Source organism: Gordonia sp. YC-XJ4, assembly GCF_059511865.1.
Map to the genome: position 1 here is coordinate 3,221,115 of NZ_CM183447.1, position 114,880 is coordinate 3,335,994.

General features: G+C 65.3%; 108 protein-coding genes, 1 tRNA gene, 2 rRNA genes and 2 pseudogenes (2 of these 113 only partly in view). 41 read left to right on the forward strand and 72 right to left on the reverse strand.

Annotation, left to right across the window (positions count from 1 at the left end; all coding sequences use genetic code 11):
- From AC5ZH6_RS14195 to infC, 19 genes are all read right to left on the reverse strand, one after another.
- Window positions 1–949, reverse strand: a 23S ribosomal RNA gene (locus AC5ZH6_RS14195); it reaches 2,190 nt to the left of the window's first position.
- 449 nt (window positions 950–1,398) lie between these two features.
- Window positions 1,399–2,921: ribosomal RNA gene (locus AC5ZH6_RS14200) — 16S ribosomal RNA — on the reverse strand.
- The 16S and 23S rRNA genes sit together here, the layout of an rRNA operon.
- 465 nt (window positions 2,922–3,386) lie before the next feature.
- On the reverse strand, window positions 3,387–4,688 hold the full coding sequence (gene tyrS, locus AC5ZH6_RS14205) for a tyrosine--tRNA ligase (RefSeq protein WP_006371183.1): 1,302 nt from the start codon (window positions 4,686–4,688) through the stop codon (window positions 3,387–3,389).
- Between the two features lie 63 nt (window positions 4,689–4,751).
- Window positions 4,752–4,967 (reverse strand): Trm112 family protein, encoded by a 216-nt coding sequence (locus tag AC5ZH6_RS14210; protein ID WP_020171038.1) that lies wholly within the window; start codon window positions 4,965–4,967, stop codon window positions 4,752–4,754.
- Window positions 4,968–5,049: 82 nt separating this feature from the next.
- Complete coding sequence (locus tag AC5ZH6_RS14215; protein WP_020171037.1) at window positions 5,050–8,037, reverse strand: AMP-binding protein; 2,988 nt, start codon at window positions 8,035–8,037, stop codon at window positions 5,050–5,052.
- Between the two features lie 122 nt (window positions 8,038–8,159).
- The gene (gene argH / locus AC5ZH6_RS14220) at window positions 8,160–9,602 is read right to left on the reverse strand and encodes an argininosuccinate lyase (protein WP_006371187.1); all 1,443 of its coding nucleotides are present in this window, start codon (window positions 9,600–9,602) and stop codon (window positions 8,160–8,162) included.
- Window positions 9,595–10,797, reverse strand: a complete 1,203-nt coding sequence (locus tag AC5ZH6_RS14225) for an argininosuccinate synthase (protein ID WP_006371188.1) — start codon at window positions 10,795–10,797, stop codon at window positions 9,595–9,597. The genes argH and AC5ZH6_RS14225 overlap by 8 nt, the downstream gene beginning before the upstream one ends.
- 134 nt (window positions 10,798–10,931) lie before the next feature.
- Window positions 10,932–11,444 (reverse strand): arginine repressor, encoded by a 513-nt coding sequence (locus AC5ZH6_RS14230; RefSeq protein WP_006371189.1) that lies wholly within the window; start codon window positions 11,442–11,444, stop codon window positions 10,932–10,934.
- Window positions 11,441–12,364, reverse strand: a complete 924-nt coding sequence (gene argF / locus AC5ZH6_RS14235) for an ornithine carbamoyltransferase (protein ID WP_006371190.1) — start codon at window positions 12,362–12,364, stop codon at window positions 11,441–11,443. The genes AC5ZH6_RS14230 and argF overlap by 4 nt, the downstream gene beginning before the upstream one ends.
- Window positions 12,361–13,581, reverse strand: coding sequence for an acetylornithine transaminase (locus AC5ZH6_RS14240; protein ID WP_006371191.1), 1,221 nt, complete (start codon window positions 13,579–13,581; stop codon window positions 12,361–12,363). The genes argF and AC5ZH6_RS14240 overlap by 4 nt, the downstream gene beginning before the upstream one ends.
- The gene (argB, locus tag AC5ZH6_RS14245) at window positions 13,578–14,579 is read right to left on the reverse strand and encodes an acetylglutamate kinase (RefSeq protein WP_006371192.1); all 1,002 of its coding nucleotides are present in this window, start codon (window positions 14,577–14,579) and stop codon (window positions 13,578–13,580) included. Before argB ends, AC5ZH6_RS14240 begins: the two co-directional genes overlap by 4 nt.
- A complete protein-coding gene (gene argJ, locus AC5ZH6_RS14250) occupies window positions 14,576–15,835 on the reverse strand; it encodes a bifunctional glutamate N-acetyltransferase/amino-acid acetyltransferase ArgJ (RefSeq protein WP_006371193.1) in 1,260 nt (419 codons plus the stop codon). The genes argB and argJ overlap by 4 nt, the downstream gene beginning before the upstream one ends.
- Window positions 15,832–16,869: an N-acetyl-gamma-glutamyl-phosphate reductase gene (gene argC, locus AC5ZH6_RS14255; protein ID WP_006371194.1), complete on the reverse strand. Its 1,038-nt coding sequence runs from the start codon at window positions 16,867–16,869 to the stop codon at window positions 15,832–15,834. Before argC ends, argJ begins: the two co-directional genes overlap by 4 nt.
- Before the next feature lie 87 nt (window positions 16,870–16,956).
- Complete coding sequence (gene pheT / locus AC5ZH6_RS14260) at window positions 16,957–19,428, reverse strand: phenylalanine--tRNA ligase subunit beta (RefSeq protein WP_006371195.1); 2,472 nt, start codon at window positions 19,426–19,428, stop codon at window positions 16,957–16,959.
- A 44-nt stretch (window positions 19,429–19,472) separates the two neighbouring features.
- Window positions 19,473–20,549, reverse strand: coding sequence for a phenylalanine--tRNA ligase subunit alpha (pheS, locus tag AC5ZH6_RS14265; protein ID WP_006371196.1), 1,077 nt, complete (start codon window positions 20,547–20,549; stop codon window positions 19,473–19,475).
- Between the two features lie 205 nt (window positions 20,550–20,754).
- Entirely contained in the window at window positions 20,755–21,570 is an 816-nt protein-coding gene (locus tag AC5ZH6_RS14270) for a TrmH family RNA methyltransferase (RefSeq protein ID WP_205741407.1), read from the reverse strand.
- A 43-nt stretch (window positions 21,571–21,613) separates the two neighbouring features.
- Window positions 21,614–21,994 (reverse strand): 50S ribosomal protein L20, encoded by a 381-nt coding sequence (gene rplT, locus AC5ZH6_RS14275; protein WP_006371198.1) that lies wholly within the window; start codon window positions 21,992–21,994, stop codon window positions 21,614–21,616.
- Window positions 21,995–22,028: 34 nt separating this feature from the next.
- Window positions 22,029–22,223, reverse strand: coding sequence for a 50S ribosomal protein L35 (gene rpmI, locus AC5ZH6_RS14280; protein WP_006371199.1), 195 nt, complete (start codon window positions 22,221–22,223; stop codon window positions 22,029–22,031).
- 111 nt (window positions 22,224–22,334) lie between these two features.
- Entirely contained in the window at window positions 22,335–22,982 is a 648-nt protein-coding gene (gene infC / locus AC5ZH6_RS14285) for a translation initiation factor IF-3 (RefSeq protein WP_081482531.1), read from the reverse strand.
- Window positions 22,983–23,223: 241 nt separating this feature from the next.
- Here infC and AC5ZH6_RS14290 point away from each other — a divergent pair, with 241 nt between their 5' ends.
- Window positions 23,224–23,661: a DUF1844 domain-containing protein gene (locus AC5ZH6_RS14290; protein WP_006371201.1), complete on the forward strand. Its 438-nt coding sequence runs from the start codon at window positions 23,224–23,226 to the stop codon at window positions 23,659–23,661.
- A 70-nt stretch (window positions 23,662–23,731) separates the two neighbouring features.
- On the opposite strand, the gene AC5ZH6_RS14295 is transcribed toward AC5ZH6_RS14290, so the two are convergent.
- Entirely contained in the window at window positions 23,732–24,166 is a 435-nt protein-coding gene (locus tag AC5ZH6_RS14295) for an Lrp/AsnC family transcriptional regulator (RefSeq protein WP_006371202.1), read from the reverse strand.
- Between the two features lie 89 nt (window positions 24,167–24,255).
- Between AC5ZH6_RS14295 and AC5ZH6_RS14300 the strand changes: the two genes are divergently transcribed.
- Window positions 24,256–24,858 (forward strand): LysE family transporter, encoded by a 603-nt coding sequence (locus AC5ZH6_RS14300; protein WP_244421178.1) that lies wholly within the window; start codon window positions 24,256–24,258, stop codon window positions 24,856–24,858.
- Here AC5ZH6_RS14300 and AC5ZH6_RS14305 read toward each other — a convergent pair.
- On the reverse strand, window positions 24,791–25,588 hold the full coding sequence (locus AC5ZH6_RS14305) for a carbon-nitrogen hydrolase family protein (RefSeq protein WP_006371204.1): 798 nt from the start codon (window positions 25,586–25,588) through the stop codon (window positions 24,791–24,793). The genes AC5ZH6_RS14300 and AC5ZH6_RS14305 overlap by 68 nt on opposite strands.
- A gap of 114 nt (window positions 25,589–25,702) precedes the next feature.
- Here AC5ZH6_RS14305 and AC5ZH6_RS14310 point away from each other — a divergent pair, with 114 nt between their 5' ends.
- Both AC5ZH6_RS14310 and AC5ZH6_RS14315 read left to right on the forward strand, forming a co-directional pair.
- Entirely contained in the window at window positions 25,703–26,032 is a 330-nt protein-coding gene (locus AC5ZH6_RS14310) for a hypothetical protein (RefSeq protein WP_006371205.1), read from the forward strand.
- Window positions 26,033–26,036: 4 nt separating this feature from the next.
- Window positions 26,037–26,429: a hypothetical protein gene (locus AC5ZH6_RS14315; protein ID WP_035728379.1), complete on the forward strand. Its 393-nt coding sequence runs from the start codon at window positions 26,037–26,039 to the stop codon at window positions 26,427–26,429.
- 57 nt (window positions 26,430–26,486) lie between these two features.
- Here the strand turns inward: AC5ZH6_RS14315 and uvrA are convergent, their stop codons facing one another.
- Complete coding sequence (gene uvrA / locus AC5ZH6_RS14320) at window positions 26,487–29,366, reverse strand: excinuclease ABC subunit UvrA (RefSeq protein WP_006371207.1); 2,880 nt, start codon at window positions 29,364–29,366, stop codon at window positions 26,487–26,489.
- Window positions 29,367–29,540: 174 nt separating this feature from the next.
- Here uvrA and AC5ZH6_RS14325 point away from each other — a divergent pair, with 174 nt between their 5' ends.
- The 4 genes from AC5ZH6_RS14325 (at window position 29,541) to AC5ZH6_RS14340 (ending at window position 34,298) form a co-directional block, all read left to right on the forward strand.
- Window positions 29,541–30,227, forward strand: coding sequence for an MBL fold metallo-hydrolase (locus AC5ZH6_RS14325; RefSeq protein WP_288337291.1), 687 nt, complete (start codon window positions 29,541–29,543; stop codon window positions 30,225–30,227).
- A 146-nt stretch (window positions 30,228–30,373) separates the two neighbouring features.
- On the forward strand, window positions 30,374–31,228 hold the full coding sequence (locus AC5ZH6_RS14330) for a DoxX family protein (RefSeq protein ID WP_020171023.1): 855 nt from the start codon (window positions 30,374–30,376) through the stop codon (window positions 31,226–31,228).
- A gap of 119 nt (window positions 31,229–31,347) precedes the next feature.
- A complete protein-coding gene (locus tag AC5ZH6_RS14335; protein ID WP_006373272.1) occupies window positions 31,348–31,950 on the forward strand; it encodes a hypothetical protein in 603 nt (200 codons plus the stop codon).
- On the forward strand, window positions 31,947–34,298 hold the full coding sequence (locus tag AC5ZH6_RS14340) for a HelD family protein (protein ID WP_006373271.1): 2,352 nt from the start codon (window positions 31,947–31,949) through the stop codon (window positions 34,296–34,298). Before AC5ZH6_RS14335 ends, AC5ZH6_RS14340 begins: the two co-directional genes overlap by 4 nt.
- Before the next feature lie 88 nt (window positions 34,299–34,386).
- Here the strand turns inward: AC5ZH6_RS14340 and AC5ZH6_RS14345 are convergent, their stop codons facing one another.
- On the reverse strand, window positions 34,387–34,830 hold the full coding sequence (locus tag AC5ZH6_RS14345; protein WP_006373270.1) for a universal stress protein: 444 nt from the start codon (window positions 34,828–34,830) through the stop codon (window positions 34,387–34,389).
- A gap of 136 nt (window positions 34,831–34,966) precedes the next feature.
- Window positions 34,967–37,129: an excinuclease ABC subunit UvrB gene (gene uvrB / locus AC5ZH6_RS14350; RefSeq protein ID WP_020171021.1), complete on the reverse strand. Its 2,163-nt coding sequence runs from the start codon at window positions 37,127–37,129 to the stop codon at window positions 34,967–34,969.
- Window positions 37,130–37,205: 76 nt separating this feature from the next.
- Here uvrB and AC5ZH6_RS14355 point away from each other — a divergent pair, with 76 nt between their 5' ends.
- Window positions 37,206–37,772: a ribonuclease FAU-1 family protein gene (locus tag AC5ZH6_RS14355; RefSeq protein WP_006373268.1), complete on the forward strand. Its 567-nt coding sequence runs from the start codon at window positions 37,206–37,208 to the stop codon at window positions 37,770–37,772.
- 7 nt (window positions 37,773–37,779) lie between these two features.
- Here AC5ZH6_RS14355 and AC5ZH6_RS14360 read toward each other — a convergent pair whose 3' ends face one another.
- The 3 genes from AC5ZH6_RS14360 to aztD are packed head-to-tail and all read right to left on the reverse strand — an operon-like array spanning window position 37,780 to window position 40,721.
- Window positions 37,780–38,487 carry a hypothetical protein gene (locus AC5ZH6_RS14360; protein WP_006373267.1) on the reverse strand — a complete coding sequence of 236 codons (708 nt, stop codon included), beginning with the start codon at window positions 38,485–38,487 and terminating at the stop codon, window positions 37,780–37,782.
- A 36-nt stretch (window positions 38,488–38,523) separates the two neighbouring features.
- Entirely contained in the window at window positions 38,524–39,429 is a 906-nt protein-coding gene (coaE, locus tag AC5ZH6_RS14365) for a dephospho-CoA kinase (RefSeq protein WP_205741409.1), read from the reverse strand.
- Between the two features lie 53 nt (window positions 39,430–39,482).
- Window positions 39,483–40,721 carry a zinc metallochaperone AztD gene (gene aztD / locus AC5ZH6_RS14370; protein ID WP_035728949.1) on the reverse strand — a complete coding sequence of 413 codons (1,239 nt, stop codon included), beginning with the start codon at window positions 40,719–40,721 and terminating at the stop codon, window positions 39,483–39,485.
- Window positions 40,722–40,879: 158 nt separating this feature from the next.
- On the opposite strand from aztD, the gene AC5ZH6_RS14375 reads away from it, so the two are divergent.
- Both AC5ZH6_RS14375 and AC5ZH6_RS14380 read left to right on the forward strand, forming a co-directional pair.
- Window positions 40,880–41,527: a hypothetical protein gene (locus AC5ZH6_RS14375; RefSeq protein WP_006373264.1), complete on the forward strand. Its 648-nt coding sequence runs from the start codon at window positions 40,880–40,882 to the stop codon at window positions 41,525–41,527.
- A complete protein-coding gene (locus tag AC5ZH6_RS14380) occupies window positions 41,524–42,927 on the forward strand; it encodes a linalool dehydratase/isomerase domain-containing protein (protein WP_006373263.1) in 1,404 nt (467 codons plus the stop codon). The genes AC5ZH6_RS14375 and AC5ZH6_RS14380 overlap by 4 nt, the downstream gene beginning before the upstream one ends.
- An 87-nt stretch (window positions 42,928–43,014) precedes the next feature.
- Here the strand turns inward: AC5ZH6_RS14380 and rpsA are convergent, their stop codons facing one another.
- Window positions 43,015–44,490 carry a 30S ribosomal protein S1 gene (rpsA, locus tag AC5ZH6_RS14385; protein WP_026920065.1) on the reverse strand — a complete coding sequence of 492 codons (1,476 nt, stop codon included), beginning with the start codon at window positions 44,488–44,490 and terminating at the stop codon, window positions 43,015–43,017.
- Window positions 44,491–44,761: 271 nt separating this feature from the next.
- Here rpsA and AC5ZH6_RS14390 point away from each other — a divergent pair, with 271 nt between their 5' ends.
- Both AC5ZH6_RS14390 and AC5ZH6_RS14395 read left to right on the forward strand, forming a co-directional pair.
- Window positions 44,762–45,322 (forward strand): 2'-5' RNA ligase family protein, encoded by a 561-nt coding sequence (locus AC5ZH6_RS14390; protein WP_094600657.1) that lies wholly within the window; start codon window positions 44,762–44,764, stop codon window positions 45,320–45,322.
- Window positions 45,323–45,369: 47 nt separating this feature from the next.
- The gene (locus tag AC5ZH6_RS14395) at window positions 45,370–46,218 is read left to right on the forward strand and encodes a class I SAM-dependent methyltransferase (RefSeq protein WP_094600658.1); all 849 of its coding nucleotides are present in this window, start codon (window positions 45,370–45,372) and stop codon (window positions 46,216–46,218) included.
- Between the two features lie 26 nt (window positions 46,219–46,244).
- Here the strand turns inward: AC5ZH6_RS14395 and AC5ZH6_RS14400 are convergent, their stop codons facing one another.
- From AC5ZH6_RS14400 to AC5ZH6_RS14420, 5 genes are all read right to left on the reverse strand, one after another.
- Window positions 46,245–46,700, reverse strand: a complete 456-nt coding sequence (locus AC5ZH6_RS14400; RefSeq protein ID WP_014360240.1) for a nitroreductase/quinone reductase family protein — start codon at window positions 46,698–46,700, stop codon at window positions 46,245–46,247.
- A gap of 26 nt (window positions 46,701–46,726) precedes the next feature.
- Window positions 46,727–47,509, reverse strand: coding sequence for an amino acid ABC transporter ATP-binding protein (locus AC5ZH6_RS14405; protein ID WP_020171012.1), 783 nt, complete (start codon window positions 47,507–47,509; stop codon window positions 46,727–46,729).
- Window positions 47,496–48,464, reverse strand: a complete 969-nt coding sequence (locus tag AC5ZH6_RS14410) for an amino acid ABC transporter permease (RefSeq protein ID WP_014360242.1) — start codon at window positions 48,462–48,464, stop codon at window positions 47,496–47,498. Before AC5ZH6_RS14410 ends, AC5ZH6_RS14405 begins: the two co-directional genes overlap by 14 nt.
- 1 nt (window position 48,465) lies before the next feature.
- Window positions 48,466–49,395, reverse strand: coding sequence for an ABC transporter substrate-binding protein (locus tag AC5ZH6_RS14415; protein WP_026920064.1), 930 nt, complete (start codon window positions 49,393–49,395; stop codon window positions 48,466–48,468).
- A gap of 125 nt (window positions 49,396–49,520) precedes the next feature.
- Window positions 49,521–50,615: an isocitrate/isopropylmalate dehydrogenase family protein gene (locus tag AC5ZH6_RS14420; RefSeq protein ID WP_193361532.1), complete on the reverse strand. Its 1,095-nt coding sequence runs from the start codon at window positions 50,613–50,615 to the stop codon at window positions 49,521–49,523.
- A 157-nt stretch (window positions 50,616–50,772) separates the two neighbouring features.
- Between AC5ZH6_RS14420 and AC5ZH6_RS14425 the strand changes: the two genes are divergently transcribed.
- From AC5ZH6_RS14425 to AC5ZH6_RS14435, 3 genes are read left to right on the forward strand one after another with little or no spacing between them, the layout of a single operon-like run.
- On the forward strand, window positions 50,773–52,290 hold the full coding sequence (locus AC5ZH6_RS14425; protein WP_288337286.1) for an APC family permease: 1,518 nt from the start codon (window positions 50,773–50,775) through the stop codon (window positions 52,288–52,290).
- Between the two features lie 22 nt (window positions 52,291–52,312).
- Complete coding sequence (locus AC5ZH6_RS14430; RefSeq protein ID WP_026920063.1) at window positions 52,313–53,908, forward strand: amidohydrolase; 1,596 nt, start codon at window positions 52,313–52,315, stop codon at window positions 53,906–53,908.
- Window positions 53,909–53,943: 35 nt separating this feature from the next.
- Window positions 53,944–54,564: a TetR/AcrR family transcriptional regulator C-terminal domain-containing protein gene (locus tag AC5ZH6_RS14435; RefSeq protein ID WP_014360247.1), complete on the forward strand. Its 621-nt coding sequence runs from the start codon at window positions 53,944–53,946 to the stop codon at window positions 54,562–54,564.
- Between the two features lie 10 nt (window positions 54,565–54,574).
- On the opposite strand, the gene AC5ZH6_RS14440 is transcribed toward AC5ZH6_RS14435, so the two are convergent.
- From AC5ZH6_RS14440 to AC5ZH6_RS14480, 9 genes are all read right to left on the reverse strand, one after another.
- A complete protein-coding gene (locus AC5ZH6_RS14440) occupies window positions 54,575–55,099 on the reverse strand; it encodes a hypothetical protein (RefSeq protein ID WP_020171011.1) in 525 nt (174 codons plus the stop codon).
- 47 nt (window positions 55,100–55,146) lie between these two features.
- Window positions 55,147–57,888 (reverse strand): DNA polymerase I, encoded by a 2,742-nt coding sequence (polA, locus tag AC5ZH6_RS14445; protein ID WP_035734481.1) that lies wholly within the window; start codon window positions 57,886–57,888, stop codon window positions 55,147–55,149.
- A 72-nt stretch (window positions 57,889–57,960) separates the two neighbouring features.
- Window positions 57,961–58,527: a GNAT family N-acetyltransferase gene (locus tag AC5ZH6_RS14450; protein WP_496167379.1), complete on the reverse strand. Its 567-nt coding sequence runs from the start codon at window positions 58,525–58,527 to the stop codon at window positions 57,961–57,963.
- 36 nt (window positions 58,528–58,563) lie between these two features.
- Entirely contained in the window at window positions 58,564–59,307 is a 744-nt protein-coding gene (locus AC5ZH6_RS14455; protein ID WP_006373248.1) for an ABC transporter ATP-binding protein, read from the reverse strand.
- Window positions 59,308–59,359: 52 nt separating this feature from the next.
- Complete coding sequence (locus AC5ZH6_RS14460) at window positions 59,360–60,337, reverse strand: ABC transporter ATP-binding protein (protein ID WP_006373247.1); 978 nt, start codon at window positions 60,335–60,337, stop codon at window positions 59,360–59,362.
- On the reverse strand, window positions 60,334–61,539 hold the full coding sequence (locus AC5ZH6_RS14465; RefSeq protein ID WP_014360252.1) for a branched-chain amino acid ABC transporter permease: 1,206 nt from the start codon (window positions 61,537–61,539) through the stop codon (window positions 60,334–60,336). The genes AC5ZH6_RS14460 and AC5ZH6_RS14465 overlap by 4 nt, the downstream gene beginning before the upstream one ends.
- A complete protein-coding gene (locus AC5ZH6_RS14470; RefSeq protein WP_006373245.1) occupies window positions 61,536–62,582 on the reverse strand; it encodes a branched-chain amino acid ABC transporter permease in 1,047 nt (348 codons plus the stop codon). The genes AC5ZH6_RS14465 and AC5ZH6_RS14470 overlap by 4 nt, the downstream gene beginning before the upstream one ends.
- Before the next feature lie 88 nt (window positions 62,583–62,670).
- Window positions 62,671–63,900 (reverse strand): branched-chain amino acid ABC transporter substrate-binding protein, encoded by a 1,230-nt coding sequence (locus AC5ZH6_RS14475; protein WP_014360253.1) that lies wholly within the window; start codon window positions 63,898–63,900, stop codon window positions 62,671–62,673.
- A 163-nt stretch (window positions 63,901–64,063) separates the two neighbouring features.
- Complete coding sequence (locus tag AC5ZH6_RS14480) at window positions 64,064–64,690, reverse strand: ANTAR domain-containing response regulator (RefSeq protein WP_205741410.1); 627 nt, start codon at window positions 64,688–64,690, stop codon at window positions 64,064–64,066.
- Window positions 64,691–64,836: 146 nt separating this feature from the next.
- On the opposite strand from AC5ZH6_RS14480, the gene AC5ZH6_RS14485 reads away from it, so the two are divergent.
- The 5 genes from AC5ZH6_RS14485 (at window position 64,837) to AC5ZH6_RS14505 (ending at window position 67,018) form a co-directional block, all read left to right on the forward strand.
- Window positions 64,837–64,910: transfer RNA gene (locus tag AC5ZH6_RS14485), tRNA-Leu, on the forward strand.
- Between the two features lie 248 nt (window positions 64,911–65,158).
- Window positions 65,159–65,587: a hypothetical protein gene (locus AC5ZH6_RS14490; protein WP_133092107.1), complete on the forward strand. Its 429-nt coding sequence runs from the start codon at window positions 65,159–65,161 to the stop codon at window positions 65,585–65,587.
- Complete coding sequence (locus tag AC5ZH6_RS14495; protein ID WP_006373240.1) at window positions 65,584–65,781, forward strand: hypothetical protein; 198 nt, start codon at window positions 65,584–65,586, stop codon at window positions 65,779–65,781. Before AC5ZH6_RS14490 ends, AC5ZH6_RS14495 begins: the two co-directional genes overlap by 4 nt.
- Window positions 65,778–66,032, forward strand: a complete 255-nt coding sequence (locus tag AC5ZH6_RS14500; RefSeq protein WP_006373239.1) for a hypothetical protein — start codon at window positions 65,778–65,780, stop codon at window positions 66,030–66,032. The genes AC5ZH6_RS14495 and AC5ZH6_RS14500 overlap by 4 nt, the downstream gene beginning before the upstream one ends.
- Before the next feature lie 392 nt (window positions 66,033–66,424).
- Window positions 66,425–67,018 carry a hypothetical protein gene (locus AC5ZH6_RS14505; RefSeq protein WP_035728939.1) on the forward strand — a complete coding sequence of 198 codons (594 nt, stop codon included), beginning with the start codon at window positions 66,425–66,427 and terminating at the stop codon, window positions 67,016–67,018.
- A gap of 61 nt (window positions 67,019–67,079) precedes the next feature.
- Here AC5ZH6_RS14505 and AC5ZH6_RS14510 read toward each other — a convergent pair whose 3' ends face one another.
- Entirely contained in the window at window positions 67,080–67,826 is a 747-nt protein-coding gene (locus AC5ZH6_RS14510) for a hypothetical protein (protein ID WP_240523947.1), read from the reverse strand.
- A 108-nt stretch (window positions 67,827–67,934) separates the two neighbouring features.
- Window positions 67,935–68,093 (reverse strand): annotated as a pseudogene (locus AC5ZH6_RS14515) (DUF4236 domain-containing protein); the annotation flags it as partial.
- Between the two features lie 246 nt (window positions 68,094–68,339).
- Between AC5ZH6_RS14515 and AC5ZH6_RS14520 the strand changes: the two are divergent.
- The gene (locus tag AC5ZH6_RS14520) at window positions 68,340–68,720 is read left to right on the forward strand and encodes a hypothetical protein (protein ID WP_006373236.1); all 381 of its coding nucleotides are present in this window, start codon (window positions 68,340–68,342) and stop codon (window positions 68,718–68,720) included.
- Here AC5ZH6_RS14520 and AC5ZH6_RS14525 read toward each other — a convergent pair.
- The 6 genes from AC5ZH6_RS14525 to AC5ZH6_RS14550 form a co-directional block, all read right to left on the reverse strand.
- On the reverse strand, window positions 68,679–69,419 hold the full coding sequence (locus AC5ZH6_RS14525) for a hypothetical protein (RefSeq protein ID WP_006373235.1): 741 nt from the start codon (window positions 69,417–69,419) through the stop codon (window positions 68,679–68,681). The two genes, AC5ZH6_RS14520 and AC5ZH6_RS14525, sit on opposite strands and share 42 nt — an antisense overlap.
- Window positions 69,420–69,434: 15 nt before the next feature.
- Window positions 69,435–69,773, reverse strand: coding sequence for a hypothetical protein (locus tag AC5ZH6_RS14530; protein WP_006373234.1), 339 nt, complete (start codon window positions 69,771–69,773; stop codon window positions 69,435–69,437).
- Between the two features lie 815 nt (window positions 69,774–70,588).
- A complete protein-coding gene (locus AC5ZH6_RS14535) occupies window positions 70,589–70,732 on the reverse strand; it encodes a hypothetical protein (protein ID WP_165776295.1) in 144 nt (47 codons plus the stop codon).
- The gene (locus AC5ZH6_RS14540; protein WP_496167382.1) at window positions 70,729–71,409 is read right to left on the reverse strand and encodes a hypothetical protein; all 681 of its coding nucleotides are present in this window, start codon (window positions 71,407–71,409) and stop codon (window positions 70,729–70,731) included. Before AC5ZH6_RS14540 ends, AC5ZH6_RS14535 begins: the two co-directional genes overlap by 4 nt.
- Window positions 71,410–71,490: 81 nt before the next feature.
- A complete protein-coding gene (locus AC5ZH6_RS14545) occupies window positions 71,491–71,988 on the reverse strand; it encodes a hypothetical protein (RefSeq protein ID WP_006373230.1) in 498 nt (165 codons plus the stop codon).
- Complete coding sequence (locus AC5ZH6_RS14550) at window positions 71,985–72,233, reverse strand: hypothetical protein (RefSeq protein ID WP_006373229.1); 249 nt, start codon at window positions 72,231–72,233, stop codon at window positions 71,985–71,987. Before AC5ZH6_RS14550 ends, AC5ZH6_RS14545 begins: the two co-directional genes overlap by 4 nt.
- Before the next feature lie 872 nt (window positions 72,234–73,105).
- Between AC5ZH6_RS14550 and AC5ZH6_RS14555 the strand changes: the two genes are divergently transcribed.
- A protein-coding gene (locus AC5ZH6_RS14555; RefSeq protein WP_109860712.1) for an IS3 family transposase occupies window positions 73,106–74,271 on the forward strand; the annotation gives its coding sequence in 2 pieces (ribosomal slippage) (window positions 73,106–73,390 and window positions 73,393–74,271; 1,164 coding nt in all).
- A 204-nt stretch (window positions 74,272–74,475) separates the two neighbouring features.
- Here the strand turns inward: AC5ZH6_RS14555 and AC5ZH6_RS14560 are convergent.
- Window positions 74,476–74,748 carry a helix-turn-helix domain-containing protein gene (locus AC5ZH6_RS14560; protein WP_133092108.1) on the reverse strand — a complete coding sequence of 91 codons (273 nt, stop codon included), beginning with the start codon at window positions 74,746–74,748 and terminating at the stop codon, window positions 74,476–74,478.
- Between the two features lie 723 nt (window positions 74,749–75,471).
- Window positions 75,472–76,443: an AAA family ATPase gene (locus AC5ZH6_RS14565; RefSeq protein ID WP_006369634.1), complete on the reverse strand. Its 972-nt coding sequence runs from the start codon at window positions 76,441–76,443 to the stop codon at window positions 75,472–75,474.
- A gap of 357 nt (window positions 76,444–76,800) precedes the next feature.
- Between AC5ZH6_RS14565 and istA the strand changes: the two genes are divergently transcribed.
- Entirely contained in the window at window positions 76,801–78,351 is a 1,551-nt protein-coding gene (gene istA, locus AC5ZH6_RS14570) for an IS21 family transposase (protein ID WP_496167383.1), read from the forward strand.
- A 52-nt stretch (window positions 78,352–78,403) separates the two neighbouring features.
- On the forward strand, window positions 78,404–79,165 hold the full coding sequence (istB, locus tag AC5ZH6_RS14575) for an IS21-like element helper ATPase IstB (RefSeq protein ID WP_006373156.1): 762 nt from the start codon (window positions 78,404–78,406) through the stop codon (window positions 79,163–79,165).
- Between the two features lie 214 nt (window positions 79,166–79,379).
- Here the strand turns inward: istB and AC5ZH6_RS14580 are convergent, their stop codons facing one another.
- A complete protein-coding gene (locus tag AC5ZH6_RS14580) occupies window positions 79,380–79,556 on the reverse strand; it encodes a helix-turn-helix domain-containing protein (RefSeq protein WP_006369636.1) in 177 nt (58 codons plus the stop codon).
- Between the two features lie 385 nt (window positions 79,557–79,941).
- Window positions 79,942–81,054, reverse strand: a complete 1,113-nt coding sequence (locus AC5ZH6_RS14585) for a tyrosine-type recombinase/integrase (RefSeq protein ID WP_006369637.1) — start codon at window positions 81,052–81,054, stop codon at window positions 79,942–79,944.
- A 625-nt stretch (window positions 81,055–81,679) separates the two neighbouring features.
- Here AC5ZH6_RS14585 and AC5ZH6_RS14590 point away from each other — a divergent pair.
- Window positions 81,680–81,820 (forward strand): hypothetical protein, encoded by a 141-nt coding sequence (locus tag AC5ZH6_RS14590; protein ID WP_020170994.1) that lies wholly within the window; start codon window positions 81,680–81,682, stop codon window positions 81,818–81,820.
- 1,154 nt (window positions 81,821–82,974) lie between these two features.
- Window positions 82,975–83,412: a PaaI family thioesterase gene (locus AC5ZH6_RS14595; RefSeq protein WP_014360269.1), complete on the forward strand. Its 438-nt coding sequence runs from the start codon at window positions 82,975–82,977 to the stop codon at window positions 83,410–83,412.
- A gap of 43 nt (window positions 83,413–83,455) precedes the next feature.
- Here the strand turns inward: AC5ZH6_RS14595 and AC5ZH6_RS14600 are convergent, their stop codons facing one another.
- Together AC5ZH6_RS14600 and AC5ZH6_RS14605 are read right to left on the reverse strand one after the other, a co-directional pair.
- Window positions 83,456–84,082, reverse strand: coding sequence for a TetR/AcrR family transcriptional regulator (locus AC5ZH6_RS14600; protein ID WP_014360270.1), 627 nt, complete (start codon window positions 84,080–84,082; stop codon window positions 83,456–83,458).
- Window positions 84,079–85,584, reverse strand: coding sequence for a purine-cytosine permease family protein (locus AC5ZH6_RS14605; protein WP_014360271.1), 1,506 nt, complete (start codon window positions 85,582–85,584; stop codon window positions 84,079–84,081). The genes AC5ZH6_RS14600 and AC5ZH6_RS14605 overlap by 4 nt, the downstream gene beginning before the upstream one ends.
- Window positions 85,585–85,789: 205 nt before the next feature.
- On the opposite strand from AC5ZH6_RS14605, the gene AC5ZH6_RS14610 reads away from it, so the two are divergent.
- Complete coding sequence (locus AC5ZH6_RS14610) at window positions 85,790–86,821, forward strand: agmatine deiminase family protein (protein ID WP_006369642.1); 1,032 nt, start codon at window positions 85,790–85,792, stop codon at window positions 86,819–86,821.
- The gene (locus tag AC5ZH6_RS14615) at window positions 86,821–88,854 is read left to right on the forward strand and encodes an amidase (protein ID WP_288337984.1); all 2,034 of its coding nucleotides are present in this window, start codon (window positions 86,821–86,823) and stop codon (window positions 88,852–88,854) included. Before AC5ZH6_RS14610 ends, AC5ZH6_RS14615 begins: the two co-directional genes overlap by 1 nt.
- A gap of 15 nt (window positions 88,855–88,869) precedes the next feature.
- Here the strand turns inward: AC5ZH6_RS14615 and AC5ZH6_RS14620 are convergent, their stop codons facing one another.
- The 3 genes from AC5ZH6_RS14620 to AC5ZH6_RS14630 all read right to left on the reverse strand — a co-directional run bounded on the left by AC5ZH6_RS14620 (window position 88,870) and on the right by AC5ZH6_RS14630 (window position 90,977).
- Window positions 88,870–89,088, reverse strand: a complete 219-nt coding sequence (locus AC5ZH6_RS14620) for a hypothetical protein (RefSeq protein WP_006369644.1) — start codon at window positions 89,086–89,088, stop codon at window positions 88,870–88,872.
- On the reverse strand, window positions 89,089–90,420 hold the full coding sequence (locus AC5ZH6_RS14625) for an ammonium transporter (RefSeq protein WP_006369645.1): 1,332 nt from the start codon (window positions 90,418–90,420) through the stop codon (window positions 89,089–89,091).
- 212 nt (window positions 90,421–90,632) lie between these two features.
- A complete protein-coding gene (locus tag AC5ZH6_RS14630) occupies window positions 90,633–90,977 on the reverse strand; it encodes a hypothetical protein (RefSeq protein WP_020170989.1) in 345 nt (114 codons plus the stop codon).
- Window positions 90,978–91,216: 239 nt separating this feature from the next.
- Between AC5ZH6_RS14630 and AC5ZH6_RS14635 the strand changes: the two genes are divergently transcribed.
- A complete protein-coding gene (locus AC5ZH6_RS14635; RefSeq protein WP_231386657.1) occupies window positions 91,217–91,906 on the forward strand; it encodes an MBL fold metallo-hydrolase in 690 nt (229 codons plus the stop codon).
- Here the strand turns inward: AC5ZH6_RS14635 and AC5ZH6_RS14640 are convergent.
- The 3 genes from AC5ZH6_RS14640 to AC5ZH6_RS14650 are packed head-to-tail and all read right to left on the reverse strand — an operon-like array spanning window position 91,883 to window position 94,290.
- Window positions 91,883–92,800, reverse strand: a complete 918-nt coding sequence (locus AC5ZH6_RS14640) for a ferredoxin family protein (RefSeq protein WP_020170987.1) — start codon at window positions 92,798–92,800, stop codon at window positions 91,883–91,885. The two genes, AC5ZH6_RS14635 and AC5ZH6_RS14640, sit on opposite strands and share 24 nt — an antisense overlap.
- Entirely contained in the window at window positions 92,797–94,032 is a 1,236-nt protein-coding gene (locus AC5ZH6_RS14645; RefSeq protein ID WP_288336855.1) for a cupin domain-containing protein, read from the reverse strand. The genes AC5ZH6_RS14640 and AC5ZH6_RS14645 overlap by 4 nt, the downstream gene beginning before the upstream one ends.
- Before the next feature lie 9 nt (window positions 94,033–94,041).
- Window positions 94,042–94,290, reverse strand: a complete 249-nt coding sequence (locus AC5ZH6_RS14650) for a hypothetical protein (protein WP_026920060.1) — start codon at window positions 94,288–94,290, stop codon at window positions 94,042–94,044.
- 233 nt (window positions 94,291–94,523) lie between these two features.
- On the opposite strand from AC5ZH6_RS14650, the gene AC5ZH6_RS14655 reads away from it, so the two are divergent.
- Together AC5ZH6_RS14655 and AC5ZH6_RS14660 are read left to right on the forward strand one after the other, a co-directional pair.
- Window positions 94,524–95,837, forward strand: coding sequence for an ATP-binding protein (locus AC5ZH6_RS14655; RefSeq protein ID WP_231386656.1), 1,314 nt, complete (start codon window positions 94,524–94,526; stop codon window positions 95,835–95,837).
- 42 nt (window positions 95,838–95,879) lie between these two features.
- The gene (locus AC5ZH6_RS14660; RefSeq protein WP_006369654.1) at window positions 95,880–96,512 is read left to right on the forward strand and encodes a DUF2461 domain-containing protein; all 633 of its coding nucleotides are present in this window, start codon (window positions 95,880–95,882) and stop codon (window positions 96,510–96,512) included.
- An 8-nt stretch (window positions 96,513–96,520) separates the two neighbouring features.
- Here AC5ZH6_RS14660 and AC5ZH6_RS14665 read toward each other — a convergent pair whose 3' ends face one another.
- Both AC5ZH6_RS14665 and AC5ZH6_RS14670 read right to left on the reverse strand, forming a co-directional pair.
- Window positions 96,521–97,999, reverse strand: coding sequence for an ArnT family glycosyltransferase (locus tag AC5ZH6_RS14665; protein WP_288336851.1), 1,479 nt, complete (start codon window positions 97,997–97,999; stop codon window positions 96,521–96,523).
- 57 nt (window positions 98,000–98,056) lie between these two features.
- Complete coding sequence (locus tag AC5ZH6_RS14670; RefSeq protein WP_006369656.1) at window positions 98,057–98,809, reverse strand: IclR family transcriptional regulator; 753 nt, start codon at window positions 98,807–98,809, stop codon at window positions 98,057–98,059.
- An 83-nt stretch (window positions 98,810–98,892) separates the two neighbouring features.
- On the opposite strand from AC5ZH6_RS14670, the gene pcaH reads away from it, so the two are divergent.
- From pcaH to pcaC, 4 genes are read left to right on the forward strand one after another with little or no spacing between them, the layout of a single operon-like run.
- Window positions 98,893–99,675, forward strand: coding sequence for a protocatechuate 3,4-dioxygenase subunit beta (gene pcaH, locus AC5ZH6_RS14675; RefSeq protein ID WP_211544693.1), 783 nt, complete (start codon window positions 98,893–98,895; stop codon window positions 99,673–99,675).
- On the forward strand, window positions 99,675–100,226 hold the full coding sequence (gene pcaG / locus AC5ZH6_RS14680; RefSeq protein ID WP_288336848.1) for a protocatechuate 3,4-dioxygenase subunit alpha: 552 nt from the start codon (window positions 99,675–99,677) through the stop codon (window positions 100,224–100,226). The genes pcaH and pcaG overlap by 1 nt, the downstream gene beginning before the upstream one ends.
- A gap of 3 nt (window positions 100,227–100,229) precedes the next feature.
- Window positions 100,230–101,435, forward strand: a complete 1,206-nt coding sequence (locus AC5ZH6_RS14685) for a lyase family protein (RefSeq protein ID WP_288336846.1) — start codon at window positions 100,230–100,232, stop codon at window positions 101,433–101,435.
- Complete coding sequence (gene pcaC, locus AC5ZH6_RS14690; protein ID WP_014360284.1) at window positions 101,432–101,815, forward strand: 4-carboxymuconolactone decarboxylase; 384 nt, start codon at window positions 101,432–101,434, stop codon at window positions 101,813–101,815. Before AC5ZH6_RS14685 ends, pcaC begins: the two co-directional genes overlap by 4 nt.
- A 16-nt stretch (window positions 101,816–101,831) precedes the next feature.
- Here pcaC and AC5ZH6_RS14695 read toward each other — a convergent pair.
- Window positions 101,832–102,237 (reverse strand): annotated as a pseudogene (locus AC5ZH6_RS14695) (YchJ family protein).
- A gap of 159 nt (window positions 102,238–102,396) precedes the next feature.
- Between AC5ZH6_RS14695 and AC5ZH6_RS14700 the strand changes: the two are divergent.
- Window positions 102,397–103,215: an SDR family oxidoreductase gene (locus tag AC5ZH6_RS14700; RefSeq protein ID WP_288336843.1), complete on the forward strand. Its 819-nt coding sequence runs from the start codon at window positions 102,397–102,399 to the stop codon at window positions 103,213–103,215.
- 3 nt (window positions 103,216–103,218) lie between these two features.
- Entirely contained in the window at window positions 103,219–104,163 is a 945-nt protein-coding gene (locus AC5ZH6_RS14705; RefSeq protein ID WP_020170978.1) for an MBL fold metallo-hydrolase, read from the forward strand.
- Here the strand turns inward: AC5ZH6_RS14705 and AC5ZH6_RS14710 are convergent.
- A complete protein-coding gene (locus AC5ZH6_RS14710; RefSeq protein WP_496167389.1) occupies window positions 104,109–105,284 on the reverse strand; it encodes an oxygenase MpaB family protein in 1,176 nt (391 codons plus the stop codon). The genes AC5ZH6_RS14705 and AC5ZH6_RS14710 overlap by 55 nt on opposite strands.
- A gap of 43 nt (window positions 105,285–105,327) precedes the next feature.
- Here AC5ZH6_RS14710 and AC5ZH6_RS14715 point away from each other — a divergent pair, with 43 nt between their 5' ends.
- Entirely contained in the window at window positions 105,328–105,960 is a 633-nt protein-coding gene (locus tag AC5ZH6_RS14715; protein WP_496167391.1) for a TetR/AcrR family transcriptional regulator, read from the forward strand.
- Between the two features lie 106 nt (window positions 105,961–106,066).
- Window positions 106,067–106,387, forward strand: a complete 321-nt coding sequence (locus AC5ZH6_RS14720) for an SDR family oxidoreductase (RefSeq protein ID WP_006369666.1) — start codon at window positions 106,067–106,069, stop codon at window positions 106,385–106,387.
- A gap of 23 nt (window positions 106,388–106,410) precedes the next feature.
- On the opposite strand, the gene sigJ is transcribed toward AC5ZH6_RS14720, so the two are convergent.
- Window positions 106,411–107,316 (reverse strand): RNA polymerase sigma factor SigJ, encoded by a 906-nt coding sequence (gene sigJ / locus AC5ZH6_RS14725; RefSeq protein ID WP_496167393.1) that lies wholly within the window; start codon window positions 107,314–107,316, stop codon window positions 106,411–106,413.
- Entirely contained in the window at window positions 107,313–108,497 is a 1,185-nt protein-coding gene (locus tag AC5ZH6_RS14730; protein ID WP_496167394.1) for an NAD(P)/FAD-dependent oxidoreductase, read from the reverse strand. The genes sigJ and AC5ZH6_RS14730 overlap by 4 nt, the downstream gene beginning before the upstream one ends.
- A gap of 169 nt (window positions 108,498–108,666) precedes the next feature.
- On the opposite strand from AC5ZH6_RS14730, the gene AC5ZH6_RS14735 reads away from it, so the two are divergent.
- Complete coding sequence (locus tag AC5ZH6_RS14735; RefSeq protein ID WP_094600674.1) at window positions 108,667–109,371, forward strand: DUF998 domain-containing protein; 705 nt, start codon at window positions 108,667–108,669, stop codon at window positions 109,369–109,371.
- Here the strand turns inward: AC5ZH6_RS14735 and AC5ZH6_RS14740 are convergent.
- The 4 genes from AC5ZH6_RS14740 to AC5ZH6_RS14755 all read right to left on the reverse strand — a co-directional run.
- Window positions 109,329–111,161, reverse strand: a complete 1,833-nt coding sequence (locus AC5ZH6_RS14740; RefSeq protein WP_496167395.1) for an AMP-dependent synthetase/ligase — start codon at window positions 111,159–111,161, stop codon at window positions 109,329–109,331. The genes AC5ZH6_RS14735 and AC5ZH6_RS14740 overlap by 43 nt on opposite strands.
- 150 nt (window positions 111,162–111,311) lie before the next feature.
- Window positions 111,312–112,190, reverse strand: a complete 879-nt coding sequence (locus tag AC5ZH6_RS14745) for an acyl-CoA thioesterase (RefSeq protein WP_020170971.1) — start codon at window positions 112,188–112,190, stop codon at window positions 111,312–111,314.
- A gap of 245 nt (window positions 112,191–112,435) precedes the next feature.
- On the reverse strand, window positions 112,436–113,869 hold the full coding sequence (gene pyk, locus AC5ZH6_RS14750; protein WP_211544683.1) for a pyruvate kinase: 1,434 nt from the start codon (window positions 113,867–113,869) through the stop codon (window positions 112,436–112,438).
- 200 nt (window positions 113,870–114,069) lie between these two features.
- Window positions 114,070–114,880, reverse strand: the 3' portion of a protein-coding gene (locus tag AC5ZH6_RS14755; protein WP_496167397.1) for a glutamate synthase subunit beta. The gene runs 695 nt beyond the window's last position; 811 of the gene's 1,506 nt are visible here — the last part of the coding sequence; its start codon lies off the right edge, out of view — the gene reads right to left on this strand; its stop codon occupies window positions 114,070–114,072.

Below are 114,880 nucleotides of genomic sequence, written 5' to 3' on the forward strand. Positions count from 1 at the left end.
CACCACGCTGCACCTAAATGCATTTCGGGGAGAACCAGCTATCACGGAGTTTGATTGGCCTTTCACCCCTACCCACAACTCATCCCCTCCATTTTCAACTGAAGTGGGTTCGGGCCTCCACGCGGTCTTACCCGCGCTTCACCCTGGCCATGGGTAGATCACTCCGCTTCGGGTCTAGACCCGGCGACTATCAACGCCCTATTCAGACTCGCTTTCGCTACGGCTACCCCACACGGGTTAACCTCGCCACCGAGCACTAACTCGCAGGCTCATTCTTCAAAAGGCACGCCATCACCCCCAGCCGACCAAACGACTCAAAGGCTTTGACGGATTGTAAGCGTCCGGTTTCAGGTACTCTTTCACTCCCCTCCCGGGGTACTTTTCACCTTTCCCTCACGGTACTAGTCCGCTATCGGTCACCAGGAAGTATTCAGGCTTACCGGGTGGTCCCGGCAGATTCACAGCAGATTCCACGAGCCCGCTGCTACTTGGGGACACCATCACGCAAGACCACACGCTTTCAGCTACCGGACTCTCACCGCCTACGGCAGACCATTCCAGGCCACTTCACCTAGCATGCAGCTTTCTCACTCACGCCCCGACAGGTAGATCGAGGAAGACAGACCCCACAACACCACACACACAACCCCTACCCGGTATCACATGCGCATGGTTTAGCCATCCTCCGCTTTCGCTCGCCACTACTCACGGAATCACAATTGTTTTCTCTTCCTATGGGTACTGAGATGTTTCACTTCCCCACGTTCCCCCCACACAGCCTATACATTCAGCTGGTGGTAACACGACATCACTCGTGCTGGGTTTCCCCATTCGGACACCCTCGGATCACAGCTCGTTTGACAACTCCCCGAGGACTATCGCGGCCTACCACGTCCTTCATCGGCCCCTGGTGCCAAGGCATCCACCGAACGCCCTCAAACACTTACAACAACACCTAAACCCACAGACGCCCCCAAAACAACGGAGCCGCCCACCAGTTTAGCCATTCGCCTTACAAACATTTCTTTCAACTCGAACAAAACACACAAACCAAAAACATTGATTCGATATGCATTGCAAAAATAAAGATGCTCGCATCCACTATGCACTTCTCAAACAACACACACCCACAACATCACCGCATCTCCGCGCCCCACCACAGGACACCTCACCAACACGACAACCATTGCAAGCACCAAGACAACACACACGAGTGTGTTCCCTCAGAACCCCGACAGTGTATTAGCAGCATCCAACCAGTCACCCGGAAGAATCACCCAGCCACCACCAGCATCAGGCCAGCGACAGCACAACGGCGTGTTTGATGTTTCACCCTATGAACACACACCCACCCAACGGACAGACGCCGCCGGCCTGGGAATGTTGCATGCTCCTTAGAAAGGAGGTGATCCAGCCGCACCTTCCGGTACGGCTACCTTGTTACGACTTCGTCCCAATCGCCGATCCCACCTTCGACAGCTCCCTCCCACAAGGGGTTAGGCCACCGGCTTCGGGTGTTACCGACTTTCATGACGTGACGGGCGGTGTGTACAAGGCCCGGGAACGTATTCACCGCAGCGTTGCTGATCTGCGATTACTAGCGACTCCGACTTCACGGGGTCGAGTTGCAGACCCCGATCCGAACTGAGACCGGCTTTAAGGGATTCGCTCCACCTCACGGTATCGCAGCCCTCTGTACCGGCCATTGTAGCATGTGTGAAGCCCTGGACATAAGGGGCATGATGACTTGACGTCATCCCCACCTTCCTCCGAGTTGACCCCGGCAGTCTCCTGCAAGTCCCCGGCATAACCCGCTGGCAATACAGGACAAGGGTTGCGCTCGTTGCGGGACTTAACCCAACATCTCACGACACGAGCTGACGACAGCCATGCACCACCTGTACACCAACCACAAGGGAACCAACATCTCTGCTGGCGTCTGGTGTATGTCAAACCCAGGTAAGGTTCTTCGCGTTGCATCGAATTAATCCACATGCTCCGCCGCTTGTGCGGGCCCCCGTCAATTCCTTTGAGTTTTAGCCTTGCGGCCGTACTCCCCAGGCGGGGTACTTAATGCGTTAGCTACGGCACGGATCCCGTGAAATGGAACCCACACCTAGTACCCACCGTTTACGGCGTGGACTACCAGGGTATCTAATCCTGTTCGCTACCCACGCTTTCGCTCCTCAGCGTCAGTTACTACCCAGAGACCCGCCTTCGCCACCGGTGTTCCTCCTGATATCTGCGCATTTCACCGCTACACCAGGAATTCCAGTCTCCCCTGTAGTACTCAAGTCTGCCCGTATCGCCTGCACGCCTGCAGTTAAGCTGCAGAATTTCACAGACGACGCGACAAACCGCCTACGAGCTCTTTACGCCCAGTAATTCCGGACAACGCTCGCACCCTACGTATTACCGCGGCTGCTGGCACGTAGTTGGCCGGTGCTTCTTCTGCAGGTACCGTCACTCGCGCTTCGTCCCTGCTGAAAGAGGTTTACAACCCGAAGGCCGTCATCCCTCACGCGGCGTCGCTGCATCAGGCTTGCGCCCATTGTGCAATATTCCCCACTGCTGCCTCCCGTAGGAGTCTGGGCCGTGTCTCAGTCCCAGTGTGGCCGATCACCCTCTCAGGTCGGCTACCCGTCGTCGCCTTGGTAGGCCATTACCCCACCAACAAGCTGATAGGCCGCGGGCCCATCCCCAACCGCAAAAGCTTTCCACCAAGAACCATGCAATCCTTGGTCATATCCGGTATTAGACCCAGTTTCCCAGGCTTATCCCAAGGTCAGGGGCAGATCACCCACGTGTTACTCACCCGTTCGCCACTCGAGCACCCTGCAAGCAGGGCCTTTCCGTTCGACTTGCATGTGTTAAGCACGCCGCCAGCGTTCGTCCTGAGCCAGGATCAAACTCTCCATGAAAAAACATCGAAACCAAACAGTTTCAACACAAACCAGGAAAGCAAAACCTGACAAAAACAATCCAAAAAACTGGCAAAAAAATCCACACCACACCCCACAACAGAGGCGCGATGCACAAAACTCTAATGCCACAAAACAAATGGCATCAAACAATCCACCAATACACTATCGAGTTCTCAAAGAACACACACCCACCAACACCACCCCACAGGGCGAACATCAATGAGTTGTCGTTCAGGATTCGCCACCCGATCGCGGGCAACTCGTCCAGTGTGCCAGATCCTCGCGCTTCGGCCAAATCCTGTCTGGCTTCACCGCGTTCCGGCGTACCGCGGATTGCTGGCCTCAACTCCGAGAAGGTGAAGACATCGTGCAACCCCCGATTCCTGTCGGCCCCGGGGGAGTTGCTCTCTGCGGTGCAACAAGAAAGTTACATGCGTTGGAACATCGCGTCAAATCCCCAGGTCAGCGGGCGATGCGTGCGCCTGCGAACGACTTCTTGCCGCGCCGGACGACCAGCCACCGGCCGTGCAACAGATCCGAGTCGGCCGGTCGCCACTCCTCGTCGGAGATCTTCGCATTGTTCACGTACGCCCCGCCCTCGGCGACCGCGCGCCGCGCAGCCTTGTTGCTGTCACACAACTTGGTGTCCACCAACAGCTCGATGATGGTCGGCCGCGTCCCGGTGTAGTCGGCCACCGTGGTTTCGCCCAGCGCGGCGGCCAGCGTCTGTTCGTCGAGATCGTCGAGATCCCCACGACCGAACAGGGCCTGACTGGCCAACTGGACGGCGGCGGTGTGCTCGGCGCCGTGGATCAGCGTCGTCATCTCTGCTGCCAGTCGCTTCTGCGCGAGCCTGAGGTGTGGGGTCTCCTCGGTGGCGCGCTCGAGTTCGGCGATTTCCTCACGATCGAGGAAGGTGAACCACCGCAGGTAGCGCACGACGTCGGCATCGGCGGTGTTGACGAAATACTGGTACCACGCATACGGGCTGGTCAACTCCGGATCGAGCCAGAGGCTACCGCCGCCGGTGGACTTGCCGAATTTCTTCCCGTCGGAGGAGGTCACCAGCGGCACGGTCAATGCGTGAACAGCGTCGCCGTCGACCCGTCGCACCAGATCCACACCGCCGATGATGTTGCCCCACTGATCGGACCCGCCGATCTGGAGTGAGCAGCCATGTCGTCGATGCAGCTGGAGGTAGTCGTTGGACTGCAGCAGGATGTAACTGAACTCGGCGTAACTGATGCCGTCGGTCTCCAGGCGTCGTTTGACGGTCTCGCGCGCCAACATCACGTTCACCGAGAAGTGCTTGCCCAGGTCCCGGAGGAAGTCGACGACCGACATGGGTCCGGTCCAGTCGAGGTTGTTCACCAGAACCGCGCTGTTGGGTGCGTCGTCGATGGTGACGAACCGCCGCAATTGCCCACCGATCCGGTCCGCCCACCCTTCGACGACATCGGTGGCGTTCATGGAACGCTCCCCCACCTCGCGTGGGTCTCCGATGAGTCCGGTGGCGCCACCGGCGAGCACGAGAGGTCGGTGGCCGGCGAGCTGGAAGCGCCGCAACGTCAGCAGCGGTACGAGGTGGCCGGCATGCAGACTTGCCGCGGTCGGATCGAACCCGGCGTAGAGGGTGATGGGACCGGCGTCCAGCGTGGCACGAAGTTCATCGAGGTCGGTCGATTGCGCGATCAGACCGCGCCATTCGAGCTCTTCGAGGATATCGCTGGTGGTCACTGCGTTCTCCGACGTCTGCGCACTCACCCGACGATCTTCCCACCCCGGACTCGGAATCTGGTCGAGGGGCAGGCGCGGGATGGCTGCCGATCAGGAACCGCTGGTCAACGTGGCATGCTCGGCATCGTCGACGGCTCTCGCCTCATCGGCGAGCATGACGGGAATTCCGTCGGCATCGATACGGTAGGCAACGTGAAGGCGCGGGTTGTACAACTCGTCGCCTGCGTTGAGCAGCGGGCCATGGTCTTGCGGACACACGAGTCGTTCCCGAACGATCGGATCAATGGCCTCGGCACGCGACGACATTCCGCTGATTCCCTTCGTTCGACGGTCACACGACCATTTCGGCGATCACACGACGATGCAGGCCGGTTGCTGCATGTCGACCTCACCGTATCGTGCCGGTGGCCTCGCCCGCCTCCTCCGTGGGTGCGGCGCCGTTCCATGCGACCTTGGCCGCCGACGACCTGGTGTACCTGCGGTAACGCCCCTCGACGTCGCGGTACCAGACCTTCGCGCCCGGCTGTGGCACTCCCTCCCGGGCGAACGCCGTCGCCATCGGTCGATATGAGTCCGATACCGGGATCTCGTCGACCACCCGGATCAGATGTGGCCGCTGCGGAGCCGGCAACTCGCCGAGAGCGACCCGCAACTTGGTCACGGTCAGCGACTCCTCCCTCATCGAGGGTCTCAATGTCAAGGCCGCGATCGCCAGCTGCGCACCGGGATCACCCACGCTGTAGGCGACGACCTGGTCGACACCGGGGACCCGGGACAGCGCATTCTCGATCGGCGGGAGGTACAGGATGCCGTCGGTCGAGCGCACCGCCGAGTCCGCAGAACCCATGAACCACAGGTCGCCGTCGGAATCGCGTCGGAACAGGTGACCGGACACTTCCCAGCGATCGTTGCGGCTGAACACATCTCGCAGGACGGTCGAGGAAATGTCGAATCGATAGCGGGTGCGTGCCAACAGCAACCCGACCTCCCCCGCGTCGGCGCGCCGCACGAATCCATTGGGCGCCACCTCGAGACGTGAATTCTCGATGTCGAAGGCGGCCACCTGAACCGGATTCGTCTCCGGCAGTTCACGTCCCATCGACCCTGCCTGATCGCCGGCCACGTTGGCCAGAATGGCCGAGCCGTCGGCGGTCGCGAAGAACTCGAGTACGCGCGCCCGCGGGAAGGCCGCCTGCACGTCCTCCCACAACCCGACGGGCATGCCCGACCCGATGAACAACCGGATGGGATTGTGCTCGGCGATGTGGAAATTCTCCGACCGGACGATCTCGCGCATCATCGTCCACGTGTAGGAGACGACCGTGATGCCGTAGCGGCGAACCTCCACGGCAAAGGTCTCTGCATCGACCCCGTTGGACAGCGCAATTCGGGAACGCCCGACGACGGTGGCACCGAGTGTGGTGAGCAGCCCCGACGCATGGTGCAGCGGCGGAAGGCAGTACACCGTGTCGCGATCGGTCAGGCCGGCCGCCGACGCGGCCCCGAACGCCGACATCGCGAACCGATGGTTGGTGATGGGCCAGGTCGCGAGTTTGCCCTGTGACCTCGTGAAGAGGATGAACGCCAGGTCGCCCGCCAACCCGGGATCGGCCCGGTACCACACCGGCATCTCGACTTCGGCTGGGTCGATCTGTTCCATGTCGACGATGCGGTGACCGTCGGCACGGTCGATCACCCGGGTGTCACCACTGCCCCCACCCAGGATCAGCACCCGATCACTGTGCGCCGCAGCGGTCTCCAGGTTCTTCGGGTCGGTGATCACCACGCCGCAGTCGGACAGACGCAACATCTCGTCGATGTCGCCCTCGGGCGAGAGCATCACCGCCACCGCGCCCAGTCGCGACAGCGCCGCCACCACGACCAAGGCGCTGGGGCGGGTATCCATCAGCACGCCGATGTGCTGGCCCGGACGGATCCCGCACGACACCAGACCGGCGACGACGTTGTCGATGCGCGCGTTCACCTGCGCGTGGGTGAGTACACGGTTCTCGAACAGGAACAGTTCCTTCTGCGCGCCGCGTTTGGCGTTCTCCGACATCAGCTTTCCCAGCGAGATCTGGGTTCCGGCCTGGATCTGGCCGAGTCGCAGGAGTCGGGGCACGGTGCGCACCGACTCCTGGGCGACGGCGATCGACGACCGCTGCAGCGATGAGGCGATGCCCATCAGGTCGCGGGAGACCCCGGCGCCGGCGTCGGCCACCGCACCGAGACCGTGAGTGATGCGGGACGCCACGCTCACCCCCGACCCACTACCGGGCTCGGGAACCGTCATCGTCTCCAGTCCCTCGGGCTTGGGGCGCAAACCGGACTGCCACCCGATCCACTCCGCGGTGATCGGCCACGTCTGGGCGCCGGAGGTACTGCCCACAACGAGTCCGAAATGTCCGACCGGTACCCGCGATTCGTAGACCTCCGCGTCGGGGGCGGCGCGGACGATCCCCCGCACCGCGGCCGGCTGGCCGATGTCGTCGGCCTCGCCGACGAACGCGAGGATGGGACAGGTGATCTCGGCGAGAGTGACCAGTTCACCGTTGATGACGAATCCACCGGACACCATGCGGTTGTGAACGACGAACTGTCGCAACAACTCCGCGATCGCCGGGCCGGACCACGCGACCCAGCCGTCGGATTCGAGGAAGCGCCGTTGATCTTCACGCGGCAGCAGGGCGTCGCGGTCGTGGAGCTGCCGCAGGAAGTCCAGTCGGCTGCGTGCGGTCTTGACCGGGTCGAGCATCTGGAATCCCAAGCGCGCCAACCATCCGGGTACCCACAGATGACTGACCACGCGATCGGCGAGGATCTCGGCACCGGGAACCACCAGCCCGGCCGGTAGTCCGAGCGGCAAGCCGGCGAGCACGTCGACGGGGCTGCCGAAGGTGATCAGGCTCGCGAGACCCTTGCTACGTCGGTACGCGGCGGTCTGGTACGCGAACATCCCACCCTGGGAGTAGCCGGCGAGGTGAACGTCCTTGCCGGTGGCATCGATGATCAGGTCGATCGCCCGACTCACCGCGACGACGTGGTCGGCAAGGTCGCGTTCCATCCCGCCCTCGACGGTGTCGGGCGACCCGAAATCGATCACCCACGGCACGATCCCGTGCCGATGCAGGATCGACACCGCCCCGTTGTGCTCGGTGACGTCGTAGACGTTCGCCGACACCATCATCGGCGGGATGAGCACCACGTTCGGGCCGTCGGCGTCGTCGCCGGGAAAGTACCGCCGCAGCTTGAACATCTTCTCGGTCTCCACGACCGCGAAGGGCGCAGGCTGCGTGCCCGTCTCCAGACCGCCGAGACGCAGTACCTCGAGTCCGTTCTGTGCGGTTGCGACCACGCGGCCGACCACCGCGCCCACATCCGGAATTCCGCCCAATCGACACCCCTCCTCAGTGGGCCCTCACTCTACCCACCCGGTTCCGCGGACGGACCGCTATCGGCCAGTCCGGCCACCGGCGCGGCGACAACGGCGGCAGCGAGCTATCGGACCGACACCCTGTCGATCCAGAAGGTGCGCAGTCGGGCAGTCTCCTCGGCCAGCACGTCGAGCTGACGCCGCACCTGCCGCGGTGCGGTACCGCCGTGGGCGTCACGCGACTCGATCGACCCGCGGACGGTGAGCACCTCACGGACCTGCGGCGTCAGTGCCGGATCGATCGCGGCGAAGGCGGCGTCGTCGAGTTCGTCGAGCCCGACCCCCCGCTCCTCGGCCTCCCGGACACAGGCGCCGGCGAGCTCGTGCGCAACCCGGAACGGAACTCCTTGACGCACAAGCCATTCGGCAATATCGGTGGCGAGGGTGAATCCGGCGGGCGCGAGTTCGGCCATCCGTTCCTCGTGGAACTGCAGGGTACCCACGAGCCCGGCGATCGCCGGAAGCAACAACTCCAGCTGGGCGACCGCGTCGAACAGCGGCTCCTTGTCCTCCTGGAGATCTCGGTTGTAAGCCAACGGCTGGGCCTTGAGAGTGGCCATCAGTCCGGTCAGGTCACCGATGAGCCGCCCGGCCTTGCCGCGTGCGAGTTCGGCGACATCGGGGTTTTTCTTCTGCGGCATGATCGAACTACCGGTCGACCACGCATCCGACAACGTCACATAGCCGAATTCCGGTGTGCTCCAGATGATCACCTCTTCGGACAGGCGCGAGAGGTCGACAGCGATCATCGCGAAGACGAAGGCGGCCTCGGCGGCGAAATCCCTCGCCGACGTCGCGTCGATCGAATTCTCGGCCGGCGCGTCGAAGCCCAGTTCGGTGGCGATCGCGCCGGGATCGAGTCCGAGCGACGAACCGGCGAGGGCGCCGGAACCGTACGGCGACACCGCGGTCCGCCGGTCGGCATCACCGAGGCGATCGATGTCACGGATCAGCGGCTGGGCGTGGGCCAGCAGATGATGCGCCAGCAGGACCGGTTGCGCGGCCTGCAGGTGGGTTTTGCCGGGCATCACCGCATCAGGATGCGCGGCAGCCTGGGTGGTGAGCGCGTCGACCACATCGAGCACCCCCAGTGCAACCCGGCTCATGGCCTCACGCACCCACATCCGGAACAGGGTGGCCACCTGATCGTTTCGCGACCGGCCGGCACGCAACCGCCCGCCCAACTCGGCACCCACCCGGTCGATCAGTCCCCGCTCGAGGGCACCGTGGACGTCCTCGTCCGACGGCGCCGGGCCGAAGGTGCCGTCGGCGACGTCGGCGGCCAGGCGATCCAGACCGTCGAGCATCGCGGTGAGGTCGTCGTCGCCGAGCAGTCCGGCCGTGTTGAGGACCCGCGCATGCGCCTTGGATGCGCGAATGTCGAAGGGCGCCAACACCCAGTCGAACTGCGTGGACTTGCTCAGCGCCGCCATTGCCGCGGCCGGGCCGTCGGCGAATCGGCCACCCCAGAGCGAACCCTCGTTGGTGCCCCCGGCTCTCTCACTCACCGATCAGATCCCGGCGCGCCGCGATCTTCGACGACAGACCGTGCAACTCGACGAATCCGCGGGCTGCGGACTGATCGAAGCTGTCCCCCTCGTCGTAGGTCGCGAGGTTGAAGTCGTACAGCGATTCGGCGCTGCGTCGACCGTTGACCGCGATGTGTCCGCCGTGCAATGTCAGCCGGATGTCACCGGAGACGTGCTCCTGCGTCGACTCGACGAAGGTGTCCAGCGAACGCTTGAGCGGCGAGAACCACAGACCGTCGTAGACGAGTTCGGCCCACTTCTGGTCGGTGCGACGCTTGAACCGTCCGAGCTCACGCTCCAGGGTGACGTGTTCGAGCTCTTCGTGCGCGGTGATGAGCACCATCGCGCCCGGGGCCTCGTAGATCTCACGGCTCTTGATGCCCACGAGCCGGTCCTCGACGACGTCGAGCCGTCCGACGCCCTGGGCCCCGGCCCGCCGGTTGAGCTCCTCGATGGCGTCGAGCACGCTCACCGGCCTGCCGTCGATGGCGATCGGGCGACCCTTGTCGAAGGTGATGATGACCTCGTCGGGCGAGGACCAGTTGATCGTCGGGTCCTCGGTGTAGGAGTAGACGTCCTTGGTGGGCGCATTCCAGAGGTCCTCGAGGAAGCCGGTCTCCACCGCTCGGCCCCATACGTTCTGGTCGATCGAGAACGGGGACTTCTTGGTGACGTTGATCGGGATCGCGTTCTCCTCGGCGAAGGCGATCGCCTTCTCCCGGGTCCAGGCGTAGTCGCGCACCGGGGCGATGACCTCCAGATCCGGTGCGAGCGAGGCGAATCCGACCTCGAAACGCACCTGGTCGTTGCCCTTGCCGGTGCAGCCGTGGGCCACCACGGTGCCGCCGTGGTCGCGCGCCGCGGTCACCAGGTGCTTGGCGATCAGCGGTCGCGACAGCGCCGAGACCAGCGGATAGCGGTCCATATAGAGCGCGTTGGAGGTGATCGCCGGCGAACAGTAGTCGTCGGCGAACTCGTTGCGCGCGTCGACGAGGACCGCCTCGACGGCACCGCAGTCGAGTGCCCGCTGGCGCACGACCTCCATGTCCTCGCCACCCTGGCCGAGGTCGAGCGCGACGGCGACGACCTCCTTGCCGGTCTCCCGGCCGATCCAGCTGATGGCGACCGAGGTGTCCAGTCCGCCCGAGTATGCAAGTACGACGCGTTCGGCCATGTCTTCAGTGAGCTCCTGTTTCGAATGTGCACATCCATTCTCGGATGCGCGGTTGGCTGAGGGTGATCGGGGTCCGCGGAAGCGGACTCGCGGTGATCAGGGCTGGTTGTCGGGTCTCCTGCGACGTCCGGTTGTCACACGAGACCCTCGATTCGTCGGGCCAGTTCGGCGCCGTCGATCGGGTCACGGGCGCAGACGAAGATGGTGTCGTCGCCGGCGATGGTGCCGACCACATCGGGCAGACTCGCCCGATCGATCGCGCTCGCGAGGTAGTGAGCCGCTCCCGGCGGTGTCCGCAACACCGCGAGATTGCCACTGGCGTCGGTGGAGACCAGCAATTCCGACAGCAACCGGGAGAGCCGATCGGTCCCGCCGAAGACCCCGCGCACCGGCGACCCGTCCTCGGGCACCACATACACGCCGACCCCGCCGTCGGCGGCACGCAGTTTCACCGCACCGAGTTCGTCGAGATCGCGGGAGATGGTGGCCTGGGTGGCGTCGATGCCGCGAGCGGAGAGCAGATGCTGCAACTCCGACTGACTGCGCACCTGGTTCTTGGCGAGGATGTCGACGATCAGGGCGTGGCGACCGGCCCTGGTGGAGGCCAGCCGCGTCTCGGGCTGTTCGGGTCTGCTCGACGCCGTCATCGGTGCCCCAGCAACCAGATCAGCAATGCCTTCTGTGCGTGAAGCCGGTTCTCGGCCTCGTCGAACACCACACTCGCCGGACCGTCGATCACCTCGTCGGTGATCTCGTCGCCCCGATGAGCGGGTAGGCAGTGCAGCACAATGGCATCCGACGCTGCCCGGGCCAGCAGGTCGGCGTTGATCTGGTACGGCCGGAACGGGGCCTTGCGGTCTTTTCCGTCGCCCTCCTGCCCCATCGAGACCCAGGTGTCGGTGACCAGCACGTCGGCGCCGGCGGCCGCGCTCACCGGATCCTCGATCACCTGGACCGACCCGCCGGTCAGCTGCGCACGTTTGTCGGTGTCGGCGATCACCGCGGGGTCCGGCGAAAAGCCCTCCGGCGCACTGATCGTCACATGCATCCCGGCGGTCACACCGCCGAGCGCGAGCGAATGCGCCATGTTGTTCGCACCATCGCCGAGGTAGGTCATCCGCAGTCCCGCGGCGGCTCCCTTGTGTTCGATGATCGTTTGCAGGTCGGCGAGGACCTGGCACGGATGGAAGCTGTCGGACAACGCATTGATCACGGGAATCGTTGCGGTCGAGGCCATCTCGTCGAGACGGTCCTGACCGAAGGTCCGCCAGACGATCGCGTCGACGAAGCGCGACAGCACCCGTCCGGTGTCGGCGAGCGATTCATCACGGCCGAGTTGGGTGGTACGCCCATCGACGACGACGGCGTGGCCGCCGAGTTGGGCGATGCCCATCTCGAACGAGAACCTGGTGCGCGTCGAGTTCTTGTCGAAGATCACACCGACCCCGCGCGGGCCCTCCAACGGACGGTGCGCGAACGGGTTGCGCTTGACCTCCGCGGCGAGTACGAGGACCTCGGCTTGCTCCTCGGGCGTCAGGTCGTCGTCCCGGAGGAAGTGGCGGGTCATGCCTTCTCCTTCGCATCGTGAGCTGCGGCATCGTGAACAGCGGCATCGTGAGCAGCGGCATCGAGGAAACCCGTTAGGGCCGAGACGAATTCGCGACCCTGCTCCTCGGTGAGGATCAGCGGCGGCGCGAGGCGCACAACGTCGGGCGCCGGTGCATTGATGAGAAAACCGCCGCCACGCGCGGCGTTCTCGACGCGCGCGGCGATCGGCTCGGTGAGCGCGATCCCGAGCAGCAGACCGGACCCGCGGACGTGGTCGATCAGCGGATGCCCGAGATCCTCGACCCCGGTGGCGATCGCCTTACCCACCGCGGCGACATGGTCGAGCAACCCCTCGTCGTCGATCACCCGCAGCACCGCAAGCGCTGCCGCGGCACTGACCGGGTTCCCTCCGAAGGTGGTGCCGTGCTGACCGGGCGTGAACAGGTCGGCGGCATCACCGGTGGCGAGGCACGCGCCGATCGGTAGACCGCCCCCGAGCCCCTTGGCCAAGGTCATCACGTCCGGGACGACGCCCACCGCCTGGTGGGCGAAAAAGGTCCCGGTACGCGCGATTCCCGTCTGTACCTCGTCGAGGATCAGCAACGCGCCGTGCTCGGACGTGATCCGCCGGGCGTGCGCGAGATAGTCCGCCGGCGGCACCACCACACCGGACTCGCCCAGGATCGGTTCGAGGATGACCGCAGCCGTTCGTTCCGACACCGCCGACTCGAGCGCCGCCACATCGCCATAGGGCACGAAGTCGACACCGGGCGGCATCGGCTCGAAGGGCTCGCGCTTGGCGGGCTGTCCGGTCATGGCCAGCGCGCCCATCGTTCGACCGTGAAATGCCTTGTCGGCAGCGATGATCTGCGGTCGACCGGTACGCCGGGCGAGTTTGAACGCCGCCTCGTTCGCCTCGGTCCCGGAATTGCAGAAGAACACCCGGCCGGGCTGCCCGAACTTGTCGAGCAGCCGTTCGGCCAGTTCGACGACGCGCTCGTTGATGTAGAGGTTCGACACATGGCCGAGTGTTCCGAGCTGGTTCGCGACGGCGTCGATGATCGCAGGATGGGCATGTCCGAGCGCGTTCACGGCGATTCCGCCGAGGAGGTCGAGGTAGCGGTTACCGTCGGCATCCCACACGTGCGCACCCGCGCCACGCTCAAGGGTGAGCGCGGGGGTGCCGTAGTTGTTCATCAGCGCGGTCGTCCACCGCTGCTGCCAGGGTGCGGTCATGAGGTCGTGGCCTTCGGATCAGAGGTGTCGGGGTGAGCTCGGGATGCCGGTTCGGTGACCGAACCGGCGCCGGTTCGGTACGGCACGACGGTGGTACCCGCCGAACTCGACGTCAGCAGCTCGGCGAGCACCGCATGCGGCACACGGCCGTCGATCACGTGCGCCGCGCCGACTCCGCCGGTCACCGCCCGCAGGCACGCCTCCATCTTGGGCACCATGCCGGAATCGAGGCGCGGCAACAGCTTCGCGACCTGCTCGACGTCGATCCGCGACACCAACGACCCCCGATCGGGCCAGTCCGTGTACAACCCCTCGACGTCGGTCAGCATCACCAACCGCGACGCACCGAGCGCTTCGGCGAGCGCCCCGGCGGCGGTGTCGGCGTTGATGTTGTGCACGACGCCGTCACGATCCGGGGCAATCGTCGAGACCACCGGGATACGTCCGGCCGCAACGAGATCGAGAACCGCAGAGGTGTTCACCGACGTGATGTCACCGACCAGTCCGATATCGGTGGCCACGCCGTCGACCATCACGGTCCGGCGCGTCGCGGTGAACAGGTGCGCATCCTCACCGGTCAGGCCGACCGCGTACGGACCGTGGGTGTTGATGAGTCCCACCAGTTCTCGTCCGACCTGACCGAACAGCACCATGCGGGCGACGTCCATCACCTCGGGGGTGGTGACGCGGAACCCGCCGCGGAACTCCCCCGACAACCCCAGCCGCTGCAGCATCGCCGAGATCTGCGGACCGCCGCCGTGCACGACGACCGGATGCATTCCGCAGGCACGCAGGAAGACCATGTCCGCGGCGAATGCGCGCTTGAGTTCGTCGTCGACCATCGCGTTGCCGCCGTATTTGACCACCACGGTCGCACCGGCAAGGGACTGCATCGCCGGTAGCGCCTCGGCAAGCACCTGTGCCTTGTCGAGGCCGGCGTCCGTGCGATCGGCGCCCCCGGCATTCACGGCCCCGGGATCCACCCCGTCGAGGCTCATGACGAGTACGCCGAGTTCTCTTCGACGTAGGCATGCGACAGGTCGGTGGTGCGGATGGAACCGGACGCCTCGCCGAGTCCCAGCTCGATGCGCACGGCGATGTCGGCGCCCGACAGGTCCACCTCACGCGCACCGGGTGCGCCGGCACCGTCGACGCAGACGGCATTGCCGTTGAACGACACCGAGATCCGGTCGGGGTCGATGGTGACCGGCGCGATCCCCACCGCGGCGAGCACGCGACCCCAGTTCGGATCGGAGCCGAACAGTGCGGTCTTCACCAGCGAGTCGCGGGCCACGGTCCGTGCGATGGTGATCGCGTCGTCCTCGGTCCGCGCACCGGCGACGGTGATGGTGACGCGTTTGGTGACGCCCTCGGCGTCGGCCATCAGCTGGGCGGCCAGATCGTCGCACACCGCCAGCACGGCGGCGTCGAGATCTGCTTGATCGACCGGGATCTGGCTGGCGCCGGAACCGAGCAACAACACGGTGTCGTTGGTCGAGGTGGCACCGTCGACGTCGAGTCGATCGAAGGTCAGCGCCGTTGCCCGCCGCAGGGCGGTGTCGAGTTGCTCGGCGGACGCCCGAGCGTCGGTGGTCAGCACGCACAGCATGGTGGCCAGTGACGGGGCGAGCATTCCCGCACCCTTGCCCATCCCGCCGACGTTCCATCCCTGCGGGTGGTGCAGCGCAACCTGTTTGGGCACGGTGTCGGTGGTCATGATGGCGTAGGCGGCGTCGGTTCCCCCGGACAGACCGCCCCCCATCTCGTGGACGATCTCGGTGACGCCGGCGAGCACCTTGTCCATCGGCAGACGATCGCCGATCAAGCCGGTGGAGCAGACGGCGACCTCGACGGCACCGGTCTCGGTGCCCCAATTGCTCAGTGCCTCCGCGACGGCCTCCGCGGTGGTGTGGGTGTCCTGGAATCCGCCGGGTCCGGTGCACGCATTCGCGCCGCCGGAGTTGAGGATCACCGCGCGTAGTCGGCCCGTGGTGAGTACCTGCTGCGACCACAGGACGGGCGCGGCCTTGACCTGGTTGCGGGTGAACACACCGGCTGCGGCGTAGTCGGGGCCCTCGTTGAAGACCAGTGCAAGATCCTCTTTGCCGGATGCCTTGATACCGGCCGCGATCCCGGCAGCCCGAAACCCGAGCGGGGCCGTCACGCCTTGTTCCCGCACCAATCGCGGTGCGTCCAGCGGCGCTCCGCCGGCAATGCGATCGTCGGTGTCGATCCGATCATCCGATGTGGTCACGGTGCCACCCCCACGGTGCTCAAACCCTCGGTCTCGTCCCAGCCCAGCGCCAGATTCATCGACTGCACCGCAGCACCGCCGGTGCCCTTGGTGAGGTTGTCGATAGCGCCGACCGCGACGAGAGTGCCTGCGCGCTCGTCGACGGTCACCGCCAACTGCACCGCATTGGATCCGATCACCGAACCGGTCGTCGGCAGGGACCCGGGCGGCAGAAGGTGCACGAAAGGCTCATCCGCATAAGCCTTTTCATAGACTGCGCGCACATCGTCAGAAGTCGCCGAGGTACGGGCGGTGCAGGTGGCCAGAATGCCCCGTGACATCGGGACCAGAACAGGGGTGAAGGACACGGTCACCGGCATGTCGGCGGCAGCCGAGAGTGCCTGCGCGATCTCCGGGGTGTGCCGGTGCACACCGCCGACGCCGTAGGCCCGTGCCGACCCGATCACCTCGGCGGCCAGCAGGTCGACCTTGGGCGTGCGCCCCGCACCGGAGGTCCCGCTGACGGCGACCACGGTGACCGCCGGTTCGACCAACCCCGCGGCGACCGCCGGCAGCAATGACAGGATCGAGACCGTCGGGTAGCAGCCCGGAACCGCGATACGGCTGGCGCCGGAGAGGATTTCGCGGTTGCCCGGCAGCTCGGGCATGCCGTACGGCCAGGTGCCCGCGTGTTGTCCCCCGTAGTACGCAGTCCAGTCGGCACTGTCACGCAACCGGAAGTCGGCACCGCAGTCGATGATCAACGTCGTGGGCGGAAGGGCATCCGCGATCGCTGCCGACGTCCCGTGCGGCAGGCCGAGGAAGACCACGTCGTGGCCCGCGAGGACCTCCGGTGTCGACTCCTCCAGCACACGATCGCCCAGCGGGAGCAGATGGGGATGAAGGGTGCCGAGCGTGCTGCCGGCGTTGCCACCCGCGGTCAACGCGCCGATCTCCAGCTCACCCGAACGCAGTCGGGGGTGACCGCACAGTAGTCGTAGGATCTCACCGCCCGCATAGCCGCTCGCACCGGCGACCGCCACCTTGATCGTCATGCAATCATTATGCATGGCGGTGCAAATCAATTCACACCGACCCCGGTGGCCTCGCCTCGACCGCGTGGAGACAGGGCTCTCCCTCGATCAGCGCAAACGTGCTCCGAGACGTTCGCTCGCCGTCTCGACCGCGGCGAGCTTGGCACTGCTGGCCTCGTCCTCGGTGAGCGTACGGTCCGCCGCACGGAAGCGCAGCGCAAAAGTCAGCGACTTGTGTCCGTCGCCGACCTGGGCGCCGGTGAAGACGTCGAACAGCTCGATCGCCTCGAGGAGATCACCGGCCCCGTCGCGCAACGCCTTCTCGACCTCGGCTGCGGGCACCGAGCCGCCGACCACCACCGCGACGTCCTGCAGGACGGCTGGGAACACACTGATACTCGGCGCCGGCAGGTTCACCGACAACGGCAGCGCATCGATGTCGATCTCCACCGCACACAGCCGTTTGGGGAGCCCGGCGCGTTCGAGGACCGCGGGATGTAGTTCCCCGGCGTATCCGACGGTCGTCCCGTTCACCGTCACTCGAGCGCAGCGGCCGGGATGCCAGGGACGATGATCGTCGGCCGACAATTCCACCGTCACACCGGCGGCGCGGCCGATCGTGCGGGCCGCCTCGAAGGCGTCGAGATGATCCGCCGCGCGCCCCTGGCCCCACGGACCCGCCGGGTCGCGCAGCCCCGTCAGGACCGTGGCCACGTGCAACGGTTGGTGCGGCAGGGAGGCGTCGAGTGCGGCGATCTGCTCGTCGGTCGGGCGCCGGGTCACGTCGAGGGCCCCGACCGGAACGACGTTGTCACCGGCGATGACGACCTGCCCGATGGTGAACAGCGACAGGTCGCGCTGACCACGAGAGATGTTGCGCGCAGCCATTTCCAGCAGGCCGGGCAACAGGGTCGTGTTGAGTTCCGGCCGATCGGACTCCAACGGATTCAGCACCTTCACCGTGCGTCGTCGCTCGTCGTCGGCCGGGAGATCCCACTGGTCGAAGATGCCGGCCGGCATGAACGGGTACGGCAGCACCTCGACGAAGCCGTCGAGGGCGAGTGTCCGCCCGATGCCGCGTCGCCGACGCTGCGCGGGAGTCAGACCAGTCCCCGCGGGCGCGGTGGGCGGGACTGCCGGGATGTCCTCGAGACCCTCGAGCCGCAGCACCTCCTCGACGAGATCGGCGCGCTGACGTAGGTCGGGGCGCCACGACGGGGGGATCACCTCGAGCGGGTCGGTGCCGGTGACGGTGCAGCCGACCTCGGTCAATCGCGCCGCGGTGGTGCCCGGCGCATAGGTCACCCCGGCGGTGCGGTCGGGTTCGTCGGCAGCGATCGAGATCGGCTGCGGCGCATCGACATGCACGCGAAGGTCCGACAGCGGGGAGGCGACCTCACCGCCGGCGAGTTCCACGATGAGCGCCGAACCGCGATCCGAGGCGACCGCGGTGATCTCGGGGTCGACGGTGCGCTCGAACCGTTTGGTGGCCTCCGAGGTCAGCTTGTGGCGCTTGCCGGTCCGGAACACCCGAACCGGATCGAAGGTGGCCGACTCCAGCAGAACCCGGGTGGTCTCCGACCCGACCTCGGTGTCGGCGCCGCCCATCAACCCGGCGAGGGCGATCGGACCGCTGTCGTCGGCGATGACGACATCCTCGGGATCGAGTGTGCGCACCACGCCGTCGAGGGTGGTGAGCTTCTCTCCCGCCGCGGCGTTGCGCACGGTGACGGTTCCGGTGAGCTTGTCGGCGTCGAAGGCGTGCAACGGCTGACCGAGTTCGAGCATCACGTAATTGGTGACATCGACGATCGCCGAGATCGGCCGCACCCCGGCCACCATCAGACGCTTCTGCATCCACCACGGCGAGATGGCGGTCGCGTCGACCCCGGCGATCAGGCGCGCGGTGTAACGGGTGGCGGCGGATCCCGGTTCGATGGCCACCGGCCACGGATCACCGCCGGCGACGATGGCCTCGCCGGGCAGGCCCGGATCGATGAAGGGTACCGAGAAACTGCTTGCGAGTTCACGTCCGAGCCCGCGGACGGAGAAGGCGTAGCCACGATCAGGGGTGACGTTGACGTCGATGGCGGTGTCGTCTAGTCCGAGGACCTCACGCGCATCGGCACCCGGCTCGGCGGTGCCCGGTGCGAGCACGAGGATGCCGCTGTGGTCGGTGCCGATCCCCAATTCCGAGACCGAGCAGATCATTCCGTCGGAGATACGCCCGTAGGTCTTGCGCGAGGCGATCTCGAACGGGCCCGGCAACACGGTACCGGGCAATGCCGCCACGATGAGGTCGCCCTCGGCGAAGTTGCGTGCACCGCACACGATTCCACGGGGTTCCGCCTCGCCGACCGCGACGCTGCAGAAGCGGATGGGCTTCTTGAATTCGGTTAGTTCCTCGATCGTCTCCACCCGGCCGATGACCAGGGGGCCGGTGATCGTCGGGAAGACGTCGATGTCCTCGATCTCGAAGCCGACGCGCACGAATCCGGCGTCGATCTCCTCGGCGGTCGCCGACCAGGTCGGGTCGCCGGCTCGCAACACCTCGGTGTACCAGGACTGTGGGGCACGCACGTCAATCAGCTACTTTCGATCGTTTGCGGTGTCGGGTGGCGCGATCAGATCGCAGGGCCGAACGGCAGGGAGAAGCGGACGTCACCCTCGACCATGTCGCGCATGTCGGAGATGTCATTGCGGAACTGCAGGGTGCGTTCCAGACCCATCCCGAAGGCGAATCCGGAATAGACGTCGGGATCGATTCCGCTGGCGCGCAACACATTCGGGTTCACCATGCCGCAACCTCCCCACTCCACCCAGCCCGGGCCGCCCTTCTTGGCGGGGAACCACACGTCGACCTCGGCGGACGGCTCGGTGAACGGGAAGTAGCTTGCTCGCATCCGCGTCGTGGTCTCCGGACCGAACAGTGCCCGCGCGAAGACCTCGAGGGTGCCGCGCAGATTGGCCAGCGTCAGGCCCTTGTCGACGGCGAGACCCTCGATCTGGTGGAACACCGGCGTGTGGGTGGCGTCGAGCTCGTCGGTCCGGAAGGTGCGCCCCGGACATGCGACGTAAATCGGGACGTCGCGCGTGAGCATCGACCGCACCTGAACCGGGGAGGTGTGGGTGCGCAGCACCTGTCGCGACCCCTCGGGCGCGATGTAGAACGTGTCCTGCATCGAGCGAGCGGGGTGATCGGGCAGGAAGTTCAAGGCGTCGAAATTGTGGTGCTCGGTCTCGACCTCCGGACCTTCGGCGATCTCCCAGCCCATCGCGACGAAGACATCGGCGACCTGCTCGGAGATGACCGTGATCGGGTGACGGGCACCGAGGGGGCGTCGACGGCTGGGCAGGGTCACGTCGACCGATTCGGCGACCAGGACGGCAGCATCCCGCTCCGCCTCGAGTTGAGCGGTCCGCGCGTCCAAGGCCGCCGACACCCGACCGCGAACCTCGTTGACGGCCTTGCCCGCCGACGACCGCTGGTCCTTCGGCAGACTGCCGAGCGCGCGCCGGGCCAGTGCGATCGGTGAGCGGTCACCGAGGTGCGCGGTCTTCGCGAGCGCGAGGGCATCGAGATCGCCCGCCGCCTCGAACGCCGACACCGCGGCGGAGGCGGCGGCGTCGAGTTCCGATGGTTCCGGGAACCGCAGGTCCTCGGAACCCTGGTCGGCGGGGCGGTCGGCTGAGCTGGCCACGGGTGGTGATCTCCTCGGTGTCGTCACGTCCGGATTGTCACGTCTGGCGGATCACGCAATGCGCGACGGCGGACATCGACATCCCAGACTAGTCGACCCGATGTGGACGCACCGGCGCAGGTCGCCGCGCCGACCGGGGTGTCCGACGCCTGCGCGCGCATACTGCGAGTGCGGTCGGACTCGGTCGGCGGACCGAAGTGTGGTCTCAGTCCGACGACGCCGACCGACGATGCTGGATGCGAGCCGCCGAATAGAGGCAGATCGCGCTGGCCGCAGCAAGATTGAGGCTTTCGGCGTGACCGTGGATCGGAATGGCCACGCGGTGGTCGGCATCGGCGAGCAGGGTGCCGGGCAATCCGTGGGCCTCGTTGCCGAACAGCCACGCCACCGGCCCGGTGAACACGTCGTCGGCGTCGTCGAGGCTCAGTTCACCGTCGGCCGCGGTGGCCAGGGTGAGGATGCCGTCGGCGCGCAATGCCCGCAGCGCGGCGGTCGTGTCCGATTCGCGCACCACCGGGATGTGGAAAACACTTCCCGCGCTCGCGCGGACCGCCTTGCCGTTGTGCGGGTCGACGGCGTCACCGAGCAGGACGACCGCATCGGCGCCCATCGCGTCGGCGCATCGGATCAGCGTGCCGACGTTGCCGGGCTCACGCGGCTCGACCGCAACGGCGAGCAACCGGGGCGATCCGGCGAGCACCTCGTCGAGATCGACGGTGAGGAGATCACATTCGGCGAACACCCCCGGCGCCGTGGTGGTCTCGGCCAATTTCGCCGCGGCCCGGTCGGACAGCCGGTGCACGGGCACGGAATGTGCTCTCGCCCGATCGAGAAGCTCGCCGAAACGATCCTCGGCGTCGTCCCGGACCAGCACCGAACGGGCGCGGCCGGTCGCCAGCGCAGCGTCGACGGCGTTGGCGCCCTCGACGAGAAACCGCTTCTCGGTGCGGCGTGTGGCAGACCTGTGCAGCTTCGCCAACGACACGACCCGCGACGAGCGTTCCGAGAGAACGTCCGTCACGGGTCGTGTGTTGTCGGTCTGCACCAACGCAACTACGTGGTGATCAGGCGGCCGGCGCGTTGACGTCGGCGGGCAGCGCCTTACGCGCGACCTCGACGAGACCGGTGAAGGCCTCCGGGTCGGTGACGGCGATGTCGGCGAGCACCTTGCGGTCGACCTCGACACCCGCGGCCTTGAGGCCCTGGATGAAGCGGTTGTAGGTGATGTCGTTGGCGCGGGCCGCGGCGTTGATGCGCGCGATCCACAGCTTGCGGAACTCACCCTTGCGGGCGCGACGGTCCCGGTAGGCGTAGGTCAGCGAGTGGAGCTGCTGCTCCTTGGCCTTGCGGTACAGGCGCGAACGCTGACCGCGGTATCCCTTGGAGGCCTCCAGGGTCGTCCGACGCTTCTTCTGGGCGTTGACAGCCCTTTTCACGCGTGCCATTTAGTCAATCCTCTTCTCGGTGGTGGTCAGGGCGTCAGCGGTTGAGCAGGCGCTTGATGCGCGGTGCGTCGTTCTCGCTCACAACGGTCGTGCCGTCGAGACGACGGGTCCGACGGGAGGGCTTGTGCTCCAGCAGGTGGCGACGGTTGGCCTTCTGGCGCACGATCTTGCCGCTGCCGGTCACCTTGAAGCGCTTCGCGGTGCCCTTGTGGGTCTTGCTCTTCGGCATGTGTCTTCCTTCGTTAGGGCGAACTCCAGCGGCGCCCGCTCCGGCGGGCGCGCTGGGTTCGCGATGGTCTGTCCGTGCGTCGACGCCCGGGGCAGTCGACGCCGGTGTCGACTAGCTCGTGGCGTCGGCGCTGTCGTCGCCGGCCTGCCGCGGCGGGCGTTGCGACTGCTGTTGCGCCTTGACGCGGGTCTTCGCTCCCTTGTGCGGGGCGAGGACCATCGTCATGTTCCGTCCGTCCTGCTTGGCCGAGGTCTCGATGAAGCCGTAGTCGGCAACGTCGTTGCCGAGACGCTGCAGGAGCCGGAATCCGAGCTCGGGTCGCGATTGCTCGCGTCCACGGAACATGATGGTGACCTTCACCTTGGACCCGTCCTTCAAGAACCGGATGACGTGACCCTTCTTGGTCTCGTAATCGTGGTCGTCGATCTTCGGGCGGAGCTTTTGCTCCTTGATGACGGTCATCTGCTGGTTACGACGCGCCTCGCGCTGCTTCTGGGCGGCTTCGTATTTGAACTTGCCGTAGTCCATGATCTTGCACACCGGCGGGCGGGCGTCGGGTGCGACCTCGACCAGATCCAGATCGGCCTCGTAGGCCAGGCGGAGCGCATCTTCAACACGCACGATGCCCACCTGCTCCGAATTCGGTCCGACGAGTCGGACCTCCGGTACGCGGATGCGCTCGTTGATGCGGGTCTCAGTGCTGATGGGGCCTCCTTGATAATTCCGAACAGGTCGGCCGCCGCGATGAGTCGGGCGCAGGAAGAGAAGGCCTCAGCAAGAAAGCCCCGCGATGATCTCGAGAGATCATCGGCAGGGCTCCAACGCCGACCGGTCCACTCGAATACGCTCGGCGTATCCGACCCACGCAGCCATGCGGCTGACCTGGGCCTTTGGGACCGGACCGTACAACTGCGCCAATGGCGCGTCGTAGCGGTGGGAGCCTGACTCCACTTGCAACCCCGGCGAACCGGGGCGGTCGTGCTATGGAAGTCTAACAGTCATGACCGGAAACACCTATTCGCCCTCCGACGACGCCGCAGGTGACGGGCCTGCCGGCGGGACGACGGGCTCCGGGCCGACCGAGTCGAACCCTTCCATTGCCGACGGTGACAACGTCCGCGACCTGGCTGATATTCCGGCGATCGAGGTCATCACCAAGGCCATCGTGATGCTCATGAGCGCGTCGGCGGAGAAGCTGGGACTCGCCGAGGGTGCTTCGGAGTCCGATGTGGACCTCGACGAGGCCCGGCGGCTCATCCACGCACTCGCCGGACTGGTCGACGCTTCACGCGCAGACCTCGGCATCCACGCCGCACCCATCCGCGACGGACTCAAGCAGCTGCAGCTCGCATTCCGCGAGGCGAGCGCATACCCGGACGGGCCCGGCGAAGGACCGGGCGAGAAGTACACCGGGCCGGTGCGCGACCGCCGGCGCTGAGACCGCGTCGCGTTCCGCTCATCGTGCACCACCGACCCACAACCGGTTGCGCCGACTCACACCGCACTCGTCAGTCCCTGGGGCGCAAAGCGATTCGGGTCTGTGAGCCACCGGCCCCGCCCTCTGATTTGACCCTGCGAAGAAAGCGATCGAGGTCCGCGGTTCCCGACACCCGGATGCGCAGCAGGTAGTCGAACAAGCCGGTCACGTGAACGGCGTCGAGCACCGCCGGATCGCCTCCGGCCCAATCCAGAAATCGCTCCGAGTCGACGCCCTCGCGTAACCGGATGTCGACGAAGGCCTCGATCGAGGTGACCGGGACGTCGACCTCGGCGGCATCGGCGAGCACCGCTCGATACCCGAGGATCACGCCGTCACTTTCGAGTCGCCTGACGCGGGAGGCTGCCGCGTTGGTACTCAGACCGACGACTCGACCGATGTGACTGAACGATGCTCGGCCGTCGGTGGCCAGAATGCCGAGAATTTGTCTGTCGATGTCGTCCATACAGAAAATTGTGCGCTCCGCTGCTCAATCTCTCCTCTGTGTCGGGCCGGCGCCTCAGGGTCGACGGCATGTGGGAGGCGGTGAGTGCGATGGGTATGGGTCTTCTGGCCGGGCTCGGCGTGGCGATGCCACTCGGGGCGATCGGGATTCTGTTGATCCACGAAGGTGTCAGCGCGGGCATTCGCCGCGGACTGCCTGCGGCTGTCGGGGTCGCCTCGGTGGACGGTCTCTACGCGCTCGCGTCGGTCGTCGCCGGAACCATCGTGGCACCGGAGGTCCGCCGACTCGGTGCGCTCCCTGAGGTGCTCGGCGGAGTGGTTCTCATCGTCATCGCGGTGATGGGCATCCGACGTCGATCCCCGACAGCGACGACGGCGTTGCCGCGTCGGCGGACCCGAACCGGCCGCCGATTCCTGGTGTTCTTCGGCTTGACCGCGATCAACCCGGCGACCTTCGTCTACTTCTCTGCAGTGGCGGTCTCCACCGGCCCGCTGCCTCCCGTGGCGCGGATCGCATTTGTCGTCGGGGTCATCGCGGCCTCGCTGAGTTGGCAGTCCGGACTGGTGACCGTGGGTGCGCTACTCGGATCCAGAGCGGGTTCTCGACTCCGGCGCGGGCTGACGATCATGGGGTATCTCGTTGTCGGACTCCTGGGCGCTGCGTTGGCCGTGGCGGGTATGGCTCACGCATGACCGCCGGGCCAAGTGCCCGGCGCAACTGAAGGTCGCACGCCACCACCGCATCCACGGCGGTGCCGGCATCGGCCGCGATCTCCCCTGCGGAAGTGACAATCGCCGAATGTGCGGCCGGCAGGTCGTAGCCGCCGCCCGTTCTGCCGGCAGCACTCGCCATCGCCACCGGCGACCGACACGCCTCGGCGATCCGAGCCGCGCGGCGCCGTTGTTCGTCCAACTCCCACCGGTGGTGGACGACGCCACAAGCGTACAGATCGATGTCGAGCGCAGCCGTGTCGGCCACGTGCGCTGCCACCCCGGTGTCGCGGCAGATACCGAGCCCGATCGACCATCCCTGCACCGTGATGGCACAGGGCCCCGGCCCGGCCGCGAAGTGCGGACGCTCGTCCGCTCCCGGGAAGCACTTCCGATAAACCACCGATGTCGTCGTCGAATCGATGCGGAGGACAGCAATGTAACGTTGCCCGTTCTCGCTGATCGGCGCGCCGATCAGCGCCGTGCACCCGCTGTCGTGGCAGGCGTCGGCGATCACCCCGAGTTCGGTCGCGTCGACGGCGACATCGCGTGCGTCGAGGTGATACCCGGTGAGAGACAGTTCGGGAAAAACGATCAGGTCGGCGCCGGCACGCCGGATCAGACCGGCGTGGCGACGCGCGCTATCCCTCAGTGACGAACCGTCACCCGGCTGCGCCACCGCTACGCGCAGAACCGAGCCGTCGACCGCCATCTTCTCAGTGTGAGGCGCTCGGTACCTGTCCGCACACCGTCTCCGGTCCCGGTTCGTTCGTCACCGCTCGGCAAGCGCATACAGCCGTCCCCGGGCGCGCATAGGGTGGAGGTCATGACGCAATCTGGCGAGTCGGCATCCTCCCCCACCGGGCCCGGTGGACCCGAGGACGAGATCATCGACGCCGAGGTGGTCGTACCACCCACGACGCCCGGACAGTTCGCCGGCACGCCGTCGATCCCGGACCCCGACTACACCGAATCCGGTGTTCCCACATTCGATTTCGTGCGCGACAAGATCGAGAATCGGATCGCGACGGCGATCGGGTCACAAGAGCTGGCCGAAGGGACCCCCGAAGGTCAGCAGGTGGACGAGATGATGCGCAAGCGCGATGAGGCCGCGAAGAAACGACTCGAGGAGATCCGGAAGTCGATGGGTGGGTGACGCGATGGCACCTCCACTCCAAGCGGTGATGCGAGAGATGTTCACGCGAATGGTGGAGGCCAAGAACATCTCGATGGTGGATAAGTACTACGACCGAGATTTCATCCTCGTCACCAATGGCCAGACGCAGGACTACGACGCCTTCCACGCCGGCCATGCGCGCGTCTATTCGACGCGCATCACCTACTCGGTGCGTTACGACGACGAGGCATGGGTCGAGGATTCCGATCGCCTCGCCGGGCGTCTCTGGATCACGACGAAACGTCCCGACGAGGCTGCCACCGACATCGAAGTGATGTTCGTCGCGACGTTCCGAGGTCGACGCATCCACCGCCTGTGGGAGTTGACCTGGCCGGACTGGAGTTCGATGAAAGCCTTCGACAACTACGACGACTGACCGCCACGAGCACCGTCGGCGGATAGGTGAGCGCTGTCGGCGAACTGAAGGGCGCCGTCAGCCGGCCGAGGCGACCCGCTCGTCGTCGAGGATCTCGGCGAGGAACTTGCCGGTGTGGCTCTCCGGGGTGTCGGCGATCTCCTCCGGAGTGCCCTCCGCGACGACCAGGCCGCCCCCGGTTCCACCCTCGGGCCCCATGTCGATCACCCAGTCGGCGGTCTTGATCACGTCGAGATTGTGCTCGATGACGATCACGGTGTTGCCCTTGTCGACCAGTCCGTTGATCACCGCGAGCAGTTTCTTGATGTCCTCGAAGTGCAGGCCGGTGGTCGGCTCGTCGAGGATGTAGACGGTGCGTCCCGACGACCGTTTCTGGAGTTCGGCGGAGAGCTTCACGCGTTGCGCCTCACCGCCGGACAATGTCGGCGCCGGCTGCCCGAGCCGGACGTAACCGAGCCCGACCTCGACCAGTGTCTTGAGGTAGCGGTGAATCGAGGTCACCGGTTCGAAGAACTCGGCGGCCTCCTCGATCGGCATGTCGAGAACCTCCGAGATGGTCTTGCCCTTGTAGTGGACCTCGAGAGTTTCGCGGTTGTACCGCGCCCCGTGGCACACCTCGCACGGCACGTAGACATCGGGCAGGAAGTTCATCTCGATCTTGATCGTGCCCTCACCGGTGCACGCCTCGCACCGGCCGCCCTTGACGTTGAACGAGAACCGACCCGGCTGATAGCCGCGCACCTTGGCCTCGGTGGTGGCTGCGAACAGGGTTCGGATCTTGTCGAAGACGCCGGTGTAGGTCGCCGGGTTGGAACGCGGGGTGCGTCCGATCGGCGACTGGTCCACCTGAACGAGCTTGTCGAGGTTTCCCAACCCGTTGACCCGCGTGTGCCGGCCCGGGACCTGTCGAGCGCCGTTGAGCTTGTTGGCGAGGACCGTGGCGAGTATGTCGTTGACCAGGGTCGATTTCCCCGACCCGGACACTCCCGTCACGGCGGTGAGCACACCGAGCGGGAACGTCACATCGATGCCCCGCAGATTGTGTTCGCGCGCCCCGACAACCGTGATGTGCCGGTTCTTGGTGATCGGCCGTCGGATCGCCGGCACCGGAAGGGTGTCTCGACCCGCAAGATAGTTGCCCGTCAACGACTTCCGATTCTTGAGCAGTTCCTTGTAGCTGCCCGAGTGCACGACCTCACCACCGTGTTCACCGGCCCGGGGGCCGATGTCGACGATCCAATCGGCCGCGCGGATGGTGTCCTCGTCGTGTTCGACGACGATCAGCGTGTTGCCGAGATCGCGCAAGCGGGTCAGCGTGTCGATGAGTCGTCGGTTGTCGCGCTGGTGCAGCCCGATCGACGGCTCGTCGAGGACGTAGAGCACCCCGGCCAGCCCTGCACCGATCTGGGTGGCAAGGCGGATGCGTTGTGCTTCGCCACCGGACAACGACCCGGCCGCGCGTTCGAGCGACAGGTACTCCAGGCCCACGTCGAGCAGGAACCGGATGCGAGCCTGTACTTCTTTGAGAACGCGGCCGGCGATCGCCTTCTGCCGGGCATCGAGGGACAGACCGTCGAGGTACGTCGCACATTCGGAGATCGAGAGTTCGCAGACCTGCGCGATCGATCGGGGCCCGTCGGTCGGATGGTCGAGGGTCACCGACAGGATCTCCGGTCGCAGGCGGGCCCCACCACACGCGGGGCACGGCACGTCGCGCATGTACCCCTCGTAACGCTCCTTCATCTGCTCGGACTCGGTCTGATCCATCCGCCTGCTGAGGAAGGCCATCACGCCCTCGAACTCGGTGTAGTACGAGCGGGTGCGGCCGTATCGGTTGCGGAACTTGACGTGAACCTGATGGTCACTGCCGTTGAGCAGCGCGTTGCGTGCCTTGGCGGGCAACTTCTTCCACGGGGTGTCGACGTCGAAACCCATCTGGTCGGCCAGGCCGCCCATCAGTCGCAGGAAGTAGTCCGCATTGTGTCCCGACGACCACGGCGCGATCGCGCCGTCCGACAAGGCGAGATCGGGGTCGGGCACGACGAGATCCTCGTCGATCTCCTTGCGGACGCCGAGACCGTCGCATTCGGGACATGCTCCGTACGGGGAGTTGAACGAGAACGATCGGGGCTCGAGATCGTCGATCGCGATGGGGTGCCCATTCGGGCAGGCCATCCGCTCGGAGAAGCGTCGCTCGCGGTGCGGATCGTCGGCGTCGAGGTCGACGAAGTCGAGCACCACGATGCCGTCGGCCAGGCGCAGCGCCGTCTCCACCGAGTCGGTCAATCGCTGCTTGGCACTGCTCTTGACCACCAGGCGGTCCACGACGACCTCGATGTCGTGCTTCTCCTGCTTCTTGAGTTTCGGCGGCTCCGCCAATGGATGGACCTTGCCGTCGATCCGCGCACGGGAGAAGCCCTGCGTCTGGAGTTCGGCGAACAGATCCACGAACTCGCCCTTGCGGGTACGGACGACCGGCGCCAAGACCTGGAAGCGGGTGCCCTCCCCCATCTCGAGAACCTGGTCGACGATCTGCTGGGGTGTCTGTTTGGCGATCTCCGCGCCGCACACCGGGCAGTGCGCCTTGCCGGCGCGCGCGTAGAGCAGTCGCAGGTAGTCGTATACCTCGGTGATCGTGCCGACCGTCGACCGCGGATTGCGGTTGGTCGACTTCTGGTCGATCGAGACCGCCGGGGACAAGCCTTCGATGAAGTCGACGTCGGGTTTGTCCATCTGGCCCAGGAACTGACGCGCATATGCCGAGAGCGACTCGACGTAGCGGCGCTGGCCCTCGGCGAAGATCGTGTCGAAGGCCAGCGAGGACTTCCCCGACCCGGACAGACCGGTGAAGACGATCAGACTGTCACGCGGCAGGTCCACGTCGATTCCGCGCAGGTTGTGCTCACGGGCTCCGCGGACGATCAGGCGATCAACCACTGCATTCCTATCTCAAGAACTCGAATGTCCGGGCGCATGGCGCCCCGCGCGCATGACCGTAGCGGGAGCCACCGACAAATTCCGGGGAGAGTGGGTCGTACGCACCGGACAGGCTTCCCGGCACGCCACGGATCCACGATACGCGGGGCGCGCGAATGTCTAGGGTTGGGTGTTATGACCTCGAACGATCTGGCGATCTCCGACGACTACACCGGCGACCTGTCCGAGAGTGGCCCCCAACGCCGCACGCTGTCCCACGCGACCATCACCAAGATGTCCGTCGGCCCGATGGACAACAACACCTACATCATCACCTCGAAATCCTCCGGTGAGCAGTTGATCATCGATGCCGCCAACGACGGCGACGACATCCTCGCCGTCCTGCGCGAACTCGGCGGCTCCCCCACCCTGATCTTCACCACCCACCAACATTTCGACCACTGGCAGGCTCTCGAGCAGGTCGCCACCGCCACCGGTGCACCGACCGCTGCCGGCCGCATCGATGCCGACGAATTGCCGGTCCGTCCGGACACGCTGGTCGACGATGGCGACCAGCTCACCGTCGGCGACCTCACGTTCACGGCGATCCATCTCGTCGGCCACACCCCGGGCTCCATCGCGCTCGCCCTCACCGACCCCGCCGACGGCGTCGTGCACCTCTTCACCGGCGATTCGCTGTTCCCCGGTGGAGTCGGGAAGACCTGGCAACCGGGTGATTTCGACACCCTCATCGACGACGTCTCGACCAAGGTCTTCGATCGTTTCCCCGATTCCACCGTCGTCCATCCCGGGCACGGGAAGGACACCACGTTGGGCGCCGAGCGACCTGCGCTGCCCGAGTGGCGCGAGCGGGGCTGGTAACTGTTCCTTGCGCAATCCCCGGCGCGCTGCCCACGACGGGTAGCCTCGATGAGGCGCCATATCGACCGAGCTGATTCGAGAACACGGGTCGGCCACCGTCGGGCGTCCGGCTCCGCACGCAGACCGAACGAAGGGCAGTGTCACTGATGATTCTTCGCCGTATCGCCCGTCCCATGCTCGCCACCGTGTTCATCGCGTCGGGTGTCGACGCGTTGCGCAAGCCGACCGGCCGCGCCGAGATGGCTGGTGATTTCATCGAGAGTTCCTTGAATGCCCTGCCCGAGAACGTTTCCGCCGCTGTCCCCCACGACCCCGAGTTGCTGGTGCGGATCAACGGCGCCGTGCAGGTCGGTGGCGGATTGTTGCTCGCGACGGGCAAGTTCCCGCGAATCGCCGCACTCGGTCTGGCCGGGTCGCTGGTACCGACCACCTTTGCCGGCCATCCCTTCTGGCAGGAGACCGATCCGGCCAAGCGCAACCTCCAGCGCACACAGTTCCTCAAGAACGTCAGCCTCGCCGGTGGACTGCTGATCGCCGCAGCGGACACCGAGGGCAAGCCCTCGCTCGCGTGGCGCGGAAAGCGCAAGGCCAGTGCCGCGACCGCCGCGGTCACCGCGGCCCTGCCGGTCGGCGCGAAGGCCGGCTCCTCAGCGTGGGATTCGATCGTCGAACGCACCCATGAGGGTGCATCGGTCCTCGGCGAGAAGTCCGAGGAGGCCGCCGAACTGCTGCGCGACCGCGCCCCCGAGCTCACCGAGGCCGCACGCGAACGCTCCACCGAATGGGCCGACAAGGTCCGCGACCGCGCCCCCGAACTCGCCGAAGCCGCACGCGAACGCTCCACCGAATGGGCCGAGAAGATCGGCGACCGCTCCGCCGAGGTCGCCGAGCTCATCGGTGACCGCGCACCGGAGTTGGCGGATTCGGCCAAGTCGCTGGCCGCGACCGCACAGGACAAGGCGGAGGCCGGCCGTCGCCGCTGGCGAAAGGCCGTGTCCTGACCCTGCCGCCCCGGCATCGATCCCCCACCGTCACGGGGAGCCTCGATCCTCATCTCTACCCCTGGTGCGACGAGCTCGTCGTCCCGACGTCGTCGGTATGTCCTCCGACGACGTCGGGAGTGGCCACCCTCGTGGTCGCCGTCGGTTCCAACACCTCGCCAGAAGTGCTGCGCCGCAAGTTCGTCGATGCAGGACTCGACACCGCCGACCTCCTGGACAGAGTCGTGCGGGTGTGGGTGGCCGACCTCGACGTCACCCACTCGGCGCACGTCGCCCGACGCGGCTACATCCCCGCTGCCCCCTATCGCCGACCAGGCGCCCGACTGGCCACCACCGCCGCATGGCTCGAGCCGGCACACCTCGCGGCACTCGACTCCACCGAACCCAACTACCATCGAATGACCGTGAGCTCGACGTCACTTTCCCTGCGCCCCGATGGGCCGGCACCATCCATGGGTTTCCAGCTCCCCGCGACCTTCTGCCTGTACGTCTCCCGGCACGGGGTGCTCGGCGACAGCCCGGACTCGTTGGCGCCCTTCGGCTCCCAGGCCGATGTCTTCGGCTGGCTGGACCGACGCCTTCATCTGAGCCTGTCCACCGACGCGGCAGAGTCATGCGCCGAGCTGGCGGATACCCACCGGGCCGCGCGGCTCGTCGCGGGCATCCGCGCGGCACGCCTCGTGCAGGACGCCGGCCTCACCGACTGCGCGGAGGCCCGATGAGTTCGTCACCCGCACGCACCGACGACCCCCGAACCGTCGAGGAGCAGACACACCTCGATCTGGTCTACGCACGTCTCGACCGCATGCGCGCCACCACCCGCAAGCGCCTCGCAGCGACCCTGCGCGAGTCCGGCGGGACGCCGCAGGCGCAGTCCGAACGCGAGTCCTACGAGCGGATGTACGTCGACGATCTCACCAAATTCGATGCCGCCGAACACAATCTGTATTTCGGCAGACTCGATCTGGAGGATGGCGAGACCCGGCGGATCGGCCGGATCGGGATTCTCGACGACGATGACGCCGACACCACGCTGCTCCTCGACTGGCGGGCACCACTATCACGGGCGTTCTACCTCGCCACGCCCGCCGCACCGGAGGACGTCGCCCGGCGCCGGCACATCCGCACCCGAAATCGCTCGGTGCAGGCGGTCAACGACGAGCTCCTGACCGCCGGCGATGCGTCCGCCGAGGATTTCGGTCATGGCGATGTCGTCAACGAGTCGGCGCTCGTCGCCGCGTTGAACACCGCACGCACCGGTGAGATGACCGACATCGTCGAGACGATCCAGCGCGAACAGGACCTCATCATCCGTTCCACCCATCGCGGGGTGACCGTGATCCAAGGTGGCCCGGGTACCGGCAAGACCGCCGTGGCCCTGCACCGCGCGGCGTATCTGCTCTACACCCATCGTGAGATCCTTTCGCGGAGCGGCATTCTCATCATCGGGCCGAACAGTGACTTCTTGGACTACATCGGCCAGGTGCTGCCATCCCTGGGCGAGTCGGGCGTGTTGCTCGCGACCATCGGCGAGTTGTTCCCGGACGTCCATGCCCGCGCCGACGAACCGCGGACCACTCGTGAGGTGAAGGGCAGACTTGCGATGCTCGACGTCCTCAAACGTGCGGTGCGTGCCCGGGAGTCCTTGCCGCGCACCTCGATCCCGGTCACCTTCGAGGGTTACACGGTCGAGATCGACAGCGAGCTGATCAAGGCCGCCCGCGGGAAGGCACGGTCCTCCCGACGCGCCCACAACCAGGCACAGTCGGTGTTCTTGCGCTCCGCGCTCGACGCTCTGGCGGCGCGCCATGCCAGGGCGATCGGCTCGAGCCTGCTCGACGGTTCCCAGATGCTCAGTTCCTCCGATATCGCCGACATCCGTGCCGATATGTCCCGTGACACCGACATCCGGGCGACACTGCTCGACTTCTGGCCGACCCTGACCCCGCAGGACGTGCTGCGAGATCTCTTCGCGGACAAAGCCGCCCTGCGCAAGTGCACGCCCGGGTGGAGCGACGAGGAGCGTGCCGCCCTGCATCGAAGCCCCGCCGAGGACGCGTCCGATCTCACCCCCGCCGATGTCCCGTTGCTCGATGAGCTCGCCGAGCTGATCGGGTACGGCACCGCCGAGGCCCAGGCGCGGGAGAAGGAGCAGTGGCGCCGTCAACTCGCCGAGGCCCAGGACGCCCTGGATATCCTCACCGGTTCTGCGCCACAGGATCTCGAGGACGAGCTGGACCCCGAGATCCTCATGGCCTATGACCTGATCGACGCCGAACAGCTCGCGGCACGTCAGACCCACACCAGTCGCGCGACCACCGCGGAACGTGCGTACGGGGACCGGACGTGGACGTTCGGCCATGTGATCGTCGACGAGGCGCAGGAACTCTCCGCGATGGCGTGGCGAATGGTGATGCGACGCATACCCAACCGGTGGATGACGATCATCGGCGACACCGCTCAGACCGGGGACTTGGCCGGCACCACCTCGTGGAGTGAGGTACTCACACCGTATGTCGCCAACCGCTGGCAGCTGCGGGAACTGACCGTAAATTACCGCACGCCCGCCGAGATCATGACCTACGCGGCGCGCGTGCTGAGCCGGGTCGATCCGGGGGCCACCGCCCCGACGTCGTTGCGCAGGAACGGAATCGAGCCCGTGGCCATCCGCACCGAGCCGCGTGGCCTGGCCGCGACCATCCTCGAAGCGGCCACCGCACCCGAGCTGACCGGTCTGACCGGCATCGTCGTGCCCGATGCGGTCCATCCGATGGTCGCCGAGGCACTCGAGAATGTCGCCGAGGCACTCGACAATGTCACCGAGGCACCGGAGGCCGGCACCGACGCATCCGGGGAGGTCGCCGACCCGCGGCCACGGTTACATACGGTCACCACGTGCAAGGGACTCGAGTTCGACACCACCATCGTCGTCGAGCCGGCCGAGCTCGTCGATCAGTCGCCCCGGGGCTTCAGCGACCTGTATGTGGCGCTGACGCGAAGCACGCAGCGGCTGATCGTCATTCACAGCCGGGACCTGCCCGCGGAGCTCGCAGATCTACCGTCGGCCTGAGCCCGGACACGAACAACCGCCACACCATCGGAAACCGACAGGGCGCCCCGCTGAGCGGGGCGCCCTGTCGGCTGTGAGGAGATGCTCTCTAGGTGGTGTGGACGATCAAGACATCCGAGGTGGACTTGCGTGCGGCGTCGGCGGGCACCGAACCGAGCAGGCGGCCGGCGATCGAGTTGAGTCCTCGGTTTCCGACCACAAGGAGATCGGCCTGGACGTCGGTGACGAGCTGCAGCAGCGCGTCGACCGGTGCGCCCTTGACCGCGCGCTGCACGATCTGGGTGGCCCCCGCCTTGGTCGCCCGTTCCTTGGCCCGACGGAGGATCTCCTCGGTCGGCGAGGAGCCGGTGACCTGGTAGGCCTCGTCCTTCAGCACGTCGGCCACCTCACCGGCGGAACGGTCGTTGGGGAAATATGCGCATGCGATCACCAGTTTTGCCGACTCTCCGGCGATCGCTCCGGCGCGATCGACCGCCGCCATCGATGACTCCGAGCCATCGGTTCCGACAACCACCGTGGTATATGCGCTCATTCGTACCTCCACTACGTGTTCGGCCCCGCACTTCGCGGGCGCAACCATCCCCCACACTTTAGGGAGCCCTGGGTGTGCAGGCTAGTGCGCCGCGGGGCGATTTGTCCCACGATCGGGCGAGGCACGCCCGTCTGCGTTACTTGATACCGGCGGCGTCCATACCTCGCAACTCCTTCTTCAGGTCGGCGATCTCGTCACGCAGGCGGCCGGCGAGTTCGAACTGCAGGTCGCGTGCGGCAGCCATCATCTGGTCGGTCAGCTGCGAAACCAGATCGGCCAGTTCGGCTCTCGGCATCGCCGACACATCACGCTTCTCGATCACACCGGCGCTGGCGGCCTTGGCACCGGACATCTCGCCCTGCGCACGTCGGCCACGGCTGGCGCTGCGGCCGGACCCGACCACCGCCGCCGAGGTGTCCTCGGCTTCCCGGTACACCTGATCGAGGATGTCGGCGATCTTCTTGCGCAGCGGCTGCGGATCGATCCCGCGCTCTTTGTTGTAGGCGATCTGTTTTGCCCGTCGGCGTTCGGTCTCGTCGATGGCGTTGCGCATCGAGTCGGTGATCTTGTCGGCATACATGTGGACCTGACCCGAGACGTTGCGCGCGGCACGGCCGATGGTCTGGATCAGCGAGGTCGTCGAGCGCAGGAATCCCTCTTTGTCCGCGTCGAGGATCGCCACCAGCGATACCTCGGGCAGGTCGAGTCCCTCGCGCAGGAGGTTGATGCCCACCAGGACGTCGAAGTCACCCGAACGCAGTTGTCGGAGTAGCTCGACGCGCCGCAAGGTGTCGACCTCGGAATGCAGGTACCGCACACGGATTCCGAGTTCGAGCAGGTAGTCGGTGAGGTCCTCGGACATCTTCTTGGTCAGGGTCGTCACCAGTACACGCTCGTCGCGGTCGGTGCGTTCCCGGATCTCGTGCACCAGATCGTCGATCTGGCCCTTGGTCGGTTTCACCACGATCTCCGGGTCGACCAGTCCGGTCGGTCGGATCACCTGCTCGACGAACTCACCGTTGGACTGGCCGAGCTCGTAGGGACCCGGGGTTGCCGACAGGTAGACGGTCTGCCCGATGCGGTCGACGAACTCGTCCCAGGTCAGGGGCCGGTTGTCGACCGCCGACGGCAGCCGGAAACCGTACTCGACGAGGTTTCGCTTGCGGGACATGTCACCCTCGTACATGCCGCCGATCTGCGGGACCGTGACGTGGGACTCGTCGATCACCAGGAGGAAATCCTCGGGGAAATAGTCGATGAGTGTCGCCGGCGCGGTACCCGCGCCGCGGCCGTCGATGTGGCGCGAGTAGTTCTCGATGCCCGAGCAGAACCCCACCTGGCGCATCATCTCCAGGTCGTAGGTGGTGCGCATGCGCAGCCGCTGTGCCTCGAGGAGTTTGCCCTTGCGTTCGAGCTCCGAGAGGCGCTCCTCGAGCTCGTCCTCGATGCTCTTCATCGCCCTCTCCATGCGGTCCGGTCCCGCGACGTAGTGGGTCGCCGGGAAGATGCGCAGTGAATCCACCTGCCGCACAACGTCTCCGGTGAGCGGGTGCAGGTAGTACAACGACTCGACCTCGTCGCCGAAGAACTCGATCCGTACGGCGAGCTCCTCGTAGGAGGGGATGATCTCGACGGTGTCGCCGCGAACGCGGAAGGTGCCGCGCGTGAATGCGGTGTCGTTGCGCGCGTACTGCACGTCGACGAGCAGCCGTAGCAATGCGTCCCGATCGATCTCGTCGCCGACGGCGATCTCCACCGACCGATCGAGGTAGGACTGGGGGGTACCGAGACCGTAGATGCACGACACCGACGCGACCACCACCACGTCCCGGCGCGACAGCAGGTTCGAGGTGGCCGAGTGCCGCAGACGTTCGACGTCGTCGTTGATCGACGAGTCCTTCTCGATGTAGGTGTCGGTCTGCGCGATGTACGCCTCGGGTTGGTAGTAGTCGTAGTACGACACGAAGTACTCGACGGCGTTGTTGGGGAGCATCTCGCGCAGTTCGTTGGCCAGCTGCGCGGCGAGGGTCTTGTTGGGCGCCATCACCAGGGTCGGACGCTGGACCCGCTCGATGAGCCACGCGGTCGTCGCCGACTTGCCGGTACCGGTGGCGCCGAGTAGCACGATGTCCTTCTCGCCTGCGGCGATCCGTTTCTCCAGATCGTCGATGGCTGCCGGTTGGTCACCGGCGGGCTCGTACTCGCTGACCACCTCGAAGTGGCCCTCGGTGCGTTCGATCTCGCCGATCGGGCGGTACTCGGAGTGCGCGATCACCGGTCGCTCTGCTGCAAAGGCCATGACGCCAGGGTAAACGCGCCCTACGACAAGTGTGTTCCATGCGATCGAGCGGTGCGGGCACGGTTAGGGTCGGTGCATGTCCGACTCGGCCGGTCTCCCGTCACACGAGGTCCCGTCTCACGAGCACCTCCATCCGCCCAAACGCGAGACCTTCGACGTGCCGGCGATGACCAACACCGACAACAAGGGTTTCGTGCGGCCGGTCGAACGGTACGAGGTCACCGATTTCGGGTTGTACATGTCACGGACCGCAGACCATCCGCGGTTCGATCACCTCGAGTCGTGGCTGCTCCCCGCGCTCGGGCTCCGTGCGAACATCTTCCATTTCGTGGAGGGACATCGCACGGGTCAGCGACTCTATCTGGACGTGGGTGCTTTCGACGGCCCCGACGGCGAAGGCCGCTGGCATTCGGTGGACTGGTATCTCGATCTCGTCGATGTCCCCGGAACCCCCTTGGAGCTGATCGACGTCGACGAGCTCTTCGCTGCACATCGCGCCGGGTTGCTGACCACCGATGACTGCGTGGCCGCCGTGGGGATCGCCACGCGAGCCCTCGCCGGTGCCGCCGAGCACGGCCATGACGTCGACGCATGGCTCGACGCCGCGGTCGGCGGGCGAGTGTTCTGGCTGGATCGTCCCTGAGTCCTGCTCAGACCGTTCGGTCGCCGTGCAGGAGCAACTGCGCCATCTCGTCGAGTGCCCAGCCGGTCTCGCTCGGTCGGAGCAGCCAGACCATGTCGAACCGGTCGTCGGGCCAGTCGCGTGGGCTCGGGGTGACCTTTCCGAACTCCTGGATCAGGCCACGGATTCGGTGGTGCTCCCAGCTGATCAGCGTCACCCCGGTCTGCCCACGCACGAAGGCGGCCGCACCGCTCAGGTCGTCCTGGGTGAATCGGGTGACCGGCTCGACGCCCAGCCGCGCGGCGAGTGGAGTGATCGTCTGCAGTGGCCGACGGCTCGCGCCGCCTCCACCGGCCGACGCGACGATCCGATCCGGGGTGACCAGACCTTCGCGCGGCGGCTGGCCGTCGGCACCGAACAGGGCGACGAGCCCGCCTGCGCGAGTCCATCCGGTGACCGTCAGCGACGCGGAGTCCCTGGCCCCGGACTCGGTGACGCCGTGCGTGTCCGCCGCCGGTTTCTCCGCGTGCCGAACGATCATCACCAGCGGTGCGCCAGGCGAGGTCGATGGCGTCGATCTCGCCGTCGCGGCGGCGGTCACCTCGCTGCCCGACGTGTCGGGTGTCGTGGCGCAGCCCGCGATCGCCGCGGCGCCTGCGCCGAGGCCGACCGCAGCGAGTAGCCCACGTCGCGAAACCGGCATACCCGGCGACTGGGATCGGTTGTCGCGCAACATTGTTGCGAGACTACGCCGACCGGTCGAGGATTCCGTTCAGCCGGCCGTTCGGATACCCACCGTCGCGGGCCGACCGGGGTCGGCAGACCCGAACCGGCCGTCTCCGATCGGTGCGAATCCCCCCGGCGGAAGCGCGTCGGCGAGTGCGCCCGACGCGTCGGCGTCGCGCGCAGTGATCACGAACCCCGGATCGGCGCCGCCGCTTGCCGCAGCATCGATGGCCGTGGCGTTCGCGCCCGCCAACGCCCACAACCGTTGGGTGATGCGCGTGGGCAGTGTCGAGGAGTTGGGTTCGGCCGCAATGAGTTCGGCGTCCATCACGGCCGGAGTACGGGTACGCACATTGGTCTCGAACGGCACGAGTCGGCGCTCCCACACCCGCACCGAGGAGGCCGCGAGCGCCTCCGGGCTGCCCGAATTGTCGAGCCAGACGTCGGCGACCGCCCGGCGCTGGTCGTCGTCGGCTTGGGCGGCGATGCGTGCACGAGCGTCGGATTCCGGCATTCCGCGCAGCTCGACGAGCCGACGCACTCGTTCCTCGGCGTCGGCGTGCACGATGATCACCAGATGGAAGAACGGGGCCATGTTGCCCTCGACCAGCAATGGGATGTCCTGGATCACGATCGCGTCGTCGGGCGCGGCCTCCAGCAGCTCCTGGGTGCGCGCCCCGACGAGCGGGTGGGTGATCGAATTCAGGGTGGAGCGACTCTCGTCGTCGACGAACGCCTTCGCCGCGAGCGCGGGGCGGTCCAGCGACCCGTCACCGGCCAGGATGTCCTCGCCGAACGCCTCGACGAGCTGCGCGAGGCCCGGAGTGCCCGGTTCGACGACTTCCCGGGCGATCTTGTCGGCGTCGATGTGAAAACCGCCGCGCTCGATGAACGTCTTGGCCACTGTCGATTTCCCGGCCCCGATGCCGCCGGTCAGCCCCACTCGGATCACGGTCCCAGTGTGGCAAACGCGCCCACGGGACCGTGATCCGGACCACCTCACCGTCAGCCGGTGACGCCGGTCAGCTCGATCGTCTGTGCCGGAAGGGTCGCCTTGTTCGCCACCTTCGCTGTGGACAGGTCAACGGCATACAGGGTTTTCGTCGCGGGGTCGCTGACGTAGGCCCGGTCACCCTGGACGAACAGATTCGGCATCGGCGACTGCCATTCGTCGGGTTCGGACCAGGCCGCGATGACCGGGATGCTCGCCGTCTCGGTGGCCGACACGGGCTCGTAGACGTGCAGTGCGCCGTCCGTACCGAGGATCACCGCCTGCCCGTTGGGGCCGCGCTCGATCGACCGGAAGCTATAGCTGGCCGGGAAGTCCACGAGGCGCAGGGTTCCGGTCCGAGTATCGGTGAGGGTGAAACGATTCGGGCGTTCGAGCTCGGCGTCCTTGTCGGTCTTGTAGTCGCCTAGCACGATCGGGGACTCGGCCGCGCCGGCCTGGTTGCCGATGCGGCCGTACGGATCAGGACTTGACACCTTCTGGATCTCGTTGCCGCGCACGATGAGTATGCCGTTCTGGCAGCCGAAGGTGAGTACTCCCCCGGCGGCCTCGGCCTCACCGTGAATGCCCGGGCATTGATCGTTGCGGGCGATCTCGTTGCGGGACTTGTCCAGGATCGCGATGCCCGAGCGGGTGTCCTCGTTGCCGACGGTGACCACCAGGGTGCCGTCGCCGCGCGACACCGCGACCCCGTGATGCGGCTCGGGTGTGCGGTAGGTCGTCGACGCGGCATTCCCTTGTGCCAGTTCGACGGGTTCGACGATGTTCACCTCGCCGGTACCGTCGGAAAAGAGGGTGAGGCGGTCCTCGAAGGACACGACGTGACCGGGTTCGGCACCGCCGAATCGCATGTCGGTGAGTACCGGCGATGTCGTGTAGTGATGGCCGTGGTCGCCGTGCTTGCGGGTCCAGGTGCCCATGTCGAGAACGCGGAACCCGTCGGACTCGCTGATGAAGACATTGCGGCCATTGTCGGCGCTGTTGAGTCGGGTGAACCCCTCGACGGGGAAATCCCCGACCTGCTTCAAGGTCTCGGCGTCGTAGACCAGCACACCGCCGTCGTAGCTCAGTGCGAGTCTCGGTGTGGCACTGCCTTGTTCGACCGGCGATCCCGACGCCGCACTGCTCGTCGCCGAGGTGTCACCGCCGCCATCAGAGCCACACGCGACGAGCGTTGCGGTCACCGCCGTGAGCGCGGCCACGGAAAATGTCAGTTTTGTCCGTTGTATGAGCACGCCGCACAGCTAAGCCGTTGATGACAATTATTGTCAAAATGCCATACACGAATACGTTGGCGAGCGCGTCGGCGCATTCCACGAACGTAGAGACATATTTAATATATTGTTCCAACAGATTCGAGGCCACCGGCCATCGTCCGGGAGAGGAGGCTGCGATGCTGTGTTGCCTGGTGATGGTGATCGTGCTGGGAGCCGGCTCACGCTTCATGCCGTGGCGCGCCGTCCGAGACGACGGCGGCTTCGCGCCGACTGCGGTGCGCAGCACCCCGGACGACACCGATCTCGCGGCCCTTGTCGACGCCCTCTGCGAGCGGCCGCCCAGGGCCGGCCCCGCACTGCTTGGTCGCCCCGCGCTGCACAGTCGCCCCACACTCCACACTGCGGTCCCGTCGGTGATGCAAGCGATCGCGACGGGCGTGGCCGCTTCGCTGCCCGTGACCGTGGCGCTCATGGCCAGTGGACTCGCCCGCACCAGCGCACCCGGCTGGGTGTGGCTGATCCACTGCTCGGGTGTGGCAATGCTCACCGTCGCCGTCATGGGTGCAGCGGCGTTCGTCGGTCTCCGGTGGCCGCAGCGCATCCGTGGGGTCGGGGCGCTCGGTGTCATGGCGATCGGGATCGCGGGCGCATTGTTGACCGTCGTCGAAATCGACACCCGTCTGGTCGACCTGTATCAACTCCGCTCGACAACCGTGCACCTCGTCATCACTTCAATCCTGTTGGGAGTCCTCATGTCCGGGTTCATCGCAGTACTCGCCGCAGCGTCGGTCATGCGCGCACGCACGCCGGTCGGGTCGGCGTGAGCACGGGCATCGCGCCGGTCGCGGTCACCGAGTCGTCCGCCGACGATCTCGCGTCGCTGCGGTACCTGCTCGATCTCGCGCTCCAGCCGATAGACGATTTCACCGGCTTCACCCGGCTCGAGCAGATCGGCGGCAGCGCGCTGCGCTACCAACTCAGTTATGCCGGGTACGCGTTGTCGATGGCGCAGTACACGCGCACACCGGCATTCGGCGGCTATCTCGCGGAGGCGCAGGCCAATCTCATTCGTAAGATGTGCGACAAACGCGTATGGGGGTACTGGGCCACCGAGCAACTGGCGGGATACCTTCGATGGAATCCCGATCCCATGACCTTCGGCAACGTGATGTACACGGGCTTCTTCGCCGCGATGCTCGCGCTCTACGAAAGCCTCAACGGCACCGGAGAATTCGACGATCCGGGAAGCCTGGAACTGCGGTGGAGCACCGAGAAGTCGTTTCACTATGGTTACGCCCCGATCGCCGAGGCCATCGCGCGCAACATGCGGCAGAGTCGTCAGACGTTGTATCCGTGTGAGCCGCACCTGATCTACCCGATGTGCAACGCCGTCGCGATGGTGGGACTGTGTGCCTACGACCGGCTCCACCACCGCGATCTCGCCGGCGATCTGCCTGAAAAGATGCGGCAATCGTTGTTCGACAACAAGTTCCGGCGTCGCGACGGACGCTTTGTCTTCGGACGCGGGCCGCTCGGCCTGGTCTTCCCACCGATGATCGCCAACGACGCCGTGATGACCTACTGGCTCAACGCCTTGACGCCGGATCTCGCGCACGACACCTGGGACACACTGCGTCGGACACGCATTCGCGACCGCTCGACGCGCATCGGACTGCGGACAACGCCCGTCGACCACCTCGACGTCGGGTCCTATCGGCCCGGTGATGGATGGGCGTGGGCAAATCTGCTCATCGCCGCGCGCGAGATGGGAGACACCGAGGTCGCCGACACGATCACCGAGAAGATCGCCGCCGACATCGGGTTCGATCACTCTCCGCACGGCGCGCACAAACTCCACGGCGTCTCGACATGGGTCAACTGCGCACATGTGCTGGGACGCATGACCAGACCCGACGGCATGCGGGACCTCGCCTCCGGCGAAATCGCCGACACCTGGCGCCACGGCCCTCACCTCGATTCGGCCGGCTATCCGGATGTTCTGGTCGCCAAGGCGCTCACCGACGGCACGACACTCCAACTCGTGCTGCGGCCCGGAGCCGGTCCGACCCGAACTGCGCTGCGGCTCTCGAGACTCCGACCGAGCGCGACGTACGCGTTGCGCGGTGCGATTTCCGACGAGGTCACCGCAGACCACGACGGTCGGGCGATCATCGAGGTCGACCTGTCGGCGCGGCTGGAGGTGCAGGTCCGCCCGCACGTCTGAACCCGGCCACGATCAGGTGGACATACCAACGAGTGCGGCCCCTTCCGTTGTCGGAAGAGGCCGCACTCGTTTGTTCAGATCAGGCGATCAGGCGTTGCCCGACAGCTTCTCGCGAAGCGCCGCGAGCTGCTCGTCGCTGGCCAGCGATCCGCCGCCCGACGAAGAGGTCGACGAGGACGAGGTCGACGAGCTGCTACGGCTCTCCGACGCCGACGAGTAGTCCGTCGGGGCCTTCTCGGCCTCGGCCGCGGCAGCGGCGAACTTCTCGATCTGCGCGGTGTGCATCTTGTGACGACGCTCCGCCTCGGCGTAGCGCGCCTCCCAGGCCTCACGCTGCTTCTCGAAGCCCTCGAGCCATTCGTTGGTCTCGGGGTCGAAGCCCTCGGGGAAGATGTAGTTGCCCTGCTCGTCGTAGCTGTCGGCCATGCCGTACTTCGACGGGTCGAACTCCTCGGTGTAGTCCTCGTTGGCCTGCTTGAGGCTCAGCGAGATCCGGCGACGCTCCAGGTCGATGTCGATGACCTTGACCATCGCGTCGTCGCCGACGGCGACAACCTGGTCCGGAACCTCGACGTGACGCTCGGCGAGCTCCGAGATGTGCACCAGGCCCTCGATGCCCTCGTCGACGCGGACGAACGCACCGAACGGCACCAGCTTGGTGACCTTGCCCGGGACGATCTGACCGATCGCGTGGGTGCGGGCGAACTGGCGCCACGGGTCTTCCTGAGTGGCCTTGAGCGACAGCGACACCCGCTCGCGGTCCAGATCGACGTCGAGAACCTCGACGGTGACCTCATCACCCACGGTGACGACCTCGGACGGATGATCGATGTGCTTCCAGGACAGCTCGGAGACGTGAACCAGACCGTCGACGCCGCCGAGATCGACGAACGCACCGAAGTTGACGATCGAGGACACGACGCCCTTGCGGACCTGGCCCTTCTGCAGCTGGTGCAGGAATTCGCTGCGCACCTCGGACTGGGTCTGCTCCAGCCAGGCGCGGCGCGAGAGCACCACGTTGTTGCGGTTCTTGTCGAGCTCGATGATCTTGGCCTCGATCTCCTTGCCGATGTACGGCTGCAGATCGCGGACGCGGCGCATCTCCACCAGCGATGCCGGGAGGAAGCCACGCAGACCGATGTCGAGGATCAGGCCGCCCTTGACGACCTCGATGACGGTGCCCTTGACGGCCTCGTCCTTTTCCTTGAGCTCCTCGATCGTGCCCCACGCGCGCTCGTACTGCGCACGCTTCTTGGACAGGATCAGCCGGCCTTCTTTGTCCTCCTTGGTGAGGACGAGTGCTTCAACCTCGTCACCGACGTTGACGACCTCGTTGGGGTCCACGTCGTGCTTGATCGAGAGTTCGCGTGAGGGGATCACGCCTTCGGTCTTGTAACCGATGTCGAGCAGAACCTCGTCGCGGTCGACCTTGACGATGGTGCCCTCGACGATGTCGCCATCGTTGAAGTACTTGATCGTGGAGTCGATGGCGGCGAGAAAGTCCTCAGCCGAGCCGATGTCGTTGACGGCTACTTGCGGCGAGGTGATGGTGGAGGACGGCATATTGGTGAGTTGCTCCGGACAGATATGTAGTAGGTACAGTTCGTGTTGCTGGACAGCGGTGTCGGCGCACTCCCGAAATCGTGTCGGCCTCGGGTCCTGTGCACCCACGCCATCGCGTTCGATGGCACCCGGGTGAGGGCATGCTGAACCGCGCGAGAATGCTACACACGCGCGCAGATCAGCCTACTCCAGGCGCATTGTGCTGGGCAAATGCCGCCCGCGGCCGGTCGGTGCGCGGACCCCGCGGTGGTCGACGACGGGAGATGACCGGATGGCACACTCTGTGGAACTCCTCCTCGATGATGCCTGTGACCAGCACATTCGCCAGCAATGGGCGGCGTTGGGCGACGCCGGCCTGCCCTCTGCGGCCGACATCCGTTCGGCGACCAATCGCCCACACATCACCGCGATCGCCGCGACCCGCATCTCCCCCGAGATCGACGCAGCTCTGGGCACCGTCGCGATGCGGCTCCCGATTCGCGTCACGCTGGGCGACGTGGTCGTGTTCGGACACGGGGTCCGCCGGGTCCTCGCGCGACTGATCGTGCCCAGCTCCGAGCTGCTGTCGGTACACGCATCGATCGTGCGCGCGGGTGCTGTGCACACCGCCGACCGACACGGGCAGGAGTCGCTGTTCGCCCACACCCGACCCGGCTCCTGGACCGCTCACATCACCGTGGCCCGGCGGATCGGACTCGACGAGATCGGGCGTGCGCTCGAGACGCTCGACTCCGTCCACTCCGCCGACATCGACAGCGCGACGATCACCGCGGTGCGCCGATGGGACGGCGACGCGAAAGTCGACCACGTGATCGCCGGCCGGAGCTGCTGAACGTCGCCGACTGTCATCGGTTCTGCCGCGCTTCGTATCATCGCCACGTGACCGACGATCCAGCCGTCCCCGATGACGGTCGAAGCGCGCCACGGCAACTCGGACCGATCGACTCGGCGACCAGCGCCCGAGCCAACCGCGCGTGGTGGGACGCCGAGACCACCGATTATCACGCCGAACACGGCGACTTCCTGGGCGCAGGCGCACCCGGGGGCGATTTCGTGTGGTGCCCGGAGAATCTTCGGGAGTCCGACGCACACCTGCTCGGCGACGTGCGGGGGAAGACCGTGCTCGAGATCGGTTGCGGATCGGCGCCGTGTTCCAGGTGGCTTGCCGTGCAGGGCGCCGACGTCGTCGCGACCGATCTCTCGCGGCGCATGCTGGGGTACGGGCTGGCTGCGATGGCGCTGTTCGACGAGACCCCGGTTCCTCTCGTCCAGGCCACGGCTGAGGCACTCCCCTTCGCCGATGCCACCTTCGACATCGCTTTCTCTTCGTTCGGCGCGGTGCCGTTCGTCGCCGATTCGGGGCGCGTGATGGCCGAGGCCGCACGGGTTCTCGTGCCCGGTGGCCGTTGGGTGTTCTCCATCAATCACCCGATGCGCTGGATGTTCCCCGACGACCCCGGACCCGACGGTCTGACCGTCGCGATCCCCTACTTCAATCGCACCCCGTACTCCGAGGTCGATGCCGACGGCACCATCACCTACGTCGAGCACCATCGGACCATCGGTGATCGCGTCCGTGAGATCCGTTCCGCCGGTTTGATTCTCGACGACATCGTGGAGCCGGAATGGCCCGACGACCTCGAACGCGTCTGGGGTCAATGGAGTCCGCTTCGGGGACAATACTTTCCGGGCACCGCAATCTTCTGTTGCCGCAAGCCGGACAGCTGACTTCGTTCAGCCCTCTGGCCGTCACGTCACACGGGATCGAACCGGAACACCGCGCACCGACCGGCGAGCGCCTCGAACTCGTCGGGGGTGCCCTCGGTGACCAAACCCGACCGCGTCATGAACTCGACACCGGAGGGCACGAGTTCGGGAAACCGTCGGAGCAATGGACGGGCCTGCGCCGCATCGAGTTCCACCATGCGCACGGTTTCCGAACGCCGACGGGTACGCAGGGTTGCGGTGTCGGCGGCGCGGGCGTAGCGTTCCCAGTCCGAGCCGGGGAAACCGGACACGACGTAGCGATGACCGTCCACGGTCATCGGGGTGATCGGCGTCGATCGGGGCTTACCGCTGGTGCGTCCGGGCACGGTGAGGATCACCGGACCCTCGTCACCGAAGATCGGTATCCCGACCCTCGTCACCGCCATCAGCACCTTGTTCATCGGTTTCAACCACCACGGTGGCCGCGGGCTCGCATTCGTCATGCCCTCCGAGGATAGCCGCGCCCGGCTCACAGGAGTTTGGACAGGAAGCTCTTGGTCCTCTCGTGCTGCGGATTCGCGAGAACCTCACGCGGATCGCCCTTTTCGACGACAACACCGCCGTCCATGAACACCAGCTGGTCGGCGACCTCGCGCGCGAAACCCATCTCGTGGGTGACCACCACCATCGTCATCCCGGACGCCGCGAGCTCCCGCATGACGCCGAGTACCTCGCCGACCAGTTCGGGATCGAGCGCCGAAGTCGGCTCGTCGAAGAGCATCAGCTTGGGTTCCATGGCGAGGGCACGCGCAATGGCGACTCGTTGTTGCTGCCCGCCGGAGAGCTGGGCCGGATAGGTATCGGCCTTGTCCGCGAGCCCCACCCGGTCGAGCAGTTCACGGGCGCGCGCGAGTGCGGCGTCCTTCTTCTGCTTCTTGACCTGTGTCGGTGCCTCGATCACGTTCTCCAACGCGGTGCGATGCGGGAACAGGTTGAAATGCTGGAACACCATGCCGATGTCGCGCCGCTGCTTGGCCGCATCCTTCGGGCTCATCTCATAGAGCTTGTCGCCGCGTTCGCGGTACCCGATCAGATCACCGTCGACGTAGAGCCGCCCGGCGTTGACCACCTCGAGATGGTTCACGCAACGCAAGAACGTCGACTTCCCCGATCCCGATGGGCCGATCAGACAGAGGACCTCACCCTTGGCGACCTCGAGGCTGATGCCCTTGAGCACCTGCAGGGTCCCGAAGCTCTTGCACACCCGATCGGCGCGAACCATCGGTGGCGCAGCGGTCTCAACGGCGCTCATCACTCTCCTCGTCGACGGCGAGCACCTTGTTCTGCGCAGCCGCCATCGCCTTCAATTGTCGGCCGGTCAACTGTCGCGACGCTCCTCGTGAGTAGTAGCGCTCCAGGTAGAACTGGCCGACCATGAGCACGCTGGTGACCGCGAGGTACCAGGTCGAGGCCACCATGAGCAGTGGAATTGGCTGGAAGTTGACACCAGAGATATCTGCTTGCACACCGAACAGTTCGCCAGTGAACGGCACCGCAACCACGAGGCTCGTGGTCTTCAGCATGCTGATCACCTCGTTACCGGTCGGCGGAATGATCACTCGCATCGCCTGTGGCAGAACGGTTCTGCGCATGGTCTGCGACCACGACATACCCAACGCGATCGAAGCCTCTGTCTGTCCCTCCCCCACTGAGGACACACCAGCGCGAACAATCTCGGCCATGTATGCAGACTCGTTGAGGGCCAGTCCGATCATCGCGAAGAGAAACGCCGAGTACAGATCCTGCATGTTCAGGTGTGCGAACTGCACCACAAACGGTATGCCCAGGTCGATGCGTTTGTATATGGAAGGGAACAAACCCCAGAACACCAGCTGAACGTAAACCGGTGTCCCTCGAAAGATCCACAAGTAGACCCACGACACCGACCGTAGAACCACGTTGGGTGACAGCCGCATGATTGCAAGGAGGACACCAAGGATGACGGCGATCACCATCGCGAGCACCGTGAGCAACAGCGTGTAGCCCGCACCGACGAGAATCCGAGAGTCGAACAAGTACTTCCCGTAGGTGGACCACCCGTAGGCGGGATTCGTCGCTGCACCGTAGACGAACAGCACCACCAGAATCAGGACGATCGCAGCTGCCACCCACTGTCCGTAGTGCCGCAGCGGCACCGCTTGGATGGCCGTCGGTTCTCCCGGTCCGTCGTCAATTGGCGACGGACCGGAAGTGGAGATTGCTCCCACGTCAGCTGACCGGCGGGTTGATCACCGGCGTCTGAATCATCCCGGCTTGGACTGTCCAGTGCTCGGCGATGGCCTTGTACTGACCGTTGTCGATGAGGTACTGAAGCGCCTTCTGCATGGCTGGCCCCAACGACGATCCCTTCTGCACGGCCCACCCGTAAGGTTCGGATTCCGCAACCCCGCCCGCCAACGCCAACTTTCCGTTGGATCGGGCGATCGCGTACGCGGTCACCGGAGAATCAGCCGACATGGCATCAACCTTGCTCAACAGGAGCGCGTTGGTGGCCTGATCCTGACTGTCGAACTTGACAATCTCAATCGCGTCCTTACCTGCGTCAGTGCACGCCTTGCTCTTTGCGGGCAGTTCGGTATCGGCTTCCACCGTGTGAGACTGGACCGCAACCTTCTTGCCGCAAGCATTATTCGGATCGATCGCCTCGCCCGTTCGCTGCGCCCATTGGATGCCCGCGCTGAAGTAACTCACGAAGTCGACCTGCTGTAGTCGCTCGGGATTCACAGTGAACGAAGACATACCCACGTCATAGGTCCCCGCAACGATCGACGGGATGATCTTGTCGAACTGCGCCTCGATGTACTGCGGTTTCAGCCCGAGGACCTTGGTTACAGCGTTCATCAAGTCAACGTCGAAACCAATGATGTTGCCGCTGCTGTCCTTGAACTCGTTGGGCGAATATGGCACGTTCACCCCAACCTTGAGTTCGCCGCTGCTCCGTACGTTTTCGGGGAGGAGCGCAGCGATCGCCTCGTTCTTGGCGACTTGCACATTGGTAGGGCTGATGTCGGCACCCAGCGTGGCGGTGTCGTTGTCATCGTTCGAGCAGCCCGCCACCACAAGGGCGATCACCCCCACGAGCAACATGAAGATCCCGGGCAGACGTCGTAGGCTGCCGAACGATCGGAGATCGCGCATCACAACTATCCCTTCGCGCCTCGGAATCACTCTCCGGGGCAGGTCGGCCGATCAGAAGACAGGGCTGTCCCCCGCCGTCTGAACTTACTTCCTCGGAGCTGCTTTCACCGGTTGGTTACGAGAGATTAACCGGTTCGGCCTTGCCGACTCAGGTGATCGACCACGGCGCGGCCGACATCGGCCGTCGTGGCAGTACCGCCGAGATCCGGTGTCCGGGCACCGGCGGCGACGCTGTCACCGACGGCGGTGTCGATGGCCGTGGCTGCCGCGAGCATCCGACTGTCGTCGTGGCGGGTTCCCCACCACCGCAACGCCATCGCGGCGGAGGCGATGATCGCGATCGGATCGGCCACACCGCGTCCGGCGATGTCGGGGGCTGCGCCGTGCGAGGCCTGCGCCATCACGACCGTGTCGGAGCAGTTGACCGATCCCGCGGTGCCCAACGATCCGGCGAGTTCACCCGCGAGATCGGACAGGATGTCGCCGAACAGGTTCTCGGTCACGACGACGTCGAAGTCGCCGGGCCGACGAACCAGCAGGGCCGCCATGGCATCGACGTGTTTGTCGTCCACCACGAGTCCCGGATACTGCTCGGAGACCTCCCGACACACATCCCGGAAGAGCCCGGTGGTCAGTCGCAGCACATTCGCCTTGTGCACGATGGTGAGCCGACCCGAACGTTCGCGCGCGAGTCGGCACGCCTGATGTGCGATCCGTTCGGTCGCCGCACGTGAGATCACCCCCACGGCGAGCGCGACGTCGGGCGTGGGCATGAATTCGCCCGACCCGACCGTCATGTTGCGATCGGCGTAGAAGCCCTCGGAGTTCTCCCGGACGATGACGACGTCGAGGTCGGGCGCGAGTGCGCCGACACGGGGCATCGCCCGGCACGGTCGCAGGTTGGCGTAGAGCCCGAATCTCTTGCGGATGGTCGCACCCGGGGTGAGGTCAGCGGCGAACTGCGCCGGGTAGCCCGCCGAGTCATGTGGGCCCAGGATCCAGATGTCGAGATCGTCGAGCGCCTCGAGCGTCTCCTCGGGGACCGGACGCCCGTGAGTCTCGATCGCCGTCACGCCGAGTGGCAGTGACACCCAATCGAATTCGATGCCGGCGAGCTCGCCCGCCGCGGAGACGACGTCCCTGGCGACGGGGACGATCTCCGGCCCGATTCCGTCGCCGTCCATGACACCGATGCGTCGTCGCGTCCTCGTTGTGTTCATCGGACCGAGCGTATCGGCTGAACCGACCTTGAACGGGCAGGCGTGCGACCCATCCACGCCTGCTGTTGACAGCGGGTGTGACGTGCCTCATGCTCTTAACCGAATCTGATTCGTTTAACCCTCCGCAGATCTCACAGCTTGCGAAAAGAGCACTCCCATGACCCGACAACCGGCGACCCCATCGATTGCCACTCCGCCCGAGCCGGCACGCCCCGAGGGCCTCGACAGTCCACCACCACCGGAAATCGGCCTGAAACAGAATGCGCTCGGCGCACCCGCCATCGCCTTCATGGTGATCGCGGCGGCCGCACCGCTGACCGTGATGGCAGGCGTCGCCCCCTTGGCACTGTCCATCGGCGGGGCCGGGGCGCCGGTCGCCTACCTGGTTGCCGGTGCTGCGTTCGCGATCTTCGCCGTGGCCTTCATGGCGATGACCAGGGCAACCGGCGGAAAAGGAGCGTTCTACTCCTACATCACGCTCGGTCTCGGCCGGTCCGTCGGACTCGGATGCGGGCTGTTGGCCGTCGTCGCCTACAACGCCCTGCAGATCGGCGTCTACGGTTTGATGGCCATCCAGACCCAGGACGCGATCACCCGCCTGTTCGGCATCACCATCGGGTGGCCCTATCTCGCACTCGCCGCGATCGTGATCGTCTGGTACGTCGGGCGGCGCGGAATCGACGTCGGGGCGAAGTTCCTCGGGGTGCTGCTCTCCCTCGAAACCGGGATCCTGCTGATATTGGCGTTCGCCGTGCTGGCACAGGGCGGCGCCCACGGGATCGGCTTCGACTCCTTCCATCCGTCCGCGGTGTTCGCTCCCGGGATGGGTGGCATCCTCGCCTTCGCCTTCGCCGCGTTCATGGGATTCGAGTCCACCGCGCTCTACCGCTCGGAGGCGCGCAACCCCGACCGGACCATCCCCCGGGCGACATACTGGGCGGTCGGCTTCATGGCCATCGCGTACTGCTTCATCGTCTGGTCGATGGTGCAGGCTTTCGGCGCCCGCGAAGTCCAGGCCGCGGCCACCAACAACGTTGCGGGACTGTTCTTCTCCGCGATGACCCATTACGTCGGAACGTGGGCCACCGACGTCATGTCGGTCCTCATCGTGACCAGCGCACTGGCCTCGCAGATCGCTTTCCACAATGCGATCACCCGCTACACCTATTCGCTGGCCCGCGACGGTGTGCTGCCCGCCTATCTCGACCGCACCCACCCGGTGTTCCGGTCACCCGCGCGCGCCGGTGCTCTGCAAACCGTCATCGCCGTGGTCGTCGTGGGCGCCTTCGCCATCGCCGGCGCCGACCCCTACTACCGCCTCCTGCTCCTGGTGAACACCCCCGGAGTGGTCGGGATCATTGCGCTGCAACTGATCACCGCGATCGCCGTGGTGGCCTACTTCGCGCGCAAACGCCTCGTGCGAGTCGAACGGGTCGCCGTCATCGCCGGAATCGTCAGCATCGTGGTACTCGGTGTGGCGCTGGCGGTCCTGATCTCGAAGATCAATCTGCTCACCAATGCCGACTCCACCACCAATACCTGGTTGGTCGGCCTCGTCGGTGCCGTGCTGCTCGCGGGAATCGCGGTGGCCCAGTACTTCCGGCTGCGACGACCACGAATCTTCGATCGCATCGGCGGGCTGTACGACGACCCGCATGCCGACACCGAACGCTGAACACACCGAGGAGACCACCGAAATGAGCCCGGCAGACACCGTCCTGTTCGCCCGCACCATCCATACCCTGCGTACCGGCGCGCCCGTCGAGGCGCTCGCCCTCCGGGACGGCCGGGTCACCGCCGTCGGCGACGCGCGCTCGATCAAGACCGAGATCGGTGGCGCCACCGACGTCATCGACCTCGGTGACGCAACCCTGACGCCCGGACTGATCGACGGGCACATCCATCCGGTACTCGGCTTGAAGATGACCGCCGGACATGACCTTTCGTCGGTGACGAACCTCGACGAACTCGCCGTCGCGTTACGCGCTGCACCCCGAAACGACGGGTGGGTGCTCGGCTGGGGGCTGGACCCCAACGTTTTCGGCGACCGGCCGATCACCCATGCGCCGATCGTCGAGGCACTCGGTGACTATGTCCCCGTGTTCATCTACCTCTTCGACGCGCACTCGGCGCTCGCGAGTCCGGCCGCGTTGCACGCGGCAGGGGTGAGCGGACCACGGCCCTTCGCGGGCAACGCCGAGATCGTGTGCACCGACGGGATTCCCACCGGGCACCTACTCGAACTCGAGGCCGTCGAGCTCGTCGACGGCGCCCTACCGAACGAACCGGCGACTGCTCGTCGTCGGCGACTGCACGAGGTGCTGACCGCCATGGCGCAGTCCGGGATCACCTCGGGCAACGCCATGGATTTCGAGGCGGACAGCGGAGAACTCGTTGCCGCCCTGGAGGACTCGGGAGACCTGCCGATCCGGCTGCGGTTCGCGCCGTTCTGTATGCCCGGCACCGACCGTGCACAACTCGACCACATCGTCGAGTTGCAGAGGCGTGGCGGGCGACGTTGGCGGGTCGACGGGGTGAAGTTCATGATCGACGGCACCATCGACGGCGGGACCGCGTGGCTCGAACACGCCGACGCACACGGCGAATCGACCGCGCCGCTGTGGCCCGATCCAGCCGAGTACCGCGAAGCCGTCCGTTATCTCGCCGCGCGTGGGGTGCCGACGGTGACCCACGCGATCGGCGATGCGGGCATCCGATATGCCCTCGACACCCTCGCCGACACCCCGGCGACACCCACCGGCGTCCGGCATCGGATCGAGCACATCGAAACCCTGCCCGACGATCTCGTGTCGCGGTTCGCCGCGACCGGCGTCGTCGCCAGCATGCAGCCCAACCACTGCACCCTCTACACGCGTGGCGATCAGAGCGACAACTGGTCGGTCCGGCTCGGTACCGAGCGCGCGAACCGGGCGTTCCGCACCCGCGACATCCGCGATTCGGGAGCACTGTTGGCGCTCGGATCGGATTGGCCGGTGGCACCGTTCGATCCGCGCAAGATCCTCGCCGACGCACAGTTGCGGCGTCGCGCAGGCCATCTCGACGAGATCCCGGTGTGCCCGGAGCAGGGGCTGACCGCCTCGATGGCCTTGGAGGGGTACACCTCGCACGCCGCACGCGCCCAGGGGTCTGCCGACGCCGGCTGGATCGGAGTCGGTGCCCGCGCCGATTTCACCGCGTTCGCCGTCGACCCGTTGACCGCCCCACCCGACGAGCTGGCCGACGCTCCCGTCGTTGCGACGATGGTCGACGGCCGGTTTGTGTTCCGAGCGTGATCGGTTCGCGCCGGATGATGTCCTAGGCTGACGTCGTGCCCCGACCGACCTCGCCGCTCCTCGACCGCGAATCGATTGCCCGCGCCGCGCTCGCCGAACTCGACGCGAAGGAGACCTTCACCATGCCCGGCCTGGCCAAACGGCTGGGCGTGGCGGTCTCCTCGCTCTACCACCACGTCTCCGGACGCGAAGAGGTGCTCGAGCTGGTGCGCGGAACCATCGCGGTGGCGATGGCCGACGACGTCGACTGGTCCGGCGGCTGGCGTGCGGCGGTCACGACGTGGGTGCGCACCTACCGGGACGCGTTCGGGGCGCATCCGGCGCTGGTGCGTGCGCTGACCGGGCAGACGGTCGAGGCTCCGGCGATTCTGAACAGCTACGACCACCTCGCGCGATGTCTCAGGGCAGCCGGATTCGCCGACACGGAGATCCTGCACCTCATCACGCTCCTCGACACCTTCGCGCTCGGCTCGGCACTCGACGCCGCGGCACCGGCGACGGTCTGGTCGGTCGCGTCCCTCGCCGACAACAGTGCGCTCGCCCGAGCGGTCGCCGCCGCCCCGAGCGGTCGCGAACGCGCCGATGCGGCCTTCGATTTCGGGCTCGGCCTGTTACTCGACGCGCTGGAACGTCGGCTGCTTCAGGAAACGCGTTGACCCACCCGCGTCACTCGACGCGTTGCTTGACCACGCACGATCCGGAGTCGAAGTGCGCGCAGACGTCTTCGGCGTCGGTGCGCGACTCGGCGGGACGGGCCACCACGTAGCGACTGCCCGATCCGAGCATCTCACCGGGCAGGATCAACGAACCGTAATGGTTGTCGCGGGCTTGTTCGGCCCGCCGATAGCTGCCGAACGCACCGAACTGCGCGTACCAGACGGTGTCGGCGACCGGTGGCACCGGAAGCGATGGGGTCGGTGCGTCGCTCGGCTCGCTGCCCTGGGGTGTGGTGTCCTCGGGTGTTGTGTCGTCGGGGGTGGTCTCGGTCGGTGTGGCCGACTCGGTCGTCGTCTGAGTGACGACGATCGTCGGAGCCGTCGAGCCTGCGGCCGTACTCGGACCCGTATTCCATTGACCCCCGGACAGTTTGAGTCCCACGATGACTGCCGCGACGGCGATCAGACCGACGACACAACCCACCACGACCGGGACCACCCACGGCGGTCGGGACGGACGCCGGTCGTCATACATGCGCTACTCGTGATCGTCGCTTGTTCATCATCGTCGGAGGGTGATCGTCAGTGCGCGGCGTCGTCCCACGAGCGACCGTAGCCGACCGATACCTCCAACGGCACCGACAACGTGATGGCGTTGCCCATTTCTTCGCGGACCACGGTCTCGACCTGATCGCGCTCGCCGTCGGCGACCTCGATGACGAGTTCGTCGTGCACCTGCAGCAGCATCCGCGAGCGCAACTCCTCGGCGGTGAGCCGCTTGTGCACGTTGATCATCGCGACCTTGATGATGTCGGCGGCGGTGCCCTGGATGGGCGCGTTGAGGGCCATGCGTTCGGCTGCCTGTCGGCGCTGCCAGTTGTCGCTGTTCAGATCGGGGAGATAGCGTCGGCGGCCGAACAATGTTGCGGTGTACTCGTTTCGGCGCGCCTCGGCGACGACGTTGTGCAGGTAGTCGCGCACCCCACCGAACCGGGCGAAATAGGCCTCCATCTGTTCCTTGGCCTCGTCGCGACTGATCCGCAACTGCGCGGCGAGCCCGAAAGCGCTGAGCCCGTAGGCAAGTCCGTACGACATGGCCTTGACGCGGTGGCGCATCTCGGTGGTGACCTCGTCGATCGGCACGCCGAACGCGCGGGACCCGACGAAGTTGTGGAGATCCTCGCCGGTGTTGAACGCCTCGATCAGCCCTGCGTCCTCGGACAGGTGTGCCATGATGCGCATCTCGATCTGGCTGTAGTCGGCGGTCATCAGACAATCGAACGGCGTCCCGTCCTCGGCACGACCGACGACGAAGCCATGACGGATCTCGCGGCCGGCCTCGGTGCGCACCGGGATGTTCTGCAGATTCGGTTCGGTCGACGACAGTCGTCCCGTGGCCGCGACGGTCTGATTGAAGGTCGTGTGGATCCGGCCGTCGTCGGCAACGGATTTCAGCAACCCGTCGACGGTCACCTTCAGCCGGGTGGCATCGCGATGCTCGAGCAGATGTGCGAGGAACGGATGCTCGGTCTTCTCGTACAACGTCTGCAAGGCGTCGGCGTCGGTGGTGTAGCCGGTCTTGGTCTTCTTGGTCTTGGGCATCTCGAGTTTGTCGAACAGCACCGTCTGCAGCTGTTTGGGCGAACCGAGATTGATCTGTTCTCCGATGACCTCGTAGGCCGCTTCCGCCGCGGCGCGGATGCGCTCGGAGAAACCTTCCTCCAGGGTGCCGAAGTGATCGACGTCGACCGCGATGCCTGCGGCCTCCAGATCCGACAGGACGAACAGCAGCGGCAGCTCCATGTCGGTCAGCAGGGGCCGCGAATCGATGCGATCGAGTTCGGTGTCGAGGGTGTCGGCGAGTTCGGCGACCGCACGCGCCTCGAGCATGTGCTGCTCGGCCTGCTGGGCCAACCCACCGTCCTCGTCGAGCAGCGAGAGCTGATCGTTGCCTGCACCGTCGTCGGCGCGCAGCTCTCGACGCAGGTAGCGCAAGGCCAGATCGTCGAGGTTGAACGAGCGTTGGCCGGGGCGCACCAGGTAGGCGGCCAGCGCGGTGTCGCTGGTGACGCCGCGCAGCGTCCAGCCGCGCGAGCGCAGCGCGTGGATCGCCGACTTGGTCTCGTGCAGGGCCTTGGGCGTGTCGGGGTCGGCCAGCCAGCCACCGAGGGCCTTCTCATCGGCCGGGTCGAGCTGGGTGATGTCGACATACGCCGACACCCCGTCCGCGGCGGCCAACGCGATCCCGGTGATGTCGGCACCGACGACGGTGTGTGGCGCGGTCACGGTCAGCCCGGTGCGCCCGGTCCGTGCGTGATCGGCGAGCCAACCGGTGATCTGTCCGGCCGCCAGCACCGAACCGTCGAGGTCGAAGCCTGCCTCCGCCTCGGGCTCGACCGAGCTGAGCGTGGAGAACAACCGATCCCGCAGCACCCGGAACTCGAGATCGTCGAACAGCTGGTGGATGCGGTCACGGTCCCAGCCGACCCGGGCGAGATCGTCGGGCCCGGCAGGCAGCTGCATGTCTCGGATGAGTTCGGTGAGTTGACGATTCGTCTGTACCGACGCGAGATTGGCCCGCAGCGCGTCGCCGACCTTGCCCTTGACCTGATCGACGTGATCGACGAGGGAGGCCAGTGAACCGTATTCGCGAATCCACTTCGATGCCGTCTTCTCCCCCACGCCCGGGATACCCGGGAGGTTGTCACTCGGGTCCCCGCGCAGCGCCGCGTAATCGGGGTACTGCGATGGCGTCAGCCCGTACTTCTTCTCGACCTCTTCCGGGGTGAAGCGGGTCAGGTCGGAGACACCCTTGCGCGGGTAGAGGACGGTCACCGAATCGTCGACCAGCTGCAGCGAGTCCCGGTCACCGGTGACGACGAGGACCTTGAAACCCTGCGCCTCGGCCTGGGTGGCGAGTGTGGCGATGATGTCGTCGGCCTCGTAGCCGTCGATCGCGAACACCTGGATGCCGAGCGCATCGAGGACTTCCTTGGTGACGTCGACCTGCCCGTTGAACTCGTCCGGCGACTTCGACCGCTGCGCCTTGTACTCCGGGTACATCTCCGAGCGGAAGGTCTTCCGGGAGACGTCGAACGCTGCGGCGATGTGCGTCGGCTCCTCGTCGCGCAGCAGGTTGATGAGCATCGAGGTGAAGCCGTACACCGCATTGGTGTGCTGACCGGTCTCGGTCTTGAAGTTCTCGGCCGGTAACGCGAAGAACGCCCGGTAGGCCAGGGAATGCCCGTCGAGGAGCATCAACGTCGGCTGGGTGCTGGCCTTGGTCTTGCCGCGGGTGGCGGTCGAACTCTGTGCGGGACTCACCCGGACGAGTCTAGTGGCGACCCCCGACAGACCTTCGCCGCCCGCGACCACCGGCCGAACCCGGCGAGGCGGTCATCCCTTGCGGAACATCGGCCACACCGACGGGCCGCCGGGAAGCCGGACCTCGCGCACCACCTCGAACCCGAAGCGCTCGTACAGCGGAATGTTGGCGATGTTGGAACTCTCCAGATACGCCGGTCCGTCTACGCGTGCGATCCCGGCCTCGAGCAGGGCGGTGCCGATGCCCTCGCCATGCCGGATCGCGCCGAGCTGCCCGAGGTACCAGTGCGGTTCTTCGGGTCGCAGCCTCGCGAAGGTGGACTCGACCACCGCACCGCGGCGAATTCCCGACCGTAGCGAGCGGACGAACCCGACCAGCGCACGGATCTCGTCGAGACGCGACACCCGGTACCCGTGCGGATCCCACGCCGCGACCCCGACCGGCTCCCCGGCACGTACCGCGAGGTCCGGCGCCACGTCACTGCGGTGCGTCCAGCGGACCAGGGTGCGGAACATCTGCACGTCGCCGCGCGGATCCGGCGCGATCCACCGGGTGACCGGATCGTCGATGAAGGCTTGCGCCAGAAGCGAACTGGTCACATCGAGATCGCGGGTGGGAACAACCGTCGTGTCGGCCATGTCCCGACTCTACGTGCCGGCCGAGGCGAACCGGACTCAGGCGACGCCGAGGTAGGCCTCGCGCACGGCGTCGTCGACGAGCAGATCCTTGCCTGCCCCCTCCTTGGTGATCGACCCGGTTTCGAGGATGTAGCCGCGGTCGGATCGGCTCAGCGCCTGCTGCGCATTCTGTTCGACCAGCAGGATCGTCGTGCCCTCGCTGTTGATCTGTCCGATGATCCGGAAGATCTGTTGGATCACCATGGGCGCCAGCCCCATCGACGGTTCGTCGAGCAGGAGCAGCTTGGGCCGAGCCATCAGCGCACGCCCGATGGCCAGCATCTGCTGCTCACCACCGGACATCGTTCCACCGAATTGTTTTCGGCGTTCACCGAGCCGCGGAAACACCTCGAACACATGCTCCAGGGCCTCGTTGTAGGCCGTCTTGTTCTCGAATTTCCGCCCGTAGCAACCCATGTCGAGATTCTCGAGGACCGTCATCCCCGGGAAGATACGCCGACCTTCCGGCACCTGGATGATGCCGCGTTTGACCCGCTCGTGTGGTGCGAGGCGGGTGATCGACTCCCCGTTGAAGCGAATGTCGCCCTGTGTCAGCTTGTTCAGCCCGGAGATCCCGCGCATCGTCGTCGACTTGCCCGCACCGTTGGCACCGAGCAGCGTCACGAGTTCGCCCGCCTCGACCCGCAACGAGATGCCGTGCAGCGCCTGGATGCGTCCGTAGTGGATGACGACGTCGGTGAGTTCGAGAACCGGCGGTACCGAGACCGATTTCCCTGACACAGACTGCCCCGACTCTCGCGGCTCTGACTCTCGCGCTGCAAACTCGTGCGGCTCAGACATGTTCGTCGATCTGATCATCGGGTACCCCCAGGTAGGCGGCGATCACCGCCGGATTGTCGCGGACGTCTTTGGGTGACCCCTCGGCGATCTTGCGACCGAACTCGAGCACCACGATCCGGTCGGTGACGCCCATGACCAGTCGCATGTCGTGTTCGATGAGCAGGATCGTGTACCCGTCCTGTCGGATCTTCTCGATCAAGCCCATCAACGCCGTCTTCTCGCTCGGGTTGAAGCCGGCGGCCGGTTCGTCGAGGCACAGGAGTTTCGGTTCGGTGGCCAGTGCTCGTGCGATCTCGAGTCGACGCTGATCGCCGTAGGGCAGGTTGGATGCCTTTTCCGCAGCGCGTGGACCGATCCCGACGAACTCCAGCAGCGCCATCCCGCGATCCACGGCATCACGCTCTTCACGGTAATGCCGGGGCGTCCGCAGGATGCCGCCGAACACCGAGGTCTTGTGGCGCGCATCGGTGCCCACACAGACGTTTTCCAGCGCCGTCATCTCTCCCCAGAGCCGGACGTTCTGGAAGGTGCGGGCGATACCTCGGCGGGTGATCTTGTGCTGCTTGAGCTTTCCCAGCGGCGCATTGTCGAAGGTGACCGTGCCGCGGGTGGGCCGATACACCCCGGTGATCGCGTTGAAGCAGGTCGTCTTTCCCGCACCGTTCGGCCCGATGAGGCCGAGGATCTCACCGCGGCGGATCTCGAAACTGACGTCGTCGAGGGCGGCCAACCCACCGAATTCGACGGTGAGCCCCTCCACCTTGAGTAGGGTCTCACCTTCGTCGACTGCGATATCACGTTGCGGTGCAACGGCTTCGGCGACCGCTTCGGGATCGGCCAGATCCGGGTCGATCTCGGCCGGATTGACCAGGGTGGTGGCCTCGGGGTCGGAGTTCACCTCGGCGATCTGCTTGGTGAGATCCGGTGTGGCAGATGCCGGGTTGGGCTCGTCGGGCGTGCGGTGACTCATGCGGCCGCCTCCTCGGTCGGCGTCGCCCGTTTGGGGGTGCGCCGGATCGCGGCATACACCTGGCGTCCGAACGTGATCAGTCGGGCGCGTGCTGGGAACAGCCCCTGCGGACGGAAGATCATGAGCACCACGAGGGCGATCCCGAAGAACAGATACTTGTACTCGCTCAACGCTTCTCCACCCACCGAGATGCCCTGCACGCGGGCCGGCAGGTAGATGATGATGAACGCACCGGCGATCACGCCGAGCTTGTTGCCCTGGCCGCCGAGGACCACCGCACACAGGAACAGCATGGAGTTGATGACGGTGAACGCCGTCGGGTCGACATACTGCACCTGCCCCGCGTAGAAGGCACCGGACAGGCCGCCGATGCCGGCTCCGATGACGAACGCCCACAGTTTGTATTTGAAGGTCGGCACACCCATGATCTCGGCGGCGTCCTCGTCCTCGCGGATGGCCACCCAGGAACGACCCACCCGGCTGCGTTCGAGGTTGCCGATGACGATGAGCACGATGATCACCGCAGCGATGCCGAACCAGTACCACCACACGCCGTAGTTGAGTGACGAGGTGTTGTTGGCGGTCGAGAACACACCACCGGGGCTGTCGGCGGACCGGCCGATCTCCGGGTAGAGCACGCTCTGCAACCCGGTGGCGCCGTTGGTGACGTCGGTGAGGTTGTCGGCGAGCAACCGCACGATCTCACCGAACCCGAGGGTCACGATCGCGAGGTAGTCGCCGCGCACGCGCAGCGTCGGGGTACCCAGGATGACACCGGTGATCCCGGTGATGATGATCGCGAGCGGCACACACGCCAGCCACGCCCACGGACCGGAGAAGAATCCGTGGTCGGTGCTGCCCCACAACGGGCTCGACGGGCTGGTCAGCAGCGCGACGACGTAGGCGCCGACGGCGTAGAACCCGACGTACCCGAGGTCGAGGAGACCGGTCTGCCCGACCACCACGTTGAGACCGATCGCGATCAGGGCGGTCATCGCGAAGGTCGCCATCACCACCCCGAAGTTGGTGGCGGTCGTGGTGATCAGAGGTGGATTGATGACGGGGAGCAGAGCGATCAGGATGATCAGCGGAACCCCGACGAGCCACTGCATGACCCGTGGCAGGCCTTCCCACCAGGTTCGGATGGCGTCGCCCAGCCCATGACGTTCGGGCGACGTGAACGATGTCGGTGCAGTCGTCATACCCTCGCCTTTCCGAGCTTCTCTCCCAGGATGCCCGTCGGACGGAACATGAGCACCAGGATCAGCAAGGCGAAGGCCACCACGTCCTTCCACTGGTTGCCGAACACCACCGACCCGTAGTTCTCCATCACCCCGAGCAGCAGGCCGCCGAGGAGTGCGCCGCGGACGTTGCCGATGCCACCGAGTACCGCGGCGCAGAACGCTTTGATGCCCAGGATGAATCCGCCGTTGAAGATGATCCCGTTCGGTACACGCAAGGTGTAGAGCAGTGCCGCGGCGCCGGCGAGTAGGCCGCCGATCAAGAAGGTGACCAGGATGATTCGCTCCCGCGAGACCCCCATGAGCAGGGCCGCATCGGGGTCCTGGGCCACCGACCGGATGCCGCGTCCCAAACGTGTCTTGTTGATCATGAAATCGGTGCCGAGCGCCAACACGATCGCCGACAGGATGATCACCATCGTCAGATTGGTGACCGGCGCACCGAAGATGGTGAACTCCTCGACGGCCTGGGCCAGCCGGATCGTCGGCTGTGCGCTCGATCCGCCCAGCGGCGGGTCCACCGGAACCTTTGGCAGCACGTAGTGCACGAACTCCTGGAGCACGAACGACATGCCGATCGCGGTGATGAGGAATGCCAGCGGTTTGGCGTTGCGTCGTCGTAGTGGTCGATAGGCGACGAACTCCAGTCCGACGGCGGCACCGCCGGCCACGACCATGCCGCACAGTCCCGCGAGCGCGAGATACACCACGGTCATCAGCGTGCCCTCGGCGTAGACGTTGCCCGACGGACTGAAACCCATGATGAGCAGGCCGATGTAGGTGCCGAACATGCCGAGCATGAACACCTCGGAATGCGCGAAGTTGATCAGTCGCAGTACGCCGTAGACCAGTGTGTAACCCACTGCGACAAGGGCATACACCGATCCGTAGGTCAATCCCTCGATGGTCAGACCCCAGAAACCGTCGACGAGCGAGTGGACGTCGAAGCCGATGGTCGACGCCACGTCGGTGGTCGTCTGGGCCGCCGCGAAGAGTGTGCTCACGTTTCCTCCCCTTCAGCCGGATGAGAGCAGCAACATGCGGTGCGCCCGGACCACCGGACGGTGGCCGGGCGCACCGGATGTGTCGGACTTACTTGACCTCGTAGACCCAGATCAGCGACGAGGTGAGCTCGCCGTCCGGTGTCCACGAGTACGGGCCGGCCAATCCCTGGCCCTTGTAGGTCCGGATGAACTCCAGCAGCTTCGGACGCGTGGTGTTGCCCTCTTCGATGCCCTTCATCATGATCGAGGCGATGTCGTAGGCCTGCACCGAGTAGACGCCGGAGGCCTGGTTGAACGCCGCCTGGTACTCCTTGGCCAGCGTTGCCGGCGCCGGACCACACGGGCACGACAGGTAGGCACCCTTGGCCGAATCTCCGGCCTGGGCAACGAATTGCGGGTCGTTCGTGCCGTCACCGGACGCGAAGGTCACATTGGGTGCGGCCGACTTCAACTGCTGGGCCAGCGGTGCTGCCTCGGCGTAGTACCCGGCGTAGAACACTGCGTCGGGACTCGCGGCGGTCACCTTCGAGATGATCGCGGAGAAGTCGCGCTCACCGGTCTTGACGTTGCCCGAGCAGTCCGAGTCGGCGGCCGAACCGAGCGACTTGGTCACCACCGCGGCCAGGCCGACACCGTAGGCGCTGTCGTCCTCGATGACACAGACCTTCTTCTTGCCCAGGGTGTTGGTCAGGTACTTGCCGACCGCCGCGCCTTGGGCGTCGTCATTGGCCAGCCCGCGGAAGAAGGTCTTCCAGCCGTTCTGCGTCAGTGCGGCGTTGGTGGCCGAGGCGGTCACCGACACCAGACCGGCCTGATTGAAGATGCCGCCGGTGGCCTTGGTCTCGCCCGAGAACGCCGGACCGATCAAGCCGATGATCGAGTTGTCGTTGGTGATCTGCGGGGCGACCTGGGTGGCCTTCTGCGGGTCTCCCTCGGTGTCGAAGCGCTTCAAGGTGATCTTGCAGTCGGGGTTCGCCTTGTTGTGCTGATCGACGGCCAGCTGTGCACCGTTGACGATGTTGATACCGAGTGCCGCGTTGGCGCCGGTGAGGGCGCCGGCCATGGCGATGGTCGACGGATCGCACTTGGCGCCGCCGGGCTGGGCCGGATTCAGAGCCGCCGACTCCGCGGCCGGCGGGACCTCTTTGCCCTCGGTATTGATCTGATTGAGAGCCGAGATCGTCAGACCCGAATTACTCGCCGACGAGCCGCCACTCGCACCGGACCCAGAATCAGTGGACTTACTACTACACGCCGAGACTGCGAGGATTCCCGTCAGTGTCACCGCGATCGCTGCGGTCGCCATTCGACGTCGCATACTTGTTGCCTCTCATCCGCCCGCCCGGCGTCGCCGGGAGATCTACCCCGTAGATCCTGAGAGGAACATAGACCCGACGACCGGCCTTCGCGGGGTAACTGAGGGAAACCGCGCAGATCGGCATCGAGCTTGTTTCAGAGATTTAACGAACGACCCGTCGAGGTCACTCCTGCGGACCGAGTGTCTCCACCACAACCTGCGCCACGGCCTTCATCGTGGTACGGCGGTCCATCGCCGCGCGCTGAATCCACTTGAACGCCTCAGGTTCCGACAACGACTGCTTCTCCATCAACAGGCCCTTGGCCCGCTCGACGAGTTTGCGGGTCTCGAGACGGTCGGTCATCGACGCGACCTCTTTCTCGAGTTCGCGAAGTTCCTGATACCGACTCACCGCCACCTCGATGGCGGGCACGAGATCGGCCTTGGTGAAGGGCTTCACCAGATAGGCCATCGCTCCGGCCTCGCGGGCCTTCTCGATGAAGTCGCGCTGACTGAATGCGGTGAGCATGACCACCGGGGCCAGCCGCTTGCTCGCGATCTCGCCGGCCGCATCGATTCCGTCCCGGACGGGCATCTTGATGTCCATGATCACCAGATCGGGGGCGAGCTGTTCGGTCAGCTCGACGGCCGCCTGACCATTGGGTGCCTCACCGACGACGTCGTAGCCCTCTTCGCGCAACATCTCGATGAGGTCCATCCGGATCAGCGAGTCGTCCTCGGCCACGAGAACCTTGTGGCCCACCTGCGCTCCGTCCGGCGTCACCGGCGCACTGTCCACCACCGTCACCATCCCCTCCTCCACGTCGAGCGATCGACCTGCGTGAACACCCAGGCCACGCCCGTCGCGCACGACGGACGATGAGGGGAAGAGTACCGGTTGGATCGCTGCTCGGCCGATCTACTAGACTCGTCTCTCGCAGCTCGGCGCAGTTGCATGCCCTCGTAGCCCAATTGGCAGAGGCAACGGATTCAAAACCCGTACAGTGTGAGTTCGAGTCTCACCGAGGGCACGTGAAACCCCTGTTCATCAGGGGTTTTTTAGTTCCGCGACTTGTCCCACGCCACTCTCCGTGGGACATCGATGGGGCAAAGGGGTGTCCCCAAGCGGGTTTTTGTGACCTGTCCAACCGTGCGAACTGTTGGAAGGAACACCCTTGAATCACGCCCGAATCATCGTCAGCGCGCTACTCATCTTCGCGTGCTTGTACCCGCTCCCGATCACCGTAATGGCTGTATGCATCCGCATGGGGTGGCACGCATGAACAACGACGCTGCAGTCATTGCCGCCACACAAACCCTGCTCGACCAAGCCGCAGACCGCGCCTGGAACCGAATGATCGACGCCCAAGGCACACCCCTCCACAGCATGTGCCGAGATATCGCCTTCGCTGCGAAAGACCGCGCCGACACCTACCGCCACACCCACCGCACGCCGATCAACACCGCCATCGAAGCGCTCAACACTGCCGCATGGCAAGCCCACGACATCGACCCCAGCAACCCGCAAGCCGGGCACCTCCGAGCATGGTTGGGCCAGTTCGAAGACGCTGCCGACAACCTCGCCCCTGATCTGAAGGTCACCGCGTGTGAGGTGCTTCGTGCGCTGTCGTCGCTGACGGGTGTGAGCGTTCGCGAGTATCTGGCCTCGTTGCCTGCTGTCGCCGCATGGATCGGTGGTCAGTCGTGACCGCAGTCATCGGACCCGATCAGTTCACCAACGGCTACCGGGCAGCGACCGAAACGTTGGCGCAGCTCCCCGGCCCACTATTGGGAATCATCACCAACAAACTTCTCGCGGTCACACCCGACCCCGATGACGATCCTGACTATGACGACGGATACCGCCAAGCCCTCCGCGACGCTGTAGGTGGTGGCCAGTGACCACCCCGCACATCGATCCACCGGAAGACGACGGATGGACCGCCTACACGTGGGTGCGCGCCGCGATCGGTGACCACCTCACCGTCGACCTGATCAGTGGACACAACCTACTCACCGACAAGACCGACGCGCCCGTCATCGTGATTGGTGATCGTCGCGACACCGTGGAAGTCAACAACCGTCGCGAACTCGACGGACTGATCGCTGCTCTCAACGATGCTCGTGCCGTCTGGGACGCCCTCAACTCGTAACCCTCACCTGTGTTGGTGGCGTGGATTTTGTTGCGTCACAGGCTGAATGAGAGCCCCTTGTGGGGTGGCCCTGATGGTCGTTGCGGTGGTTCGACTCCACCGAGGGCGCTGCGCACACCGACCGATTCGACCGAGTGTGCCCGTCGTTCTTGTACCGCTCGACGTAAACCAGCGGGCAGCACGTAGCCCAGTCCCCCACCGTGCTTGGGGGCCACCACTCTCGATGTCGCGAACCGAGTACGGGTGCCACACGGTTACCGCCTACCCGTCGGGTCAGGTGTCAATCGGTCGTGGCCTGACGCGATCAAGGGCTCGGGTTCGTGGGTCGGTCCGGGATGGGGTCAACGCGCGAGCACCCGTCAGGGTTCGATCCGCCGGCATACGCTCGGACGATGACCGACAGTTACCGCGACCAAGTAGTAATCGAGTTGTACGAGAACCCGGATCACAATCAGGTGCTCGACAACTACAGGATCGTAATCCAACCGAATGGGAAGATCGACCTCGACTGGTTGAACGACGCTCTCGAAGCGATGTTCCACAAGGCCGATGAGAACGGCACAGTCGTACTCGCGACACCCTACGTACTGGTCCAGCGCCGGTCCGAGACACATTGGGGAGCTGCAGGAGCACAGGCGCAGTTCTTCATCGAGACCGCAGCACATATCGGCTCAATCGGGCTCGATACAACGATCGGCATGGCAATCGGCACCCTTATCAACGAGCTGCGAAACCGGGGATACACCGTACATCACGGCAAACTCGAAGATCTCACGCAGGACGAGATAGCCGCCTACGGAATGCGGGCCGTCGAGAGCAAATTCGGCATTCCGGTATCCCAGCTAAGTCTCAAATCCGACGGCATCGACGATTCAGGCCAATACGCCGTAAGCGCGATCGACAATCAAGGCATCACATACGCGGTCACCTTCGTCATCCGTGGTGGACTCACCGAGATTCGGCAGTCGTCGCGAACGATGCCCTGACCACTTAGCGGGGTCGGTGCGCCTCGGGGGCACCCGTCAGGGTTCGTTTAGCAGTCAAGCCTTACTCGTCCTGCAGAGCAGCGAGCGCCGCTTCTAGGCCAGGATAGCCAGGATTCCGTGCGCGCAACGACTGCAACGTCATCCGTGCAACGGTTGTGCCTCCGGGCCGCGCCGCATACGTTTTCGCCCGCTCGAAGTCGCACAAGTCCATGAGCGGTCGACTCGACACGATTCCATGTATCGCGCCATCCATCGCCATCTGAGCTTCGAACGGCCTACCCAACTCCCGCAACGCGCAGCCGCGCAGAATCAACGCCAGGCCGCCGAATGGGCTATTGACACCCGACTGGACCCATCGAGTTGCATGTAACACGTCCTCGTGCCGCTCAAGGTTGTACAGAAACATCGCTTCCATCGCTGTTCTTACGTCCGATTCTTCAGCTTCTGCGAGTGCCGCTAGCGCACGTTCGAACTCTCGGCTCTGGTTGTGGATAGCCGCCAGAAGCAACGATGCACCCGCCCGGTTGACGCCAACCTTCGCGGTGGCCCCAGCCATCTCCAGCTGAATTTCGATCGGATGCCGTGCATAGAACCCTTCAGACGCCGGAGACGGAGCTACGGACAGAGCGTTAGCAAATCGGCCACCAGCCCACGCCGAGTGCCCACCTACCCAGTAGGCAGCCCCCATCATCAGACCCGCAGCCTCTCCCAACTCCGGATGAGTCAACCACTCGCGCAACGCGTCCGGATTCTTGGCCGACTTCGCTACCACCTTTGTGAACTTCTTCTCATCGCGGGACTTCGGCAACGAAGCGCCCCTGTGGCCCGCCTGTGGCGACCCAGCGCCGCTCGCAGCAACCGAAGATACCGTGTGACCACTTTGCGTGGTTACCTTTTTGGTTGTCCTGTAGGCCACGCCAGTCCCCGGCAATCCGACGCTCGTGGTCCGCTGTCCCTTCGAGTTGTACGTAACACGCGCACCTGGCACACCTGCTGAGATACTTGCGGACTTCGCGTTCAGGTTCACTTTGACGCCGCCACCAAGGTTGATGCTCTTCCGGAATCGGGCTCCCATGCATGAGAAAGATACGCCGGTAAGGACATGATGATGAAGCGATGCCCGACATGTCTAGATACCTCAGATACAACGAAAGCGCCCCGCCCAGCCATCACCGAGCAGAGACGGACCTATTGCCGTGTCATCTGACCGTTGCCCGTGTCATCTGACCGAACTCTTCTGTGCTCCGAATGCCCGAAACGCGAACCCGTGATGAGAGCATGAGCTACCCGACCCATGCACCGGAAGTAGAGCACCACACCGATGAAGCGCTCAGCAGTAGCCGCCACCCTCGCAGCCCTCGCCGCAGCCACGACGATCGCCACAACAGCGCCGGCAACCGCCTCCACCAGCATCGAAGTGAAGTACGTGTTCTACACCAATACGACCAGCGTCGACTACCACTACACCACCCCGACCGACAGCTTCACACGCACGAACAGGAAGTTCCTTCAGAAGACCGAGAAGGGCAACTACTACCTGACGAGGACTTATCGCACCACCGATGAGTACGACATCCCGTCCTCGTGGATTTCAACGAATTTCGAAAGCGATGGTTCGTACGTGCAATGCAACATCTACGTCGATGGACACTTGACTGACCTACATCGTGGTTACGGCCCCTACGCTTCCGCCTACTGCTGAACCTGCCCAAGCGGCACCTACGACCTTCTTAGCGAGCATGTCAGGCACATCGGCATAAAGGTGTTCAAACCTGTACATGCTCGTCACACCGCCGACTTCGATACGTTCCGAATTAGTCAGCTTTGTGGAATCGACAATAACTTCTGCGCTGTCATCGACAGCCACAATCACACGCCCATGCGCAGGCAGATCAACCGTTCGCCACAATGGCGCTGCTCCTGCTGCGGCACCACGCTCATACCAAACGATCCCCAGAACAGCCTCAGGCGGAACAACCGAGCACCACAGTGTTCCCGTCGACTTCCCACCATGCAGCACCAGGTGTGAATGACACGACCGCGCATCAGTAGCCCACGATAAACCCTGCCGCCAATCGTCAGCGACACGCCACAGCAGTATCGGATACTCGGGTCGACTATCGGCCCAGATCACTGTGCGTCCATACATTGCCCGAAAACCAAGACGACGAAACAATCGCCGCCATTCACGTGGCGTCTTTCGTGATACAGCGTCAGCAACAAACTCCGCGAAAACTCGGCACGCCCGCTCATCTTCTTTGCGTTCACGAACCTCTGGATAAAACTCATGTTTCACAAAGTCGAATTCGTCTTGCACAGTGTCGCCACCAAGTGAGTCCGCGAACCGACGACCCGAAAACCATTCCAAGACACTTTCAGCCTCTTTACCCATACTTGCCATAAACGTCCCCTTATCTCAATTCATGTTCTTGTTATCGCCCGCTGCCTGCTTCCACCAGTCCTCAGGATCGTTGTCACTACCCGAAGTGTGGATCACATCAGCAGCAGGCTCGTTGACCCGCTGAGTCGGTTGCGCTGCGGCCACCGGAGTTGTCCGGCCCTGCCCGTCTGCCATCCCAGCCTTGTAGGCCATCGCGACCGAGTTCTCCACCACCTCCTGATAGTGGCCGCGCATCTCCCGGCCAATCTCGGTCTTCTCGGGGTGCCGTTCGAGGTACGCGCCATACATCGCCAACGCGATGAACACACCGACTACGACGAACCCGACCAAAATCAGAGCAGAAATGACAGACATGAGAATTCCTCTCGGAGGTGGATTTTGCGCCGAGACGAGTGCGGCGCATTTCCAATGTAATCATCATCGCGATAGTCGCGCAACCCTCACCCTCACACCCCGTAATTGACCCCACCCACCCCATCACAAGGCGCAGCAACAATCGCCCGCAAGAACGACCCTCAGCGGCCCGTAATCGTGCCGTTCGTGTGAGTGGCGGACGAGTGTCCGAGCGTCACCGCACGCCACCCGAGATCAGCATTTGCGCAGGTCAGAAGTCAGGGTGGGGGGTGCCCCCTCGTCGGCGAGACCGGTCTATATCTGCCTCCCAGCGACCTTTTCTCTCGCCAGGCCAAACGCTACGCGAGAACATCCCGTAAACACTGGCTCAGACGCCCATATGCAGACGAATTCCCCCTAGCCATAATTGGACTAGGGGGAATTCGTTTTGCCTGTCAGGGCGCTTCTGAGGCGACGATTTCACGCAGTCGTTGCGTTTCTTTCCGCCAGTATCTCGCGCTCTGCCGAGCTAATACCAATTGCCTGTTGCGGTGATAATAGTCGGCGGATTGCTTTCGGTCACATTCGGTGCATTTACTCGCTAATCCGTCTTTAGTAGATCTATCTTTCGGGAATTGTTCACGGGTTTTGTTTTCGCCGCATTGGGGGCACAGTTTCTCAGTCACCGTAGAGGAACCCGCGTGCGCTACGCTCTCGTTCGCTGAGTCCCTGAGTGCGGGAGTCGTTGTCACTGGCGAGAACCGCGTCCACAACGTTGGGGGTTTCGTCGTGAATTGTGATGGTCCCTGCCGCGAACGGTCCCTGCCTCTGGGCGGTCACAGGTTCAACCATTTGAACAGTCTGTCGACCAAACCGGGATCGACTACAGCGTCGTCACTGTGGTCGGGATCGTGAGGATCGTCGGGGTCGTTGGCGTGGTCAGCGATGATCGCAGCCACTTCCGGATCGAAGACGGTCATGCCGCGTTCCCCCATCCTGCGCCGATCGCCAGAGCTTCATCTCGCGTAGTCGGGCAATACGGGCGGCGACGAAGTTCTTCGGCGAACCGACCCAACTCGTCGGCTCCGAGGGCCTGCATCCGGTCCTTGGGAAGCCGGAATTTCCAGTGCTCGCCGTGTTCTGAGTCCATGCGCGGCGTCGGGATCAGATGGTTGTCTCGGGCCAGGGCGTGGATCTCACGCAACGCGTTGTAGCTGTCCTGCAAGTGGTGGAACTGGCGGAACTCGTCAACCTTGCCCGCGTCGATCGCGGCCCGATCTGATCGGACACCGCCGAGGTCGAGGGTATGGAACTCGTCGCTGATCTGCTCGTACTGTTCGGTGAGGGTGCCGGCGATCTGGCCTGTGTTTGCGAACGCGATGTCACGCGCAGCGATAATGCAGGTCTCGTAGATTGAGGTGGCTACCGCGTCTACAGCGTTTTGTGATGGCAGGTCGGTAGCGGCTTTCAAGATGCGCACCGAGTCCACTTTGTCGTCTGCGGCAAGTTTCGTTCCTACGGTGGTTGCTGCGGCCAGGGTGAGGGACGCTGCCTCGTAAGCGGTGCGCGAGGCCATCTCAGCCCGGTCGATCAGGGCGTGCACCCGGTCGAGGTCAGCATCGGTCAGCAGACCGAGAGCGTGCAGCACCGGGCTCATGGTGACGATGGCGCGCTTGTCGCGGCCTGGGAAGTAGCTTGGTGAAATAGGCATTTCGTATCTTTCAGAGGTAGGGATCGGTCACCACGGACCGTGTGACCAGCCGGAACCGGCGTAGAACGGGTCTCCGAGGCCTTGATTGATGCCGTCAGCGACGTACGAGTCAGGATCGGCGGGCTCGATGATCCCGCTGCCGTCTTCCCGAGTGGACTCAATCGTCCACACCGTGCCGGGACGAAGCCGGTGCATGGTGAGGGCTGCGACCTCAGCAGCTAAAAGAATGTCGCCCGTGATGAAATCGCTGATCGGCAGGGTCGCCGCGAACGTTCCGGCTTGATTGGTAACGAATCGATCTGGATTGCGGAACAGACGTTGCGCTGCAGCGAGCACCACACGTTTGACACCCTCGGGTACGGTCTGGCCCGGACCCGACCAGTCAGTTTCAGTGATCTCGACAGCGCGGACAGAGGCATCCCAGATCGCAGCTTCGGCGCGTTCGTACTCCGGACTGCCTTCGTGCAGAATCTTTCCGAGACGGACGGCGATGTCATCGACGGTGGCCAATGGTTTTGTGCTCATTGAGCGGCCTCCTCGGAGGATCGCATAACCCGATCGACAGCATTAGTCAGGTGACGGATCGCTCCATCGTGGTCGAAACGCGCTGCAGCGGTGAGTAGTTGCTCTCCGGCGCGCATGGCCTCCTCGACACTCAGCGAGATTGCCAGGTCGGCACTGGTGGCGCGGATCTCGATCAGATGCACCGGGTTACCGGGGATGCCGGCGACCACGATCGGCGTGTGACGCTTCCATTTCAGCCGCGCCATCACCGCTCCCCCGTCAGGGCGTCAACAACGCGCGTGAGGTGCGAGATGGCCCGCTCTCGATTCTGAGCGCCCGCCCGGATGAACAGATGCTCTGCAACGTGTAGGGCTTCGCCTTCGGTGAACCGTAGGAGCGTGCGCCCACTGGGGATATCGGTGACGGCGTAGGGGTAACGCTGCCCGATCTGGGGGTGCTCAACCCGGATGCTCGGACGGTCGGGACTGGCTGGGATTCTCGCCACGGTCACGCCTGCGCGGTGTGTCGGATGGCTTCGGCAATGCGCGCAGCATCCTCAATAGGGAAGGTGATCCCGCCACCGCCCTGGCTGATGACGACGCGTTGGCCGTTCCCGAACTGGTATTTCGATAGGTGGAGGGGTGGCGCTTCGGCTCCCGAAGTGGAGATCGTTTCGGAGGTTGAAATATATGTCATGCGGTTTCCCGTCGTTCTGTTTGTTCTTTGATTGCTACGATGAGGTCGGCGAACTCATACGCCTTTTCAAGTGGCAAGTGGATTGCTGTTGAATATGAGTCTCGTTTGAGAATGATGACTCGTTGTTTGGTGGCAATTTTGTGTCCAAGGTTGATCTCGCAGATTTGTGTACCTTTTTGGTCATGCAAAAGGACGTTCACTTGCTTGAGTGCTCGCTTATCCGATGTCGTGTCTTCCAGCTTACGATTCAGGTGCCTGATTGCGTCGTAGAGCGATTTTTTGCCGTTGCGAGGGTGAATACAACTGACAGGTCGATTCTTGGCTTATGATTCATTACAGCCACCGATTGGCGTATCTGCGTGGAAATCGGAGGGACTGGTGCACGGTTAGGTGACATCTGATCTGGCTTGCCCCGGGAGGGCGGCCTGGAAGGATGACTACTGTGCCTAAGCCTTATCCGAAAGAGTTCCGTGATGATGTGGTCCGGGTTGCCCGGGATCGTGAGAGCGGTGTGACGCTCGCGCAGATCGCGAAGGACTTCGGGATCCATGAGATGACGTTGCAGAAGTGGATGCGACGCGCCGACATCGATGACGGCAACAAGCCTGGGATGACGTCGGGGCAGTCGGCGGAGTTGCGGGAGGCCAACAAGCGAATCCGGTTGTTGGAGCAGGAGAATGAGGTCCTGCGCCGGGCCGCGGCGTATCTGTCGCAGGCGAACCTGCCGGGAAAAGGTTCTACCCGCTCGTGAAGGAGCTCGCCGCCGACGGAATCCCCGTCGCGGTGACGTGCCGGGTACTCAAGCTCGCCAGACAGCCCTACTACCGGTGGCTCAAGGAGGCGGTCACCACCGCCGATCGGGTCGCGGCCGCGCGGGCGAACGCCCTGTTCGATGCGCACTGCGAGGACCCGGAGTTCGGGTACCGGTTCCTCGCCGACGAAGCCGAACACGCTGGTCAGGCGATGAGCGCGAGGACGGCGTGGCGGATCTGCTGCGCCAACGGCTGGTGGTCGAGCTTCGGTAAGAAACGTGGGAAGAACGGTAAGAAGCCGGGGCCGCCGGTGCACGATGACCTGGTTGAACGCGACTTCACCGCCGACTCCCCGAACCAATTGTGGTTGACCGATATCACCGAGCACTGGACCGACGAAGGCAAGCTCTACCTCTGCGCGATCAAGGATGCCTGCTCGGGGCGGATCGTCGGCTACAGCATCGATGACCGCATGCAATCCCGTCTCGCCGTTGCTGCGCTCAACCATGCGGTCGCCCGCCGAGACGGCGATGTTGCTGGTTGTATTGTCCACTCGGACAGGGGTTCTCAGTTCCGGTCGCGGAAGTTCGTGTCCGCACTCAATCGGCACGGCCTGGTCGGATCGATGGGCCGCGTCGGCGCCGCCGGCGACAATGCAGCGATGGAATCGTTCTTCGCGCTGCTGCAACGCAACGTCCTCGACCGGCAGCGGTGGGCCACCCGCGAGCAGCTGCGGATCGCGATCGTCACCTGGATCGAACGGACCTACCACCGCCGACGCCGTCAGGTCCGCCTCGGCCGGTTGACGCCCGTCGAATACGAGACGATCATCAACACAGCCGCCTCAGCGGCATGACACCGACACTGTCACCCGATCGTGCAGCAGTCCCGGATGATCGCCAACCAGCGATCAATTCTCGCCTGATGAAAACTGACGGTCTCGCAGGCAACGCCATACCGATTGCAGCGCGGGCAGGAGACTCCGAGCGGACTGGCGGGCAGTTCGTCTAGGTCACCGATACGAACGTTTGGTCTGCGATCAGGCAGTTTGATCTTGGAGTCAAGCCTGTCGACCACTGGTCGCCCGGTCGATCAGCTCATCGACGTAGCTTGTCGAGACCAGCCATGTTCCGGCGACTTTGACGCCTGGAATTGTGCCGGCACTGATGCCGTTTGTGAGTGCTCGTTTGCTTTTTCCGGTGATATCGGTAAGCCGATTGTGCACCGGTTCGTAGAGTTGAGTCATTGCGTCATGTCTTTCCCTATTTGTTGGTTCTAACGTTAAAGTATCAAATGGGTAGACAATGACATTTCTTGTTATGTCAAGCAGCATATAGTCGAGCGTCTTCGCGCATCTCGTCACGACCTTGGAGACTGTATTCTTGGAGACTCCGAGATTGCTTCGGCTATGTGGTGGTCTTTGTCGTCGGGGTGGTTGTTGATGTGGTTGCGGACTGCCTCGCGCTTCTCATCATTTGTCAAAGTGCCATCTGACACTTTGACACTCTCGCGTCGCCTCGCTGTTTCTTCCGCGATTCCGGACGCTTCTGCCGCCGATTTGCGGTTGACCCCATTTGCTCGCATCGTGTCAAACCATGCATTACGGACCTCACGAGTATTCACCCACGAAACTACCGAAACTCGCTTAGAACTGAAATGAGAGCCCTTTACGCAGTCAGTCAGCGGACCCCAGCACGACGAGCACGCTGGAACACACAGATCTGCACATGATGTCTAATTCGCTTCCGAGAGCCAACCACACGGCGCTTGCAAAAGAAGCACCACGCCTCCTGCTGAACGGTCATAGCCTGCTGACTCTCGGTCATGCCGACGATGCTAGACGTGGGTTCAGACGAACCCAGGCACCCTGACGGCGAGAACAAAGGAGGACCGTGGGCCGAGCATCACACGCGGCACTCGACCCACGATCAACCACTAGATCGACACAACGACTCCAAACCCGGCACGCGTGTTTCCCGAGACCCAGCACCCTAGCACCCTGAAACTCCGGGAAACGGGAAACACCGCAGGTCAAGGGCATGTTTGACCAGAAACGCTACGCTGCGTTTCCGTCATCGTTTCCCGCTCGCTGACGGTACGCCGCCATCGCCGCAGACGCCCGAGTGGTCTTACACTTCAAAATCCCCTGCGCCTCACGAACACTCTTCGGCGGATCAGCCACCGCCAACAACGCAGTCACATCAGACTCCAACTGCTTCCGGTCGGCATCCTCCTGAACAGCGACAGTCCGCGTCAACGCCGGAGTGATCGAGAACGCCTTAACCCCATCCTCGTCTTCGTCCAGCCGAAATGACCCGATCACAGCCTCCTTGCCGCTCACTGCCGGATAGTGGCGACGCAAACCCCCATGACGATCCTTGTGCAACTCCAACTTTGACGACCCACCGTTGCCCGGTGTGTATGCCCCTTCAGAGGTAACTCGAATGCTCGCACCACCCACCACACGCTTCTTCGCACTCGTGCCACCAGGACCGAACGACCGCGAATCGGCACCCTTCGCCAAGTGGTCAACGAGCAGCACCCCCACACCCACAGCCGTCAACGGCTTAATCACATCACGATGCACGTCCGTGAAATCGTCGGCACTGTTGGAGTTCGCTTTGAACAACGGCATGATCTCCCCCAGACTGTCCAACGTCACTACGTCAGGATGCCAGTGCGCGAGGTCTTGGATTACCGTTCTGAGGTCCAGATCATCGAATGGTTCGGCAAGGCGGAAACGCTCACGGTCATTGAGCACATCGGCTGGCGCACCCATCTCCAGCAGCCGGTTCAACGTTGATGCACTCCCGTTGTGGTCGAGGTCAACCACGGCGGCATTGCCGCCCTCGCGCAAAGTGTCGACAACAGCCGCAAGACACAGCCAAGTCTTGCCGGATTCACTGTCACCGAACACAAGGTTCAGTTCGCCGGAGTAGAACAGATGACTTCCCGGCTGTATCCGCATAATGTCTGGTTCGGGTGCCTGCACACCTTGAGCTAGACGCTCTGCAACATTCACATACATAACTCACTCACTTCTGTTTCCCGGTTTCTGCACACCTAGGGGTTGCAGGTACGGGAAACGCTCTGACCTGCAACTATCCTGGACCGAGCACGGGTGTTTCCGGATGCTCGGGAAACGCAACTCAGGTGTCGGCGCGGGCCTGACGCACAATCTGCCGCACGCTTACCTTCTGTCAGCGGTCATGTAATTCCCCAGGTTGATGGGGTTGTCCGTCACGTAATTCCTCACCCGTCGGTCACGTAATTCCCCACCTTGGGGCGTGTCGGGCGGGGTTGGGGTGCTGCTACAGGTTCGCTCCGTTCATGGCCCCGCCTGGGGCTGTGGAAGGGGCCTGAGGTGGCACGGAGGACGTGGACGATGACGCAGTTGTTGGAGTTGTTTCGGCATTGGTATGCCGGGCGCTCGCAGGTACAGATTTCCCAGGCGTTGGGTCTGGATCGCAAGACCATCCGCAAGTATCTCGCGCCGGCGCTGGCCGCGGGTCTGAGCCCGGGCGCCGGGGGCGGGTTCGATGAGTCGGTGTGGCGGGAGTTGATCGGCGGCTGGTTTCCAGAGGTTGTTGATCCGTCGCTGCGGGCGGTGACGTGGCCCTCGATCGCCGAGCATCATGAGTGGATCAGCGGGCAGCTCGATGCGACGGTGACGGTGGCCACGATCGCGCAGCGGTTGCGCGACGACCGCCAGGTTGATGTGTCGGAATCGTCGGTACGCCGTTATGTGACAGCACATTTCGCTGACAGGATCAATGAGAAGCGGGCAACTCCGCCGCGGCCACCGGTGCCGGCGGGTGAGGAAGCCCAGGTTGATTACGGCAAGCTCGGGATGTGGACCGACCCCGAGACCGGTAAGCGGGTGTCGGTGTGGGCATTCGCGATCATTTTGTCGTGCTCGCGATGGTTGTTCGTGCAGCCGGTCCTCAAGATGGACCAAACATCCTGGTGCGCTTCACATGTGGCCGCGTTTGAGTTCTTCGGTGGTACGCCGCAGCGGATCGTGTGTGACAACCTCAAGACCGGGGTGAGCAAACCTGACCTCTACGATCCGCAGATCAACCGCGCTTACGCGGAACTCTCCTCGTTTTACGGGGTGCTGATCGATCCGGCGCGCGCAGCCACTCCGAAAGACAAACCGCGCATCGAACGCCCGATGCCCTACATTCGGGATTCGTTCTTCAAGGGCCGCGAGTTCAGCAGCCTGCCGCAGATGCAAGACGCTGCGATCGGCTGGTGCACCGACGTCTACGGCCGCCACGCCCACCGCGGGATCGATGGGGTGCCGCCGGCCGAGTTGTTCGCACAGATCGAACAGCATGTGTTGAATCCATTGCCGCCCCGACGATTCGAACTCGTCACCTACCATGTGGGCAAGGTCGCCCCAGACTGTCATGTCAAGGCGGGTCCAGCGTTGTACTCGGTGCCGTGGCGGCTGATCGGCTCACACGTGCGGGTCCGCACATGCGGGGATATGGTCCAGGTGTTCTCCGGCGACGAGGTCGTGGCGACCCATGTGCTGCGCCTGGGTGGGCGGGCGACCAATCTCGAGCACTACCCGCCCTACAAGGTGGCCTTCGCCTCCCGCCCGGTGGCGTGGTGCCGCGGGCAGGCCGAGGAAATCGGTGAGCACGCGGTCGCGGTGGTCGCCGAACTCTGCGAGGTCAACGCGATCCATCGGCTGCGCGCAATCCAATCCATCGTCGGTTTACGCACGAAGTATCCCGATGACCGCATCAACGCCGCCTGCGCCCGGGCAATCGCCGTCGGCGATGTCGGGCCACGCACCATCAAGGGCATCCTGATCGCCGGTACCGAAGACGACGACACCACCACACCACCGGCACCGATGCCACCGGCGTTTCTACGTGGCCCGCACGCCTTCACCGGCGACCTCGACACCGCAGCCAACCAGTAAGACCACTCCAAACACATTCACTAACAACATTTTTCACAAAGGACCCATTCTGATGAGCATTCATGACCCCAGCCTGCGAGCCGCGCTGAAAACGTTGAAGTTGACCGGCATGCTCGACACCCTCGACGCCCGTCTGGCCCAAACCCACGCCGGCGAACTGGGTCACCTTGAATTCCTGCAGGTGCTATGCGAAGACGAGATCGCCCGCCGCGAGACCGCCGCCCTCGCGCGGCGCGTACGCCGCGCCCGCTTCGAACAATCAGCCACCTTCGATGACTTCGACTTCACCGCCAACCCGAAACTGCCCGCCGCGATGCTGCGTGACCTCCTCGCGCTGCGCTGGCTCGACGCCGGTGAATCAGTCATCCTCTACGGGCCCGTCGGAGTAGGCAAAACCCATGTGGCACAAGCACTCGGCCACCAAGTCGCGTTACGCGGACACGACATCCGATTCGTCAAATGCGCCCGCATGCTCGCCGACCTCGCCGGCGGCCACGCCGATCGCACCATCGGGCAACGCATGCGCGAATACACCCGGCCCACCGTCCTGATCATCGACGACTTCGCCATGCGCGAGCACACCACCACCGGCTCCGACGACCTCTACGACCTCGTCTCCGACCGCGCCATCGCCGGCAAGCCAGTCATCCTCACCAGCAACCGCGCGCCCAAAGACTGGTACCCACTGTTCCCCAACCCGGTCGTCGCCGAATCACTGCTCGACCGACTCATCAACACCAGCCACCAGATCCTCATGGACGGCCCCTCCTACCGACCACGCAAACGCCCCGGACGGACACCGAAAAACAGCTGACCAGTCCTCGCAGCTACGCTCAACCCAGCACACCCAAACATGGGGAAATCCGTGACGGACCCCCTGAGGAATTACGCGACCGTCGACACCTTCAATTCGAACGGCTCGTCTGACTCGATCTCGACCGTGCACGTTCCTGCTTCACGAACACACGTCAAACGCTTCGGGCCGCGCGAAGAGGTGATGCGAATGGGCTCCTGGTCGGTAGCCATGTTCACGCGGTCACCGCGTCGCCGGCCATCGCCACCAACTCACAACGCCGAATCCGAATCGTCCGCTCCCCCAAACGATCAGCACGCAACCGACCCGACCGATACCAACGGCGAATCGTCTTCTCCGAGACCTTCGCCTCCTGCGCCGCCTCGCAGACGGTCAACCAGTCAATGTTCAATTTGATTCTCCTGCAAAGATTTTGGGCAGAGTTCACCCCTGCCAACATGGATTGAATGAACGGGTGTCCAGGGCCGGGGCATCTCCACCGAGTTGGGTTTCGTGGGGCCATCCGTGCACCTCTGAACTACATGAGGGGACACTACACCTAGTGTCTGACATTTCCGAGCACCCCAAGATGTTGTGAATCAGAAGCCTTCATCTGCGCAGGTCAGAACGCATGTTCGATGGGCTGATCGGCGTGTCACCACCCGCTCGTTCGTCCATCTCAGGATGGGTGCGTGCGGGTTTATGCAGTTCAGCGTCATGAACGAAGTAGAACGACATCTCCCCGAGGTCGCATCTGGCCAACCAGAACACTTTGCAGGACCTTGCCGTAGATGTCGTCACCCGAGCGCGTTACGCACCGCGTCCCACTGCGACTCTGCAGCCGACGCGTACCTCTGGGTCACCAAGACCGACGAGTGACCGATCAGCTTCGACACCGTATCCAGCGGAACACCAGATTGAACCAGCCGCGACGCGTACGTATGGCGCAAGTCGTGTGGGCGCACATTGCCCACTCGACGCCGATCCTTCCCCGAGCCCACGAACGCCGCTTTCCCGGCAGCCGTTAGACCGTGAGCGAACGACGTCCCATTCGGGGGCGTGCCCTTGTCGGTCCGCAACACCAGGCCGTACAAAGGGCTCCTGCCGTTCTTGTACTCAACGGACGGCGGCTCACCTAGCCCCTCCATGCCTAGGCGCTCTTCAAGAATCTCAGTCAGCCGCTGGCCTATCGGAACGGTCCTTACCTTCCCGCTCTTCGGAGCTTTCATGTAGCGCTCGCGACGCTCCCACGCCCAACGAACTGTCACTGTCCTGCGCGTCAAATCCACGTCATCCCAGTGAATGCCGCACACCTCACCCCAGCGGCAACCCGTGCCCAACAGAAGCTCAAACGTGAACAAGTATGAGTCCGCCAGGACCGCCCTGATTGCCTCGACCTCGACGTCCGACAGCCACCGTTCAGGACTCGGCGGGATCGCCGGATACTCCAACGCTGTGCAGGGGTTCGCATCCAATAGGCCATCACGCATCGCAGCCTTCAGCGACGCGGACAGCACCCCAACCGTCTTGCGGACAGTCGACGCCGATAAGCCGCTACCACCGTCTTCCTTCTGCTTGGACAGGTCACGCACCCACTCCTGGACTGAAGGTCGGTCTATGTCGCCAAGCATGACGTCATCCCACCGTGGTGCGATATGGGTGTCGATGCGGTGGTTGTCACGGGTCAGTGTCGACGCTTCAACGGTTCGCGTGGGCGTCCATCGCTCCCGCCACTCGCCCCACGTCATCGTCTCCTTGGGTTTCCGTGCACGGGCCGCGTCCTCGGCTGCCTGAGCCTTCCCGAGTGCCACTCGTTCCTTGTCGAATATGCCGGCGGATCGACGCTTCCCATACTCGTCTCGGTAGCGTCCTCGGTATCTGCCCGATGGGAGCGGTTCCACCCATGCCATGCGGATGATCGTAGCGTGGGGCAAGACTGATTTGGTAGTGGGGCAACGTGGGTCAAATCGCTGTCCTAGACTGTCCCCTGAGGGGTTCTCACGGAACCAGGTACATGGACGAAATCGCCTCCACCAGCGGTAATATCAGCGATTGACCAGCGCATACATCGTATGGTATTGATTTTACAGGATCGGTTTCAAAACCCGTCCAGTGTGAGTTCGAGTCTCACCGAGGGCACCAAAACCCCTGTTCAGCAGGGGTCTTTCGCTTTATATGACTGCCACGCAGCGAATTGTGCGGCAGAAGTGAGGCAGACGGGCAGTGAGACCGACGGCGATAACTGCCCGTCGACCCCGCGAATACCCCTCAGATGCCTGTACGAACGTATCTACTAACCACCCGGGTCACAGATGTTTTCTACTTTGGCCCCGATTCGCCATACTGACCCTTCGCCCGCGAGTACCAGGGCTCCTCGTCTGGCCCCGCACTCAGGAGTTAGGCCACCAAGCCTCCACCGATCGATCTCAACCGCATCCCTGAATACCCCGCCCCCGATCGCAATACTCGCCGCAGCCGATCGACTGGACACGCACCTGGATCGGCCTACACCTCTCGGTCACCGTTACCAGCGCTATGAACTTCCCATCCGACGCCCAGGAAGGCCCCGCCGTCTTCTTGGACGGCATCCGAGCGACCATCGAGATCAACAGTCTCACCGACCTCGACAGCCTGATCGGCGCACTGGTCGACGCGCACGGTCTACCAGTCACTTAGCCCTGAGTTCTTGGCTCCCCAAGTCCCTCGTCCGCCAACTCTGTTGCTGCACAATCACTCTCAGCAACCGGCTTGGCGGCGTAGTCCTTTGGGTGGCGCCCAACGGTCCGCGTCCGATTCCCGGCAAGTACGCCAAGCCCCACCCAACCGAACCGAGGTGGGCCGTGGCAAATTGCACGCCGCAACGGGATTCGCAAAGGTCAACAGGCTCGCGCGTCTGTCCGACGCGCCATGGTCACCGAGAGCCAGCGTCTCCGCGTCGAGCGCTCCGGCAGGGCTGCACCCGCAGCGACCAGAAAAAAGCCAACAGCGACCATCGCCAGTTCGCTAAATTGAACTTGTGACAGGTAGGCACCGGCTGCAACCAAACAGCGGGACGTACGAATGGATGCGTCGACACCCCGAGGTCGGCGTCATCGTCGGCGGCATCTCACCAGTGGCCACGACCGTCGCCATCGCCTGGATCTGTTCGATGATCACGTAGCTACAAGGTCGACTCACTGGGCGTGGGTATGTCGAGCACGTCGCGCCATGCACACCTGGACGTGATGCCTTACGGCCTTACGGCCACCAGTAAGAGATTTCCGGCAGCTGATGCACCTGACCCACTGCATGACCATGACGGCGACACTAGAGGTCGGCACCGACAGGCAAATGCCCCCGGCTCACAATTACCATGGCGGGATCGAAGACCTGAGCCGAGAGTCACCAGAACGCTCCGGTTCCATCCAGCACCGTCCCATCGTCCCAACCACCGGAGGCGCAGCGAACGCAGGTGGCCTGCGAGGTCGGGCAGACCGAGCCACCTACACACGCTCGATCACCACCGGCAACTCACACTCGCCAATGATCAACTGCCAGGTCGGAGAGGACATGCTCGCAGTCCCAAGGGCTGATGCTGGCGGCAGCCTGACATCCGAAACGCTCAAGCGACTAACACCGCACGCATTCTCGTAGTTTCCGAGGATGCGCTCGTTGAACCGACCTGGGCGAACATGGCCTGCCGGCTCTCGACCACCATTGAGTCGACTGAATGGAGTCTCGTGAAGTGGTATGTGACCTGCCCGGCGGCCGCGAACCTCCCGCGCCGAGGGTGAGACCTATAGCGCCCTGCATCCGCGCAACGCGAACCCGAATCTGTGAGACTCGCAACCGTGAGTACGAATCGCACAGGACCATTCTGGGACGTCATCAACGGGTTTGCACCGCCGGCTCCGGCGGCCGCCCTGCTCGGCTGGACGCTGCGCGCGATCGATCCCGAAGCGGGCACCATCGAAGTCGGGTTCTCGGTGGACGAACGTTTCACCAACCCCGTCGGCCACGTTCAGGGTGGATTCCTGGCCGCCATGCTCGATGACACTCTCGGACCTGCTCTTGTCGCCACGCTCGGGCCAGATCAGTGGGCACCGACAGCCTCATTGCACGTCCAATTCCTCGCACCTGCACAACCGGGCCAGTTCGTCGGTCACGGCCGCATCGTTCGCAAGGGCAACACCATCGCGTTCCTCGCCGGCGAACTGTTCACTCCGAGCGGAACGATCGTGGCCACGGCCAATGCCACGACAACCATCCGCTCGGCACGAGCACGGTAGTGCAGACCTACTCGGTTGCCTCCGAGGACATTCCACTCTGGGTTCATAGCGTGCCGTGAGCGAGGCCGAGCTCGTTCTCCAGGGCGCGGCATACGAGGCGTCCGCGGTCGGGTGTGCCGGCGTAGTGCACCAGGGCGTGCGCGTTGACACCGTCGACCATGCCGAGGAACTGCCATGCCACATCAGCCGGCTCATCGGTGGTGAACTCTCCCGATGCGACGCCCTCCTCGATCACCCCGACCACCAGCGCCTGCCAGGTGTCCATCACGGCGCGCACCGCGGCGGCGAGTGAGTCGTTGGTGCGGCCAAGACTGAAGGCGTCGGCCCACACCGTGGTCACGTCGTCGCGCGAGGGTTCCAGCAGTGTCGCGACGAGTCGACGGAGTTTGTCGGTGGCAGACGGCGCCTCGGCAATTAATTCGGCGATCTCGTCGACCTCGGCGGTGGTCACGGTGGCGAAGGTGGCGGCGACGAGCTCGTCCATACTCGGCTCGTAGTGGGCCACGAGCGCCGGGGCGACACCGATCCGGGCGGCCACCGACCTCAGGGTCAGCACAGGAAGTCCGTCACTGCGGGCGAGTTCACATGCAGCCGAACGGATCTCCTCCGCACGCTCCTCGGGCGACTTGCGCGCGGCGCGCGGGCGGACCGCACTCGACGACCTGCTCATGCGGGCTCCGGTCCGGCCGGAGTCGCCAGGGCGGGGGCGTCGAGAACCTCCATACGCTGTCGCGACATCATCACCAGTCCAAGGTAGATGATCGCGGCCACCACGCCCGACCCGATCGCGCTGGGGTCGATGCCCCCGAAGATGTCGGCGAGGGGCCCCGAGTACAGGTCCGTCTGCACGCTCAGCAATCCGAAGGCCGAACCTCCGACCCACGCCGCGACGGCTGCCGGATTCCAGCCGCGGACGAACCAGTACCGTCCGCCACGGCGTCCTTGAGCGAATGCCTGCAGGTCATACGGGTCATAGGTGCGGGTGCGCAGCGCACCGACGACCATGACGACAGCCCATGGTGTGGCCACCGCATTGACCACCACCGTTGCCGCGGTGATCGCATCGACGGCGTCGAGGACGAAGACACCGACGTAGAGCAGGGCGACCGCCACTGCGGCCGCGAGCGCCGTGGTGTGGACCCGCTTGAGCCGGGGGAAGAAGGTCTCCAGGTCGAGTCCCGTCGCGTAGATGCACATCACGCCCTGACCGAAACCACCCGCAATCGACACGATCAGGATGGGGATCAGGAACCAGAACGGCGACGACGACACCAGGTCGGCCATGAACTCCCCCGAGTTCACCGTCATCGCCGATCCCGCGAAGGCGCCCAGGACCGCGGGCAGCAGGGTGCCGAACATCAAGCCGGCGAACAACGCCCACCGGATCGAGGAATCACTGTGGCGTTTGATCGAGATACGCCTGGTGTAGTCGCCGATGATCGGCGCGTAGGAGATCGGCCCGGCGGTGGCGAGCACCGTAGAGAGGACCATCGTCGACCAGTAGCCGCCGACCGCGAAATGTCCGGTGGCGCTGTGCACATCGAAGGTCGGCGCGAAGGCCACGAAGCCGAGCACGAAGACCGCCGCGGCCACGGGTACAAGGAACTTCTGCATGGCCACGATGGTGGCGTGGCCGAACAGTGCGACGGCCACGATCACGACCGAGACCACCGCGTACCCCACCCCCAGCATGACGGGGTTCTGCGGCAGACCCACCAGGCGATGCGCTGCTGCCACGAGAGCGTCGCCGCTGGTCCATACGGTGATGGCGGCGAAGACGATGGCGATCACCAGCGAGAGCGCCGATCCGATGAGCCGGCCCCGGATGCCGAAGAAGGCCCCGCTGGAAACGGTCATGTTGGTTCCGGTCCGCGGCGAGACGCCGGCCAGCGGCAGCACGACGACGGTCCCGATGAGCGTGCCGACGACGGTCGAGATCACAGCTCCCCAGAAGTCGAGTCCGAGTTGGATCGAGACCCAGCCGAACACGGCGATCGTCCAGCCCAGATTGCCGCCGGCGAAGACGGCGAACACATTGCGGGGGTTGGAGTCTCGCTGGCTCTCCGGCAGGTAGTCGACACCGGACTCCTCGATCCGTCCGACCCGGTCGGTCGGGTCCGCGATCACCTCGGCGCCGTCGGGTTGGTCGGGCTCGGATGGTGCAGGCGTCATGGCGGTACTCCTCGGCTGGTTCGAACCGCGACCCGATCGGGTCGGGGTGTGACAGCGATCATGTAGCGTGTTGATCACACAGTCAATAGCTATTGATCGGTCCGTCAATATTTCTCGGAAACCCTTGACTCGCGCGTCGACAACCGCCTACTCTCGACAGTTATTGACCACTAGATCAATATCGGACCAGCAAGGGGAACATCAAGTGTCGTGGACCATGCCCGCCGAGACCGCTCGGCACGACCGTGTGTGGATGGCCTTCCCGAGGGCCAACACCACCCTCGCCGAGAGCGCCGCAGACGCCGAAACCGCTTATGCCGCTTGGAGTACGGTGGCCAACACGGTCTCCGAGTTCGAACCGGTGACGGTGGTCGTCGACCCGACCGAGACCTCCCGCGCACGCACGATGCTCACTGCAGCCGTCGACATCATCGAGGCCGAACTCGACGACGCCTGGATGCGTGACATCGGCCCGACCTTCGTCACCGACGGTGCGGGACACCTCGCCGCCGTGGACTGGACCTTCAACGGCTGGGGCGCCCAGGAGTGGGCCGAATGGGACAACGACCGCCGCATCGGCCGCGTCGTCGCCGAAGCCGCGGGCGTGCCGGTCATCAGCTCGATGCTCGTCCAGGAAGGCGGCGCGATCCACGTCGACGGCGAGGGCACCGTCCTGGTCACCGAGACCGTGCAGCTCGATCCCGGCCGAAACCCGTACGCGACCAAAGAGACCGTCGAGGCCGAACTCGCCCGCACGATCGGCGCGCATAACGTGATCTGGCTGCCACGCGGTCTGACCCGCGATTACGAGCGCTTCGGCACCCGCGGACATGTCGACATGGTCGCGACCATCCCCTCCCCCGGCACGCTGCTCCTGCACCAGCAGCCCAACCCCGAACACCCCGACCACGTCGTGATGCGCGAGCTCCGGGACTTCCTCGCCGGGACCACCGATGCAGCGGGGCGCCAATGGGACATCGTTGACCTGCCCGCCCCCGACGCGATTCGCGACGAGACCGGATTCGTCGATTACAGCTACATCAACCATCTCGTCGTCAATGACGGGGTGATCGCCTGCGGCTACGGCGAACCCGCCGCCGACGAGCGCGCCGCCGAGATCCTCGCCTCCGTGTATCCCGGACGACGAGTCGTGACAATCGACGCGCGGGAGATCCTGGCGCGTGGCGGCGGAATCCACTGCATCACTCAGCAGCAGCCGTCCGTCGGGGATGTGTGATGACCAGCCGTCTGGAGAGCACTCCGCGCACACAGACTCCGCCGTTGGTGGAGTCGTCGATCGCCGAGCTGAGCCGGGCACTCGCGCAGGGCCGGGTGACCGCCGTCGAGCTCGTCGCCGCCTACCTCAACCGCATCGCGTATTACGATCGCCACGGCACCGCACTCAACGCGGTCCCGGTGCTCAATCCGGACATGTTCGCCGAGGCTCGAGCCTCCGACGAACGACGTTCTCGCGGTGAGACACTCGGCCCGTTCGACGGGATTCCCTATACCGCCAAGGACAGCTACCGGGTTGCGGGATTGTCGGTGGCGGCGGGTTCTCCGGCGTTCGAGAACCTGATCGCGGGCGACGACGCCTTCACCATCGAGCGACTGCGCGCGGCCGGAGCGATCTGTGTGGGCCTGACCAACATGCCGCCGATGGCCAACGGAGGCATGCAGCGCGGCGTCTACGGCCGGGCCGAAAGTCCCTACAACGGTGACTATCTCGCGGCGGCGTACCTGTCGGGGTCGTCGAACGGATCGGGCGTGTCGACCGCGGCGAGCATGGCCGCCTTCGGCCTCGGCGAGGAAACCTGGTCGAGCGGACGGTCGCCGGCGTCCAACAACGCGCTGGCCGCCTACACCCCCTCCCGGGGCGTCATCTCGGTTCGCGGTAACTGGCCGCTGACACCGACCATGGACGTGGTGGTGCCGCACACCCGCACGATGGACGACATGCTGGCGCTGCTCGACGTGCTGGTCGACGACGATCCGCAGACCCGCGGCGACTTCTGGCGGACCCAGCCGTGGGTCAACCTGCCCGCCGCATCCCAGGTTCGGCCTGCTTCCTACCTCGACCTGCGCGACGGGGACGCGTTGCGCGGCAATCGTTTCGGTGTACCACGCATCATTCTCGGGCAGGACGATAAGGCCGGGTGGCCGATCACGCCGCGGCCGTCGGTGCTGCAGCTGTGGGAGCGAGCCCGCGCCGATCTCGAGGCCGCCGGTGCCACGGTGGTCGACGTCGACTTCCCGGCGCTGACCAATTACGAACTCGACCGTCCCGGCGCGCAGGACGGCTACGCGCGGGGCATCCTGCCTGCCGGCTTCTTCGACGCCGAGATGTGGGATCTCACCACCTGGGCGTGGGATGACTTCTTGCAGGCCACCGGCGATCCGGCTCTGCACCGCCTGGAAGATGTCAAGGGCGAGCTGATCTTCCCGCTACCCGACGGCGCGATCCCCGACCCGCTCGACGGCTACTACGCACGCTACAACCTCGACATCAGCGAGTACCCCCACCGCGCAGCGCAAGGCATCACACCGCTGACCGAGATCCCCGACCTCGCCGACGGCGTGCGGGGCCTGGAAGAACTGCGCCGCATCGACTTCGAGGACTGGCTCGACGAGCTGGGGCTCGATGCCCTGGTGTTCCCGTCGGCTCTCGACGTCGGGGCCGCCGATGCCGACACCGACCCGCAGGCCCACGATCACGCCATGGCCAACGGGGTGTGGGTGTCGACGGGCAACACCATGATCAGGCACTACGGCATTCCGACGGTCAACGTCACCATGGGGACGATGAGCGATATCGGCATGCCGGTGAACCTGACGTTCGCCGGCCGCGCCTACACCGACAACGCGCTGCTCGCCTACGGGTGGGCCTTCGAGCACCGGACCAGTCGGCGTACGGCGCCACCGCGAACCCCCGAGCTGCCCGCACTCACCCGGCCGGGAACCCTCGCCGCCGGTGCCGCGCCCGAACTCACGATGACCGCGACAGCTCGCGGCGATGGCGACGTCACCGTCATCGAGGTCACCGGCAGCACCGATGCCCCGATGGTGCAGGTGTTCGTCGACGGCTCGGCGGTCGAGGTCGACCGCGACGACCATTCATTCACGGCGACAACACAAGTGCCGACCGCCGAACTACGCCGCACCCACTCGTCGTGGCGTGACCCCTACGGCGCGCTGGTCCTGGTGGTCGCGACGGCCGAGCACGGGGCAACCTCTGCCGACTACCGAATCGTCGACGAACCGGCCGGCTGACGACGGGCCTCAGGGTCAGTAGGCCGGCGGTTCTCCCTCGGCCGCCGGCCCCTTCTCCACGGGCGTGTTCTCGATGATCGACTTGTACGCGTGATTCTCGTGACGCACCATGCGGACGAAGAAGGCGACGAACAGGAGCACCGCGAGCACGAAGACGATCCACACCCCGACGGAGAACCCGCCGAAGGTGAACACCACAGAGGCTCCGTCGTAGGACTCGATGGGACTGAACATTTACTTGACCTCCTCGGTGGCGACGAGCAACTCGTCGGTGGTGCGCATGACGGTGACCGGAATGCCCTCGGGATACGGCGTGGCGGGAACCTCGGTGAGGTCGAGTCCCTGCTCCTCCACCTCGGGTGGAATACGCAGCATCCCCACCTTCTTCAGGGCAAGGGACACGAGGTAGGCGGGGATGAAGCCGAGCGCGACGAAGGTCAGCGCGCCCACGACCTGTCCCCAGAACGAGATCGACGGGTTGCCGTCGGTGTTGGGGTAGCCGGCCAGGAACACCCCGGCCATGAGCACCGAATACAACCCGATACCCCCGTGGACCGAGACCGCACCGACGACGTCGTCGATCTTGAACTTCTCCAACAGTTTTCCGATGAACGGGATCAACGCTCCTGCACCCAGGGCGATGATGAACGCCAGTGCCGGGTGATAGAGATCCATGCCCGACGCGACGCCGATCACCCCGGCCAGCCCGCCGGAGATCGTCCAGAACGGCTCGCCGCGCGAGGTCAGATAGGCGCCGATGATGCCACCGGCCAGACCCATCAACGTGTTGAAGGCGAACGCGGACAACGTGGTCGGGCTTCCGTAGATCGTCGCGTAACCGCCGGGCCCGTAGATGACACAGCCCATCAGGAAGCCAAAGAATCCGGTGAAGATCAACATCAGGCCGAGCATCGTCAGAGGCAGATTGTGGGGTCGGATGGTGACCGCCGACCCGTCGGCGCGAAACCTGCCGATGCGTGGACCGAGGTTGAGAAGTATTCCGAGAGTGGCGAATCCGGCGATCATGTGCACACAACCGGCAGCTCCGACGTCATGGAACCCCAATTTCGTCAGCATCCAGCCGGCGCCGTGCCAACCCCACGCCGCGCCGATGATCCACACCACCGAGCCGACGAGCACGGTGAGAACGAGGAATGCGCTGGTGCGGATTCGCTCCAGCACCGCTCCGGACATGATGGAGCCGGTCGTCGCGGCGAACAGGGCGAACGCACCCCAGAAGATGCCGCTGGCCGAGTCCTCGACGTTGGGTCCCATGTTGTCGCTCCACGGAAGCGCGGCCTTGGCGGCATCGCTGAACTCGATGAAACCGCTGGGCATCGCGTTGTAGAGGAACCACCCGACGAAGTAGAACGAGGCCACGATGGTGGCGAAGGCGAGCAGGTTTTTCATGGCGGTGGCCAATACGTTCTTCGACCGCGAGGCGCCCACCTCGTACGCCAGGAACCCGGCGTGGATCAACATCATCAATGCGATGGAGACCCAGTAGAAGAACTCGTTGTTGACCGACGCCATCGTGGTGATGGCGTCGGTGACCTCGGTGGACAAATCGAACCTCCCGGCACGCGAACTGTTTCTTCTCACTGAACAAGGCGTACCGACGGTGTACGCAGTGGTGAGATTAGGCCGGTGATGGGTCGACGATGTCACCAAAGGTAAACGGATCGTAAAGTACGCTTTCCCGACATAGAAGTCACGACCATCGGCCGGGACCGGCGCTCTGTGCTCTGTGCTCTGTGCTCTGTGCTCTGTGCGGACCGTCAGCCCCTTCGCTTGCGCCGCCGCCGATATGCTTGCACGAGCGGGCGACCCACCGCCGTCAGGTAGAAGGCACCGAAGCCCACCCCGATCGCGATCAGGAATCCGCCGAACACCCGATTCGATCTGGCCTCGTGACTCCGGTCGGACACATTGGAGGCGTGCGGCGGAAGCGGATCGCCCTTGTCGATGAGTTCCTCACCTTCCCGACCGAAGTGCACACACTCCTCGGTGGTGGTCATCGGTTCTCCTGCGCATGTCGTCGCAGCGGTGACCATGCTGATCCCCCCGGCGATCAGACACCCCGTCACGACCACCGGGATCAGTAGGCCGAACAGGATCGTCACCGGTCCTCGACGGCCTCGGGTCCGACCTGCGCGACCGGGTCGGACACGCCGTCCGTCGCCCGTGTCGCCCATCGTCTGATCCTCTCACAACCGACGGTGCCCGACGTCAGTCGGACATACTGCCGGCGATGACGAAAAAGCGTTCACCCTAACCCTTTTCGAGGTATTTGTCCGTATCGCGTCCCTGCCCTGTACGGCCGGACCCGGACTCGACAACCTCCTCCACGACAGTAGTGTCGATGGCAGTCCCACCAGCTTTCCGATCATCGGAGGTCGTCATGCTTCTCACCAAGCACACCCACGCCACCATCACCGTGACCGATCACGGCTCGACGCTCCTCGTCGATCCCGGCACCTTCACGCCGAATGCCGCGGAACTGTTGGCCGACGCCGACGCCGTCGTGATCACCCACGAGCACTTCGACCACTTCGATGCCGAGAAGATCCTTGCGGCCCTGCGTGATCACCCCGAGCTGCAGTTGTACGGCCCGGCCTCGATCGCCGAGCCCCTCTCCGAGGTCGCCGACCAGGTACATGCGATCTCGACCGATCAGACCCTCGACATCGCCGGATTCACGGTCGAGGCATTCGTCACCGATCATGCAGTGATCCATCCCGAGATCCCCGTGGTCGACAACATCGGTTTCCTGATCGACGGCACCGTCTTCCATCCCGGTGACGCCTACCTGAACCCCGGACGACCGATCACCACCCTGCTCCTACCGGTCAGTGGACCGTGGATCTCCACCGAGCAGGCCATCGACTATGTGCGGGCGGTGAAACCGCAGCGCAGCATCGCCATTCATGACCTGATGCTCAGCGATGCCGGCAAGTCGACGACCGGCATGTTCTTGGGTGAGAACTCGCTGACCGCAACACCACTGGAGACGATGGAACTCGGCGAGTCACGCGAACTCGCCGGCATCTGAGCTCTCCGACGACAGCCCGGCGATCGACACCAGCACGAACTGGCGCACCCGACCCGCCACGCGCGCAGAACAATTGGAGTACAGCGGGTCGGTGAGGTGTTCGGTGAGCACGACCTCGATCGGTCCGTGCGGACCTGTCAGGGCCACGATGATGCGGTGGTCCTCGTGCCGGACATCGAGCGGCTCGAGCGCATCGATGCGATCCTCGCCGGTCTGCTCACGCACGAAATGCTGGGCCGCCTGTACCGCGTGCGGCAGTGATGTACGGCCACGAAGCAACGAGTCAACCAGTCGTCCTTCCGTATAGTGCCGGATCAGCATCGCGGGATCGGTTGCCGAATCGACCCGCCCGTAACAGAGTCCGTGCGGAAGCACGAGCATCGTCGCGGCAAAGCGATCACCGCCCAGATGCGAACACTCCCATGTCCATTCGGGATAGGCCTCGGCGATCGCGGCGGTGGCGGCACGACCGCGCACCGCACAGCACTGATCGTGTTTGCCGTGGGCGCAGACCGCGACGACGGGATCGCGGGAGACCTCACCGGCCGACCCGTTGAGCGCAAGGTCCACATAGTCGGCCGGACCCGATACCTCACCACGACGCACCGATTCGTGTCCGGGGCGGGCGTCGACGACGAACCACCGCCATCGAGGTGTCGGTGGTCGTCGGCCCGGTCTGCGGATCGCGACGATCCGCATTCCCGCCGACTCGACGCGGCGCACGATGGCGCGTCCCAGGTCGGGGTCGAGGACCGACGGCGAGGTGAGGAATGCCGACGGCCCCCACGGACCGGAGAGTTCGAGCAGCAGCCATGAGGAGCCCGCCGACGCGGTACCGTACATCGGATCGTCACGAGCGAGGGACTGATCACTGCACGGGCGGCGATCGGTCATGACTCTTGTTCTGTCTCAGTACTTCTGGGCGTCGGTGCGACGACCGCCTCGCGCAGCAGCCGACGCAGCAGGACCTCCCCGTCGGCGGCGTCGAGTCCCGGTAGCCGGTCGCCGCGCACCGCTGTCCCGCGACGCACCTCGACGAGAGCGTCCGCGCAGAATCCGGGAAAGCTCATTGTCCGATCCGGGAGGCGGAGCTCGACGCGGCCGGCCACCTCGACCACCACTGCGGCCAGCCCCTGTCGCCACTGCACCGTTCCCACCGATGCCGGGTTCGACAACGCCTCCACCGTCGCGAGGGGACGTACCGACGCCGGCCGGGTGCGATCGGCGTGCCGGTGGGCGAGTATCTCGGCGGCCCCCGACTCGATCTCCGTGGAGCGGTCCCGCACCGCCTCGAGGGCTGCGGACAGTGTCTTGCCGACCAGCGCCGCAGTCGCGTCCGGATCGGTGAGATCGATTCCCATGGGCAATGATTCGCGTAATTCACGAAGTTCGGTGAGCTGTTCGACCACTGCTCCGAGGACATCGAGCGCGGTGAGTGCGGCGGTGCCGATGGTGAGATGGATCGACGTGGTGCCCAACGCCCGGGCCGAATGTACCCAACCCCGGGGCAGATAGAGCGCATCGCCGCTGCGCAGGACGGTGTCGATGACGGGCGGGTCGTCGGTCCGCCGCTCGATGTCCTCGCGATGGTCGGTCCATGGTTGCGAGTCCACCGGATCGAGGTGCACCGGTGCGTGCACGGTCCAATGTTTCTCGCCGGAGATCTGGAGAACGAACACATCGTGGACGTCGTAGTGGGGATCGAATCCCCGATTGCTGGGCGGGGTCACATAGGCGTTGGCCTGCACCGGATGACCGAGATCGTCGACGAGGCCACGGACGAGGTCGATGACCGGGGGCCACAGCCGGTGTAGTCCCTGTAGGACGATCGTGGCTCCGTCGGCGAACTGCGCCAACACCTTTGCCGAGTCCACCTGGTCGGGCATCTCGGCCCCGAAACCCGCCGGACCCACATATCTCTCGCGGGCGAGCAGCGTGCCCTCCTTGGCCATGCGGATGAAGGGCGTGCGCACGCCGCGTTCGGCGAGGAGTTCGTCGACGGCAGCGGGTGAGAGGAGGTCGACGAAGTCGCGCGGTAGATTCACCGCGCGACTCAGCAACGGCGATCGACCCCAATGCTCGCGAGCGAAGACATCGGGGTCGATCGCGATGCAGCGTTCCAACATCGCTGTCGCTCAGGCAGTTCCGTCGGCTCCGCCGTCGTGGCCACCGGGGTTGGAGCCACCGTCGGCCGGACCTTCACCGTCTGCGGTGCCGTCGGCTCCGCCATCGTGGCCACCGGGGTTGGAGCCACCGTCGGCCGGACCTTCACCGTCTGCGGTGCCGTCGGCTCCGCCATCGTGGCCACCGGGGTTGGAGCCGCCGTCGGCCGGTCCCTCACCGCCGGGGCCGGAGGTGGTGATGTCGTCGTCATCGAGTGCCATCGGTGATCCTTCCTCGAACGGGGCGTGCCCGTACGGCACCGCCCTCACCTCCACTATGAGCACATCTTTGGACCCATGGGGCCGTCCCACCGAAATCGTCGACGGTCCGGCTCCTCGTCACGACGCCGTCCACCAGCACGAATGCCGCTCTCCGGGCACCTCGGAATTCGCTGGTCCAACCCGCCGGTAACCCCTAGGCTGTGGCGATTCGTCGACACAGCGGAAGGCAGAACATGAGTTCCACGATCAGCGATGACCCGACACCGTCACCACCGCACACCCGGGATTTCCATCCGGGAGACATCGACGGGATCGTCGATCTCTGGGAGCGGACCGTCACGCGCCCCGCCGATGCCGTCTATTCGCTGTCGGAGGTGCTCGCGTCCTGCCGTGAGGATCATGCTCTGGTGGCTGTCGACGACAACGAGACCGTCGTCGGCGCGATCGTCGGCCGGGCCGCGCATGCTCAGGGGTGGATCGTGTTCTTCGGTGTGACACCGAGCCGTCACGATTCGACGGTGGCGAGCGCGCTGGTGAATCATCTGGCTCGCAAGATGGGACCGTTGGGGCTCGACCGCCTCTCGGCGATCGTGTCCAGCGACGAGGCCCGTTTCGACGACTATGTGCGCGAGGGCTTCTCCGCACGGGAGAACCTGCGCTATCTGGAGCGGATGGTCACCGTCAGTGCGCATGAACTGGCCGTGCTCCGTGAGCTGGGCGGCCACACTCTCCCACCGGATCTGTGGACTGCGGTGGGTGGCATGCACCGCGAGAAAGAACTCCTCGAACTGCGGCTCATCACCCCGCTCGACCGGCCCGATCTCGCCGTGCGGTTCGGCGTCGTGCCACCGCGGGCGGTGATCCTGTTCGGACCACCGGGAACCGGCAAGACCACCTTTGCCAAGGCGGTCGCCGCGCGACTCGGCTGGTCGTTTGTTGAGGTCTTCCCCTCTCGGCTGGCGGTGGACGGAGGTGGACTCGCATCGGGGTTACGGGACACCTTCGGTCGTATCGCGGAGATCAACCGGGTGGTCGTGTTCATCGACGAAGTCGAGGAGATCGCGTCCCGACGCACCGGCGAACCGGCCCACGCCGGACAGGGCGTGACCAACGAACTGCTCAAACTCATTCCCGAATTCCGTTCCAGCCCTGGCCGATTGCTGATCTGTGCCACGAATTTCATCCGTGCACTCGACACGGCGTTCCTGCGGCACGGACGATTCGACTACGTCATCCCGATCGGTCTTCCCGATCGGGAGGCCAGGGCGGCCATCTGGAACAGGTATCTGCCGCCCGCGGCGCGCGGCGTAGACGTGGAACGCCTCGTGGCAGCCAGCGACGGTCTGACGCCTGCCGATATCGAGTACGCTGCCCGGCGCGCAGCACAGGACGCACTCGAACGGGCCCTGCGCGACGACGCACCGGACAAGTCCGACGGTCCGTCCACCGCGGATTACGTCAACGCCCTCTCGGCGACGCGAGCGACCGTCGCCTCCGACGTGGTGGCGGATTTTCTCGACGACATCGACCAGCTCGCTCGGCTGTGACGTCCGCAACCGCAACCACGGTCGGCATCCTAAGCTGACGTCATGGGCTTCACCGGTTTTCCCGAGGCTGCGTTGGACTTCTACGACGATCTCGAGATCGACAACACGAAGGCATTCTGGACGGCGCACAAGGCCACGTACTCCTCGGCCGTGGCCGAACCGATGGCTGCGCTGACCGCAGACCTCGCCGAGGAATTCGGTGAGGCCAAACTGTTCCGGCCGTATCGGGATGTGCGGTTCGCCAAGGACAAATCTCCCTACAAGACCCATCAGGGCGCATACGTCGCGGTCGCGCCGGCCACCGGGTATTACGTGCAGATCGGTGCGCCCGGGGTCCGGGTCGGCGGGGGTATCTACGACACCTCGGCCGACCGGCTCACCGCCATCCGCGCCGCGATCGTCAACGAACGCAGCGGAACCGAGCTGGAGCGGATCGTCGGCGAGTTGTCCGACGCGGGTTGGGAAGTCGGCGGCGACAAGCTCAAGACCGCGCCGCGGGGATTCGACCGGGATCATCCGCGGATCGATCTGCTGCGACACAAGACGATCACGGTCATGCGGGACTACGGGTTCGATCCGGTCATCCATACCGCCGATCTCGTCGACCGCGTTCGGGTCGACTGGCGGACCACCACGCCATTGATCGAATGGATTCTGCGACACGGCAATGCATGAGGAGACCCTCAGGTGTGCCGGAAGCGCGGCCACACCTGCGACCACGGCTCGTGCGGCGGGTCGCATCGCCAGATGCCGACGCCGTCCTCGTCGTTGTCGAGGTGCTCGTGGTTCCGGAAACGTGCTGCGAGTGAACATGATCCGACGAGGTCCCGGAGTCCGGTGTCACCGAGGTGATCGATCAGCAGGACCGGCCCGGTTCGCGCGTCGGGCGGCGGGCCCCAGTCGTAGTAGCTCATGTGTCCCGAATACACCGGCAGCCCGGGATCGAAGCGGTCGATCGCCCCGGCCTCGCCGTAGTTGGCGGTCACCACCACGGCGCGCTCACGCTGATCGGCCGGGATCGCCGACCACACGCTGTCGACCGCTGCGGCGAACTCCGGCCACGCCACCTGTTCGCCTTGTTCCTTGTTGACCGGGTTGACGATTCCCACCAGGCCGACCGGTAGCACCGGCAGCGCGATCACGGCGTTGGAGACGACGGTGACGATCGACCCGGCGACGAGCAGCCGTCGTCGGGTGGGCGTACGTGCCCACTCCACCACCGGTTGCGCACCGGCCGCCATGAGCACGAGCAGAAGGCCTGCGGTGTAGTAGAACTTGCCGCCGGCCACGATCACGACGACGGCCGCCAGCAGGTAGGCCGGAGCGAACAGCCTGGCATATCGGATCCGCGAATCGCGCCAGAGCGCGCACCACCCCGCCACGCAGAGGGGCACGATCAACGGGCCGAGCAGCACCAGTTGCATCGGCACGAACAGCACCCGATCGGTGAACCCGTCATCGCCGGCGATCGAGGACGCGACCCGTCCCTGCGGAAAGTCATGTACCACTTGCCATCCGATGGTCGGCAGGGCCACGAGAACGGCGAGTACCGCGCCAACGGGCAGCCACCACGAACGCAGCACGACGCGCGGCCCGACGACGGGCAACGTCACCGTGATGGCACCGAGCAGAATCCCGACCGTGAGTTTGTTGTCCACCGCCAACCCACTCACCAACCCGATCGGCACCCACCAGCGTGGTTGCGCGCACCGCAGCATCCGGACGACCAGCAGTGAGATCACCAACCAGGCCAGCACGTCGGTGGTGGGAGTCGACAACATGTGCCCACCCTGCAGAACCATCGCGCTGACGGCGGCCGCGAGGGCGGCCAGCACCTGCGCTGTCGGGCCGGCCCGCAATTCCCGCGCGAGCAACGCCACGATGAGCACGGTCGACCCCGCGAGAAGTGCCGGGAGGACGCGCAGCCCGGTCGGCGAGTCCCCGAACACCGCGATTCCCACACGCGCGAGCATCGGCGTCATGAACGACTGGTCGACATACCCCCACGCCGGATGTTGACCGGCAACCCGGAAGTACAGCTCGTCGCGGTGGTACCCGTAACGGCCCGACAGGGCGAGCAGAATGACGACGAGCAGCACGGCAATGCCGGCCACCGTTACCACCGCCGGTCGCTGCCGCACCTCTGCCGTCGTCGAGGTCACCCTGTCATGATGGCCCACAGACGCGTGCCGGGTGCCGTTCCCGCGTGAGCACGGCGATCACAGTTGCCGCCCGATACCACTCGCGGCGACCTGCAGCGCCGCGAGCAGCCGATTGCGGTCCCGTTTGAGCGTGGGTACCACGACCCCGATGGCCGCGACCACCGACGTCGGATCGCTGACCGGTATCACCGGCACGGCCAACGAGCAGGCTCCGGGCGACATCTCCTCGCTGGTGGTGGCGTATCGGCGTGCCCGGATGTCCTCGAGTTGACGTGCGAGGACATCCGGCGAGGTGATCGTGTGCGCGGTGATCCGCACCAGGTTCGACATCGATTCTGCGGCAACATCATCCGGTGCGTGCGCCAACAGCACCTTGCCGACGCCGGTGCAGTGCAACGGGAGCCGACTGCCGACGGTGCTGACGATCGGCACCGAGGCACGCCCGGCCATCCGCTCCACGTAGAGCACCTGGGCTCCATCGCGAACCGCGAGGTGCACGGTCGCCAGCGTCGCCGCATAGACGTCGTGCAGGAACGGCTCCGCGACCTGCTTGAGTCGGCCCGTGACCGGTGCGCGCAGACCTGCCTCCCACAGGAGCCGACCGACCACGAACCGGCCGTCGGGACGGCGGGCCAGCGCGTCTCCGGCGACGAGTTCGGCCGCGAGTCGGTGCGTCGTCGCCACCGGCAGCCCCGACCGCCGGGCGAGTTCGCTGAGCGTGAGCACTCGGTGGCGCTCGTCGAACGCCCCGATGATCGCCAGGACGCGTGAGGTGACAGTGGCCCCGGCGATCGAGGTGTTGCCGGCCATGAGGACTCCTTACGACACACGCTTTCCGCTCAGCGGAAGCCTACTCTTTTCCGGCTCACACCGACCGACCTACTGTGAGCCACATGACAGCCCTCAACACCAACCCCGACAGCGCGTCGGCGAGCCAGCGGGAGATCAGCGGTGAGATCACCGCCATCGAGACCGCATATCAGCACGCCGGCATCGAGGAAACCCAGCCGCGTCTGGACTATCCGCCCTATCGCAGCAGCCTGCTGCGCCATCCGACCAAGGACCCGCACCACGCCGATCCGGAGACCCTCGAACTGTGCTCGCCGGTGTTCGGGGAACGTGATGTCCACAAGCTCGAAGCCGACCTCACGATCGCGCATCGCGGCGAGCCGATCGGTGAGCGCATCGTGGTGACCGGTCGTGTACTCGACGGTCAGGGCCGGCCGGTGCGTCGCCAACTCGTGGAGATCTGGCAGGCGAACTCGGCCGGGCGCTACATCCACAAACGGGACCAGCACCACGCGCCGATCGACCCCAACTTCACCGGCGTCGGGCGATGCCTGACCGACGAGGACGGGAACTACCGCTTCACCACGATCAAACCCGGCCCCTATCCGTGGAAGAACCACCACAACGCATGGCGGCCCGCACACATCCACTTCTCGCTGTTCGGAACCGATTTCACGCAGCGGATGATCACCCAGATGTACTTCCCGGGCGACCCGCTGTTCCCCTTCGACCCGATCTACCAGTCGATCGTCGACGCGAAGGCACGCGAGCGACTCGTCGCCGCCTACGATCACGACGTGACCAGTCACGAATGGTCCACCGGTTACCGTTGGGACATCGTGCTCACCGGCAGCAATCGCACCCCGCTCGACGACGAGGAGAACTGATGACCGCCCTGCTGCCGCCCACACCCGCTCAGACCATCGGACCGTTCTACGGGTACGCACTGCCCTTCGAGGGTGACAACGAGCTGGTGCCGCCACGCTCCCCCGGCTCGATCCGTTTGCACGGACTCGTCACCGACGGCCACGGCCAACCCATCCCGGACGTGCTGCTCGAACTCTGGCAGGCCGACGCCGACGGCACCGTCGTGCAGCGAGCCGGATCGCTTCGCCGAGACGGGTGGACTTTCACCGGTTGGGGACGCTGCGCCACCGATGACGCCGGCGAATATTCGTTCAGCACAGTCCAACCGGGACCGATCGACGGCGCCGCACCCTACTTCCTGATCACCGTGTTCGGTCGCGGCCTGCTGCATCGACTGTTCACCCGCGCCTACCCGCCCGGTCCGCTCGCCGAGGCCGATCCTTTCCTGGCCGGCGTGCCCGAGGATCGGCGCGCCACCCTGATCGCGGCGGCCGATGCCGACGGATTCCGTTTCGACCTGCGCTTGCAGGGTGCCGACGAGACCGTCTTCCTCCACTACCCGGGACAGTAGACGTTGCGCGATCTGTTCTGGCCGGGCGATCACCGCGCAGGCGACCTGATGAGCGAGGAAGCGCTCTTGCGTGCCCTTGTCGAGGTCGAGAACGCTTGGCTGACAGCACTTGTCGGCAACGGTGTGGCACCCGCCGAGGCTGCAGCGGACCTCCGTCCCCTCGTCGGGGCGGACGATCTCACGGCCATCGCCGTGGACGCTGAGGCCGACGGCAACCCCGTCAGCGCGCTGGTGTCGCTGCTGCGGTCGCGCACCGACGGCGCCGCTTCGGCGTGGCTGCACCGGGGACTGACCAGTCAGGACACCCTCGACTCGGCACTCATGATGTGTGCGCAAGACGTACTGCGCCGCGTCGAGGATCAGGTGCGGACGCAGGTCCGGGCGCTACAGGCACTGATCGAGGCCCATCGTGACGCTCCCCTGCTGACGCGCACACTGACTCAGCCGGCACTGCCGGGCACCGCGGGCCGCAAGTTCGGCGTATGGCTGACCGCCATCCTCGACGCCGCCGACACCCTCGACGCCCTCCCGCCGATTCCCGTCCAGATCGGTGGCGCCGCAGGCACTCTGGCAGCGCCGGTCGAATTGACCGGTTCGGTGCAGGCCGCGCGGGCACTGGTGACCGCAACGGCAGGCACCGTGGGTCTGGCAGCTTCACCGCCGTGGCACACCACGCGCGCCACCACCACCCGCATCGGTGACGCGCTGGTGACCTGCTGCGACGCATGGGGGCACCTCGCAGGTGATCTGGCGATCGCCGGACGTCCCGAGATCGGCGAATTCACCGAGGGCGGCGGTGGCGGGTCATCGACGATGCCGCACAAGAACAATCCCGTCCTCACGGTGTTGCTCCGACGGGCCGCGCTCGTCGCACCGGGCCTCGCCGCGACCCTGCATGCCGCGTCGGCGGCGAGCATCGACGAACGCTCCGACGGAGGGTGGCACGCCGAGTGGTGGACGCTGCGCACCCTGAGCCGCCACACCGTCACCGCCGCCGCCCAGGCCGCGCAGTTGCTTACCGGATTACAGTTTCATCCCGACCGCGCCGCCGCCAATCTCGTCTCGGCCCAAGGCATTCTGACCGAGCAGGAAACGATGTCACGACTGGCGGGACATGCGGCGTCGCCGGACTATCTCGGCGCCACCGACATCCTGGTCGACGACGTCGTGACGCGCGCGCACCGCTATCTCGAAGGAGCCCATTCGTGACCGATCCGTACACCGATCCCTACGACGCCGGAATGACGGTCCGCCGTGAGGTTCTCGGCGACGCACACGTCGACCGGGCGAACGCCGCCATCACCGACCTCACCGAGGAGTTCCAGCAGTTCATCACCCGCTATGCCTGGGGAACGGTCTGGACGCGCCCGGGACTGGACCGACGCAGCCGGTCGATGATCACTCTGACGGCGTTGATCGCACGCGGCCATCACGAAGAACTCGCCATGCACATCCGCGCCGCCCGCCGCAACGGACTCACGATCGACGAGATCAAGGAGGTCATCCTGCAGAGCGCCATCTATTGCGGGGTGCCCGATGCCAATTCCGCATTCCGCATCGCCTCGACCGTGCTCGCCGAGGAAATCTGAGTCACCCCCCGATCGATCACCCCGCGCCGAGCGCGTCGACGTAGTACCAGCGGCCGTCCTCGCGCACGAAGCGACTGTGTTCCGACATCGTCCGGCGCACTCCGTCGGTTCGGTGGTGGGCGACGAAGGCGACCAGTCCGGCGTCGTCGAACGGACCACCGCCGGAGGTCTCGGTGACGTCGAGGCGATACCAATCGATCTCGTCGTCGAGTTCGAGATCGCCGGGGCGGGTACGCCGATGCCACGTGGCGAGCAGGTACTCCCGGTCGCCGACGGCGAACGCGGAGAATCGTGAACGCATCAACGCCTGTGCGGTCGGTGCGCGCCGCCGGCCCTCGAGAAGCGGTCCGCAGCACTCGCCGAAGGTCAGCCCGGAGGTACACGGGCATCGGTCATCGGTCATCGGAGGACACCACACGCATGAGTGCCAGCGTATCCGCCTTCTCACACGCCCTCGCGGTCGCAGCGAGCTCCACGGTCGCCGAACATCGCCCTAGGCACCCCGCCCTTGACATCCCCGCCGGGGACCGGAAGATTCGGCGACGTCAGGTGATCTGGAGTCAACGGTGAGAAGGTCTGCAATGAGCCGCAATGTGCTGATCGTCGTCGGAACCGGGGGCATGGGTGTGGCCATCGCGCGTCGGCAGGGCGGCGGGCGACGGGTGCTGCTCGCCGATGCCGATGCGACCGCCCTCGACGTGCGGGTCGACGCCCTCGACGGCGAGGGGTTCGACGTGTCCGGCCATCCGGTGGACGTGGCGTCGGCTGATTCGCTGCGGGCACTGGCCGAGCACGCATCCGGGCTCGGCGCCGTGGACCAGGTCGTCCACACGGCCGGTTTGTCGCCGGTGCAGGCGAGCGCGGAGGCGATCCTGCGAGTCGATCTCCTCGGGGTCGCCCTGTCGCTGGACATCTTCGGCGAGGTCATCGCCCCCGGCGGTGCGGGTGTGGTGATCGCGAGCATGGCCGGGCACATGTTCGGGCCGCTGCCCGCCGATCAGGCCGCGGCATTGGCCGCCACCGCCGCACAGGACCTGCTCGGCTTGGGTTTCCTGCAGGGTGACGTCGCCTCGAATCCGGCACTGGCCTATGGGATCGCCAAGCAGGCCAACCACATCCGCGTGCGCGCCGCAGCCCGCAGCTGGGGCGCCCGCGGCGCCCGGATCAACAGCATCTCTCCCGGGGTGATCGCCACGGCGATGGGTCGCCAGGAACTCGCCGGCGCCAGCGGGGAGACGATGCGGTCGATGATCGAGGGCTCGGGCACCGGACGGGTGGGCACCGCGTCCGACATCGCCGCCGCGGCCGCCTTCCTCCTCGGCCCCGAATCGTCGTTCGTCACCGGCACCGACCTGCTCGTGGACGGCGGCGTGGTCGCCTCCCTGACCGCACAGGGCTGAGAGATGTACACCGTCAACCGCTTCGGGGCGGTCGACGTCCTGACGGCGGGTAACGGCGGCGTCGTACCGTACGGCAACACCGTCGTGGTCCGCGGATCGGACGCGGTGCTGGTGATCGATCCGTCGCTCGCCCTCGACGACGACCCCGTCGGCGCCGACGCGGTGATGATCAGTCACGCGCACGAGGACCACATCGCCGGGCTGCGGCACTTCACCGCCGACACCTTCGCCCACCGTCACGACGCGGCCGCCGTCGGCTCGCTGGACACCCTCATCGCCGGCTACGGACTCGACCCGGATCTCCGCGACGCGATGACCACGGTGATGACCGACGACTACCACCTGCCGGCCGTGCGTGACGGCGTCGTGGGTGTGACCGACGGCCACACCTTCGACCTCGGCGACCAGACCGCAACGGTCATCCACCTGCCCGGACACACCGCCGGTCACTGCGGCGTGCTGATCGAGCCTGCCGGGTTTCTCTACGTCGCCGACATCGACCTGACGTCGTTCGGGCCGATGTACGGCGATCTCGGGTCCAGTCTCGACGACTTCCTCGCCTCCATCGACCGGGTCGGCGAGATCGACGCCCGCTGGTACGGAACCTTCCACCACAAAGGTGTGGTGTCCGGGCGTTCCGAGTTCGGTAGCCGACTCGCGACCTACCGTCATCGGATTCTCGAGCGCGAGGAACGGTTACTCGAGTTCCTGCGAAGGCCAAGGACTTTCGACGAGATCGTGGCACACCGCCTGGTGTATCGCCCACATGTCGAGGCGCCGTGGGTGCGATCGGTGGAGCGTCGGACCGCACAGTTGCACCTCGAGCGCCTCCTCGACGCGGGCGCGGTGACCGCGATCGGCGACGAACCGACCGGGCGTCACACGGGCAATGCTCAGACGGACACGCGGTCCGGCGCGGTATCGACCATGTCGTGGGTCATCGCGTAGGCGGCACGCATGCGCGCCATCTCGGTGTCCCGGTCGGCGTAGGCGCGTCGGGTGAACTCGTCGAGCCCGCCGGCGCGCCGGATTTGTCCGCGGCTGATGAGCTGCATGACCCCCGATAATCGAGGAAGCAGCCGGGCGATCCGGCGATGACGGATGCCGAGCGCATCGGCGTCGGCGTCGCCGAGGAAGACCCGCTCGTATCCCTCCATGACGGCCGTGGCGACCGGCACCCGCCACCGCTGCGGCAACGACATGGTGTTGGCGAACTCGGGAATCAGATAGTCGGCGTTGAGCGCGGTGACGAATTCGCGGTCGTGGGCATCGGGCCCGGGCGAGGTCAATCGGTACAGTTCCTCGATCCGCCGGTGATCGGCCTCGTTGCGGGGATTCAGGTCGTCGTCCATGCCGATCACGTGGCCGACGTGACGCCATAGGTGATAGATGTCGTCGAGTTCGTCCGCGGTGAAACGAACCCCGAGTGTGCCCATCGCCTCGATCGCGATGTGCCCGAACTCGGCAAGCGTGAATGCCATGTACGGCTGCGGAATCGGGACACCCCACGCATCGTGCTCCCAGGTCCCGCTGCGCAGCAGATGTGCCCGGACGTGCGCGTGGATCATCCGCACCCGCACCGTGTAGGCGAAACCCGCACCGTCACGGCGCATTCCGCCCGGCGTCAACACCCGGCGCAGCCACTCGCCGACCTCCACCGAACGCACTCCCGGCATCGTCGAGTACCGCCCGGTCAGCGCCAATGGTTTGCCCGCGATACTGTTGCCCGCGCCGCGCAGCAGCGAGGCCGCCGCCAGCACGATCGCCATGGCCGGGAAGTGCCGCACCAGGGCGTCGGCGGCGCGGTCGCAACGATCGTGGTCGAGCCAGGCCGGTTCGCGCTCGATCGAGTCGAACAGCGCGACCAGTGCCGGTGGCGCATCGGTCAGCGCGCCGATGCCATCGGCGAGAGCAGGGCGGATCAGAGCGGCGGACCCCCGTTCGGCGACGACGGCGTCGGCGAGATCATCGGCACGCCACATGGCGGCGATCCAGGTGTCTCCCGCGTGTTCGTACAACGTGCGGGCTCGGTCGGTGTTCACCAACCCGGTGGGCGGCACAAGAGTCATGACACCAGCCAAACACGAGGAATCCTCACTTACCATTCATTTCATGGCCCGAACCCCTGCCCGCTCCGCGGCGGGCGCCCGCACGCGCGTCGCGCCGCGTCAGCCGCGCGCCCTCGCGATGCGCAGGCGACTGTTGGACGCGACCACGACGCTGCTTGCCGAGCGGCCCGACGGTCTCCCGACCACCCAGGACATCGCTGATCACAGCGATGTCAGCATCGGAACGGTGTATCGCTACTTCGCCGACGTCGGTGACATCCTGTTCGACCTCCGGCAGGAAGCGATCCAGCAGATCAGCTCGGACCTCGCCGTCGGTATCGGGCAGGCAATCGACGCCGAACCACTCGCCGCGATCACCGTCGTGGTGGACGCCCTCACCTCTTCGTTCGAGCGGCACGCGCCGGTGATCGCGGCATCGCTGGCGGGCGACAGCGCCGAGTTCGGATCGGCCTGGGCACAGATCGAGGCGCCACTGGTCCCGCTGGGCCGCATCCTCCCGACACGCTTCCGGCCGGATCTGTCGCCCGCGGAACTCGACGACCTGGTGTTCCTCACCATGGGTGCCACCGCGAGCCTGTGTCTCCGCGTGGCCCTGGCCCGCCCGGCAACCGCCGACCGCCGGCGACTGGTCGACACGTGTGCGCGAATGCTGTTGGCGTCCTTCGCAATTCCCTGATCGAGGATCACCGAATGCGCCGCCGTGACGACCCACCGCGCGGCGTCCAGCCAACTGCCAGCGTGATCGCGGTGCCATCCCAGCTGCGCGCAGTGTGATGATCGGTATGCACACCACGAAGCACTCTTTCACCGACACCGTCCTCGTCGTCACCGACGGCTCGCTGCGGTCGCGCACCGTCATCGATCAGGTTCTGCGCTCGGGCCGCAATGCGGTGGTCGCGGGGCGCCACACGCGCGATCTCGTCTCCTATGTGGACGCCGCCGTCCACGACCGGGTCTGGGCGGTCGTCTGCGATCCGGCCGATCCGACGCAGATCGAGGCACTGATCGAACGCGCCACCGACACGATGGGCCCGGTGATCATGGTCGTCGACCCCGCCGGACAACTGCACGACGTCCACTCCGCCGACCGGCAGGTCGCCTGAGCCGCAGATGTGCACGTGCCACCTCAGTGACGTGAGATCTCCCGTACCGTACGCACCGCCGCCATCTTGGCCGGGTTCCGCATGACGAAGACGTGCCGGATGAGACCGTCGACCACATCGAGCCACAGGATGGCACCCGGATCGTCGGACACCGCCACGGTGAATCCCGGCATCCCGTTGACCTCCATCTCGCCGACCTGCATCTGCCGCTTCTCAACAAGGCGCATCAGGTTGGCCATGATCCGCGCGACCTGATCGGCACCGTGGATCGGTCGCCGCGCCGCCGGCGCCTTGCCATCGCTGTCGGCGAGGTACACCGTGTCGGGCGCGAGCACCTCGAGCAGCGCCTGCACGTCACCGGTGGCCGCTGCAGCCAGAAAAGCGTGCGCCACCTGCGTTCCCGTGTCGGCGTCGGCACCGAACCGCGGCCGTCGCGCCTGCACGTGTTCGCGGGCGCGGTGGGCGATCTGCCGGACCGCGGCAACGGATTTCTGCGTCATGTCGGCGATCTCGGCATGAGCGAACCCGAACACCTCCCGGAGCAGGAACACCGCACGTTCGTCCGGTCCCAGCGAGTGCAGGACCACCATCATCGCCGTCGACACCGCTTCGGCGAGAACGACGTCGTCGGCAGGATCGTGAACGTCGATGACGATGGGTTCGGGCAACCACGGACCGACATAATCCTCGCGGCGCCGTTGTCCGGCGCGTGCGGCGTTGAGCGCCTGGCGGGTGACCACCTTCGCGAGATAGGCCCGCGGGTCGTCGACGGCGTCGAGATCGACCTCCGACCAGCGCAGGTAACTCTCCTGCAGCACGTCATCTGATTCGGTGGCCGAGCCCAGGATTTCGTAGGCGATTGTGAACAGCAACGGGCGGTGATCGACGAAGATCCGTAGGTGCTCGTCGCGTGTGCCACCGGTGCTCACGGCACGACCTGTCCGTTCGGGGTCGGGTCGCGGTGATCGACGGTGACCGTCGAGCGGGCGGCCGGATAGATCCCCGGACGCCGGGCCTCCAGTTGCAGACCCCAGATCGTGCCCCGACAGATCAGCTCCTTCATCAGCGCGGCACCACGGCCGGTGACCACGCCGCGCGTCGGCGAATCGTCCTTGTGGGTGAGTTGCAGCGTGGCCGTATGCCGCCCGAGGCTGACGCATTGCGCGACGAACCCGGGATACGCCGCGACCGGGTGCTCACCTTTGGCCAGCGAACGCACCGACTGCGCGGCGGCCACACCGAGCGGCATTGCGGCCTGACAGCTCATGCGGGGCACGTTACCCGCCGGCGCGACGGCATCACCGGCTCCGAGGATGCGCTCGTCGTCGACGCTGACCAGGGCGGCGTCGGTACACAGCCGACCGAGGTGGTCGCACGTCAGCCCGCTGCGGCGTGCGAGATCGGGTACCGCGAAACCGGTGGTGACGACGGTGATGTCGGTGGCCGCCTCGACCCACTCGCCTGTTGCGTGGACGAGTGTCACCGTTGTGGCGCCGATGCGTTCGACCCGGGTGTGCTCGTGGCAAACGACGCCGAGAGGCTCGAGCGCGCGGCGTGTCCGCTCACGCCCACGGACGGACAGGCTGGAGGCGATCTCGTCGGCGGTGACGAGGGTGACCCGGTGACCGGTCTCGGCGAGCTCGGCGGCGGTCTCGATCCCGGTCAGGCCACCGCCGACGACGGTGACGCGGCCGGCGCCTCGCAGCTCGGCCAGCCGGTTGCGCAGGCGGGTGGCCGATTCCCAGTCGGCGACCTCCTGGGCGTGGTCGGCGGCACCCTCGATCGCCGCACCGCCGGAGCTGCCGACGGCGTAGATCAGCCAGTCGTAGTCGAGCCGGTCACCCGAGTCGAGGCCGACCAGTCGTCCGGGTGCGTCGATGTGTTCCGCGGTGGCGACGATGCGGCGGACGCGCGCGGAGAGCAGCGTCTCGAAATCGCGGGTGGGCGTGGCGGTGCCGGCCGCCCATTGATGTAACCGGATACGTTCGACGAAATGGTCGCGCGCATTCACCATCACCACATCGAACGAGCATTCTGCGGCGAGCCTGTTGGCTGCCATCGTGCCGGCGTACCCGCCACCGACGACCACCACCCTGCGTTGTTCACTCATGGTTCTCACTCCTTGACTGCCGGGGATCTGACATACCCGAGACACCACGCAGGCCGAGAATGTGACAGGTAGTGACTCGGATCACAGCGTCGGAGAGGTGTCGCCGGTGCATGGGTACGGCGAACGTGGCGTCGACGGTGGGTGAACACCGATGACATAACCTGACGAGGTGCTGTCTGTCCGGGAGCTGTCGCCGCGCCTGATCGTCGTCGGCATCCTCATCGCCGCCGCAGGCGTCTGTTACTCGTCGTGGGTGCTGGAGTTCTTCTGGGCCTCGCCTCTGGATCCGCTGCGCAGCTTCATGAGTGAACTCGACGCGGAGCACCGCCCGCATCGGCTGGTCTACGTCTACGGCGACGTCATCACCGCGGTGTGCGCCATGCTTGCCGGGGTGCTGGCGTTCATTCCTCGTCCCGCGGTGGCCGGCGGCTTCGCCCGCGGGGCGCTCGTCTCGCTCGTGGTGTTCGGGGTGTCCACCATCACCGACGCATTGTCGCCCATCGAGTGCATTCCGCACGTCGACCCGAATTGCCCGTCGGAGCCGAGTGGGCTGTTGCCCCAACTGCATCACATCCACGCCTTCACCAGCAGTGTGGCGGTATTCGCGATCTTCATCGCGATGATCCTCGGCGTGGTCGCGGCCTGGCGAACGCCGATCTGGCCGGTGCTGCGTCTGCTCGGCCTGACGATCCTGGTGGTCATCTCTGTCGCGACGGTCTGGATGTTGGCCGCCGACAACCTGTCCGGGGATTGGCTGCTGGGGCTCGCACAACGCATTCAGATCGGCGGCATGACGCTGTATCTGGTGGTGTGGGGTGCTGCGGTGGCCGTTCAGCGAAGGTCGATCACACCGTCACCGGCGTCGGCGGCATAGAGCAACTCGATGTGCTCGGCGTACTTGTCGGCGATGGGCTTGCGCCGCAACTTCATCGTGGGGGTGAGTTCGGTGCCGCCGGGCTCCCACGCCTCGGACACGATGGTGAATCGTTTGACCTGTTCGACACGTGAGAGTCGGCCGTTGCCGAGACGGACCGCGCCGATGACCTCCTCGATAACCTGCGGATGCCCGGTGAGGGCTGCGACGTCGGCGTCCGGCATGTTCAGCGCCTTCGCGCGGGCCGCCGCGGCGTCGGGATCGAGCACAACGAGCGCCGACACAAACGGTTTGGCGTCGCCGATCGCGACGACCTGACCGATCAGCGACGACGCCGCCTTCAGCGCGTTCTCGATGTTGGTGGGCGACATGTTCTTTCCGGACTCGTTGATGATGAGTTCCTTCTTGCGGTCGACGATCCGCACGTTGCCGTCCGCGTCGATCTCGGCGATGTCACCGGTGGCCAGCCACCCGTCGGAGTCGATCGTCTCGGCTGTCTTGTCAGGCTGTTTGCGATAACCGCGCATGACCACCGGCCCCCGGATCAGCAGTTCGCCGTCGTCGGCGAGCGTGACCTCGACACCCGACACCGGCTTGCCGACGGTACCGAGCCTCATGTTCTCCGGCGTGGTCATCGTGGAGACGCCGGTGGTCTCCGACATGCCCCACACCTCCAGCACCGGTATCCCCAGCCCGAGGAAGAACTGCAGCACCTCCGGCGGGATCGCGGCGGCACCCGACCCGGCGAAGGTGAGTTGGTCCATGCCGATCGCCGACCGCACCTTCTGCAGGACGAGCTTGTCGGCGAGGGTGTGCTGGGCGGTGGCGATGGCGTTGGGCGTACGGCCGTCGAGCTGCGCTTGTGCGGCCGCGGCACCGATTCTCATCGCCCAGGCTCCCAGCTTCTTCTTGACCGGGCTGGTTTCCTCGGCGAGCTTGGCCTCGATGCCGGCCCGGATCTTCTGCCAGACGCGGGGTACCCCGAAGAAGAAGGTGGGGTGGACCTCGGGGAGTGCGGCGCCGATCTCCCGCGGATCGGAGACGGTGGTGACCTGGATACCACGCACCATGTTGGCCGCGTGCGAGGAGACCCGATCGGCGATGTGTGCGGCGGGCAGATAGGAGATGACGCGGTCGTCGAAGCCGACGTCGACGACCTCGGCCAGTGAGGTCAACTCGGAGATGATGTTGCGGTGGGTGATCTCGACACCCTTGGGCGGACCGGTGGTGCCCGAGGTGTAGATGATGGTGGCGAGATCCTCGGGCCGTACCGCCTGCCACGCGGCGGCGAAGTCGAAATCCATTGCGCCGGAATGTTCTACGTCGTCGAGAGTGATCGCGTCGGCGGCCGGGCCGTCCACCACGATCGTCGTCGTCACCGCGGTGGACGCGGCGCGGACGACCGGGACGAATATCTGCTCGGTGACGACGACGGCGTTGCCGGCATTGCCGAACAGGTACTCGATCTGCTGCGGAGAGCTGGTGTTGTAGATCGAGAACGGCACCGCACCGAGGTGCAGCGCCGCGGTGTCGACGAGATGGAACTCGGGCCGATTGGTCAGCATGATGCCCACGGTGTCGCCGGGGCCGACGCCCAGCGCGGCCAGACCGCGGGCGATCGCCTCGACCCGGCGTCCGTATTCGGCCCAGGTGATCTCTCGGATGCCGCCGACGGTGCGCAGCGCGATCGCGGTCGGGCGCATGCCGACCGTCGCCTGGAAGGCCTCGGGCAGTGTGGCGACGGAGCGGCCGCTCTCGTGCGGGAAGAGGATCGGTTCGGATTCGGACATGGTTGCCCCCGGCGAGAGTGGTCTGGGTGATGATGTGCATCACACTAGCCGCGGGCATCCACCGGCACAGCCGATCCGAAGAAAAGGTAATGAGACGGTAAAATTCCCAGTTCCAGGGGCTTCTGGTCCGTCGAAGTGGGCGAGGGCGCGCTACTTCTTGGGCGGGAAGTACTTGATGAGTGCTTCCTGCACGACGGAGGTGGCCAGTGTTCCGTCCCGCATCCAGAACCGCCCCGAACCCATCCCGCGCGATCCGGTCGCCACCGGGGACCGCGTCGCGTAGAGCATCCACTCGTCGAAGCGGAAGTCACGGTGGAACCACATCGAATGGTTCACGGTGGCCGCGAAGAGTCGATCGATGCCCCACGACAAGCCGTGCGTGGTGATGATCGAATCGAGGACGGTGGTGTCGGAGGCGTAACACATGGCGGCCACATGCATGATCGGGTCGTCGGGCATCTGGCCGTCGGTCTTCATCCACACGCGGTTGTCGCGCAGCTTCTCCCCTGCTTCACGCATCTTCCACGACGGGTCGTTGGCGAACCGGATGTCGATCGGGTGCAGCGCGTCGACGAAGGTCGCGATCCGGTCTTCGAAACCCTTGAAATGCTCACCGAGGGGCGGCAATTCCTCCGGATAGGGCACCTGTGGGATCTCCACCGCGTGTTCGAGACCGGCCGAGTTGTCCTGGAATGCCACCAGCATGGTGAAGATCTCTTCACCCTTCTGTTTGGCGGTGACCTGTCGATTCGCAAAAGACTTGCCGTCCCGGAACCGGTCGACGTGGTACTCCATCGGCTCGTTGACGTCGCCGCCGCGAATGAAGTGCGCGTGCAGGGCATGAACCGGCGGAGTACCGCGGGTCAGAGTGCGCGCTGCCGCCACGACACCCTGACCGAGCATCTGCCCACCGAAGGTGCGCGCCGTCTTCTGTTCGGGGTGTTGCCCGATGAACAGGTCAGCGTCGCGCTGCTCGACGTCGAGCAGTTCGAGCAGCTTGCCGAGGTCGCTGGTGGGGTCCGCAGTCATGCGAACAGACTAGGGACCCCATCGTGCCCGGTGGTCACCGGGACCGTGCGCGGCACAGCCCACCGCTCACCGGGCGCGCCACGCCTGCACGACGAAGAGCGCGCCCGTGTGCTCCCCACTCACCGCCCGGCGAGCGCGCCGTGTCTGCACGACGAAGAGCGAGAGCGAAGCGACAATGCGATGAGGAGGAAGACACGGTGCCTCCAGCTCGCCGGGCACGCGCGGACGGAGTCCGCGCCAACAACTCAGTGGTCCTGTTCGCCGATCCGGTGGACGTGGATCATGTTGGTCGATCCGACGGTACCGGGCGGCGCGCCGGCGACGATGACGACGACGTCGCCGTCCTTGAGCCGACCGATGCGCAGCAGTTGGTGGTCGACCTGGTCGATCATGTGGTCGGTGGTGTCGACGTGATCGACGATGAAGGTCTCGGTTCCCCAGCTCAGGGCGAGTTGGCTGCGTACGGCCTGGGTGGGTGTGAACGCGAGAAGCGGCAGACGGGAGTGCAGCCGTGCCAGTCGGCGGACGGTGTCGCCGGACTGGGTGAAGGCCACCATGGCCTTGACCTCGAGGCGTTCGCCGATGTCGCGAGCGGCGTAGGAGATGATGCCGCGTTTGGTGCGGGGAACGTGGGAGAGCGGCGGTACGTCGCGTGAGCCGGTTTCGACGGCCACGCAGATGCGGGTCATCGTCTGTACGGTCTCGATCGGCCACTTGCCGACGGAGGTCTCGCCGGAGAGCATCACTGCGTCGGCACCGTCGAGGACGGCGTTGGCGACGTCGGAGGCCTCGGCGCGGGTGGGCCGGGAGTTCTCGATCATCGAGTCGAGCATCTGGGTGGCCACGATGACCGGTTTGGCGTTCTCGCGGGCCATCTGGATGGCTTTCTTCTGCACCAGGGGGACCTGCTCGAGCGGCAGTTCCACGCCCAGGTCACCGCGGGCGACCATGACTCCGTCGAAAGCCAGCACGATGGCTTCGAGGTTGTCGACGGCTTCGGGCTTTTCCAGCTTGGCGATCACCGGGACGCGGCGGCCGACGCGGTCCATCACTTCGTGGACGAGTTCGATGTCGGCCGGGCTGCGCACGAAGGAGAGTGCGACGAGGTCGACGCCGAGTTGCAGTGCGAACTCGAGGTCGGCGATGTCCTTTTCGCTCAGGGCGGGGATCGAGGTCTTGACACCCGGCAGGTTCAGGCCTTTGTTGTTGCTGACCGGACCGCCTTCGGTGACCACGCAGACGACGTCGTTGCCGTCGATGGCGGTGACCTTCAGTCCGACCTTGCCGTCGTCGACGAGGAGTCGGTCTCCGGCTTCGGCGTCTTCGGCGAGTTGTTTATAGGTTGTCGAGACGCGGTCGTGGGTGCCGACGACGTCGTCGACGGTGATGCGGACCTCTTCTCCGGTGGCCCACATGACCTGTCCGTTGAGTGCGCCGTCCTCGACGAACTTGCCGAGTCGGATCTTGGGTCCTTGCAGGTCGGCGAGGATGCCCACGGCCTTCTCCGCGGCATCGCCGGCGCGACGCACACGCTCGTAGACGGTGCGATGGTCTTCATGGCTGCCATGGCTGAAGTTCAGTCGAGCAACATCCATGCCCGCCTCGACGAGCTCTTTGAGACGCTCCTCGGAGTTGGTGGCGGGACCCAGGGTGCAGACGATCTTGGTACGACGTGTCACGGTGCTCACCTTAGTCGTGTCGGATCAGCATCTCTATCGGTGGCGGCCACTGGTCATCACCCGGCCACACCGCGTTCGTCCACTCCCCCGAGGTCAGTGGCGGCGCCACCGTTGCATTGTGTTCAGCCCGATCGGTGTCGTACTCCGGGCGCGCCGCCCGACGGCTGTGTCGTTGTGGCGGCGACGGACCCGGCGGTTTGTCAACGCACCGAAAGCGGCAGTGCCGCCGGGCGGACCGGCGATGGGAGATCGGAGGCGCCCATCAGGTATTCGTCGACCGACCTTGCGGCCGAACGACCTTCGGCGATCGCCCACACCACCAACGACGCTCCGCGATGCGCATCGCCGCAGACGAATACCCCGTCAGCGTCGGTTTGCCAGTCGCTGCCGCAAGACAACGCGCCGCGTCCGTTGGGTGCGAGTTCGAGCCCGTCGAGTAGCGGTCCTCGTTCGACACCTTCGAATCCGATCGCGAAAAGCGCCAGTTCGCAAGGGATCTCGAATTCTTCACTGACCGGCATGATCACCCGTCGGCCGTCGGATTCGCGGATGACGGCGACTTCGGCGAGCACCATCGTGGTGACGTTGCCGTGTTCGTCACCGACGAATCGTTGCACTGCCACCTGATATTTGCGTTCGCCGCCTTCGGCGTGCGCGCTGGAGGTGCGCATCACCAGCGGCCAGGTCGGCCACGGGGATCGGGTGTCGTCGCGATCGGAGGGCAGTTCGGGGTTGTAGTCGAGTTGCACCACCGACGCCGCCCCCTGCCGGTGCGCCGTACCGAGGCAGTCGGCACCGGTGTCGCCGCCGCCGATGATGACGACGTGTTTGCCCTTGGCGGTGATCGGTGATTCTCCGTCGCCCTCGCATTCCCGGTTCGCCGGGACCAGATGTTCCATGGCGAGGTGCACACCGTTGAGGTCGCGGCCGGGTACCGGGTTGTCGCGGGCGGCCATCGCACCGATCGCGAGGACGACGGCGTCGTGGCGCTCGCGCAGCTCCGCCACCGAC

Bases quoted from the DNA above. Each gene is read 5' to 3' on its own strand.
- AC5ZH6_RS14300 (WP_244421178.1), top strand. From the start codon at position 24,256: ATGGGTATGGGTCTTCTGGCCGGGCTCGGCGTGGCGATGCCACTCGGG.
- AC5ZH6_RS14305 (WP_006371204.1), bottom strand. From the start codon at position 25,588: ATGGCGGTCGACGGCTCGGTTCTGCGCGTAGCGGTGGCGCAGCCGGGT.
- AC5ZH6_RS14345 (WP_006373270.1), bottom strand. From the start codon at position 34,830: ATGAGCGCATATACCACGGTGGTTGTCGGAACCGATGGCTCGGAGTCA.
- AC5ZH6_RS14465 (WP_014360252.1), bottom strand. From the start codon at position 61,539: ATGACGACTGCACCGACATCGTTCACGTCGCCCGAACGTCATGGGCTG.
- AC5ZH6_RS14330 (WP_020171023.1), top strand. From the start codon at position 30,374: ATGATTCTTCGCCGTATCGCCCGTCCCATGCTCGCCACCGTGTTCATC.
- AC5ZH6_RS14715 (WP_496167391.1), top strand. From the start codon at position 105,328: ATGGCCCGAACCCCTGCCCGCTCCGCGGCGGGCGCCCGCACGCGCGTC.
- AC5ZH6_RS14440 (WP_020171011.1), bottom strand. From the start codon at position 55,099: ATGTATGACGACCGGCGTCCGTCCCGACCGCCGTGGGTGGTCCCGGTC.
- AC5ZH6_RS14710 (WP_496167389.1), bottom strand. From the start codon at position 105,284: ATGACTCTTGTGCCGCCCACCGGGTTGGTGAACACCGACCGAGCCCGC.
- AC5ZH6_RS14660 (WP_006369654.1), top strand. From the start codon at position 95,880: ATGGGCTTCACCGGTTTTCCCGAGGCTGCGTTGGACTTCTACGACGAT.
- AC5ZH6_RS14425 (WP_288337286.1), top strand. From the start codon at position 50,773: ATGACCCGACAACCGGCGACCCCATCGATTGCCACTCCGCCCGAGCCG.
- AC5ZH6_RS14700 (WP_288336843.1), top strand. From the start codon at position 102,397: ATGAGCCGCAATGTGCTGATCGTCGTCGGAACCGGGGGCATGGGTGTG.
- argB (WP_006371192.1), bottom strand. From the start codon at position 14,579: ATGAGCCTCGACGGGGTGGATCCCGGGGCCGTGAATGCCGGGGGCGCC.
- AC5ZH6_RS14310 (WP_006371205.1), top strand. From the start codon at position 25,703: ATGACGCAATCTGGCGAGTCGGCATCCTCCCCCACCGGGCCCGGTGGA.
- AC5ZH6_RS14640 (WP_020170987.1), bottom strand. From the start codon at position 92,800: ATGACCGATCGCCGCCCGTGCAGTGATCAGTCCCTCGCTCGTGACGAT.
- AC5ZH6_RS14560 (WP_133092108.1), bottom strand. From the start codon at position 74,748: ATGCTGCTTGACATAACAAGAAATGTCATTGTCTACCCATTTGATACT.
- AC5ZH6_RS14730 (WP_496167394.1), bottom strand. From the start codon at position 108,497: ATGAGTGAACAACGCAGGGTGGTGGTCGTCGGTGGCGGGTACGCCGGC.
- AC5ZH6_RS14375 (WP_006373264.1), top strand. From the start codon at position 40,880: ATGCTGTGTTGCCTGGTGATGGTGATCGTGCTGGGAGCCGGCTCACGC.
- AC5ZH6_RS14545 (WP_006373230.1), bottom strand. From the start codon at position 71,988: ATGAGCACAAAACCATTGGCCACCGTCGATGACATCGCCGTCCGTCTC.
- AC5ZH6_RS14650 (WP_026920060.1), bottom strand. From the start codon at position 94,290: ATGGCACTCGATGACGACGACATCACCACCTCCGGCCCCGGCGGTGAG.
- AC5ZH6_RS14325 (WP_288337291.1), top strand. From the start codon at position 29,541: ATGACCTCGAACGATCTGGCGATCTCCGACGACTACACCGGCGACCTG.
- AC5ZH6_RS14605 (WP_014360271.1), bottom strand. From the start codon at position 85,584: ATGACGCCTGCACCATCCGAGCCCGACCAACCCGACGGCGCCGAGGTG.
- AC5ZH6_RS14360 (WP_006373267.1), bottom strand. From the start codon at position 38,487: ATGTTGCGCGACAACCGATCCCAGTCGCCGGGTATGCCGGTTTCGCGA.
- AC5ZH6_RS14415 (WP_026920064.1), bottom strand. From the start codon at position 49,395: ATGCGCGATCTCCGATCGTTCGGCAGCCTACGACGTCTGCCCGGGATC.
- AC5ZH6_RS14670 (WP_006369656.1), bottom strand. From the start codon at position 98,809: ATGGCCGGCAACACCTCGATCGCCGGGGCCACTGTCACCTCACGCGTC.
- AC5ZH6_RS14210 (WP_020171038.1), bottom strand. From the start codon at position 4,967: ATGTCGTCGCGTGCCGAGGCCATTGATCCGATCGTTCGGGAACGACTC.
- istB (WP_006373156.1), top strand. From the start codon at position 78,404: ATGAGCATTCATGACCCCAGCCTGCGAGCCGCGCTGAAAACGTTGAAG.
- AC5ZH6_RS14290 (WP_006371201.1), top strand. From the start codon at position 23,224: ATGACCGGAAACACCTATTCGCCCTCCGACGACGCCGCAGGTGACGGG.
- AC5ZH6_RS14540 (WP_496167382.1), bottom strand. From the start codon at position 71,409: ATGAGCCCGGTGCTGCACGCTCTCGGTCTGCTGACCGATGCTGACCTC.
- AC5ZH6_RS14535 (WP_165776295.1), bottom strand. From the start codon at position 70,732: ATGACCGTCTTCGATCCGGAAGTGGCTGCGATCATCGCTGACCACGCC.
- AC5ZH6_RS14390 (WP_094600657.1), top strand. From the start codon at position 44,762: ATGGCACACTCTGTGGAACTCCTCCTCGATGATGCCTGTGACCAGCAC.
- AC5ZH6_RS14530 (WP_006373234.1), bottom strand. From the start codon at position 69,773: ATGTCTGTCATTTCTGCTCTGATTTTGGTCGGGTTCGTCGTAGTCGGT.
- rpmI (WP_006371199.1), bottom strand. From the start codon at position 22,223: ATGCCGAAGAGCAAGACCCACAAGGGCACCGCGAAGCGCTTCAAGGTG.
- AC5ZH6_RS14430 (WP_026920063.1), top strand. From the start codon at position 52,313: ATGAGCCCGGCAGACACCGTCCTGTTCGCCCGCACCATCCATACCCTG.
- pcaG (WP_288336848.1), top strand. From the start codon at position 99,675: ATGACCGCCCTGCTGCCGCCCACACCCGCTCAGACCATCGGACCGTTC.
- AC5ZH6_RS14420 (WP_193361532.1), bottom strand. From the start codon at position 50,615: ATGAACACAACGAGGACGCGACGACGCATCGGTGTCATGGACGGCGAC.
- rpsA (WP_026920065.1), bottom strand. From the start codon at position 44,490: ATGCCGTCCTCCACCATCACCTCGCCGCAAGTAGCCGTCAACGACATC.
- AC5ZH6_RS14565 (WP_006369634.1), bottom strand. From the start codon at position 76,443: ATGTATGTGAATGTTGCAGAGCGTCTAGCTCAAGGTGTGCAGGCACCC.
- AC5ZH6_RS14400 (WP_014360240.1), bottom strand. From the start codon at position 46,700: ATGACGAATGCGAGCCCGCGGCCACCGTGGTGGTTGAAACCGATGAAC.
- AC5ZH6_RS14525 (WP_006373235.1), bottom strand. From the start codon at position 69,419: ATGGCAAGTATGGGTAAAGAGGCTGAAAGTGTCTTGGAATGGTTTTCG.
- AC5ZH6_RS14585 (WP_006369637.1), bottom strand. From the start codon at position 81,054: ATGGCATGGGTGGAACCGCTCCCATCGGGCAGATACCGAGGACGCTAC.
- rplT (WP_006371198.1), bottom strand. From the start codon at position 21,994: ATGGCACGCGTGAAAAGGGCTGTCAACGCCCAGAAGAAGCGTCGGACG.
- istA (WP_496167383.1), top strand. From the start codon at position 76,801: ATGACGCAGTTGTTGGAGTTGTTTCGGCATTGGTATGCCGGGCGCTCG.
- AC5ZH6_RS14745 (WP_020170971.1), bottom strand. From the start codon at position 112,190: ATGACTGCGGACCCCACCAGCGACCTCGGCAAGCTGCTCGAACTGCTC.
- AC5ZH6_RS14520 (WP_006373236.1), top strand. From the start codon at position 68,340: ATGAAGCGCTCAGCAGTAGCCGCCACCCTCGCAGCCCTCGCCGCAGCC.
- AC5ZH6_RS14295 (WP_006371202.1), bottom strand. From the start codon at position 24,166: ATGGACGACATCGACAGACAAATTCTCGGCATTCTGGCCACCGACGGC.
- AC5ZH6_RS14315 (WP_035728379.1), top strand. From the start codon at position 26,037: ATGGCACCTCCACTCCAAGCGGTGATGCGAGAGATGTTCACGCGAATG.
- AC5ZH6_RS14740 (WP_496167395.1), bottom strand. From the start codon at position 111,161: ATGTCCGAATCCGAACCGATCCTCTTCCCGCACGAGAGCGGCCGCTCC.
- AC5ZH6_RS14225 (WP_006371188.1), bottom strand. From the start codon at position 10,797: ATGGCCGAACGCGTCGTACTTGCATACTCGGGCGGACTGGACACCTCG.
- AC5ZH6_RS14405 (WP_020171012.1), bottom strand. From the start codon at position 47,509: ATGAGCGCCGTTGAGACCGCTGCGCCACCGATGGTTCGCGCCGATCGG.
- AC5ZH6_RS14600 (WP_014360270.1), bottom strand. From the start codon at position 84,082: ATGAGCAGGTCGTCGAGTGCGGTCCGCCCGCGCGCCGCGCGCAAGTCG.
- AC5ZH6_RS14475 (WP_014360253.1), bottom strand. From the start codon at position 63,900: ATGCGACGTCGAATGGCGACCGCAGCGATCGCGGTGACACTGACGGGA.
- uvrB (WP_020171021.1), bottom strand. From the start codon at position 37,129: ATGGCCTTTGCAGCAGAGCGACCGGTGATCGCGCACTCCGAGTACCGC.
- AC5ZH6_RS14720 (WP_006369666.1), top strand. From the start codon at position 106,067: ATGCACACCACGAAGCACTCTTTCACCGACACCGTCCTCGTCGTCACC.
- argF (WP_006371190.1), bottom strand. From the start codon at position 12,364: ATGACCCGCCACTTCCTCCGGGACGACGACCTGACGCCCGAGGAGCAA.
- AC5ZH6_RS14590 (WP_020170994.1), top strand. From the start codon at position 81,680: ATGAACTTCCCATCCGACGCCCAGGAAGGCCCCGCCGTCTTCTTGGAC.
- AC5ZH6_RS14705 (WP_020170978.1), top strand. From the start codon at position 103,219: ATGTACACCGTCAACCGCTTCGGGGCGGTCGACGTCCTGACGGCGGGT.
- AC5ZH6_RS14635 (WP_231386657.1), top strand. From the start codon at position 91,217: ATGGCAGTCCCACCAGCTTTCCGATCATCGGAGGTCGTCATGCTTCTC.
- AC5ZH6_RS14230 (WP_006371189.1), bottom strand. From the start codon at position 11,444: ATGACGGCGTCGAGCAGACCCGAACAGCCCGAGACGCGGCTGGCCTCC.
- AC5ZH6_RS14490 (WP_133092107.1), top strand. From the start codon at position 65,159: ATGAACAACGACGCTGCAGTCATTGCCGCCACACAAACCCTGCTCGAC.
- AC5ZH6_RS14615 (WP_288337984.1), top strand. From the start codon at position 86,821: ATGACCAGCCGTCTGGAGAGCACTCCGCGCACACAGACTCCGCCGTTG.
- AC5ZH6_RS14505 (WP_035728939.1), top strand. From the start codon at position 66,425: ATGACCGACAGTTACCGCGACCAAGTAGTAATCGAGTTGTACGAGAAC.
- AC5ZH6_RS14620 (WP_006369644.1), bottom strand. From the start codon at position 89,088: ATGTTCAGTCCCATCGAGTCCTACGACGGAGCCTCTGTGGTGTTCACC.
- AC5ZH6_RS14450 (WP_496167379.1), bottom strand. From the start codon at position 58,527: ATGGCCGACACGACGGTTGTTCCCACCCGCGATCTCGATGTGACCAGT.
- argC (WP_006371194.1), bottom strand. From the start codon at position 16,869: ATGACGATCAAGGTGGCGGTCGCCGGTGCGAGCGGCTATGCGGGCGGT.
- AC5ZH6_RS14355 (WP_006373268.1), top strand. From the start codon at position 37,206: ATGTCCGACTCGGCCGGTCTCCCGTCACACGAGGTCCCGTCTCACGAG.
- AC5ZH6_RS14655 (WP_231386656.1), top strand. From the start codon at position 94,524: ATGAGTTCCACGATCAGCGATGACCCGACACCGTCACCACCGCACACC.
- AC5ZH6_RS14340 (WP_006373271.1), top strand. From the start codon at position 31,947: ATGAGTTCGTCACCCGCACGCACCGACGACCCCCGAACCGTCGAGGAG.
- pcaH (WP_211544693.1), top strand. From the start codon at position 98,893: ATGACAGCCCTCAACACCAACCCCGACAGCGCGTCGGCGAGCCAGCGG.
- AC5ZH6_RS14645 (WP_288336855.1), bottom strand. From the start codon at position 94,032: ATGTTGGAACGCTGCATCGCGATCGACCCCGATGTCTTCGCTCGCGAG.
- AC5ZH6_RS14240 (WP_006371191.1), bottom strand. From the start codon at position 13,581: ATGACCGCACCCTGGCAGCAGCGGTGGACGACCGCGCTGATGAACAAC.
- AC5ZH6_RS14550 (WP_006373229.1), bottom strand. From the start codon at position 72,233: ATGGCGCGGCTGAAATGGAAGCGTCACACGCCGATCGTGGTCGCCGGC.
- AC5ZH6_RS14480 (WP_205741410.1), bottom strand. From the start codon at position 64,690: ATGGTGACGGTGGTGGACAGTGCGCCGGTGACGCCGGACGGAGCGCAG.
- AC5ZH6_RS14460 (WP_006373247.1), bottom strand. From the start codon at position 60,337: ATGAGTCACCGCACGCCCGACGAGCCCAACCCGGCATCTGCCACACCG.